The following is a 113,636-nucleotide window of genomic DNA, read 5'->3' on the forward strand; positions in this document are numbered from 1 at the left end:
GCTACGGCGAGGCCGCGGTCGCCCGGAGCCGGACGCCGCTCGAAGCCCTCATGTGGATGTCGCAGGGACTGGCGACCCAGATGGTCACCGAGGTCGTCGTGAGCGCCGGCATCCGTCTGTCGACCGAGGTCGCGACGCACGACGTCCCCCGTCAGGACCCGTACACCGACTGGATGGCGCTCATCGCACAGACCGTGCGGCAGGCGATCGACGCCGGCGAGGTCGACCCGCGGTGGGACCCGGACATGGTCGGACGCGTCGTCATCCCCGCGTACACGGGCGTGCAGACGGTGTCGGACGTGCTCGCCGACCGCACCGACCTGTACGAACGCCTGCGGGAACTCTGGACGGTGCTGCTGGCCGCGCTCGTCACCGAACGCCTCCGGCCAGAGGTCCCGCGACTCGTCGCCATCATCGCGCCGGAATGACGCGGGTCCCCCCAGGGAAACACCCACGTCACCGCTTCACGAGGATACCCAGCGGTCGGTTTCCGCACCCGCCCCCGTTCGCGGGCATGTGTCCACCGGCCCACTAGCCTGAGCCGGTGCCCACACCACCGGCAGAGGTCGACGTCGACGTCCCGCTCGTCCGGGCACTGCTGCGTACCCAGCACCCCGACCTGGCGGACCTGACGCTCGTGGTCGTCGCGAACGGCTGGGACAACGTCATCGTGCGGCTCGGCGACGAGTACGCCGTGCGGCTGCCGCGTCGGGAGCTCGCAGCACGCCTGGTCGAGCACGAGCAGCGGTGGCTGCCGGAGATCGCCGCCCGCGTCGCACCCGTCGTCCCGGTGCCTGCCCCGGTGCGCGTGGGCCGTCCGGCGCTCGGGTACCCCTGGTCGTGGAGCATCGTCCCGTGGCTCCCGGGAGCACCCGTCGGTGAGCGTGCTGCCGGTGTCCGGGTCGCCGAGGCCCTCGCGGGGTTCGTGCGACTGCTGCACGTGCCGGCTCCGGCGGGTGCTCCGGCGAACCCGTTCCGTGCGGTGCCGTTGGCGACGCGCAGCGACGCCGTCCTGACGCGACTCGCCACGCAGGACGTGCCCCGGGCCGTGGAGCTGGCAGCGGTCTGGCGGACCGCGGCGGCGCTGCCGACGCACACCGGGCCTCCCGTCTGGGTGCACGGCGACCTGCACCCGTTCAACCTGCTCGTGGACCGCACGCCGGACGGCGACGAACGCCTGTCGGCGGTCGTCGACTTCGGCGACGTGACCTCGGGGGACCCCGCCGTCGACCTCGCCACCGCCTGGCTGACGCTCGACCGGGAGGCCCGCCACGCGTTCCGGACGCTGGTCGCCGCTCCGGACGGCACCTGGGGACGCGCGCGCGGGTGGGCGATCGCGCTCGCCTCCGCGCTCGCGACGTCCGACGAACGCGCCTTCCGGAGCGTCGCGCGGCGCAGCATCGACGCGGTGCTGGACGGCTGAGACCCCGCGGGGCTATCGTGACCGCACCATCCGTGCACAGCCGATCGGAGGGGCCCTCATGACCCTCGAGTTCCGCGTCCAGCACGACGTCGCCACCGACGCCTCTCCCGCCCCCACCCGATCCGAGCGAACCGGCCTCCGCGGGTTCCTCGACCGCCTCGCCGAGCGCCGCGCCGCTGCACGCGTCCGACGGGTCGAAGCCCGGCTGCAGGAACTCGGCGAGCTCGAGCACCTGCTGTCCGACGCGCGTGGCGTCGTCGAACGCGGCTGGATCCAGCACGCCTGGTTCGCGTACCTCGACGAGCACGGCCGGATGCGGAAGGCCACGAGTGCCGCCGCGATGGACGTGCAGGGGCGACCGCTCGTCGCAGCCTGCCTGGTCGGCGCGGTCGTCTCGGCCGCTGGCGGGCCGCACGCCGTGCACTCGCCGCGGGTCCAGCACTCCCTCGACCTGGTCTGGCACGCGCTCGCCGTGGACGAGGGCGCGCCGGTGCTCTGGTGTCCGGCGCCCGACGTCCGGATGGGTCGCGTGCGTGACCTGACGAGCTGGAACGACGCCCCTGCGCGCACCTCGGCCGAGGTGGCCGGGCTGCTGCTCACCGCGGAGCGGGTGGCCGTGCAGGAATCGGCACGCCTGCAGGACGTCGTGGTGGCACGATCGAGGGCATGAGCAGCACCGACGCCGTCCCCGAGGTCCACCCCGCGACGACCACCGGCCTCGCGTCCAGCGGGAACTCGGCCCTGTCGGACGAGGGCGCGTCGTCGGGCACCGATCCCCTGGCCTCGGCCGCCGCGGTGAAGCGGACGCTGCACCGGTACCTGCAGAAGCACCGCGCCGCGCTCCTCGGCAAGCTCGACGGCCTGGCCGAACGGCAGGCCCGCTGGCCGGTGACCCCGACCGGCACGAACGTGCTCGGGCTGGTGAAGCACGTCGCCGGTGTGCAGGCCGGGTACTTCGGCGAGGTGTTCGGTCGGCCGCTTCCGGACCCGCCCGCCTGGCTCGAGTCGGAGGACGGCGAGGACATGTACGCGACGCTCGACGAGACCCTGGACGACGTCGTGGCCTTCCACCACCGCAGTGCAGCGCACGCCGACGCCACCATCGAAGCGCTCGACCTCGACGCCCGCGGCACCGTCCCCTGGTGGCCGGAGGAGCTCCGCGAGGTCACGCTCCACCGCATCCTGGTGCACATGGCGTACGAGACGGCCCGGCACGCAGGGCACGCCGACATCGTGCGCGAGATGCTCGACGGACTGGCGGGCGACGGGGACGGCAACCTGGCCGACAAGAGCCCGGAGGAGTGGGTCCTCTGGCGGGAGCAACTCGTCGACATTGCCGAGCGGTCCGGCCTGCGGGGCCTGGCCATGTAGCCGATGGCCCCTCACGATCGTTACCGTTCTCTCAGGCTCGACAGTCGAACTGGCCGCTGACCAGGGGTTCTCGCTCGGCTGTCTGCACAGGAATCGATCACTTCCGCTGCGCTGCGTCGTGCGACCGGTCCGTGCCCTGCGTAGCTTTGGCGCAGCTTGTGCCCCGACCCGTGGGCAGTTCGGCCGACCGGAAGGGGAGCGCCCACCCGTGTTCCAGTACGTCGTGGAGCGATGGAGCCAGATCTGGTTCTCGTCGTGGCAACACTTCTCACTGGTGGTCCAGTGCACGGTGCTCGCCACGGTCATCGCCGTGGTGCTCGCCACACTCGTCTACCGCAGTCCCCGCCTGACCTCCGTCGCGAACGGGGTGTCCGCCATCGGCCTCACCCTGCCGTCCTTCGCGGTCATCGGCCTGCTCATCGTCCCGCTCGGCTTCGGCGTGCTGCCGTCCGTCGTGACGGTCGTCTTCTTCGCCGCCCTGCCCATCCTGCGCAACGCGGTCGTCGGCCTCGCCGAGATCCCGCCGAGCGTGGTCGAGTCGGCGCGCGGCATCGGCATGAGCCGGTTCCGGACCCTCGTGCAGGTCGAACTGCCGATGGCCTGGCCGATCATCCTGAGCGGCGTCCGCGTGTCCGCCCAGATGGTGATGGGCATCGCGGCCATCGCGGCGTACGCGCTCGGCCCCGGGCTCGGCGGCTTCATCTTCTCCGGACTCTCGCGCCTCGGCGGCGCGAACGCCCTGTACTCCGTGGTCGTCGGGGTGGTCGGCGTCGTCCTGCTCGCCCTCGTCCTCGACCTGCTCCTCCTCGGCCTCGGCCGCCTGACCATCTCGAGAGGTATCCGTGTCCAGCACTGACTCCGCCACCACCACCGCGCCCGACGGGGACGTCACCGGCCGCAGCATCCTGCTCGACGAGGTCACCAAGCGGTACCCCGGGCAGTCGAAGCCCGCCGTCGACGGCATCACCCTCGAGATCCCGGCCGGCAAGATCGTCATGCTCGTCGGCCCGTCCGGCTGTGGCAAGACGACGACCCTCAAGATGATCAACCGCCTGATCGAGCCCACCGAGGGCCGCATCGTCGTCGGTGACGACGACGTGACCGGCATCGACGCCGACGAGCTCCGCCGCCGGATGGGCTACGTGATCCAGGCCGGCGGGCTCTTCCCGCACATGACCGTCGCCGCGAACATCGCGATCGTGCCGAAGATGCTCGGCTGGTCGAAGGAGAAGATCGCGGCGCGCGTCGACGAGCTGCTCGACCTGGTCTCGCTCGACCCCGCCACCTACCGCGACCGCTACCCCCGCGAACTCTCCGGCGGGCAGCAGCAGCGCGTCGGCGTCGCCCGGGCGCTCGCCGCGGACCCGCCCGTCCTGCTGATGGACGAGCCGTTCGGTGCGGTCGACCCGATCACCCGGCAGCGCCTGCAGGACGAGCTCCTGCGCATCCAGGAAGAGCTGCACAAGACGATCGTCATCGTCAGCCACGACTTCGACGAGGCCGTGAAGCTCGGTGACTGGATCGTCATCTTCACCGAGGGTGCGCACATCGTGCAGTACGACACCCCGGAGCGGATCCTGGCGGAGCCGGCGAACGAGTTCGTGGAGAACTTCATCGGCTCGGGCGCCGGGCTGAAGCAGCTCACCCTGAACCGCGTCCGCGACGTCGAGGTCGTCTCCGCGGTGACCTGCTCCCCCGGCGAAGAGGCGAAGGCCGTCCTGCAGCGCATGCAGGAGGCCGGGGGTCACGGGCACGCCGTCGTGGTCGACCGTCGGCAGCGGCCGATCGGCTGGCCGTCGCGCCGGCAGCTCGAGCGCCTGGACCGGATCCCGGACGGCGTCGACCCGGAGCTGCCCATCGTGGGCGAGGCCTCGACGCTCAACGACGCCCTCGACACCATGCTCGTCTCGAGCGCCGGGGCCGCACTGGTCACCGGTCGGGGCGAGGCGTTCCGCGGGGTCATCACGGTCGAGGTCGTCATGGAGGCCATCACCCGGTCGCGTGCGGCGGCCGCCGACGACCGCGCGTACACGCCGGTCGGCACGAACACCAACCAGATCGAGACGCTGCCGTCCTCGCCGGCCGCGCCCGTGATCGCGCCCTCCGGGGAAGACCTGTGAGTGCTGTCGCCGCCGGACCCGCCACCGGCGCCAGCACGTCCTGGAAGGGCCTGCTGTTCCAGCCGATCGCGATCCTCGTCGTGCTCGCCGGGTTCGCGATCTGGCTCGCCACGGCCGACCTCACGCCCACCGAACGCACGACGCTCAACCCGGCCGACATCCTCGACCTGACCGGGCAGCACCTCGTGCTGACCCTGCAGGCGACGGTGCTCGTGCTCGTGATCGGCATCCCGCTCGGCATCGTCCTCACGCGCGGACCGCTGCGTCGGGCGAGCCCGTACGTGCTCGCCGTCGCGAACTTCGGGCAGGCGGCCCCCGCTGTCGGCCTGATCGTGCTGCTCGCCGCGTGGCTCGGCCTGAACAGCTGGTCCGCCGTGGTCGCACTCGTGCTCTACGCGATCCTGCCGGTCCTCCGGAACACCATGATCGGCGTGCAGAGCGTCGACTCACGCCTCGTCGAGGCCGGCCGTGGCATGGGCATGAGCGCGTTCAGCGTCCTGATGCGCGTCGAGCTGCCCCTCGCGGTGCCGGTCATGCTGTCCGGCATCCGGACGGCGCTCGTGCTGCTCGTCGGCACCGCGAGCCTGGCCACCTTCGTCGGTGCCGGTGGCCTCGGTCTCCTCATCACGACCGGCGTGACGCTGTTCCTGCCGAAGGTGCTCGTCGCCGGGGCGCTGCTCGTGGCGCTCCTCGCCCTCTCCATCGACTGGCTCGGCCGTGTGGTCGAGACCGTCGCACGTCCGAAGGGACTCCGATGAACCGCCGTACCCGCCGCCTCCGCCGCGGGGCCGCCGTCGCACTCGCCGGTGCCACCGCGCTCGTCCTGGCCGGCTGCGGCCTGCAGCCCGCGACGTCCTTCGTCCCCGAGGCCGGTCCCGGCACCATCGAGCGCATCGACGACCTGCCGGACGGTGCCCACATCACCGTGACGTCGAAGAACTTCACCGAGCAGCTCGTGCTCGGCAAGATCGCCGTGCTCGCCGCGAAGGCCGCAGGGTTCGACGTCACCGACGAGACCAACGTGCCGGGCAGCGTCGCCGTCCGCGAGTTGATGACCTCGCACGGTGCGGACTTCACGTACGAGTACACCGGCACCGCCTGGCTGACCTTCATGGGCCACGCCGAGGGGATCCCGGACAAGACCGAGCAGTGGGAAGCGGTCAAGAAGGAGGACGCCGGCAACGGGCTCACGTGGCTGAACCCGGCGCCGATGAACAACACCTACGCGTTCGCGGTGCGGGACGAGGCGGTCAAGGAGCTCGGCGACATCACGACCCTGTCCGACATCGCGAAGCTCCCCGTCGACCAGCGCACCTTCTGCGTGGAGTCGGAGTTCAACTCGCGTGCCGACGGGTTCAAGCCGATGCTCGAGAAGTACGGCTTGGAGCTCGGCGGTTCGGGCGACAACGGGATCCCGAGCGACAACGTCAGCATCCTCGACACCGGCACGGTCTACACGGCCACCGACCGCGGCAAGTGCAACTTCGGCGAGGTCTTCACCACCGACGGCCGCATCAAGTCGCTCGGCCTGACCGTGCTCGAGGACGACAAGGGCTTCTTCCCGGCGTACAACGTCGCGCCGGTGCTCGACTCGGCCACGCTCAAGGAGTACCCGCAGCTCGCAGACGTCTACGACCAGATCTCGCCGAAGCTCACCGACGCGGTGCTGCAGGAGCTGAACCGTCAGGTCGACGTCGAGGGGCGCGAGCCGGCCGACGTTGCGTTCGACTGGATGGTGAAGGAGGGCTTCATCACGAAGCCGTGACGGCTCTCGATGCATCCACGTCACGGACGGGAGGCCCGGTGCCAGCTGGCACAGGGCCTCCCGTCCGTCTGTCGTTCCGTCTCAAGCCGCAGCGATGCGCGCAGCCGTGTCGCGGATCGACGCGACGACGCGGGCGCGGACCTCTTCCGGGTCGGACCCCTCGTGCCGCGCCGAACTCCGCAGGCCGGTCATGCACATGCCGAGCAGCATCTCGGCGGCCTGCGGAGTCGCGGCGTCCGGCCCCCACGCCGGATCGCGTTCGAGGATCGTGCGCACCGCACCCGTCATCGCCTCGGCCACGGTCGTCATCCGGCTGACCTGGCGGCGCATGAGCTGCGGGAAGCGCACGATGACCTCTTTCCGGGCGAGTCGCTCGTGCTCGTCGCCGAACGACGAGCCGAACACCAGGAACGCCAGGTCGACCACGGCCTGCGCAGCCGGCTCCCCCGCGACGGTCTCGAGGTGCGCTGCCAGGGTCTCAGCGTCCAGGTCGAGCTCGGTGTGCCCGAGGACCGCGTCCTCCTTGCTCTCGAAGTAGTTGAAGAACGTGCGCGGTGACACCTCGGCGCGTGCGGCGATCTGTTCGATCGTGGTGTGGTCGATGTCCTGCTCGAGCGCGAGGGACCGAGCCGCCTCCGCGATGCGGTGGCGTGTCTCGATGCGCTTGCGGTCGCGCAGACCCATCTCGGTGGCGGGCGCGGTGTCGGGCATGGCCCGACTGTAACCGGAACGTCACATGATCTACAGCAAACGCAAACTTGCAGTCGTGCAGTGGACACTACGGTGGGGCCATGACCACTCCCGTGCTCGAGGCCCGTGACCTCGCCAGGACCTACGGCCGAGGCCCGACGCGGTTCGACGCACTCAAGGGGGTGTCACTCCAGGTGCACCAGGGCGAGAGCCTGGCGATCGTCGGCAAGTCCGGATCGGGCAAGTCGACGCTCATGCACCTGCTCGCACTGCTCGACAAGCCGTCCACCGGGCAGGTCCTGCTCGACGGCACCGACGCGGCGACCCTCGGCGCGCGGCAGGTGAACCGCACGCGCAACAGCACCTTCGGGTTCGTGTTCCAGCAGTTCTTCCTGACCCCCAAGACCTCGGTCCTCGACAACGTCGTGCTGCCGCTCAAGATCGCCGGCGTCTCCGGAGCCGAACGGAAGCGCCGCGGCATGGCGGCGCTCGACTCCCTCGGTCTGGCCGACAAGGCGAAGAACGACGCCAACGACCTGTCCGGTGGGCAGAAGCAGCGCGTGGTCATCGCGCGCGCGCTGGTCGGCGAGCCGAGCGTCATCTTCGCCGACGAGCCGACCGGCAACCTCGACACGAACACCGGGCAGGTGGTCGAGGACATGCTCTTCGGCCTGCAGCGCGAACGCGGGATCACGCTCGTCGTGGTCACGCACGACGAAGAACTCGCGGCCCGCTGCGACCGCAGCGTCAACGTCCGCGACGGACTCATCGTCGGTGGATCGGACGGCACGCCCACCGCCGGTGCCGCCGTCGACCAGCAGGCCACGCACGGAAGGCACTCCGCATGAACTTCCTCGACCTGCTCCGCACCGCGGTCTCGAACACCTTCCGGTCGAAGCTGCGCACGACCCTGACCGTCATCGCGATCTTCATCGGCGCCTTCACGATCACACTGACCTCGGCGATCGGTACGGGGGTCAGCAACTACATCGACACCCAGGTCTCGTCGATCGGCGACACCGGTTCCCTGACCATCACGAAGGCCGTCGACACCGCGTCGACCGACAGCGGCCCGGCCAAGTACGACCCCGACGAGTCCGGCCAGAGCGTCGACCGCGGTCCGGCGTCGTTCTCGTACCTGTCGCAGTCCGACGTCGACGACATCCGCGCGATCGACGGCATCAAGAGCATCCGTCCGGCGGTCGCCCTGGCGCCGAAGTACGCCGAGCACGGCGACGACGGCAAGTACGTCGTCTCCCTGACCGCCAACGCGGGGGAGCTCGACGCCGACCCGGCGAGCGGGAAGCAGCTCGACGACGACACCGACGCGAACCAGGTGATCCTGCCGACCAACTACCTGGAGAACCTCGGACTCGGCAGCGCGAAGGCCGCCGTCGGCAAGGAACTCACCTTCGCGGTGGACGACTACCAGGGCAAGGAGCACACCCTCACCGCGACGGTGGTCGGTGTGCAGAACGAGTCGCTGTTCGGCGGCGGTGCCGGGGCGAACGCCGCGCTCACCGACGCGATGCAGGCCGCGCAGGAGATCGGCAAGCCGGACTCGATCGCGACCTCGTACGCCAGCGCCACCGCGACGCTCGCCGCCGGGGCCTCCGCGACCACGGTCAAGAAGGCGCTGTCGGACGCCGGGTTCCTCGGGCAGACCATCCAGGACCAGCTCGGCCAGTTCCAGACCGTCATCAGCGGCATCGTCGGGGTCCTGAACGCCTTCGCCGTCATCGCCCTGGTGGCAGCGGGCTTCGGCATCATCAACACGCTGCTGATGAGCGTGCAGGAACGCACCCGCGAGATCGGTCTGATGAAGGCGATGGGCATGGGCGGCGGCAAGGTCTACACGCTGTTCTCGCTCGAGGCGGTCTTCATCGGGTTCCTCGGCAGCGCCATCGGAGCCGGGGTCGCGATCCTGCTCGGGACCGGCATCTCGAACGTGCTCGCGGGCACGCTGCTCAAGGACCTGCCGGGCCTGCAGATCATGCAGTTCGCGCCGAGTTCGGTGGCGACGATCATCCTCGTCGTGATGTTCATCGCGTTCCTCGCCGGCACCCTCCCCGCACGCCGCGCCGCGCGGCAGAACCCGATCGAGGCACTCCGGTACGAGTAGGCCCGGGCGTGCATAGTCTCTGACGGGTGGCGGCATTCGGGCGGGACCTCGGCGACGGGTACACGCTGACGCTGCGCGACCTGACGACGGTCGACCCGGTGCTGGAACTCGTGCGTGCGAACCTCGACCGGCTGCGGGCGGCCGAACCGTGGGCGTGGGATCCGCAGGACCGCGAGACCATCGGACTGCACACCGAACGGCTGCTCGGCCAGTTCGCGATGGACCGCGCGCTCCCCTGCGTCATCCGCTCCGACGACCGCATCGTCGGGGTGGCGTCGCTGACCTTCGACCCGTACCTGGGCCAGGCGTCACTCGGCTACTGGGTGGACGCCGGACACGAGGGCCGCGGTGTGGCGGGGCGGGCCGCCGGCGTGCTGGTCGAGGTCGCGCGGGCACGCGGCACCGCACGGCTCGAGATCCGGGCCGGTGTCGACAACGGCCGTAGCCGCGCGCTCGCCGAACGGCTCGGGTTCGCCCTCGAGGGCACTCTGCGGGGTGCGCTGCCGCTCGGGCCCGTCCGCGCCGACGTCGCCGTCTACGGCCTGCTGCTGTAGGCGCGTCTCTCCCGCCGACGTGCGCGCGCGTCAGGAACTGTGCGTCAGGAGCTGTGCGTCGCGCCCTGCCAGACCGCGAACACACCGCCGACGACCGCCAGCACGAGCAGCAGGATCCAGACGGCGAGCGCGATGAGGTTCAGGAAGATCCCCCAGCCCGCGCGACCACGGGCGAGCGGTTCCCGGCTGCGCGACGCGACGCCCAGGCACAGCCCGACGATCGGCGCGACGAACGTCCAACCGGCGAGCAGCGAGCAGATCCCGAGGACGAGGCTCGCGGTGCCGAGACCGGTGCGGGGGGACTCCGTGTACGTGACCATGCACCCGACGCTACGGAACCACGCGGGGCGTGTCGTCCCTCCAGGGCGTGATCCGGGTCCACCTGCCGACGGATGGTCACCGGACGCCGGTATCGTCGGAGCATGGCCTTGTTCGGACGACGCAACCACGACGTGCGCGATCGACCCATCAGCCAGGTCGAACTGAAGCGGGCCGTCGACGAGGGGTTCCTCATCGCGAAGGCCGCGGTCACGATCGCGGTCGGCAACCGGATCATCACCAATGCGCTGCGCGACCAGGGGTACTTCGACCACGCGCTGATCGCCGAGGCAGCGCGCGAGGAGCTCCACCGCATGGCCGACGAGCAGCGGGGCGACGCCGCGCGCATGCGGGAGATCCGGTCGACGTCGAGCAAGTCGAAGGGCCGTTCACGGCACCAGCACGACTACCGCCGGGGTGACGACCTCAAGCTGCGCACGCGCGAGGCGACGTACGAGCAACTCGCGACGATGCTCGACAAGCGCCGTGACGACCAGCACTTCGTCGACGGCATCGTGCTCGCCGCCCGCGCCCGAGCCTGGGACGACATCGGCACCACGGTGGTCGGGCGCCTCGGCTGGGCCCAGCGTCCGGCCGAGGACTACGAGATCGGCCGTGACGACCGTCTGCAGCAGATGCTCGACGAGGACTTCGCGACGTTGCTGGCCGAGCACCCCGTGGGCTCGACCCCGGTCGACGCCGACGAACCCGACGACGCCGACAGCGACGAGGACGGTTCCGACCCGGCTGACCCCGACGTCGCACGCCCCTGACCGGGACCACGCGCAGACACGAGTCCCTAGGCTCGGACCATGGTTGATGCGGTGGTCGTCGGGGCCGGACCGAACGGACTCGCGGCAGCGGTGACGCTCGCCCGTGCGGGCCTGTCCGTCGAGGTCGTCGAACGGAACGACACGATCGGCGGTGGTGCCCGCACCGCCGAGCTCACCTTGCCGGGGTTCCTGCACGACGTCTGCTCGGCCGTGCACCCGATGGCGCTGCAGTCCGAGTTCTTCCGGCTGTTCCGGATGGAGGAGCGCATCGAGCTCCGTCTGCCCGAGGTGCAGTACGGGCACCCGCTCGACGGCGGTCGCGCGGGCATCGCGTACCAGGACCTCGAGCGGACGGCCGCCGAGCTCGGTGTGGACGGCCCGGCCTTCCGGAACCTGGTGGGTCCGCTCGCCCGCGCGGCCGACCAGGTCGCCGACTTCGCCACCGACGCCCTCCTGCACGTGCCGCGGCACCCGCTCACGGTGCTGCGGTTCGGCCTGCGCGCACTCGAGCAGGGCAGCAGCGTCTGGAACGCCCGCTTCCGGCAGGACGCCGCCCCGGCGATGGTCTCCGGCGTCGCCGCGCACTCCATCCAGCACATGCCCTCGCTGTCGACGGCCGCCGCGGCGCTGTCGCTCGGCGCCTACGCGCACGCCCGCGGCTGGCCCGTGCCGATCGGCGGCAGCCAGGCGATCGTCGACGCGCTCGCCGACGACCTCGTCGCGCACGGCGGACGGATCGTCACCGGGCACGAGGTCCGGTCGCTCGGTGACCTCACCCCGGCGAAGGCGGTGCTCTTCGACACGAGTGTCCCCGGCATGCTGCGGATCGCCGGCTCGCAGATCCCCACGCCGAAGCGCGGTGCGCTCCGCCGGTTCCGGTTCGGCAACGCGGCCGCGAAGGTCGACTTCGCGCTGTCCGACCCGGTGCCGTGGACGAACGAGGCGCTGCGCCGGGCCGGCACGGTGCACATCGGCGGGACACGAGCCGAGATCGCCGCGGCGGAGGGCTCGGTCGCACGCGGCCAGCACGCCGAACGGCCGTACGTGCTCGGCTCCGAGCCGACCGTCGTCGACCCGACCCGCGCGCCGCGGGGCAAGCACGTCTTCTGGGCCTACGCGCACGTGCCGGCGGGGTCCGACGTCGACCAGACCGAGGCGATCACGCGTCAGGTCGAACGGTTCGCACCGGGGTTCCGCGACACGATCCTGCACACGTCGAGCCGGACGGCCGCGCACATGGCGGACCACAACCCGAACTACGTCGGCGGCGACATCGCCGCCGGTGCCGCGAGCTTCTGGCAGCTCGTGAAGCGCCCGGTGCTGTCCAGCGACCCGTGGCGGATGGGCGGCGGCATGTACCTGTGCTCCGAGTCGTCCGCGCCCGGCCCCGGCGTGCACGGCATGGCCGGTTGGCATGCCGCGAAGAGCGCACTCCGGCACACCTTCGGGCTGCCCGACGACGTCGACCTCACCCCGGAAGGCTGATCACCATGGCGAAGAACGTCCGCATCCTGCACTGTGCTCCCGAGGACGTCTTCGACGTGCTCGGCGACGGTTGGCTCTACACGACCTGGGTGGTCGGCGCCTCACGCATGCGGAAGCAGGAGGCCGGGTGGCCGCAGGTCGGCACACACCTGCACCACTCGTTCGGTGCCTGGCCGCTCGTCATCGACGACGTCACGACCTCGTTGGTGTGGGACCCGCCACACCGCATGGTGATCCAGCCGAAGGGGTGGCCGATCGGTGAGGCCCGTGTGGAGCTGACCGTGGAGTCGCACCGCAAGGGCTGCAAGGTGACGATCGTCGAGAACGCGGTTGCCGGTCCGGGTGCCTACGTCCCCGACTTCCTCATGCAGCCGCTCATCTGGGTCCGGAACCACGAGACGCTGCGCCGCCTCGGGTGGGTGGCCGTCGGACGCGCGACGAACGCCTGAGACGTCCCACGAGCCGGACGGGAGGCCCGTGGCGGCGCCGCCACGGGCCTCCCGTCCGTCTTCTGGTCGCGTCGACTACTCGGCGCGCGAGAACTCGCTGGCGCGCGCCACCTGGTCGTCGGTCAGGGCGACGCCCGTGTACCGCTCGAACTGGCGCGCCGCCTGCAGCGCGATGACCTCGGCGCCGGTGATGACGTGCTTGCCGGTATCCCGTCCCGCACGGACCAGCGGGGTCTCGGACGGGAACGCGACCACGTCGAAGACCGTGTGGGCCGCCTCGATCCGGTCCTGCGCGAAGGCGAGCGCGTCCTGCTGGTCGCCCCGCATGCCGAGGGGCGTGACGTTGACCACCAGGTCGGACTCCCCCGCCTCGCGCTCCTCAGCGACCCACTCGTAGCCGTACTGCGACGCGAGCGCCGAACCGGTCTGCTCGTTGCGGGCGACGACCGTCAGGCGGTCGAAGCCGGCGCCGCGGAACGCCGCGGTGACGGCCTTCGCCATGCCGCCGGAGCCGCGGAGCAGCACCCGGGACGCGGTGTCGACGTCGTGCGACCCGAGCAGCGCGGCGATCGCCTCGTAGTCGGTGTTCGACGCGGTGAGCACGCCGTCGTCGTTCACGACCGTGTTCACCGACTGGATGGCGGCGGCGGACTCCTCGATGTGGTCGACGAGCGGGATGATCGCCTCCTTGAACGGCATCGACACCGAGCAGCCACGGATGCCGAGGGCGCGGATGCCGGCCACGGCGCCGGGCAGGTCGGTCGTGGTGAACGCCTTGTACAGGAAGTTGAGCCCGAGCTCGTCGTACAGGAAGTTGTGGAACCGGGTGCCGATGTTGCTCGGCCGGGCCGCGAGCGACATGCAGACCTGCATGTCCTTGTTGAGGATGGGCATGGGGCCAGTCTCCCACCGTCGCAACGATGGAGCGGTCCACGCGGACCGTTCGCCACGCTCGGGGTACCGTCGGACGCGATGACTGAGATCCCGGAGACCATGCGCGCCGTCCGCTTCGACGAGTGGGGTGACCGCTCCGTGCTGCACGTCGCCGAGGTCCCCGTCCCCGAGGCCACCGCCGGTCGGGTGCTCGTTCGGGTCCGCGCCGCGGGCATCAACCCGGGCGAGTCCGCGATCCGCCAGGGGCTGCTCGACGGCGGGTCCTCCGACGCGCTGCCGTCCGGTCAGGGCACCGACTTCGCCGGCATCGTCGTGGCCGTCGGCGAGGGCGTCGACGGCGTCGACGAGGGCGAGGAGGTCCTCGGGTGGTCGTGGGACCGCGCGAGCCAGGCCGAGTACGTCTCGGTGCCGGCCGAACAGGTCGTGCAGAAGCCGCGACTGCTCGACTGGACCGTCGCCGGTGGGCTCGACATCGTCGCCACGACCGCTGCCGCAGCCGTCCGTGCCGTCGACCCCCGACCCGGCGAGACCGTCGTCGTGTCCGGTGCCGCCGGTGGTGTCGGCGGGTTCGTCACGCAGCTGCTGACGAACGAGGGCATCGACGTGATCGCGATCGCGTCCGAGGCGAACCACGAGTGGCTCCGATCGAAGCGTGCACGGCCCGTCGCGTACGGCGAGGGCCTGCAGGAGCGCATCACCGAGCTCGCCACCAACGGCATCGACGCCGTCATCGACACGTACGGTCCGGAGTACGTGCACCTGGGGATCGCCCTGGGTGTGCCGGTCGACCGCATCGAGACGATCATCGCGTTCGAGGCTGCCGCCGAGGTCGGTGCGAAGGCCTCCGGCAGCGCGGACACGGCCGACCCGGAGATCCTCGGCGCCCTGGCGATGCAGGTGGCGAACGGCGAGGTCGAGGTGCCGATCGCGGCGACGTTCCCGCTCGACCGGGTGCAGGACGCCTACGAGCAGCTGGAGCAGCGGCACACCCGCGGGAAGATCGTGCTGATCCCCTGACGGGCATCGGTGGTCGGGGCCCGGGCGTCCGGGGCTGTTCCGGGGTCGTTCAGGGGTCGTTCAGGGGTCGTTCGGGGGTCGTTCGGGGGTTGTCCCCACCGTGCTCCGGGGTACTGCCCGGATGCCCTGGCTCGTTGCTGGTGCGTAGCGTCGTCCCCATGAGCACACTCTCCCGTCCCCGCAACGGCCGCATCCTCGCCGGTGTCTGCGCCGGCCTCGCCGATCGCTTCGGCCTTTCCCGCACCCTCGTCCGCATCGGCTGGGTGATCCTGAGCCTGTTCCCCGGGCCGCTGTGGATCGCCTACGTCGTCCTGTGGTTCGTGGTGCCGGCGGAGGGCAACACCCGCCGCTGACCCCGGTCCGTCCGGACTGGGGCGTGCGCGGGGGCCGAGTCTCGCGGTGAGCGACAGTTCTCGCGCTCGTGAGTCTGTGATCTGTCGCTCAGCCCGAGACTCGGCACGGCCAGCTCGAGTCCCGGTCCGTCCGGACGGGTTAGTGTGGCGGCGTGCCGGTCTCCGTCTTCGATCTGTTCAGCGTGGGTGTCGGTCCCTCGAGCTCGCACACCGTCGGGCCGATGCGGGCCGGCGCCGAGTTCGCGTCCCTGGTGGCCGGGCTGCCCGTCGCCTCCGTCGCCGTCGACCTGTACGGCTCACTGGCGTCGACCGGGCAGGGCCACGGCACCCTCGGCGCCGTGGTCGCCGGCCTGATGGGGTCCCACCCCGAGACCGTCGACCCGGACGCGATGACCGGGTCGCTCGACGCCCTCGAACGCGACGGCCTGCTCCGGCTCGACGGTGGGGCGACCGTGCCGTTCCGGATCGCCGACATCGTGCTGCACCCCCTGACCATGCTGCCCCGGCACCCGAACGCCATGCGGCTGCGAGCCCGTGACGGAGCCGGTGCCGACCTGGTCGACGAGACGTACTACTCGATCGGCGGCGGCTTCATCGCGCGCGACGGCGATGATTCAGTCGTCGCGCGCGACGACGGCGCTGGTTCTGTCGTCGCGGGGGCGGCGATCCCGGTCGACGACCGCGTGCCGTACCCGTTCTCGAGTGGCGCCGAGCTGCTGGCCGCCTGCGCTGCCTCCGGTCTGCCGATCAGCGGAGTGGCGCTCGCCAACGAGTCGGTCACCCGGACCGACGCCGACGTCCGCTCCGGGCTGCTCGACATCCACGCCGTCATGGACTCGTGCGTCGACCGCTCCGTCCGCCGTGACGGATGCCTGCCCGGCGGGCTCGATGTCCGGCGTCGTGCAGCCACCTGGCACGAGCAGCTCACCCGCGAGGACCCCGACCACGACCCGCTGTTCGCCATGGAGTGGGTGAACCTCGTCGCCATGGCGGTGAACGAGGAGAACGCCACCGGCGGCCGGGTCGTCACCGCACCCACCAACGGCGCCGCCGGCATCATCCCCGCGGTCCTGTACTACGCGCTCACCTACGTCCCCGCGATCACCGCTGCCGCCCGCGACGACGCCGTCGTGCGGTTCCTGCTCACCGCGGGCGCCGTCGGGTCGATCTACAAGGAGCGCGCATCGATCTCCGGTGCCGAGGTCGGTTGCCAGGGCGAGGTCGGCTCGGCCGCGTCGATGGCTGCCGCCGGACTCGCCGAGGTCCTCGGGGGCACCCCGGAACAGGTCGAGAACGCCGCGGAGATCGCGATGGAGCACAACCTCGGGCTCACCTGCGACCCGATCGGTGGCCTGGTGCAGATCCCGTGCATCGAGCGGAACGCGATCGCGGCGAACAAGGCGATCAACGCCGCACGGATGGCCCTGCGTGGCGACGGCGTGCACCACGTGTCGCTCGACCAGGTCGTCGAGACGATGCGGCAGACCGGGGCGGACATGTCGACGAAGTACAAGGAGACCGCCATGGGTGGGCTCGCGGTGAACGTCCCGCTCTGCTGAGCACTGCGGTTGCCCGGGCGGCGACCGCTCAGCCGTGCAGGAGCGTCAGCAGTCGTGCGGTCTCGGTGGAGATCGCCTCGCGTCCCGCCGACACGTACTTCCGGGGGTCGACCAGGTCGGGCCGCTCGTCGAGCACGGTGCGCAGGGCACGCGTGAACAGGCCGTTCAGGTGCGTCGAGATGTTGATCTTCGTCATGCCGGCCTGCACCGCGCCCCGCAGTTCGTCGTCGGACAGCCCCGACGAACCGTGCAGGACCAGCGGGACCGGCACCGCGGCACGCAGGCGTTCCACCAGGTCGCGGTCGACCGAGGCCTCGCGTGTCTGCATCGCGTGCGAGGTCCCGACGGCGACGGCCAGGGCGTCCACCCCGGTGTCGGCCACGAACGCGGCGGCATCGGTGGGATCGGTGCGGACACCTGGAGCGTGCACGCCGTCCTTGCCGCCCACCTCGCCGAGCTCGGCCTCGATGGCGACGCCGGCGGCGTGACACCGGACCGCGAGGGCACGGGTGGCGGCGACGTTCGCCGCGAAGTCCAGGTGCGAGCCGTCGTACATGACGGAGTCCACGCCCAGGCCGATGCCGGCGGCGACGAGGTCCGCGTCCTCGATGTGGTCGAGGTGGACCAGGACGTCGACGTCGGCGGCCCGGGCGATCGCCTGGGTCGCGGTCGTGATCGGTGCGAGACCACCGTGGTACCGGACGCAGTTCTCGCTGATCTGCAGGATGACGGGCAGTCCGGCCCGCTCGGCCCCGGTGACGATGGCCTCGGCGTGCTCGAGCAGCACGACGTTGAACGCGCCCACGCCGCGGTGTGCCGTGCGGGCGGTGTCGAGCAAGCCCGTCAGGGCGAGGTCGGTGATCATGCTGTGGTCCTCGTTCGGTCGGAGTGGGTCAGGAAGCGGTGGACATCGGCGGGGTCGACCTCGCCCGCCACCGGGCGCAGGACGGCTGCGGCGCCGTGGGCAGCGGCGGACCGGAGCGCTCGGAGCAGGGTGTCGTCGGTGAAGGGGGCGCCGGTGCCCTGCTGGTCACCCGATCGGACCAGGGCACCGACCAGACCGGCAGTCGCTGCGTCGCCCGCCCCGGTCGGGTTGCCCGAGACGCCGGGCACCGCTGGGACCTCGAGCACGTGGTCCGTCGTGTGGGCGGCGATGCCGTGCGCACCGCGGGAGACCACGACGACGCCCGCGCCGCGTTCCAGCAGCCGGAGGGCGGCGGTGCGTTCGTCCGCGGCACCGGTGGCCTCGAGCAGCTCTTCGCGGTTGGGCTTGCAGACGGTGGCACCCGCGCTCGCCGCCGCCAGCAGTGCGGCACCGGAGCAGTCCACGACGCTCAGGACGCCGTGCTCGTGGGCCGTGGCGACCCAGCGCGCGACGACGTCGGGTGCGGCACCGCCGGGCAGCGAACCGGACACCACGAGGGCGGTGGAGTCGGCGCGGCCGAGCAGTCCGTCGACCGCTGCGGCGACGGCGTCCCACTCGGTGCCGGTGAGCACCGGGCCCGGCTCGCCGAACATCGTCGGGTGGGCGACGTCGTCGACCACGGTGACGGTCGTGCGGGTCGTGCCGGACACCACGACGTCGGTGTGGTCGAGGCCGAGATCGTCGAGCGCGTCCGAGATCCAGCGGCCGGGCGTTCCCCCGAGGGGCAGGACGGCGTGCGTCGCCACACCCGTCGCCGCCAGGACCCGCCCGACGTTCAGGCCCTTGCCACCCGGGTGCCGTGCGACGTCGAGGACCCGCTGGGTCTCGCCGATGCGCTGTTCGGCGACCCGGTACGTGACGTCGACGGCCGGGTTCGGCGTGACGACGACGATCACGAGATCACCGCCGTCCGCAGGGGGTTCCGCACCGCACCGGTGTCGGGGTCGAGGACGAGGAGGTCGGCAGGTGCGCCGACCGTGAGCGGCGCCGGTCGACCGAGCAGCCGAGCCGCACGTGTGGCCGAGGCCGCGACGACCTCGGGCCCCGCGACCCCGCTCGTCAGCAGCGCACGGACCGCGTCGGCGACGGTGATCGTGCTGCCCGCCAACGACGACCCGTCGGCGAGCACGGCGACCCCGCCGCGCACCGAGACCGCGGACCCGGCGATGGTGTGGTCACCGTCGGGGCAGCCCGTCGCCGACATCGCATCGGACACGAGCACCAGGCGGCCAGGGGCGATCCGCTGGACGAGCCCGATCGTGGTGGGGTCGAGGTGGTGTCCGTCGACGATGCACTCGAGCAGCACGCGGTCGTCGGTGAGGGCGACCCCGACCGGCCCCGGTGTGCGGTGGTGCAGCGGCGGCATGCCGTTGAACAGGTGCGTGACGAGCGTGGCACCGGCGTCGATCGCGCGGCGGGTCTGCTCGTCGGTGGCGTCGGTGTGCCCGATCGCCACGACGACCCCGGCGGCGACGAACCGCGCCACGGTGCCGAGGGCGCCGGGGAGCTCGGGGGCGAGTGTCACGACCCGCAGCGCGCCGTCGGCGGCAGTCAGGTACGCGTCGACCTCGAGCGGGTCCGGGGCGTGGAGCAGGTCCACCCGGTGGGCTCCGCGGCGGGCCGGGGACAACCACGGCCCTTCGAGGTGCAGGCCCGCCAGCGTGCCGTCCGAGGTGAGCAGTCGTAGGCGCGCGAGGGCTGCGACGGTGTCGTCGGGACGCCCGGTCGCGATCGAGGCGACGAGCGTCGTGGTCCCCCGTGACCGGTGGTGCGCGGCGGCGACTCGGGCGTCCGCTGCGGAACACGTCGCGAAGTCGTGGCCGAGTGCGCCGTGGGCGTGCAGGTCGACGAAGCCCGGCACGACGGTGCCCTCGACGGTGACCGCGGAGTCTGCGCGCGGCGGTGTGCCGGCACCGACCGCGAGAACGGTGGCATCGTCGCCGAGGACGAGCCACCCGTCGTGCAGGTCGTGGGCGGCGGTCACGATGCGTGGCGCGCGGACGAGCGTGGTCACAGCAGCACCCCGTTCTCGAGCACCCGCCGTGCGAGCAGGCCCGCGCCGATGGCTCCGGCGGCGTCGCCGTGGGTGGCCGGCAGGATCTCCGGTGCGCGGACCCCGACGAGCCGCTCGGCCACCGCCGTGCGGAGCGGCCCGAACAGCAGCGGGCCGGACTCGGCGAGTCCCCCGCCGACGATGACGGTGTGGCAGCCGGCGACCGCGGTCGTCCAGGCGAGGGCGTCCGCGAGCACGGCGACGCAGTCGTCCCAGACGGCGGTCGCCACGGGGTCGCCGTCGCGCACCCGGAGCATGGCTGCGTGCGCCGATGCCGACCCGGAGCGGCGTGCGACTCCCCCGGCCGATGCGATCTCCTCGACCCGGCGCCCCGCGTGTGGTCCGGAGGGGATCAACACCTGGCCGATCTCCCCCGCCCATCCGCCCCCGGACACGACCTGGCCGTCGACGACCAGCGCGCTGGCCAGGCCGGTGCCGACGGGTACGAACGCGACCGATCCGCGGGACAGAGCCGTGTCACCGGTGTGGGTCTCGGCGAGGGCACCGGCGCGGACGTCGTGGCCGAAGGCGATCGGGACGTCGACACCGCGTCGGACGAGCTCGGCCCGCACGAGGTCGCGGACCGGCACGTCCCGCCACCCGAGGTTCACCGCGAGGACGACGGTGCCGGTGGCTTCGTCGACGACACCCGGCGTGACGAGCCCGACGGCGTCGAGCCGACCGTGGTCGAGTGCCCGCACTGCCAGGTCGGCGACGGTCACGGCCAGTCGGAGCCCCGACGGATCGTCGCGCGGCGTCGGGACCCGGGTCTCGTCCAGGACGAGTCCGTCGGCGTCGGTCAGCCGGGCCTTGGTGCCCGTGCCGCCGACGTCGACCCCGAGCACCGCGCCTGCGCCCGCCATCAGGTGAGGATGACCGACCGCGTCAGCGAACGGGGGTTGTCCGGGTCCAGCCCACGGCCCTCGGCCAGGGCGACGGCGAACCGGTGCACGACGACGAGGCCGGCGATCGGGTCGAGGTCGTGCTGCACGAAGCGCGCACCGGTGGCGGCGACCTCGTCGGCCAGCCCCTGCGGTGCGGCACCGAGGGACCAGACGAGCCGGCCGGGCTGCGCGATGGCGATCGGCCCGTGCCGGTAGTCCATCGCCGGGTAGGACTCGGCCCAGAACTGCGCGGCCTCCCGCGTCTTGAGTGCGGCCTCGAAGGTCAGGCCGACGGCGGCACCGCGGCCCACGAAGGAGACCTGCTCGGCGTCGAGCAGGTCGTCGATCGGCAGGGTCAGCGCGATCTCGGCCTGGGCGGCGAGGGCCTCGACGTCGTCGCCGATCGACGCGCGCAGCAGGGCGAGCGCCGTGGTGGCGAACCGCGTCTGCACGACGGAGCGCTCGTCGGCGAAGGGCAGTGCGACCACGTCGTCGGCAACGGCCGCGGCGGGGCTTTCCGCGACGGCCGTGATCAGGACGGTGCGCTGCGACGGCAGCGCCTGCAGCAGGTCGACGATCTCGGTCGTGGTGCCCGAGCGGCTGATGGTGAGCACACGGTCGTACTCGCGCGATGCGGGGTACTCGGAGCCGGCGAAGGCGTCGGTGACCCCGAGGCCGGCCTGCTCACGGGCGACGGCGTAGCTCATCGCGATGAACCAGCTCGTGCCGCAGCCGATGACGGCGACGCGTTCACCGGGCTGGGGGAGCGCGTCCGAGAAGGTCGGCAGGAGTTCCGCGGCGGCGCGCCAGGTCTCCGGCTGGGAGGCCAGTTCGGCGCTCACGAAGGTGTCGGTCATGGGAGCCTTCCGGTCCGGTTCGATCCGGGTGATCGATGATCAGGAAGCGTAGCGAGCGATCGTGCGCGATGGAAGACCAAAGCGTCAATTCCGATCACCGAGCGGTCGCGATGGCACCGTAGGATGGCCGTCATGACCCCCCAACAGCGGCTGAACGCCCTGCTCGAACTGGTGAGCGAACGCGGCAACGTGTCGATCGCCGAGATCGGGGAGCTGCTGGGGATCTCGGCCGCCACGGCCCGACGCGACCTCACGACGCTCGCCGACCAGCGGCTCGTCACGCGCACGCACGGCGGAGCAGCGGCGCTCGGGGCCGGCTACGAACTGCCCCTGCAGTACAAGATCGCGCGCCAGGCCGAGGCGAAGACCGCCATCGCCCGTGCCGCCGCGCGACTGGTGCAGCCGGGCGAGACCGTCGGGCTGAACGGTGGGACCACCACGACCGAGGTCGCGCGGGAACTCGGCAAGAGCGAGCGGTTCATCCGTGCCGACGGCGAGTTCGGGATCACGATCGTGACGAACGCGCTCAACGTCGGGTACGAGCTGTCCGTCCGCGCCAACGTCAAGATCGTGGTCACGGGTGGGGTGGCGCGGCGGCAGTCGTACGAGCTCGTCGGCCCGCTCGTCCGCGACACCCTCGACGAGTTCGCACTCGACCTCGTGGTCCTCGGGGTGGACGGGCTCACCGGGCAGTACGGCGCCACGACCATGCACGAGGGCGAGGCCGAGGTCAGCCGGCACTTCGCCTCGGTCGGCCGACGGGTCATCGTGGTCGCCGACTCGACCAAGATCGAGCGGTCGACGTTCGCCAGGATCTGCCCGCTGGACCGCATCGACGTCCTGGTCACCGACCAGCCCGTCCCGCCGGCCTTCGCAGCCGACCTCGCCAGCGCCGGCGTGGAGCTCGTCGTCGCCGACTGAGCCGACGGACGAGCGCCCGGATCCCGGGCGCGACGTTTCGATCGTGTAAAACCCTCCCGTCGTGGACCCATGAGCGATCCGTGAGCGCCTATTGTGCATTCATGATCGATTCGGCATCATGGGCGTCACAATCACGCAAAGGAGCGAGATGAGCATGGGCGTTGACAACGGGATCCTCCGCGTCGCGGTGATCGGGATGGGCCAGCGGTCCGCCATCGCACGGCACGTCGCCGAGGCGGTCGCCGCGGACCCGGCACTGCGGGCGCAGGTCGTCGCCGTGGCGGACGTCACCGCAGCGGGCCGGGAGCGCGGGCGGGACGAGTACCCCGATGCGCTGGTGGTCGAGCACCACCGGGACCTCACCGACCAGGTCGACGCTGCGATCGTGACCACGCCGGACTGGACGCACGCCGAGATCGCGATCGACCTGCTCCGCGCGGGCATCGCCGTCTACCTCGAGAAGCCCCTCGCCATCACGGTCGAGGACGCCGACGCGGTGCTCAACACCGCCGCCGAGACGGGCACCCCGCTCTACGTCGGCCACAACTTCCGCCACGCGGCCGTCGTCCGCCTGATGCGCGAGATCGTCGACCGCGGCGAGATCGGCGAGGTCAAGGCCGTCTGGTGCCGCCACTTCGTCGGCAACGGCGGGGACTACTACTTCAAGGACTGGCACGCCGACCGTGCGAACGTCAACTCCCTGCTCCTGCAGAAGGCCAGCCACGACCTGGACGTCATCCACGCGCTCGGCGGCGGGGACACCAGTCGCGTCGTGGGCATGGGGTCGCTGTCGGTCTACGGCGACGTCACCGACCGACGGGACCGCAGCGGCGAGCTGATGGGGGACTGGTTCTCCCACGACAACTGGCCGCCGCTCGCCCAGACGGGGCTGAACCCCGTCGTCGACGTCGAGGACGTCTCGATGGTGATGATGACGCTCGACAACGGCGTGCAGGCCAGCTACGAGCAGTGCCACTTCACCCCGGACTACTGGCGGAACTACACCGTCATCGGCACCGAGGGCCGCCTCGAGAACATCGGCGACACCGGCGGTGGCGTCGTGAAGGTCTGGACGCACCGTCGCGGCTGGGACACCGCGGGGGACCGCGAGTACCCGATCGACGGCGTCGAGGACGGCCACGCCGACGCCGACCTGATCACCATGACCGAGTTCCTGCGGTCCGTCGCCCTCGGCGAACCGACGGAGCTGTCCCCGATCGCGGCGCGCGCCGCGGTCGCCGCCGGTGCCCTGGCGACCCGTTCGCTGCGCACCGGTTCCGTCCCCATCGACGTCCCGCCGCTGCCGGCCGAGACGATCGCGCACTTCAGCCGGCCCGCCACACCCTCCACACGACCCGCTCCGCACCCCACCCACCCCGCCCAGACCGTCGGTTCCTGACGGCCGTGCGAAAGGACCTCCCGATGACCGCACACATCCCCGCCCGAGGAACCGGCGTCCGCCGGATCCTCGTCGGCGCCGTCGCCGCCCTCGGCGCGGCCGCACTCCTCGCCGGGTGCTCCACGTCCTCCGGGGCGTCGAGCTCCGGCGGCGACTACACCGCCGCCGCGAAGGACACCAAGGCGAACCTGACGTACGCCGTCTGGGACGAGAACCAGGTCAAGGCGATCAAGGCCAACCTCAAGGGCTTCAACGAGGAGTACCCGGACATCAAGGTCAGCGTCGACGTCACGCCGTTCGCCAACTACTGGACGAAGCTGCAGACCCAGGGCTCGAGCAACACGCTGCCCGACCTGTTCTGGATGAACGGCCCCAACTTCCAGCTGTACGCGGCCAACGGCAAGCTCGCGCCGATCACCGGCGAGGTCAAGGCCGGCGACATCGACCCCGCGAAGTACTCGAGCGCGCTCAACGACCTGTACACGTACGACGACACCCAGTACGGCGTGCCGAAGGACTTCGACACCATCGGCGTCTGGGTCAACAAGGCCCTGTTCGAGAAGGCCGGCATGGACCTGCCGTCGAAGGACTGGACCTGGGACGACTTCCAGAAGACCGGCGCCGAGCTCAGCGAGAAGCTCAAGGCCGACGGCGCGTACGGCGCGGCCGGCGGCATGGACGGCCAGACGACCTACTACGACACGATCTTCCAGGCCGGGGGATCGGTCGTGAACGCGGACGGCACGAAGTCCGAGTACGCGTCGAAGGCCTCGGAAGCGGGCCTGCAGTTCTGGACGGACCTGATCGACTCGGGCGCTTCGCCGTCGATGAAGCAGCTCACCGACACCACCGCCGACCAGTGGTTCACGTCGGGCAAGCTCGCGATGTACCAGGGCGGCAGCTGGTTCCGCTCGGCCCTGACCGGCACCGCGATGGAGAAGGACATCGTCGTGTACCCCCTGCCGAAGGGCAAGGAACAGGCGACCGTCATCCACGGTGTCTCGAACGTCGTGTCCGAGGCGAGCAAGAACAAGGCCGCGGCGCAGGCGCTCCAGGTCTACCTCGCCGGCAAGACCGCCCAGCAGCAGCAGGGCGACATGGGCGCCGTCATCCCCGCCTACGAGGGCACGCAGTCCGCCTTCACGAAGACGATGCCGGACGCCGACCTGCAGGTGTTCCTCGACGCCGTCGACTACGCCAAGCCCCTGCCGGTGTCGAAGAACACCGCCGCGTGGAACACCCTCGAGACCAACCTCCTGCCGAACGCCTTCGACGGTTCGACCCCGGTCGACGACGTCGCGAAGCAGCTCGCGCAGAAGATGGACGCCGCCCTCGCCAAGGAACAGTGAGTCCCGAGCCGATGACGATCAACACCGAGCGGCCGCAGGCCGCCTCCACCCCCGCCCGGACGACGCGTTCGTCCGGGCGGGGCGCCCCCGGCCCGACGGCCGGCGGCAAGCGCGCACCCCGACGGACCGACGGCTGGTGGCCGTGGCTGTTCGTCCTGCCGCTGCTCATCGGCGTCGGCACGTTCTACATCTGGCCGATCATCCAGACGTTCTGGTACTCCTTCACCAGCTGGGGCGTGTTCGGCGGTGCGACGTTCAGCGGCGTCGCGAACTACGTCCGGCTCGCCGGTGACCCGCAGCTGTACCAGTCGCTGCTCAACACGATCGTCTACACGGTCATCGTGCTGGCCGGCATCCCGATCGCGGTCTGGCTCGCCAGCCTGCTGAACACCCCGGGCCTGCGGTTCGCGCAGTTCTACCGGGTGCTCTTCTTCCTGCCCTACGTCGCCATGCCGGCCGCGATCGCCCTCGTCTGGCGCATCATGTTCAACGGCGACTACGGCATCGTGAACTGGTTCATCGGACTGTTCGGCATCGACGGTCCGTACTGGATCTCGACGCCCGGGTTCGCGCTCGTCGCGGTGAGCTTCGTCGGCCTGTGGTCGTCCCTCGGGTTCTCGATGATCATCCTCGGCGCGGGCCTCAAGGACATCCCCCCGGAGCTGTACGAGGCCGCCGAACTCGACGGCGCAAGCCGCTGGCGGCAGTTCCGCTCCGTCACGGTCCCGCTGCTCAGCCCGAGCATCTTCTTCGTGGTCATCGTCACGACGATCTCGAGCTTCCAGCTGTTCGACCTGCTCTACGCCATCCTCGGCAGCACCAACCCGGTGATCCCGAAGACGATGTCGCTCGTCTTCTACTTCTACAGCGCCGGTTTCATCGACAACGACAAGGGCTTCGCGGCCGCGATCGCCATGGTGATCTTCCTGCTCATCGGCATCGTCACGCTCGTGCAGTTCCGCGTCCAACGGAAGTGGGTGCAGGCATGACCGCAACCGTCACACCGCCACGGGCAGCACGCCGGCCCGGTCGTCGCGGCGGCAGCCACTGGTGGATCCACGTTGTCCTCGGCGTCGGCGGCTTCGCGATGGCGTTCCCGTTCGTGTGGCAGATCATCATGTCGCTGTCCACGAACGCCCAGGTGCAGTCCGTCACGCCGACGTTCTGGCCGGGGGAGCTGCAGTGGCAGAACTACGCGCAGGTGTTCGAGCGTCTGCCGTTCCTCAGCCAGCTCGGCACGTCCGTGTACGTCACGATCATCCGCACCCTCGCGCAGATCGTGCTCTGCACGCTCGCCGGCTACGCCTTCGCCCGCATGCGGTTCCGCGGCCGGGCGATCCTGCTCGCGATCGTGCTGTCGATCCTGCTCGTGCCGTCGCAGGTCTACCTGATCTCGCAGTACCAGATCGTGCAGGGGCTCGGATGGCTCGACACCCTGATGGGGATCGTCGCGCCGGGCCTGTTCAGCGCGTTCGGCACCTTCCTGATGCGGACGGCGTTCCTGAACATGCCGCCCGAGCTCGAAGAGGCTGCGCGCATGGACGGCGCGAACCCGTTCCAGACGTTCTGGCGGATCATGCTGCCGCTGGCCCGTCCCTCGATCAGCGTGCTCGCGATCACGACGGTGCTGTGGTCGTGGAACGAGCTGCTCTGGCCGCTCGTCGTCTCGACCCGTGCCGAGGACATGCCCCTCGCTGCAGGACTCGCGACGCTGTCGAGCGACCGGACGATCGACTACCCGGTGCTCATGGCCGCGAGCCTGATGGCCATGGCCCCGGTGCTCATCATGTTCATCGTCCTGCAGCGGCGGGTGATGGACGGGCTTGCCTCGTCCGGTCTGAAGTGACCGCCGACACCCCCGGCCAGGAGGCCCGTCCCGCGTCCGTCGCGGTCCTCGCCGCCGCCGTGGGGTCGCCGGACGACTCCGCCTCGGTGGCGGCCGCACTGGCCGCCACCGTCGCCGACGCGGAGCCCGCCCAGCGGGACGCCCTGCTGATCGCCGCGTTCCGCGCGTCCGTGCCCGGCAACGCCGCGGCGCTCGAGGCGCGGGGACTCCCGCGCAGCCTGGCGGAGGCGTCCGTCGCCGACGTCGGCCGGAAACTCGACCGGTACGGTCTGCGTGGCACGGGGGTGGACTGGCTCGTCGCGGTGGCGACCGGTCGCGTGGTGGCCGTGGGGCGCCTCCAGTACGAACTCGGCGACCACCTGCCGGACGGCCAGCCGGCATGGGGCGTCCACGTCCCGGAGACCGGGCCGCTCGATCCGGATGCCTGCGACCGGTCGTTCTCCCGCGCGCCGGAGGTCCTGCGCGCTCTCACACCGGCGCTCGCCGCCGACCGGTGGCAGTGCCGCTCGTGGATCCTCGATCCCGGTCTGGCCACGGTGCTCGGTCCCGACGCGAACCTGGTGCGCTTCGCCCGACGGTTCCGGCTCGCGCTACCCGGCCCGCACGACGCCGCCGAGGGTGACGAGAGCGCGGCGAAGTTCGTGTTCGGCGTGCCGCTGGCCACCGCGCGGGGCTCGAACGCGTCCGGTCGACTGCCCAGGGCGGTGCTCGACCGGTGGGCGGCGGGCGCGCACTGGACCGAACGGACCGGCACCGCACCCGTCGTCTGATCGCGCGCAGCAGCCAGCGCGTACCGTGCAGCGCATGACGAAGCCCGACCACGACCACCTCGACGACGGCGTGGACATGACGTTCGAGGAACGACGCCAGGACACCTTCCGGCGCATGTCCGGGTCCGACGCGCATGACGCCGATCCCCGGGTCGAGGTGTCCCGCGCCGAGGACGGCGACGTCCGCATCGACGTCGCCGACACCGCAGCCGTGCGCCCCGGCGGTCCGAAGCGCGCCTGAACCGTCGCCCCGTCAGCCGGTGACGGTGGGGCACGGCATGATCGTTCCGTGCACCTCGTCCTCCGCCGTGTCGACGGCGGCGTCCTCGCGACGCCCCTGACCGACTCGGGGACCGCTGATGGTGAGCCGATGCGCGTGGACGAGTCGGGCCTCCCGGCCTTCGTCGCGGCGCACGACGCACCGAGCGTGCGCTGGGTGTGGGACGACACCGCACGCTGGTACCCGGCCGTGCTCGCCGCCGGCGGACGCGTGGGGCGCTGCGTCGACCTGCGGTTGTGCCGACGGATCCTGCGCGCAGCGTTGGCCGCGCGCGGTTCCGCACTCGCGGCCGCACCGGCGGACGCGCTCGACGCGCCGGTGGCGGAGGCCCGGGTCGTCCGGCCGACGCAGGCCCAGCTCTTCGACGACGCCCTGTTCACCGCGTCGGTGCCGGACGACGACGTCGACCCGGTCGCCGAGTTCCGGGCCCAGCTCGCGGCGGTCGCGGGGTCGACGTCGCCCGGTGCCCTCCGTCTGCTGACGACGGCGGAGTCCGCCGGAGCCCTCGTCGCGGCGGAGATGCTGCACGCGGGGCTGCCGTGGCGTGCCGACGTGCACGAACGCTTGCTCGAGGAGACGCTCGGGCCGCGCGTCCCGTACGGCGTGCGGCCGCGCCGGCTCGAGGAGATCGCCGCCGTCGTCCGTGAGCGCCTCGACGACCCGACGCTCAACCCGGACTCGCCGGCCGACGTCCTGCGGTCGTTGCGCCGTGCCGGGCTCATGGTGACGAGCACCCGCAAGTGGGAGCTGCAGGAGATCGAGCACCCCGTCATCGAACCGCTGCTCGAGTACAAGCGACTCGCGCGGCTCCTGACTGCGAACGGCTGGACGTGGCTCGACGACTGGGTGCGCGACGGCCGGTTCCACCCGAAGTACGTGGTCGGCGGCGTCGTGACCGGACGCTGGGCGGCCGACGGCGGGGGAGCGATGCAGCTGCCGAAGGGCATCCGCGGGGCGGTCGTCGCCGACCCGGGCTGGAAGCTCGTCGTGGCTGACGCTGCGCAGCTGGAGCCGCGCGTGCTCGCCGCGATGGCCGGTGACCGCGCGATGGCCTCCGCGGGCGACGGACGCGACCTGTACGACGGCGTCGTGGCCTCGGGCGCAGTCGAGACCCGGCAGCAGGCGAAGGTGGCCATGCTGGGCGCGATGTACGGCGCCACCCAGGGCGAGGGTGGTCGGCTCGTCCCGCGCCTGGTGCGGGCGTTCCCGCGCGCGCTCGACCTGGTCGAACGCGCCGCACGCGCGGGGGAGCGGGGCGAACCCGTCACGACGCTGCTCGGTCGGACGTCGCCCGTGCCGGAGTCGTCGTGGTTCGAGGCCAGGAACCAGGCCTACACGGTCGAGGGGACCCCGGCGATGCAGCGTGCCGTCGAGTCCCGGGCGCGGAGCTGGGGGCGGTTCACCCGGAACTTCGTGGTGCAGGGGACCGCGGCCGAGTGGGCGCTCGCGTGGATGGGGTCGTTGCGCTCCCGGCTCACCGCGCGGTTCCCCGGGGCCGTGACGGACGGCCCGCACCTGGTGTTCTTCGTGCACGACGAGATCGTGGTGCACGCGCCGGAGGAGCACGCCGAGTGGGTGGCGACGCAGATCCGTGACGCCGCGGTCGATGCCGGTCGGCTGTTGTTCCAGGACTTCCCGGTGACGTTCCCGCTGTCGGTCGCGGTGGTGGGGGCGTACTCCGAGGCGAAGGACTGACCGGTACCTGCCTCGGCGGTTCCCGGGCGCTTCGGGCAGGCTGGAGGGATGGACACCGAACGCGGGGACGCCGCCGACCGCACCGTCGGCGAGGTCGACCTCACCCGCTGGCGCACCCGCGCGGGCCGGGCGACCGCGCAGGGGTGGACCACCCTCGGCCACCGGTACGGCGCGATGCCGCTCCTGCTGCTCACGCTGGCCGTCGGGATCGGCATCGCCGTCGTTGCGACCTGGCTCGCCTCCGAGGTCTACGACGCCGTCCGCGAAGCCGACGACGTCGCGGTGCTCGACCGTCCGGTGCTCGACTGGGCACTCACCCTCCGGTCGCCCGTGGGGGATCGCCTGGTCACGTGGTGGACCGACATCGCGGGCACGATCGGCATGCCCATCGTCGCCCTCGGGTTCCTGGTCGGGTTCACCATCCAGCGTCGGGCGTGGACCCCGTTGGTGCTGCTCGTCGCGGCGAGTGGCGGCTCGCTGCTCATGACGATCGCGGGCAAGGACCTCATCGGTCGAGCGCGTCCGCCGCTCTCCGACGCGGTGCCGCCGTACGAGCACTCGCCGTCGTTCCCGTCCGGCCACACCCTCAACGCGACGGTGATCGTGGGGACGATCGTGTACCTGCTGCTCCTGCGACAGTCGCGGGTCGTCACGCGGGTGTGGACGATCGTTGTCGGCACCCTGTTCGTGCTGTCGGTCGGGGCCTCGAGGGTGTTCCTCGGGCACCACTGGCTCACCGACGTTCTGGCGGCGTGGGCGCTGGGGCTCGCCTGGCTCGCCCTCGTGATCACGGCGCACCGGCTGTACCTGACGGCGCTCCGCCACGGTGCCGAACCCACCCCGGACTGACCCGGATCAGGGACCGGCGGCAGAGCCCCGTCAGCCGTTACGGGTAGGTTGCCCCGCATGGAAGAACGGGTCTTCGGCGGCAGGTACCGCGTCACGGGCACGCTCGGACACGGTGGCATGGCGTCCGTGTACCGGGCGGTCGACGAGCAACTCGGCCGCGAGGTCGCCGTCAAGGTGTTCCGCATCGGACCGGTCGACCACGGTGAACGCGCCCGAGCCGAGTCGGAGATCCAGACCCTCGCGACACTGCGCAGCCCGACCCTCGTCACCCTGTACGACGCCGCCCTCGACGACGAGGACGGGGACTCGTACCTCGTCATGGAGCTCGTCCCCGGCAGCGACCTCGCCACCCGACTCCGCGAGGGACCGCTCGACCCCACGACCGCGGCCCGTGTCGGCTCGCAGGTGGCCGACGGGCTGAGCGCCGTGCACGCGCAGGGCATCGTCCACCGCGACGTGAAGCCCGCCAACGTGCTGCTCGAACGCGACGGCACCCACGTCAAGCTCGCCGACTTCGGCATCGCCCTGCTCCGGGACGCCTCGCGCGTGACCGGCACCGGCACCGTGATGGGGACGGCTGCGTACCTGGCGCCGGAGCAGGTCCTCGCGCAGGAGATCACCGGCAAGGCCGACGTCTACGCGCTCGGGCTGGTGCTGCTCGAGTGCATGACCGGCAAGACGCCGTTCCCGGGCAGTGCGATCGAGTCCGCGACCGCGCGGCTGACCCGCAGCCCGGAGATCGACCAGCACCTGCCGACGGCCTGGCGCACGCTGCTGCACGTGATGACCGCGCAGGACCCCTCCGAGCGCCCGAGCGCGGCCGAGGCGGCCGAACGACTGCGCGCCCTGGGCCGCGACGAGCCCTCCACCGCCACGCAGCTGCTGCCCGGCGGGCCCGGAACACTCACGGCGGCCGCAGGCGGTGCGGCCGGCGCTGCCGCAGCCGGTGCCGCCGCCGCAGCCACGGCTCCGATGGCCGCGCACGCGGACGACGCGACCCGCGTGATGCCGGCGACTGGCGCCTCCCGTCCGGGTGGACAGTCGGGTGCGGACGACGCGACCCGCGTGACGGACGCCCAGCAGCCGAACGTCGCGGACGACGTTTCGACCACCGTCCTCGGTGCCCAGCGCGGCGCCGGCGGCCCGACCGGCGCAGCCGGAGGGGTGCCACCCGCGGCCCCGCCCGTCCGCCCGGGCGCCGGCGACGACCCGGCGCAGCGCGAGAAGCGGCGCAAGGGACCGATCATCACGGCGATCGTCGTGGTGATCCTGGTGCTCGTCGGCATCGGCGTCGCGGTCTTCGCCCTGAACGGGGACGGCGACAGCACGCCCGCACCGACGGACTCGACCTCGACCGCACCGCCCGAGCAGGAGCCGAGCGAGGACCAACAGCCGAGCGACGAGCAGCAGCAGCCGAGCGAACCGGCCGAGCAGCAGCCCTCCGAACCGGCCGAGCAACCGTCCGAGCCTGCTGAGCAGCCGAGCGAGGAACCGAGCGAACCGGCGCAACCGACGCAGGACCCGCCGGTCGGTCCCGAGCCGAGCAGCCCGGCGTCCAACCCGGTGCAGCAACCCCAGGACGGCACCGGCGCGGCGGACACCGCGGTCGACTCCGGGCCCGGCAAGTCCGAGAACGCGCCCGGGCAGAACAAGGGCTGACACGCCGAGCGTTTTCGTCCAGACGCTGGACCAAATACGCTGGACCCGTGCGAGAACTGCAACGGAGCGGTGGGCCGACGACGGCCGTCGCGGCGCGGAACGGTGTCGGCTTCGGATCGTCGGAGGGGTGGCTGGTCGAGCGACCAGCGGGTGACGGTGCCGTCGTGGCGCTCGTCCCCGGCTCCGGTGGCCGAGTGGTCGCACCCGGCGACGAACTGTCGTGGGTCTGGTTCCCCGAACGCACGCTGCCGCAGGGCGCCACCGAGCCCACCGAGGCGGACCTGCCGCACTTCTGGGACGCCACGGCCTTCGCCGTCGACGTCGTCTTCACCGACGGCACACGACTGAGCGAGCGCGAGGCCGTGCGTGGCGGACAGGCTCGCGACCAGTACGGCGACCCGCTCACGCCCGAGGCGCAGGACGCGGCCCGCAAGCAGTGGGTCGACCAGTGGAACCGTCGCGCGGTGGACCTCACGCCGTTCGCGGGGCTGGTCGTCGACCGACTGGAGGCCCGGCTCGGCTCCGTCACGCAGCCGTCGGACGCCGACGGGGAGCGTCCAGCCCTGCGCGGCTGGCTCGACGACGTCCGGATCGCCCCGGCACGCCCGGCACCGGTCACGCCGCTCGACCACGTCCGCACGACCCGCGGCACGCAGGCTTCGTCCCGGTTCTCCCGCGGCAACAACGCGCCGCTCGTCGGCATCCCGCACGGCGGGGTCTTCGGCCTGCCGATGACCGACGCGTCGAGCAACCGCTGGCCGTACGCGTACCAGGAGCACTCCCGCACCGAAGCCGACGGCCGGGTTCGACCGGCGATCCAGGCGTTCGCGACGAGCCACATCCCGTCGCCGTGGATGGGGGACCGCGGGGTGTTCCAGGTCATGCCGTCGCCACTCGACACCCCCGACGTCGACCGGGCCGCCCGCGCGCTCGGCTTCGACCACGACGACGAGATCGACGGTCCGCACCGGTACCGGGTCGCCCTCGACCAGGGTGTGACGGCCGAGATGACCGCGGGGGAGTTCGCCCTCGGCTTCCGGTTCACCGGCACCCGCAGCATCGTGCTCGACCACCACGGGTGGGTCTCCGACGTCTCCGTGACCGTGACCGACGGCACCGCCGTGGTCGAGGCCCTGCTCGACGACCGCCCCGGCACCCCGCCACACCACGTGCACGTCCGGATCCCGCACGTGACCGCGGACCACACCAGCATCGGCGAGCACGAGCTGCGCGGCTGGCTGGCCGTGGACGGCACCGCTGTCGTCGACGTCCTGCTCGGCATCTCCACCGTCTCCATCGAGGACGCCCGCGCGAACCTCGACGCCGCCGGCTCCTTCGACGCCATGGGCACCCGCGCCGAGGCGCTCTGGACGGAGAAGCTCGCGACCCTGTCGTTCGACGGAGCCACCCCGGACCAGCTGGTGAGCCTGTACTCCGGCCTCTACCGGCTGTTCCTCTACCCGAACCGTGCCGGCGAGACCGCCCTGACCGGGTCGCCGCACCACCGCTCCCCGTACGGAGCCGTCCTCGCCGACCCGATCCGCGACGAGCCCGGGCCGGAGGTCGTCGAGGGGCCGTTCACCACCACGAACGGGTTCTGGGACACCTACCGCACCGCCTGGCCGCTCCTCGGACTCCTCACCCCGGAGACCGCCGGCGAGCTCGCGCAGGGCTTCGTCGAGCACCACCACGACGGCGGGTGGACGCCGCGCTGGAGCGCCCCCGGCGCCGAGGACTGCATGACGGGCACCACGAGCGACACCGTCTTCGCCGACCTCGCGGCGAAGGGCATCACCGGGTTCGACCTCGCCGAGGCGTACCGGAGCGCCGTGCGGAACGCGACCGTCCCGCCGCGTGACGAGCGTGTCGGACGGAAGGGGAGCCTCCCGGGCGCCTTCCGCGGCCACGTCGACACCGCGACGTCCGAGGGGATGTCCTGGACCCTCGACGCCGCCATCAACGACTGGGGACTCGCGGTGATGGCGGGGCTGCTCGCGTCGCGGGCGGGCACGCCCGCCGACCTGTCCCGGTACGAGGCCGAGGCGGAGTGGTTCGCCCGTCGATCGCTGCAGTACCGGCACGTGTTCGACTCCGAGCGGGGCTTCTTCATCGGCCGCGACCCCGACGGCTCGTGGCGGGTCGGCACCGAGTTCGACCCGCGCGACTGGGGCGACGACTACACCGAGACGAACGCGTGGGGTACTGCCTTCACCGCACCCCACGACGGCGCCGGCATCGTGGACCTGCACGGCGGCCCGGCGCGGTTCGACGCCACGATCGACGCCTTCTTCGCGACGCCCGAGACCGGCGCGACCGTCCGATCCGGCGCGTACGGCTTCCCCATCCACGAGATGACCGAGGCCCGCGACGTCCGGATGGGCATGCTCGGCCTGTCCAACCAGCCGGCGCACCACATCCCGTTCTTCCCGATGTTCACCGGTCGGCACGACGACGCGCACCGGATCGTCCGCTCGGCTCTGGAACGACTCTTCGTCGGTTCCGACCTGGGCCAGGGCTACCCCGGCGACGAGGACAACGGCGAGATGAGCGCCTGGTACGTCTTCGCGACGATCGGCCTGTACCCGCTGGCGCCGTCCACGGGCACCTACGTGCTCGTCCCGCCGTCGGTCCGCAGGACGGTGCTGCGGCAGCCGGGAGGCGCGGAGACCGTCATCGAGGTCGCCGACGGTTCCGCAGGTGCCTACGTCGCGTCGGTGACGGTCGACGGCTCGCCCTGGACCTCGGTCAGCATCCCGCACCACGTGGTGGTGTCGGCGTCGCGCATCGTCTTCACGCTGTCGTCCGAACCGCAGGGGTGGGCATCGGACACCCGCCCGGTCTCGGCCTCCGAGGTGCACGGCTACCGGGACGCCCCGGTCGACCTGCTGCCCGTCGGGATGTCCTCGAAGGGCTCGTCGCCACTGGTCGACGACACCGGACGGACCCTCACGGCGCTCGCCGCGGGGGAGTCGGTGTCGTTCGACGTGGACTGCCCCGCCGCGTCGCTGTACACCGTGACGGTGGCGACCCCGGGTTCGTACTCGTGGCAGGTGTCCCTCGGCGAGACGGTCACGGCGGTCGACGGTGCCGAGTTCACGTGGGCCGGGCAGACCCGGGTGTTCCGGATCATCGGCGGTGGTTCGTCGTTCACGTTCACCGCCGGCACCGACCTGACGCTGACGCAGCTCGAGCTCATCGCGGCCGACGGACAGCGTTGACCCGGCGTTCACCGAGCGGGAGCATGCTCGCGCCATGTCGATGAGCGCACCGTTCGATCCCGAACAGCAGGGCCGGTCCATCCCCGTGGACGGCAGTGACGAGTCCGAACTCGAGATGGAGGAGGACCGCGGCGCCGACGTCGGCGACGACTCCGCCGACCCGAGCGTCTCGCCCGTCAGCCACCACGATGAGGACGAGGCCGGCGGCGGCCCGGTGTTCCGGCGTCCGCACGCCGGCGAGCGGCTGCACCCGGACGACCTCTGACCGTTCCGGGGGTCCTCCGGGGTTTCTTGGGCGATTGCCAAGCGGCTCGGGCATGCTCGTGCGCATGTCGATCGCGAACTCGTGGGACCCGTCCGGTGGCCGTGCAATCCCAGAGGACCAGGTCCGTCAAGACGGGCTCGAACTCGACGAGGACCCGGCGATGCTCGGGATCTCGTTCGACGTCGTGGGTGGTGCCTCCGCCGACCCCGCCGGGGTGTCCCCGGTCGACGTGAACGTGCCGACGCCGAGGTCTGCGGGCTCCGCCTCCGACGACTAGCGCGCGCCCGGTCGAATTGGCCATGCGGCCCCATCTGGTCGTTAGTATTCCAGAATGGTACCGACGGCTTACGTGGACGAGTCCGAGCCCGGAGACGAACGTGACCCCGGCGCGTACATCCTCGGGGCGGTGACGGTTGCCGACAGCGATGCTGAGCGGTTCCGGGACTCGCTCTGCGCCATCAAGCCACGATCGGCGCGGAAGCTGCACTGGTCTGAGAGCGACGCCCGGCACCGTACCGGGATCGTCGGGATGCTGTGCGACCATCCGTTCGAAGCCATCGGGGTCGTGATCGTGACTGACCGATCCGTCCGGAGCGAGCGTCGTCGCCGTCTTGCTCTTGAGCACTTGATCCTCGAACTCCGCGCGAGCGGTGTCGACCGAGTTGTCCTCGAATCTCGCGGGCCCTCGGACCGGAACGATCGCGCGCACCTTGACGCCCTGCGGTCACGCAAGTTGGTTCACGGGCTCGTGTTCGAGCACCTGCCGGGTGGTCGCGAGCCACTTCTCTGGGCGGCGGATGCGGTCTGCGGCGTGGTCGCGCTGGCTCGGCGAGGGGAAACGGCCTATCTCGAGCAGCTGGATCACGTGCTGAGCGTCCACGAACACCGTCGGTGAACGCGCGAATCCCCGGGCCCCGCTATACCGCAGGAGCTCCCGGGGATCACTTCCGCACCCACCTCGATGGGGCGACTGGTCTCAGTGTGACATATCAGGCGGGATGGCGGAAGGGTCGGGGACCCGGTACTTGAAGCCGACGTGCGATCCGGTGAAGCCGAGGCGCTCGTAGAACCGGTGCGCATCCGTCCGGGCGGCGTCCGAGGTGAGCTGCACGAGCGGGGTCCCGAGGTCCGGCGCTGCGACGTCGGTCACCCAGCGCATCAGCGCGCTGCCGATGCCACCGGAGCGGAGTGCGCTGCTGACCCGCACCGCCTCGACGAGCAGCCGCGTCGAACCGCGGCGGGCCATGCCCGGGATCCGGGTGAGCTGCAGTGTGCCGACGAGCCGACCGGACTCGTCCTCGGCGACCAGCAGCGCGTTCGTCGGGTCCTCGGTGATCGATCGAAGGGCCGCGGCGTACTGCGGGCGGTCCTCCGGGGCGGCGACATCGCCGCGGGCGGCACTGATCGGGTCGTCGGACAACAGCGCCATCAGGGCGTCGAGGTCGCCGTCGGCCGCGTTCCGCACCACCACCGAACCGGCGCGGGCGGACAGGCGGACGGGCAGGGTGAGGTCGTGGAGCACGACTCCACCCTGCCCGACGGACTCACGGAACGGTGTGCCCCGCAGCGGTGAAGATCCGGTACCACTCCTCACGCGACAGCTCGACGTCCGAGCCGGCCGCCGAGTCGCGGACACGCTGCGGGTTCGTCGTGCCGAGGACGACCTGGAAGTGCGCGGGGTGCCGGGTGATCCAGGCGACGGCGATGCCGGTCGGGGTGACCCCGTGCGCGGCGGCGATCTCCTCGAGGGCGTCGTTGAGGTCGGCGTACTGTTCGCGGTCGCCGAGGAAGACGCCGTCGAAGAACCCCTTCTGGAACGGCGACCAGGCCTGCAGCGTGATGTCGTTGATCCGCGAGTAGTTGAGTATGTCGTTGTCGCGGGAGATCGACTGGTCGAGGCCACCCATGTTCGCCGTGAGGCCCTGCGCGATGACGTTGGCGTGGGTGATGCTCAGCTGCACCTGGTTGAACGCGAGCGGCTGGCGGACGTGCTTCTTGAGCAGGTCGACCTGGCCGGGGGTGTGGTTCGAGACCCCGAAGTGGTGCACCTTGCCGGCGGCGTGCAGCTCGTCGAAGGCCTTCGCGACCTCTTCGGGCTCGACCAGGGCGTCGGGGCGGTGCAGGAGCAGGACGTCGACGTACTCGGTCTGCAGCGCGGCGAGCGATTCGTGCACGGACTCGAGGATGTGCTCGTACGAGAAGTCGAAGTACGCGCCCTTCGGCGTCGGTCGGATGCCGACCTTGGTCTGCAGCACGATCTCGGCGCGCTCCGCGGGCGACAGCGTGACGGCCGCGCCGAACCGCTCCTCGCAGCCGTGCCACTCGCCGTACACCGCGGCGTGGTCGAACATGTTCACGCCCGCGTCACGCGAGGCGCTGTAGAGCGCGCGGATGTCCTCGTCGCTCATGTCGTTGATCCGCATCAAGCCGACGACGACGTCGGATGCGGTGAGGTCCGTCTGTGGCAACTCCAGTGTCTTCACGCCCACGATCCTGCCAGCCGGTCCCCGGTGCAGGCAGGCCCTGCCAGTACCCCAGGCCGGCGCATCGGGCACCCGCTCAGTGGACGGAGAACCCTCCGTCGACCGCGATCGACTGCCCGGTGACGTAGGCCGACCCGGGGCCGGCGAGGAACACCGCCGCCGCGGCGAAGTCCGACGCGAGTCCGTTCCGGCCGACCAGCGTCCGCGCCGCGAGCGCTGACACCGCGGCCGGGTCGGAACCGAGCCGCTCGTTGAGCGGGGTGCGCACGAAACCGGGGATGAGGACGTTGGAGGTGACCCCCTGCGCGGACCAGGCCTCCGCTTGGGACCGGGCCAGTGCCTCCAGGCCGGCCTTGGAGACCCCGTACGCGCCGCTCGCGGCGAACGGACGGTGCGCCTGCTGCGAGCTGATGCTGATGATCCGGCCGTGGCCACGTGCTGCCATGCCGGGCGCGAGCCGCTGGCCGAGCACGAAGGGTGCGTCGAGGTTCACGGCCATCGTGGCGTCCCAGGTGGCCTCGTCGAGGTCGGCCATCGGCGGCCGGAGGTTGATCCCCGCGGAGTTCACGAGGACGTCGACGTCGCCCGCCGCGTCGGCGAGGGCGTGTGCTCCGGCACGCGAGGACAGGTCCGCGACGATGCCGTCGGCCGAACCTCCAGCGGCGCGGACGTCGTCGACCGTAGCGTCGATGGTTGACCGTGTCCGAGCAGCGACGAGCACGTGCGCACCCGCGTCGGCGAGTGCGGTGGCGATGGCGCGTCCGATGCCGGAACTGCCTCCCGTCACCAGGGCGGTGCGTCCGTCGAGACCGAAGAGCTGCTGCAGCGACATCCGGCCAGGCTAGCGAGGCCCCGTACGCTGGGCCGGTGCGTGACGACCTGCTGCCGATGCTCGCCTGCCCCGTGTGCGCCGAGCCCCTCGGCCGGGTGGACGGCCAGGTCGGCTGTGCGACCGGGCACCGGTTCGACGAGGCGAAGCAGGGCCACCTGACGCTCCTGCCGGCGAAGCGTCGGGCGCTCACCGCGGACACCCCGGAGATGGTCGACGCGCGGCTGCGGTTCCTGGGGCGCGGGCACTACGCGCCCGTCGAGCGGGCGCTCGCTGACGCCGTCGCCGAGGCGACGGCCCCCGGCATCGTGCTCGACGTCGGGTCCGGTCCGGGAACGTACCTGGCGCATGCGCTGGACGCAGCGCACGTTCCGGACGGTACGGACGGTACGGACGGTACGGACGGGAGGCTCGGGGTCGCGTTGGACCTGTCGGCCATCGCGATCCGACGGGCGGCCCGCGTCCACGAACGTGCCGGAGCCGTCGTCGGGGACGTGACCGAGCGCCTCCCGGTCGTCGACCACGCTGCCGCCGTCGTCCTCGACGTCTTCGCACCGCGCAACCAGACCGAGTACGCCCGCGCCCTGCACCCCGACGGCGTGCTGGTCGTCGTGACCCCGCGCACCGGCCACCTGGCAGAGCTGGCCGAGGCGACGATCTCCGTCGACCCGGAGAAGGAGCGGCGGCTGCACGACTCGCTCACACCGTCGTTCGTCCTACGGTCCTCCGAGGACCTGACCTGGACGATGGACCTCTCCGCCGAGGACGTCCACGACGTCGTGCACATGGGGCCGAGCCACCACCACGTCGCACCGGACGCGGTGTTCGCCCCGGCGACGGTGACGGCCGCGGTCACGGTGTCGACGTGGTCGCCGACGCGCTGACCGCGGCCCTCGGAACGCGCTAGCGGTCGGCCGGGGCGACGTCGAGCTGCCAGACCACGCCGAACCGGTCGCGGAGCTGCCCGGCGAGCGGCGCCCAGGCCGAGGGAGCGAGGGGCTGCCGGATATCGGCGCCGTCGGACAGCACGGCCCAGTACCGCTCGATCTCGACGGTGTCGTCGCCGTGCACGAACACGTAGAACGCGTTCGATCCCTGGTCGTAGGGCTGCCCGGGCCAGACGTCGAAGGCCATGACCCGGAAACCGGCGTCGGTGGAGACCTGGCCGAAGACGACGCGGTCCGTCCAGGCGGGATCGTCCAGGGCGCCCATCTGCCCGTAGGTGGCGGCGGTGACATCGCCGCCGAAGACCGATGCGTAGAAGTCGAGGGCCTCGCGGGCGTTGCCGTCGAAGTTGAGGTGGGTTGTCGTTTCGATGCTCATGGAACGAGGATGACCGGCAATGCGGTCAGATCGTGTCCGCTTCTCCGACGAGAATGATCGACATGGCCGGACCCTCCTCGCGCATGCTCGCGCTGCTGTCGCTGTTGCAGGTGCACCGCGACTGGCCGGGCGACGAGCTCGCCGGACGCCTCGAGGTCAGCCCCCGCACGGTCCGCCGCGACGTCGACCGGCTCCGCGAGCTCGGGTACCGGGTGGAGGCGCTCCGCGGACCCGCTGGCGGGTACCGACTCGCGGCGGGCTCGGACCTGCCGCCCCTGCTGTTCGACGACGACCAGGCGGTGGCGATCGCCCTGGCGCTCGCCGTCGCGCCCGCGTCGGGCGCGGACATCGCGGAGTCGGCTGCCCGAGCACTGGCGACGGTCCGGCAGGTCATGCCCGCGCGGCTCCGGTCGCGCATCGACGCGGTGCAGGCGGTCTCGACGTCCGGGCGGACCCGCACCGACCCGGACGTGCTCGTCGCGGTGAGCGAGGCCGTCCACCTGCGCGAGGTGTTCCGGTTCGGGTACGGCGAGGACGAGACCCCGCACCGGGTGGAACCGCACGCCGTCGTCGCCCGGAACGGCCGCTGGTACCTGCTCGACTGGGACCTCGACCGCGACGACTGGCGCACCCACCGTGTCGACCGGATCACCCCACGGATGCGCACACGGGTGCCCTTCACCCAGCGGCCCGTGCCCGGTGGCGACCCCGCGGCCTTCGTGTCGGCGCGGTTCAAGGGATCGGCGCAGGCCGACGTGTGGCCGTGCGTCGGTTCGGTCACCGTGACGGCCGTGGACGCACGGACGATCACGCCCTACCTGCCCGAGGACGCCGTCGTCGTACCCCTGTCCGACGAGCGGAGCCGGGTGACGCTCGGTTCGTGGTCCTGGTCGGGGCTCGCCGGAGCGTTCGCGGGGTTCGCGGTCGACTTCGTCGTCGAGGGTCCCGAGGACCTCCGCGTCGCCGTCGGTGCGCTGGCGACGCGGCTCCGGGCGGCGAGCGCGCGTTAGCGGGGCGCATGCGTCCGCCGGGGCGGCGTGAGGAAACCGTTAGGAGCGGCCAGGAGGCCCGGCGCAGGACCCAGCATCGGTGACGGCACCACACGTGGTGCCGTCCGCGTCGCCCGGCGCGGACACCGCAGACCTTCTGGAGTCCCTCGTGTTCGACGTGTTCGTCGTCGCCGGTGTCCTCGCCGTGTTCGGCGTGGTGGCACTGATCGCCAAGGGGGTGGAACGGCTGTGATCGGCATCACCATCGCGGCCGCCGTCCTCGGCATCGCCGCAGTCGTGTACCTCGTCTGGGCGCTCGTGCGTCCGGAGCGGTTCTGATGGGCGCGGGCACCGCGGACGTCTGGGCGGGGATCGTCCAGGTCGCCACGCTCGTCCTGCTGCTCGTCGTCGCCTACCGTCCTCTCGGCGACTGGATGGCGAAGGTCTTCACACCCGTCCGGCACAACCGGGTCGAGCGCGGGGTCTACCGGCTGATCGGGGTCGACCCGGACGCCGAGCAGTCGTGGCCCGTGTACCTGCGCGGCGTGCTGCTCTTCAGCGTCGTCGGCCTCCTGCTCGTCTACCTGCTGCAGCGCATCCAGGTCGTGCTGCCCGGCGACCTCGGGCTGCCCGCCGTGGGCCCGTCGCTCGCGTTCAACACCGCGGCGTCGTTCGTCGCGAACACGAACTGGCAGTCGTACTCACCCGAGGCCACCGTCGGGTACAGCGTGCAGATGGCCGGCCTCGCGGTACAGAACTTCCTGTCCGCAGCCGTCGGGCTCGCCGTCGCCGTGGCGCTGGTCCGCGGGTTCGCCCGGCGCAAGTCCGGCACGCTCGGCAACGTGTGGGTCGACGTCGTCCGCGGCGTCGGTCGACTGCTGCTGCCCGGCGCGTTCGTCTTCGCGATCGTGCTCGTCGCCGGCGGCGTCATCCAGTCGTGGGGGAGCGGCACCGACGTCACCACGCTGGTCGGCGGCACGCAGCACCTGCCCGACGGGTTCGTGGCGTCGCAGGAGGCGATCAAGGAACTCGGCACGAACGGCGGCGGCTACTTCAACGCCAACTCGGCGCACCCGTTCGAGAACCCGCAGGCGTGGACGAACCTGGTCGAGGTCTTCCTGATGCTCGTCATCCCGTTCTCGCTGCCGCGCACCTTCGGCCGGATGGTCGGCGACGACCGCCAGGGCTACGCGATCCTCGCCGTGATGGGCGCGATCTTCCTCGTGTCCCTGTCGGTGATGTCGATCGCCGAGCTCAGCGGTGGGGGGCTCGCCACACACGCAGCCGGCGCCGCGATGGAGGGCAAGGAGACCCGGTTCGGGATCCTCGGCACCACCCTGTTCGGCACGACGTCGACCGCGACCTCGACCGGTGCGGTGAACGGCATGTTCGACAGCTTCACCCCGATCGGCGGGATGATGGCGATGCTCAACATGATGCTCGGCGAGGTCACCCCGGGCGGTGTCGGTTCCGGCCTGTACGGCATGCTCGTGCTCGCCGTCATCACGGTGTTCATCGGCGGCCTGCTCGTCGGCCGGACCCCGGAGTACCTCGGCAAGAAGATCCGCGCCAAGGAGATGACCTTCGCGGCGCTGTACATCCTGGTCACGCCGACCCTCGTGCTCCTCGCGACCGGACTCTCGCTCGTGATCCCCGGTGTCCGGGAACAGGTGCTCGGCACGTCGATCTTCAACCCCGGCAACCACGGACTGTCCGAGCTGCTCTACGCCTTCACCTCGGGTGCGAACAACAACGGCTCGGCCTTCGGCGGACTCACCGCGAACACCACGTGGATGAACTCCGCGCTCGGTGTCGTGATGCTGCTCGGCCGCTTCGTGCCGATGGTGTTCGTCCTGGCGCTCGCCGGGTCCCTCGCCGCCCAGGACCGCGTACCCGAGACCGCTGGCACGCTGCCCACCCACCGCCCGCTGTTCATCGGGCTGCTCGGCGGCGTCGCCGTCATCGTCACCGCACTCACCTACTTCCCGGTGCTCGCACTGGGCCCGCTCGCAGAAGGACTGTCATGACCGTGACCACCGAGCCGGAACCGCGCACCGCAGTGGAGCCGGCCACCCGCTCGTCCGCATTCGGACCCCGTCAACTGGTGGCGGGCCTCCCGGGCGCGCTGCGCAAGCTCGATCCGCGACTGATGTGGCGGAACCCCGTCATGTTCATCGTCGAGGTCGGCGCCGCGCTGACGACGGCGGCCGCCGTCGTCGAGCCGTCCGCGTTCACCATCGCGATCGCGGTGTGGCTCTGGTTGACCGTCGTCTTCGCGAACCTGGCGGAGTCGGTCGCCGAGGGCCGCGGCAAGGCGCAGGCCGACACCCTGCGGAAGACCCGCTCAACCACGAGCGCCCGCCGGGTGGTCGGGTACGACCCGGCCGACGCAGCGGCGATCGGCAGCGCGACCGAGGAGGTCGCGTCGGTCGACCTGGCCAAGGGTGACGTGGTGGTCGTCGCCGCCGGCGAGGTGATCCCGGGTGACGGTGACGTCATCGACGGCATCGCGTCCGTCGACGAGTCGGCCGTCACGGGGGAGTCCGCACCGGTCATCCGCGAGTCCGGCGGTGACCGCAGTGCCGTCACCGGCGGCACCCGGGTGCTGTCCGACCGGATCATCGTGCGCATCACCTCGACCCCGGGTGAGACCTTCATCGACCGGATGATCCGGCTCGTCGAGGGGGCGGCCCGGCAGAAGACGCCCAACGAGATCGCGCTGAACATCCTGCTCGCCTCGCTGTCGATCGTCTTCGTGATCGTCTGCCTGACGATGCAGCCCATCGCGGGACTCGTCGGTGCCACGGTCAGCGTCCCCGTCCTGATCGCCCTGCTCGTCTGCCTCATCCCGACCACCATCGGGGCCCTGCTCTCCGCGATCGGCATCGCGGGCATGGACCGGCTCGTGCAGCACAACGTGCTCGCGATGTCGGGCCGCGCGGTCGAGGCGGCCGGCGACATCACGACCCTGCTGCTCGACAAGACCGGCACCATCACGTACGGCAACCGCCGGGCGTCACGGGTGGTGCCGGTGCCGGGCGTGAGCGAGGCCTCGCTGATGGCGGCAGCAGCCCTGTCGAGTGCTGCGGACTCGACGCCCGAAGGTCGTTCGATCGTGTCGCTCGCTGCTGACGCCGGGGTGACGCCGGCGCTGCCGGACGGCGCCGTCGAGGTGCCGTTCACGGCGCAGACGCGCATGTCGGGGCTCGACCTGCCGGACGGGTCGCAGATCCGGAAGGGTGCCGCTGCAGCGGTGCTGGCCTGGGCTGACACCCCCGACGCCGGTTTGGTCGCCGCGATCGACTCCACCGTCGCGGAGATCTCCGACCAGGGCGGCACCCCACTGGTCGTCGGCCGCCGCTCCTCGGACGGCGCGGTCGCCCTGCTCGGCGTCGTGCACCTGAAGGACGTCGTCAAGGACGGCATGGCGTCACGGTTCGCCGAGCTCCGGTCGATGGGCATCCGCACCGTGATGATCACCGGCGACAACCCCCGGACCGCGGCCGCGATCGCGCACGAGGCCGGCGTCGACGACTTCCTGGCCGAGGCCACCCCGGAGGACAAGCTCGCGTACATCAAGCGCGAACAGGAGGGCGGCAACCTCGTCGCGATGACCGGCGACGGCACCAACGACGCCCCGGCCCTGGCGCAGGCCGACGTCGGCGTCGCGATGAACACCGGCACGACGGCGGCGAAGGAGGCGGGCAACATGGTCGACCTCGACTCCGACCCGACCAAGCTCATCGACGTCGTCCGGATCGGCAAGCAGCTGCTCATCACCCGTGGTGCCCTGACCACCTTCTCCATCGCCAACGACGTCGCGAAGTACTTCGCGATCATCCCGGCGATGTTCCAGGCGGCGTTCCCCGGGCTCGCGGCCCTGAACATCATGGGGCTGCACAGCCCGTCGTCCGCGATCCTGTCGGCCGTCGTCTTCAACGCGCTCGTCATCGTGGCGCTCATCCCGCTGTCCCTGCGCGGCGTCAAGTACCGCGCCGCCGCAGCGTCGTCGATCCTCGGCCGCAACCTGCTCGTCTACGGGCTCGGCGGCGTGATCGTCCCCTTCATCGGCATCAAACTGATCGACCTCGTGGTCGGTCTCATCCCGGGGTTCTAGTCATGGCATCTGCACGTTCCACCGTCCGTTCCGCTGGTGTGGCGATCCGCCTCACCCTGCTCGCCACCGTCGTGCTCGGCGTCGGCTACCCGCTCACCGTCTGGGGCGTCGGGCAGGGGGTGTTCCACGAGCAGGCCAACGGCTCGGAGGTCACCGACTCGTCCGGCGCCGTCGTGGGGTCCTCGATCATCGGGCAGTCGTTCTCCGGCAAGCAGGCTGATCGCTGGTTCCAGTCGCGGCCCTCCGCAGCTGGCCAGGACGGCTACGACGCGAACGCGTCCAGTGGCTCGAACCTCGGACCGAACAACCCGGACCTGCTCAAGGCCGTCAAGGAGCGGCAGCAGGAGGTCGCGAAGGCCGACGGCGTGTCCGTGTCCGAGGTGCCGGCCGACGCGGTCACCGCCTCGGGTTCGGGCCTCGATCCGGACATCAGCCCCGAGTACGCACTCCAGCAGGTGCAGCGGGTGGCGTCCGCGCGGGGCATGTCGGTCGACGATGTGCGGACGCTCGTGACCGAGCACACCGAGTCGCGCCAGCTCGGGTTCCTCGGCGAGCCCGTCGTGAACGTGCTGGCCCTGAACCTCGCGCTGGCGAAGGCGTCCTCGTGATCGATTGCGCCCCGCGGTGGTCATCGCGCCCCGACTCACTGGGGCGCGATGACCACACGGGGGCGCGATCCCGCCCTGCGCCTGGCTTCGCACCCGCTGCGGAACTCGACGCGAGAGGATGAGCACGTGAAGCGCGGCAAGTTACGGGTGCTGCTCGGTGCCGCACCGGGCGTCGGCAAGACGTTCACCATGCTCGAGGAGGGCCGCCGGCTGCTCGACGAGGGCCGGGACGTCGTCGTCGCCGTGGTCGAGACGCACGAACGTGCCGCCACCGCCGCGCTCGTCGACGGCCTCGAGGTCGTCCCGCGCCGCACCGTTGACCACCGCGGCGTGGAGCTCGACGACCTGGACCTCGACGCGGTGATGCGGCGAGCGCCCGAGGTCGCCCTCGTCGACGAACTCGCGCACACGAACGCTCCCGGCAGTGCGAACGAGAAGCGCTGGCAGGACGTCGAAGCGCTTCGGGCCGCCGGCATCGACGTCATCTCGACGGTCAACGTGCAGCACATGCAGTCCCTCGGCGACGTGGTCCGCGAGATCACCGGCACCGTGCAGCGCGAGACCGTCCCCGACGCCGTGGTGCGCGCGGCCGACCAGATCGAGGTCGTCGACCTGGCACCGGCTGCCCTGCGCGAGCGGCTCTCCGACGGACTCGTGTACCCGGCTGCCCGGATCGATGCGGCCCTGTCGAACTACTTCCGGCTCGGGAACCTGACGGCGTTGCGCGAGATCGCGCTGCTCTGGCTGGCGGACGAGGTCGACGACGCGCTCAAGGCCTACCGCGCCGAGCACGGCATCGAGCACCGGTGGGAGACTCGGGAGCGCGTGCTCGTCGCCCTGACCGGCGGGCCCGAGGGTGAGACCCTGCTGCGCCGCGGTGCCCGCATCGCTGCCCGCAGTGCCGGGGGCGAACTCGCGGCCGTGCACGTGACGACGAACGACGGCCTGCGCGAGCGGCACCCGGGGGCGCTCGGTGCCCAGCGCACCCTGCTCGAACAGCTCGGCGGGACGTACCACCAGGTGGTCGGCGACGACGTGCCGTCGACCCTCGTGCGGTTCGCGCGGTCGATCGACGCGACCCAGATCGTCATCGGCGTCAGCCGTCGCAGTCGGCTCGCCGCGGCCCTGACCGGCCCGGGCATCGGCAACACCGTGATCCGTGAGTCCGGCGACATCGACGTGCACGTCGTCACGCACGAACGCGCCGGTGGTGGCTTCGCCCTGCCGAAGCTCGGCGGCAGTCTGTCGCGCGGACGGGTCCTCGCCGCGTTCGTGCTCTCGGTCCTCGTCGGGCCCCTGCTCACCTGGGTCCTGTCGATCGGCAGCGACCCCGACGCCATCACCGTGGACGTCCTGGCGTACCAGTTGCTGGTACTCGTCGTGGCGCTCGTCGGCGGGATGTGGCCGGCGGTGTTCACGGCGGTGCTGTCCGGACTGAGTCTCGACTTCTTCTTCGTCCAACCCCTGCACATGGTCACGGTGCAGCAGCCGTGGCACCTCTTCGCCCTGGTCATGTACGTGATCAGCGCCGTGCTCGTCAGCTTCGTGGTCGACCGGTCCGCCAGACGTTCGCGTGCTGCCCGTCGCGCCGCGGCGGAGTCGGGCCTGTTGATGGGGATCGCCGGCAGCGTCCTCCGTGGCGACGACGCCCTGCAGGCCCTGCTCGACCGCACCCGCGAGGCCTTCGGGTTCGCCGGCGTCCGGATCCGGCAGAGGAACGAGGAACCGGCCACGTCGGGGACGTTCGGCGAATCGCCGGACGCGTCCACGAGCCTCCCGTCCGGTGCCGTGCTCGAGTTCGCGGGCGCTCCGGACGACCCGACCCAGCGCCGGTTGCTGCGCGTCGTCGAGCAGCAGCTCGACGCCGCGGTCGAACACCGCTCGTTGACGCGCACCGCGCTGGACGCGGAGCGGATCGCGGCGGCGGACCGCGTCCGCAGCGCGATCCTCGCGGCCGTCGGCCACGACGTGCGGCGGCCGATCGCGGCCGCCTCGGCCGCCGTCCAGTCGTTGCGTGCGCTGGACGTCGACCTGTCACGGGCCGACCGGGAGGCACTGCTCGCGACCGCCGACGAGAGCCTCGGTCAGCTGGCGGTGCTGTTGGCAGACCTGCTGGACGTCAGTCGTGTGCAGGCGGGTGTGCTCGCGGTCGCGTCCGGGCCGCTGGCCCTCGACACGGTGGTCGCACCGGCGCTCGACGAGCTCGAGCTCGGGCCCGACGACGTCGACCTCGACCTGCCGGCGGACCTGCCGCCGGTGCTCGCCGACCCGGTCCTGCTGCAGCGGGTCGTCGTGAACCTGCTCGCGAACGCCGTCCGCTACGCACCCGACGGCACCCGCGTGCGCGTCGCGGCGAGCGCCTTCGGTGGCGGGGTCGAGCTCCGGATCGCCGACCACGGTCCGGGGATCCCGTCGGACCGGGTCGACGAGGTCTTCCAGCCGTTCCAGCGGCTCGGCGACACCGACAACGAGACGGGCCTCGGGCTCGGTCTCGCACTCGCGCGGGGCTTCACCGAGGGCATGGGCGGCACGATCGAGGTCGACGACACCCCGGGCGGTGGGCTCACCGTCGTGGTGCGGCTGCCGATCGCCGGGCACGTGGGAGTGGAGCTCCGGTGAAGGTCCTGATCGCGGACGACGACGCGCAACTCGTCCGAGCGCTCTCCGTCACGCTCGCCGCCCGCGGGTACGAGGTCGTGACGGCGAAGGACGGGCGCGCGGCGATCGACGCCGTCATCACCGAACGGCCCGACCTGGTGCTGCTCGACCTGGGCATGCCCCGGCTCGACGGCATCGGGGTGCTCCAGGGCATCCGAGGCTGGTCGCAGGTCCCGGTGCTCGTGCTGTCCGGACGGACGGACTCGTCCGACAAGGTGGACGCACTCGACGCCGGCGCGGACGACTACGTGACGAAGCCGTTCCAGATGGACGAGCTGCTGGCGCGGTTGCGGGCCCTCGGACGACGCCGTGCCCCGGCGGGTGTCGACAGCGCGCCGACGATCCGGATCGGCGACCTCGTCGTGGACCTCGTCGCGAAGCAGGTCACCCCGGCCAGCGGTCCCGCGATCCGGCTGACCCCGACCGAGTGGCGCCTGCTCGAGGTGCTCGTCACGAACCCCGACCGGCTGATGACCCGCGAGATGCTCCTGACCGAGGTGTGGGGGCCGTCGCACGGCAACGACTCCGGGTACCTGCGGCTGTACATGGCGCAGCTGCGGCGGAAGCTCGAGCCCGACTCGGCGACCCCGCGGTACCTGGTCACCGAGTCCGGCATGGGCTACCGCTTCAGCCCCTCCGGGGTCACGCCCGGGAACTGAAGGCGGCGAGCTCGGCACGGGTGCGGGCCCCGTGCTTCCGGAGCAGGTTCGCCACGTGGTACTTCACGGTGTTGACGCTGATGCCCAGGCCCTCGGCGATCTCGCGGTTGCCGACGCCCGTCGCGAGCAGCCGCAGCACGTCGCGCTCCCGCGGGGTGAGGTCGTCGTCCGCGACCGAGTCCACCTCGGTCGGCGACGGGTCGAGGGGCAGCGAGATGTCGAGGACCGAGCCCCAGTCCGGCGTGCTCGACACCTGGACGCGGCCGTCGAGGGTGACGACCCGTTCTGCGATCGGCCGCATGGCGTCGTCGTGCACGTCGAGGGTGCCGGAGCCGTCGTCGCGGAGCTGCATGAGCAGGTTCCGGCCGTCGCAGTCCCACTGGATGCGGACCCGCTTGGCCGCACCACCGTCGACCAGGGCGAGCACGGCGGTCCGGACGATGGCGCGGGCCGCGTGGGCGACGTCGCCGGGCAGCGCGCGCCCGGTGGTGGGCGGCTCGACGAACTGCACGTCGAGGTCGCCGAACCGGACGAGCGGGCGCAGGTCGGCTCGGAGGCGCGAGAACGCCCCAGTGACCGGCTCGAGCAGGGTGCTGCGCTGGTGGTCGGTCTCGGTGCGCAGGTCGACGAGTGCCGCCGACGCGATCTCGACGGCCTCGGCCCGCGCGGCGGCGTCCGACACCCGTGGCGACCGGAGCACGGCGAGCACGGACTCGAGGGTGAGCGCCTGACGGTCCGCCTGCTCGGCGACGGTCCGGGCGTGTTCCGAGGCGGCGAGCCGACTGGCGGAGCCGCCACGGGCCTCCAGGTCCGTTCCCGATGCGTCCATGGGAGCCGAACCTACCTGTCCCACCCGTGCGGACGGGGCCACCCGATCGGGTGGGATGCCTGCCGACGCGGGTAGCGGTGCGGTGGCCCGCGTGACGGCATGCTCGTGCACATGGCAGAACCCACCGTCCCCGCAGCGTTCGACGTGATCGTGCGCGAGGTCACCGACCTCGCCGCGAACGTCGACGATGCGTCGGCTGAGCGTGCCCTCGACCTGATCGACCGCTCCCACCGTGTCTTCGTGCACGGTGCCGGCCGTTCCGGACTCGCGCTGCGCATGACCGCGATGCGGCTCATGCACCTCGGTCGCGACGTCCACGTCGTCGGAGAGGTCACCACGCCCGCGATCCGGCCCGGGGACGTGCTCCTCGTCGCGAGCGGTTCCGGGACGACCACCGGCATCGTGCAGGCCGCCCGCACCGCGCACGACGTCGGCGCGTCCGTCGTCGCCCTGTCGACCACCGACGACTCCCCGTTGTCCGAGGTCGCGGACGTCACCCTCGTGCTGCCGGCAGCGACGAAGACCGATCGCTCCGGCACGGCTTCGGCGCAGTACGCCGGCAGCCTCTTCGAGCAGGCCGTCGCCCTGGTCGGCGACGCGCTGTTCCACACGCTCTGGTCCCGCGGCGGGCAGTCCGCCGACGACCTCTGGCCCCGACACGCAAACCTCGAATGAAAGGCATCCACATGCAGCTCCAGTTCGCCATGGACACCCTGACCACCGAAGCCGCCCTCGAACTCGCCGCCGCGGCCGCGCCGCACGTCGACGTCCTCGAGCTCGGCACGCCCCTGATCAAGAGCGCCGGCCTGTCCGCCGTCACCGCGATCAAGGAAGCCCACCCGGACAAGATCGTCTTCGCCGACCTCAAGACGATGGACGCCGGCGAGCTCGAGGCCGACATCGCGTTCTCGGCGGGTGCCGACCTGGTCACCGTCCTCGGTGTCGCCGGTGACTCGACCATCGTCGGTGCCGTCAAGGCCGCGAAGAAGCACGGCAAGGGCATCGTCGTCGACCTGATCGGCGTCTCCGACAAGGCCGCTCGTGCCCGCGAGGTCGTCGCGCTCGGCGCCGAGTTCGTCGAGGTGCACGCCGGGCTGGACGAGCAGGCGGAAGAGGGCTTCACCTTCTCGACGCTGCTCGACGCCGGCAAGGAGTCGGGTGTGCCGTTCTCGATCGCCGGCGGCGTGAACGCGTCCTCCGTCGCCTCGGTGCAGGAGGCCGGTGCCCGGATCGCCGTCGCCGGCAGCGCGATCTACAGCGCGTCGGACGTCGGCACAGCAGCCGCCGAGATCCGCGCCGCGATCACGGCGTAGCGCCCGCGGCGCCCGCGGCGCGATGGTGAGCAGAAATGGTCGAGTGCGCATCCCGCACCCCACCATTTCTGCTCACCGAGGGACCTCCGCCGGTACCGTCGAGGCGTGACGATCGAGCTGCGCCGGGTGACCGCGGACGATTGGCGCGTCTGGCGACCCGTCCGGCTGCGAGCGCTCGCCGACTCCCCGCACGCGTTCGGCTCGACGCTGCAGGACTGGGCGGACGCCCCCGAGCACCGCTGGCGGACACGCCTGTCGATCCCCGGTGCGCTCGACCTGCTGGCGGTCGCCGCCGAGGGCGACGTCGTCGGGATGGCGAGCGGTGTCCCGGGCGCCGACGCCGGTGCGCCAGCCGAACTCATCTCGATGTGGGTCGACCCCGCCAGCCGGGGCCGAGGCGTCGCACGTGCCCTGATCGAGACGATCGCGGAGTGGGCAGCGGCCTCCGGTGGCGGGGCGCTCGAACTCTCCGTGATGCCCGACAACACCGTCGCCCGGCACACCTACGAGCGCGCCGGGTTCACCGCACTCGACGAACCGGGCGCTCCCCTGCCCGACGGTCGGAACGAGGTGCTGATGCGTCGTACGGTGGTCGCATGAACCGAGTACTGCGGTGGACCGCGTGGATCGTCGCCGTGCTGCTGGTGGTCGTGGTGGTGTTCCTCGTCTGGGCGCACATCGTGATGCAGGGCACCCGGAGCGCTGCGCTGCAGGTCTGGCGCGACGACCGTGTGTCGGTCCAGGATGCCGGTGACTCCGTGGTGATGACGCCCACGGGGCAGGCCGACGGCAAGGGCATCGTGTTCATCCCGGGTGCGAAGGTCGATCCGTACGCGTACATGGCGACCTTCCGGCAGGTGGTCGCGAACGGCACGACGGTCGTCATCACGAAGCCGACGCTCAACCTCGCGTTCTTCGACACCCGGCCGCTCTCGACCTTCGAGGCGCACGCGCCGGATGTCGCGACCTGGGCGGTCGGCGGGCACTCGCTGGGCGGGGTCCGTGCCTGCCAGCTCGCGCAGGACGCGGACGGCCTGCTGCTGCTCGGCAGCTACTGCGCGAACGACATCAGCAGCTCGTACATCGACGTGCTGAGCGTCTCGGGCTCGCGTGACGGGCTCTCGACCCCCGACAAGGTCGACGCGGCCCGGCACCTGTTGCCGTCGACCGCGACGATGACCGAGGTCCAGGGTTCGAACCACGCCGACTTCGGCGCCTACGGGGACCAGCCGGGCGACCGCACGGCGACCATCAGCCGCGAGGCCGCCCGCGAGCAGATCTCCTCGGCGATCGAGGAATGGGCGCGCGACCTGCCGCCGGCCCCTGGCCTGCGCTGACGGCGCGGTCTGAACACGCGTGCTGGAGCGGTCCTAGACTCGACGAGAGCAACGTCCACGAACCCCGTTCCCTGAAGGGCTGCAGATGACGACGCCGACCCGGCGCACACCCGCGCGACTCGCGGACACGCGAGCGCTCCTGTTCGACCTGGACGGTGTCCTCACCCCCACCGCCGACGTGCACATGCGCGCCTGGAGCCGGCTCTTCACGCCGTACCTCGAAGCGCACGGGGTCGCGCCGTACACACAGGCCGACTACTTCGCGTACATCGACGGCAAGCCGCGGTACGACGGCGTGCGGTCGCTCCTCGAGTCGCGGGGGATCGACCTGCCGCAGGGCACCCCGGACGACGGCCCGGACGACGACACCGTGTGCGGTCTCGGCAACCGGAAGAACGCCGAGTTCACCGCCGAGCTGGACGAACACGGCGTCGAGCCGTACCCCGGCTCGCTCCGGTTCCTCACCGCCGCGATCGACGCCGGCTTCCACGTCGCGGTCGTCTCGAGCTCCGCGAACGCCGTCTCGGTGCTGCGGACCGCCGGCATCCTCGACCGGTTCACGGTCGTGGTCGACGGGCTCGTCGCCCGTCAGGACGGCCTGGCCGGCAAGCCCGCCCCCGACACCTACCTGGACGCGGCCGGGCGCTTCGGACTGACCGCCGCCGAGTGCGTCGTGGTCGAGGACGCCACCAGTGGTGTCGAAGCCGGCCGGAACGGGGCCTTCGGGCTCGTCGTCGGGGTCGACCGCGGAGCGGGCGCCGACGCGCTGCGTGAACACGGCGCCGACGTCGTCGTGACGGACCTCGCCGACCTGGTCGCGGACCTTCCCCACGCGACCACCAGCACGACGTAGCCAGCGCGCCGGAGGCGAGCCGCGCCTCCCGGTCGAACCGACGTCCCCACGCCACCCTCCCTTCCCACGGAGCACCATGAACCCCATCACCTCGGACCCGCTCGACCGCGTCCGGTACCCGATCGACGAGTGGGCACTCGTCGAGACCGAGTACACCCCCGACCAGCAGGGCGTCGCCGAGACGAACTTCGCCGTCGGCAACGGGTACCTCGGCCTGCGCGGCAACCTCGACGAGGGCCGCGGCGGTGTGCAGTACGGCACGTACATCAACGGGTTCCACGAGACCTGGCCGATCCGGCACGCCGAAGACGCCTTCGGGTTCGCCAAGACCGGCCAGACGATCATCAACGCGCCCGACGCCAAGGTGATCCGGCTCTACGTCGACGACGAACCCCTCGTGCTGGCCGAGGCGGACATCCTCCACCACACGCGGCGCCTCGAGTTCCGCGGCGGCTACCTGTTCCGCGAGACCGAGTGGTCGACGCCGTCCGGCAAGCGCGTGCTGATCCGGTCCCGCCGCCTGGTGTCGTTCACCGATCGGCACCTCGCCGTCATCGACTACGAGGTCACCGTGCTCGACGCGGACGCCTCGATCCTGCTGTCCAGCCAGATCCTGAACCGCCAGGACGTGCAGGACGAGTACCACGCGGGGATGCGGGCCGCCGCGAACGCCTTCGACCCGCGGAAGGCCGAGGCCTTCACCGACCGGGTGCTCGAACCGAAGCTCAAGCGCAGCACCGGTGCCCGCTCCCTGCTCGGGTACCAGGCGTCGAGCTCGGGCATGACCATCTGCGTCGGCGTGGAACACCACCTCGAGACCGAGAACAGCTGGGACGAGTCGTCGTCGATCGACGACGACCTGGCGAAGCACGTCTACCGCGTCCAGGCGCGTGCCGGGCAGCCGATCCGACTCGTCAAGCACGTGGTGTACCACACCTCCCGCGGTGTCCCGGTGCGCGAACTCGCCGACCGCTGCGACCGCACGCTCGACCGGGCGCACGCCGAGAACATCGACGAGACGTTCGAGAAGCAGCGCGTCTGGCTCGACGACTACTGGGCCCGGAGCGACGTCGAGATCGCCGGGCAGCCGGAGATCCAGCAGGCCGTCCGGTGGAACCTGTTCATGCTCGCGCAGGCCACGGCCCGCACCGACGGGCACGGCATCGCCGCCAAGGGCGTCACCGGCTCCGGCTACGGCGGGCACTACTTCTGGGACATGGAGATCTACGTCCTGCCGTTCCTGTCGTACACGGCGCCGATCGTCGCCCGGAACGCGCTGCGGTTCCGCTACAACATGCTCGACGCCGCACGCTCGCGGGCACGCGAGCTGAACCAGCGGGGTGCCCTGTTCCCCTGGCGCACGATCAACGGCGAGGAGTCGAGCGCGTACTACGCCGCCGGCACCGCGCAGTACCACATCGACGCCGACATCGCCCATGCCCTGATGCAGTACGTGCGGGCGTCCGGCGACACCGAGTTCCTGAAGCGCGGGGCGATCGACGTGCTCGTCGAGACCGCCCGGCTGTGGGCCGACCTCGGCTTCTGGCGCTCCAACGGCGACAAGAAGTTCCACATCGACGGCGTCACCGGGCCCGATGAGTACACGACCGTCGTCGACGACAACCTCTACACGAACGTCATGGCGCGGGCGAACCTGTGGTTCGCGGTGAACGCGTGCCGCGAACTCGCGGCCGACGACGTCGAAGAGTACGACCGGATGGTGCGCCGCACCGGTCTGCGCCCCGACGAGCTCGTCGAGTGGGAGCACGCCGCCGAGTCGATGGAGATCCCCTTCGATCCGCACCGCGGCATCCACCCGCAGGACGCCCAGTTCCTCGACAAGGAACTCTGGGACCTCGAGAACACTCCCGAGTCCAAGCGTCCGCTGCTGCTCCACTACCACCCGCTGGTCATCTACCGCTTCCAGGTGCTCAAGCAGGCTGATGTCGTGCTCGCGCTGTTCCTGCAGGGGCACGAGTTCACCGCGGCCGAGAAGCGCCGCGACTTCGACTACTACGACGCGCTCACCACGGGCGACTCGACGCTGTCGGCGGTCGTGCAGTCGATCATGGCGGCCGAGGTCGGGTACCACGACCTCGCCGACCAGTACTTCCAGACGGCGCTCTACGTCGACCTGGCCGACCTGCACGGCAACACCTCGGACGGCGTGCACATCGCGTCGACCGGGGGCATCTGGGGTGCGCTCGTCAACGGGTTCGGCGGCATGCGCGACCACGGTGGCCGGATGACGTTCAACCCGCGACTGCCGCGGCACTGGGACTCGTTGACCTACCGTCTGACCGTGCGCGGGTCGCGGGTCCGGGTCGACCTCGGGCAGGACGCCATGACCTTCACGGTCGAGACGGGTTCGGGCTTCACCGCCTGGGTGCACAACCAGCAGTGGGACATCGAGGCCGGCGAGCCGACCGTCGTGCCGTTGCCGCACCAGGGGCCGCGGATGTCCGGGCACGCACCGACCACGAGCGACATCCAGGGCACGCTCCGCGCCGACGGCTCCGTGATCACGGCGTCGATCCCGACGATCTCGCTCCAGCGCGACTTCGACGTGGACGAGACGACCGCGTAGGGCGTCACGTCGGCCGTCGGCCGACGAGACGACCGCGTAGGGCGTCACGTCGGCTGTCGGCAGGGGCCCGCTCGACCCCGTCAGCTCGCGACGAGCTCGACCTTGAAGCGTTCGGCGTCCTCCAGGAAGGCAGCACGGTGGTCTGGACCGCCGGCGTACGGGTGCCGGTCCTCGTAGAGGCGGGTCCAGCCGTGCGCCGGTGCGTCCGTCCACAGCTGCTCGACCTGTCCGGCGTCGCCGGCGTGGAACGCGAGGTGGCTCAGCCCGGGCCGTCGGCGGTCGTGAGCGCCGTCGAGCGGTGCGGCCTCGAGAACGAGGTAGACGTCACCGAGTCGCCAGCTCCGGCCCGCTGGCCACTCCTGGAACGGCGTGTACCCGAGCTCGCCGAGCAGCCAGCCCCACGCCCTGCTCGCCGTGTCGAGGTGGGCGGTGCGGAGCTCGACGTGGTGCAGGGCTCCCCGGGTCACAGGAGCTTCTGGAGCGTGTTCGTGTTGCGCGTCGTGGTCGAGCGCTTGAAGCGTGCTGCCCCGGCCCGCTTCGCGAACACGGTGTCCGTGCTCGACCCCTTCGGGCACGACCAGTACACGACCCCGTCACCCCGGGCGACCTGCTCCACGGCGGTGTCGAGCACGAGGTCGGCGAGCAGCGCGTCGAGGGCGTCGTCGTCGGAGCCGAACACCACGTAGTCGTGCCGAGCGTCGGCCCGGTCGAACGGGAACCCCTCGACGATGCCTTCGAGGTCGTCGTGCCGGACGAGCACGATCCACGCGTCGTAGCCGAAGCGGTCACGGAGTGCCTGCTCGATCGTGGCCTTCAGGGTCGGCGCGTCGGCGTCCGTCCCGAACACCACGTTGCCGGATGCGAGCACCGTGCGGACGTCGTCGAAGCCGAGTCCACGGAGCAGTTCCGCGAGCTCGGCGTTCTTGATCGTGATGCCGTTGACGTTCACTCCGCGCAGCAGCGCGATCCACTTCGCCATGCCGGAACCGTAGCGCGGTGGCGGCCGTCTCAGCCGATCAACTACACAAGAAGCATTGCGCAAGAGTTCTTGTGCATCTATCGTCAGAGCATGACCGTGCGCAGACTCGACGACGCCGCCCACATGCGTGCCCTCGCCCACCCGACCCGACTGCGGATCGTCGGGCTCCTGCGTTCCGGTGGACCGCAGACTGCGGCGATGCTCGGCGACGAGATCGACGAGGCACCCGGCACGATCAGCTACCACTGCAAGCGCCTGGCCGACGCGGACTTCATCGAGCCGGCGCCGGAGCTCGGTTCGGACCGGCGGGAGCGGTGGTGGCGTGCGACTGCGGACCACACGTCGTGGGACCTCGCCGATGCGTTCGACGACCCGGAACGGATGCTCGCCACGACGGCACTCGACCACACCGTCGCCGATGCGTACGCGGCCGAGTACGGGCGGTTCATCGACCAGGCGCCGGTACTCGGCCGTGAGTGGGTCGCGGCGTCGACCAGCTCCGACGAGGTGCTGCGGCTGACCGCCGAGGAGCTCACTGGCCTCGGCGCCGAACTGCGTGCCGTCGTCGAGCGATGGACGGCCGTGAGTGACGCGCACACGCCGGGTGACGGGTCGGAGCGCGTCATCGCCGTCACGCAGAGCTACCGGATGGGGCGACCGTGAACGCCCGGGCACGGTTGCGGGCGCTGCTCGCGGTCCAGGTCGTCTCGCGGACCGGCAACGTCGTCACGACCGTGGCCGTGCCCTTCGCCGTCCTGGCCCGGGGCGGCTCGGCGACGGACGTCGGGATCGCCGCCTTCGCCGCGACGGTGCCGATCGTCCTCGGCGGCCCGTTCGGCGGGGCGCTCGTCGAGCGGGTCGGGTTCGTCCGTTCGAGTGTGGCGTCGGACCTCGTCAGCGGTGCGACCCTCCTGGCGATGCCGATCCTCGCCTGGACGGTGGGTCTGCCGTTCTGGGCACTCCTGGCGCTCGTGTTCGTGAGCGGCCTGTTCGACCTGCCCGGGGAGTCCGCACGCCGGGTCCTGCTCCCGGGGCTCGCACGATCGGCCGGCGTCCCGCTGGAGCGCGCGGTCGGTCACTTCGAGGCGTCCCAGCGACTCTCGGTGCTCATCGGCGCGCCGCTCGGCGGGGTGCTCGTCGCGGCTGCCGGACCGATGGCCGCCCTCGTCTGCACCGCGGTGGCGTTCAGTACCGCAGCGCTGCTCGCTGCGGTACTGGTCCGGCCAGCGGGCGACGACGCAGCGGGCGACGACGCAGCGGGTGCGAGCGCTGATGCGGCTCCGACCAACGGGTACTGGCGGGACATCGCCGAGGGCTTCCGGTTCTGCGTCCGCGACCCGTTCTTCCGGCTCGTGATCGCCCTCGTGCTGATCACGAACCTGCTCGACGCGGCCCGGTCGACGACGTTGCTCCCGCTCTACGCCGCCGACGCACTCGGCGGGGCGCAGGCACTGGGCTTCGTGACCGGGACCTTCGGCGGTGCGGCGTTCCTCGGGTCGGTGGCCTTCGGGTACGTCGCACACCGCGTCCCCCGTCGGATCACGTTCGTCGTGTGCTTCGTGCTCGCCGGTGGGCCCTCGCTCCTGGTGCCGGCGCTCGGCCTCGGGCTGCCGTGGATGCTCGCTGCCTCGGCGCTGTCGGGCCTCGCCGCCGGTGCGCTCAACCCGATCCTCGGTGCGGTCGAGCTCGAGCGCATCCCGGTACACATGCGGGCCCGGGTGTTCGGGCTGCTCGGAGCCGGGTCCTGGGCGGGCATCCCGCTCGGCGGACTGCTCGCCGGGTTCGCGGCCGAGGGCGTCGGTGTGCAGGCGACGTTCGGAGCGGTCGTCGTGCTCTACACCGTCGTGACGCTCGCGCCGCTGACGGGTGGCGCCTGGCGTCTCATGGAACGACCGGCTCCGGAGCGGGCGCCGGTCGAGCGCGTGACGACGTAGTCCGCATCCGGGGCGGCGCTCACGTCCACGTCCGCGCGACGCCCCAGCCGCTGCCCTCGGGCACGATGTCGACCACCAGCGTGTCCCCGTCGTCGGCCGTGGCCTGGAAACGCCAGCCGACCGTGCGCTCGGGGGCGTGGGTGATGGCGGTCGGCAGCTCGGCCCGCGTCACGGTCAGACGGGTCGGGGTGTCGCTCACCCGCCAGCGGCGCCCGCCCCAGACCAGCCGGCTCGGTGCGCCCTCGGACCACCACACCGTGGCGGCCGTCTCCGTGATCATCATCGGGTCTCCTCGTTCGAACGTGTGTTCGAATGCTAGGTCGCAATCGAACGGCGAGCAACTGCGGGTTGTGTTCAGAACGCGTTCTGAATACGCTGGATCCATGACCCTGACCGCCCCTCCTCGCTCGCGTCGTGCCGTCCAGTCGTCCGACCTCTCCCGCCACTCGAGAGAAGTGTTCGCTGCAGCTGAAGAAGAGCCGCTCGAAGTCACGCGGCGCGATGGAAAAGCGCTCGTGCTCACCACGAAGGAACGCTCGGACGACGACGACGCGGTCCTCGAGATCGCTGCGCAGTTGATCGCTGCAGTGACCGTCAACGAGGGGCTGCCGCTCCACGATCGACTCGCCATCCCCTACCCGTGGATCAAGCTCCTGAGTCGAGACGACCAGCAGCGATTCGCACGTGAGATCGTCGACGTGGCTCGTGGATCGTTCTCGCTCAGGCAGCCGCGGGCCTTGCTCGTCGAGATGCAGGCGTGGCGCAGCAGTGCCGAGGCGATCGCGGCGGGCTGGAGCACCGGCGAACCCGAACTCCTCGAGCGCCCGATCGTCCTCGACGCACCGTGAAGCCGTGGTCAGTCGCGGCACCGGTGTCCCCCGTCCGGTACGGACGACGGAGTTCACGGTCGTCCTGGGTACGCGCTCGGCAGAACACGGCTGGCGAGACGTCCTGGCGACACAGCGGAACGCAGTCGTGTCAGCCTGGGAGCGGTTGACCAGCGATCCCTTGTCCGAGGACCTGGCCTGCCATGCGCTCCGCGGTGCGCTCGGCGTCGTCCGGCACTCGGGTCGCGAATGGACACGTCGGCAGCTCGAACTGAAGCGGGGCGCGCGGATCTGGTTCACGGTGGACGAGGCGGATCGAGTCGTCTGCATCACAGACGTCCACACGCGTCATCCCAACCAGACGAAGTGACTGCGCCTGACCTCGGACGCCCTCGTGTAGACGGGGTGCATGACGAACGACGATCAGGGCCCCGACGCACAGCACCAGGTCCCCGAGGGGATCTCCGACGCCACGGTCGAGGCCCTCGGCACACTGTCGGCCGCCGTCGAGGTCATCGAGCACGCCCGCGGCCTGCTCTACGGCTTCCACCGCCTGACGGGAACCGCCGACCTGAACCTCGGCGAAGCCGTCGAGCAGCTCCGGAAGGCCGGCCACACCGAACTCGCCGACCGCATCGACACCGAGTTGGTGGGCCGCAACGTCATCGCCGGCCGCTGGACGTTCCAGGTCGTCGAGGACTACGACGACGGGTACTACGCGCTCGCGAAGGAGCTGGAGCGCACTGCGCGGGACGAGCTCGTGCAGGGGCGCCGCCACCTGTTCGAGGCGGGCATGAAGGAGGACCGGCGGTCCGGCGGTCGACGCCACCACGAGGCGACGCCGAGCGACCTGCCGGACTGAGCACGGGCCTCCCGACCGGCCCGAACGCGAAAGCGACAGTTCTCCGCGGATGTTTCGCGGACAACTGTCGCTTTCGTGGACCACCCTCGGACGGCCCCACCGGAACTGTCGCTCTTGCAGACCAGCCCCTGCCCAGCCCCTGCCCAGCGTCAGGCCTCAGCCGACGCCGAGCAGCGCCTCGAGCGGCCCCCGCGCGAAGTACAGCAGGAAGCCCGCGGCGACGACGTAGAGCAGCCACGACACCTCGCGACCCCGGCCGGACAGCAGCTTGATGAGCACCCAGCTGATGAAGCCGACGCCGATGCCGTTCGCGATCGAGTAGGTGAGCGGCATGACGACGATCGTCAGGAACGCGGGCAGGGCCGACCCGAAGTCCGTCCACGAGATGTCCGCCACCTGCGCGACCATCAGGGCGCCGACGACGACGAGTCCGGCGGCGGCGACCTCGAGCGGGACGACCTGCGTGAGCGGGGTGAGGAACATCGACGCCAGGAACAGCAGGCCGGTGACGACCGACGCCATGCCGGTGCGCGCGCCTTCGCCGATGCCGGCGGCGGAGTCGATGAAGACGGTGTTCGACGACACCGAGGCGCCACCGCCGGCGATCGCGCCGACGCCCTCGACGACGAGCGCCGACTTCAGGCGGGGGAACGTGCCGTCGGGCTTCGCGACGCCGGCGGCCTTCGCCAGGCCGGTCATGGTGCCCATCGCGTCGAAGAAGTTCGTGAACACGAGCGTGAAGACGAGCATCGACGCCGCCAACGGCCCGATGCGGCTGAACGCGCCGAACAGGTCGGCGTGGCCGACGAGCGACAGGTCGGGGAACGCGAAGAGCGCACTCGGCAGGCCGGGGGCGTTGAGGTTCCAACCGGTCTTCGAGTCGACCGAGGTCGGCACCTGGAAGATCGCCTGCAGGATGATCGCGATGATCGTCGTGGCGACGATCCCGATGAGCAGCGCGCCCTTGACCTTGCGGGCCATGAGCGTGCCGATGATGACCAGGCCGATCAGGAACACGATGGTCGGCAGGGCGCCGACGGAGCCGTCCTCACCGAGCTGCAGGGGCGGCGATGCGAGCCCGGACGAGCGCACGAAGCCTGAGTCGACGAGGCCGATGAAGGCGATGAACAGGCCGATGCCGACGGTGATCGCTGCCTTCAGCTGCGCCGGGACGGCGGTGAAGATCATCGTCCTGATCCCCGTCAACGCCAGGACCACGATGATCACGCCGTTGATGACGACGAGTCCCATCGCCTCGGCCCAGGTGACCTGCTGCACGACGCTGACGGCCAGGAACGAGTTGATCCCGAGGCCCGCGGCGATGCCGAACGGCAGGTTCGCGATGACGCCCATGGCGATGGTCATCAGGCCGGCGACGAGACCGGTCGCGGCGGCGACCTGCGCGTTCTCGAGCCAGCCACCCGAGACGTCCTTCGCTGCCTGGTCGGCGCTGAACCCACCGAGGATCAGCGGGTTGAGGATGACGATGTACGCCATCGTCACGAACGAGACGAGTCCGCCTCGCACCTCGCGCGGGATCGTGGATCCGCGCTTCGTGATGGAGAAGTATCGATCGAGGCCGGTCGCGAAGCGGTTCCGGGGTGGGGTGTCGGTCTGCGGGGCGCTCACCGAGCAAGTTTAAAGCCTGCTGGGTTTCCGGCATGTCACAGGATCCTCACAGGGCGCGCAGGGTGCGCCGATGTTCGACCGGGAGGCCCGACCCGCGTCATCGGGGGACGTCACGCCGTGCGCTGGCTCGCGTTCTCCGGCCACGGCTGGTGTTGGATGGACCGGTGACGTCACGCATGGACCGTGCCCGCGTCGAGGCCGCGGTGCGCGAACTCCTGCTCGGCATCGGCGAGGATCCCGACCGCCCCGAACTCGAACGCACACCCGCTCGGGTCGCCGACTCGTACGCCGAGTTCTTCGCCGGCATCGGCACGGACGCCGTGGCCATCGCCCGCGACGGCACCGTGCACGCCGAGGACGGCGAACGCGGCCGACTCGTCATCGTCCGCGACGTGAAGTTCCGGTCCGTCTGCGAGCACCACCTGCTGCCGTTCCTCGGGGTCGCGCACCTGGCGTACGCGCCGGGTGACCGTCTGATCGGGCTCGGAACGCTCTCGCGTGTGCTCGACGCCGTGGCCTCGCGTCCGCAGCTGCAGGAACGGCTGGGCGAGCAGGTCGCTGCCACGATCGCCGAGGGGCTCGGTGCCGAGGGGGTCCTCGTGGTCCTCGACGCGCAGCACCAGTGCGTGACGACCCGTGGGGAGCGCCAGACCGGGTCGACGACCGTCACGGTCGCGGCGAACGGCTCGCTGGCCGACGCTGCGGGCCGGGCCGAGGCGATCGCGCTCATCGGTGCCGGGCGTGTACCCCACCCCGAGGCGGACGCGTGACGTCTGAGGGGGCCGCCACGGGCCTCCAGGCAGGATCGACCGCACCCGGCTGGGTGGTGCCCGACCTGCGCGACCCGGTCCGCACGATCGGACGCCGAACGTTCGACTTCGACCACCGCATCGCCGTGATGGCGATCGTGAACCGCACGCCTGACTCGTTCCACGACCGCGGTGCCACCTTCGAGCTCGACCGCGCCGTCGCCGCCGCCGTCCGGGCTGCCGAGCGGGGCGCCGACTGGGTCGACATCGGCGGCGTGAAGTTCGCTCCGGGGCCGGAGCTGCCCGCTGCGGACGAGGTCGACCGCGTCGTCCCCGTCGTCGAGCAGCTCGCCCAGGAGTCCGACGTCACCATCAGCGTCGACACGTTCCGCCCCGAGGTCGCTGCAGCGGCGATCGCGGCCGGGGCGAGCGTGGTCAACGACACCACCGGCCTGTCCGACCCCCGGATGGCCGCCGTCGTCGCAGACTCCGAGGCGACGATCGTCATCACGCACTCGCTCGCCGAACCCCGGCGGCCCCTCGCAGCGCCGCCGCAGTACGACGACGTCACGGCGTCCGTCGTCGGGTTCCTGCGGGAGCGGGTCGATCGGGCGCTCGCCGCGGGGATCCCGGAGTCGCGGATCGTCGTCGACCCGGGCCACGACCTCAACAAGAACACGGTGCACACGCTCGAGGTGACCCGGCGCCTGCCCGAGGTCGTGGCGCTCGGGTACCCCGTGCTCGCGGCGGTGTCGAACAAGGACTTCGTGGGGGAGTCGCTCGGACGCCCGCGCGGCGAACGCCTGGCGGGGTCGCTCGCCGTCGCGACCGTGAGCGCGATGCTCGGGGCGCGGATCATCCGGATGCACGACGTCACCGAGAGCGTCGACGCGATGCGCATGGTCGAGGCGACGCTCGGCTGGCGAGCCCCGGTGGAAGCGCGGCACAACACGTGAACCTCCTGCCCCCGTCGATCGCTGAGCTGTCCGACGACGACCTGGTCGACCTGTACACCGCGGGTGCGTCGGCGCCGTGGCTGCGGGTGAACTTCGTGGCGACGCTCGACGGGTCCGCCTCGGCCGCCGGGGTCTCGGGGTCGCTCGGCGGCCCGGACGACCTGCGCGTGTTCGACCTGCTCCGCCGGGTGGCCGACGTGGTGCTCGTCGCCGCGGGGACCGTGCGCGACGAGGGCTACGGGCCGATGGTCCTGCACGACGCCGACGTGGCCTGGCGCCGCGCGCACGGCATGCCCGACCACCCGGTGTTCGCGATCGTGTCGCGATCACTGTCGCTGGACGCCGGATCCCGGGTGTTCACCGAGGCCCCGGTCCGGCCCGTCGTCCTGACCTCCGCGGCCGCGGCGGCGTCCGACGCCGGGGTCGCGCTGTCGTCCGTCGCCGACGTCGTGCCCTGCAGTACCGGCACCGACCCCGACTCGGTCGACGTGTCGCTCGTCCGCGACGCACTGGTGGCGCGGGGGCTCGGCACGATCCACTGCGAGGGTGGCCCGACGTTCCTCGGATCGCTCATCGCCGCGGACGCCGTCGACGAGCTGACCCTGACGATCGACCCGTCGCTCGAGGGCGGCACCGGGCCCCGGATCGCGCGCGGCGGTTCCCCGGAGCTGCGGCGGATGCGCCCCGCGCACGTGCTCCGCGGTGCGGGTGACGTGCTGCTCACCCGGTACGTCCGGGCGGAGCCGTCCGCCCGCGTCTCGGAGCCGACCGCCCGCGTCTCGGTGCCGGTCGACCGCGTCGGCTAGGGTCGGGCGCGTGATCGACATCGTGGCGTCCGGGGTCCTCTTCGACATGGACGGGACGCTCGTCGACTCGACCGCGGTGGTCGAGGCCACCTGGACGCGGTTCGGTCAGGACCGCGGCATCGAGCCCGCCGAGATCCTGGCCTTCTCGCACGGGCGTCAGGCGATCAGCACGATCCAGCACTTCCTTCCCGATCTGGACCGCGACGAGCAGCTCCGCATCGCCGCCGCCCTGGTCGCCGAGGAGAGTGCGAGCAGCGAGGGCATCTTCGAGATCCCCGGCGCCGCCGCCTTCGTCGACCGGCTCCTCGACGCGGGGGTCCCGGTGGCGCTCGTGACGAGTGCACCGCGCGACCTGGCCGCCGGGCGGATGGCGGCAGCGGGCCTGACCATGCCGACGGCGTTCGTGCCGTCCGAGGACGTCGAGCACGGCAAGCCGCACCCCGACGGGTACCTGCGCGGTGCTGCGCTGCTCGGTGTCGAGGCCACGGACTGCGTGGCGTTCGAGGACGCCCCCGCCGGTCTCGAGTCGGCCATCGCCTCGGGAGCGACCACGGTCGTCGTCGGCCCGCACGAGTCGGACGTCACGGCCGGGCTCTACCGGGTGTCGGGGTACGACGGCATCACCGTCGAGGCCGAAGGGTCCGCTTTCCGCATCCGCGGCTGAGGACCCGCTGCGTCCTGCGGGCACGTCCAGCGCTCCCCGACGACCCTCGGCTGTGCGGCCGGAACCACCGGGCCGCACGTGCGGCCGGAACCACCGTGCCGCGGAAGGAGCGACCATGGCAACCCTGGACGGCAAGAAGGTCCTCGTCATCGCGACGAACTACGGCGTGGAGCAGGACGAGATCGTCGTGCCCGTCGACCAGCTCCGCGAGCGCGGCGCGACGGTGACCGTGGCGGCGCAGGACTCCGGTTCGATCGCGACCCTGGTCGGCGACAAGGACCCCGGCAAGTCCCTCGACCCCGACACCACCATCGCCGGTGTCAACGTGACCGGGTACGACGCACTCGTGGTCCCCGGTGGCACCATCAACGCCGACACCCTGCGACAGGACAACTCGGCGATCTCCCTGGTGACGGCCTTCGTCGAGGCGAACAAGCCCGTCGCGGCGATCTGCCACGGCCCGTGGACCCTCATCGAGGCCGGTGTGCTGCGCGGGCGGACGATCACCTCGTTCCCGTCGCTGCAGACCGACGTCCGGAACGCCGGCGCCGAGTGGGTCGACCAGGAGGTCCAGGTCGACGGCGGCATCATCACCTCGCGGAACCCCGACGACCTGCCGGCCTTCGTAGATGCGATCGAGAGCGCGCTGACCGCGTGAGCACGGTGCGCTGCGGCTGACGCCGCTGCCGCTGGCGGCGCTGCCGCTGACGGCGGTGCGCTGCTGCTGACGGCGCCGCTGTCAGCCCAGCGCGACGGGGCGGATCGTCCGGAGCACCGCGGGTCCGAGGGCCAGCACGCCGTCGGACCCGGGGTCGCACCGCACCCCGCCCCGTCCACGCATCGCCCGGAACGCCCCCGGCGCCACCTCGTGGTCCATCCAGGCGCACGGGTTCGCCGGCCGGTACCCGCGGAACAGCACGGCACCGCTGCCGGGGCTCTGCAGCGAGAACGGCTCGCCCCGGAGTGCTTCGACGTCGGCGCCCCGCAGGAACACGTTCCGCCGGGTCGCCACGGGGTCGACCGGCACGCCGAGTGATCGTCCGACCTCCTCGAGGCCCTCGAGCCCGATGACGGTCACCGAGGCGTGGACGTGCGCCCGTGCCGCGAAGTAGCGGTCGCCGACGATGCCGAGTCCCGCGCGCAGCTCGATGCGGTCGCGCCGCTCGTCCGGGTCGTCCGACCGGACCGGCAGGGCACCGTCGGCCGGCCTGCCCTCGTAGCGGTGGCGGCGCGACACGAGCAGCAGCGCGATGTCGACGTCGGTCCGGAACGGCAGGTCGGCGCAGTCGGCGAGGCCGGCGAGCTCGTCGGAGCCGACCCGGTGGTCAGACCCGGCCACATCGTCTCCGGAGGTCACCCGCCCAACGCTAGCCGGGCCTCCCGGTCGATGCCGTGCCGTCGTCGGTGCCGCTGCGCCGAGGTTCCACAACACGCCGTCGGTGTGGCGCCGAGGTTCCACGGGCGAGCACATCGAGCGCCGACATGCCGAGATTTCGGAACCTCGGGGCCGCCGACCGCCGCCCGACGGCCGCCCGCCCGCCGCCGGACCGCCGCCCGGGCCCCGCCGCGGCGTCCGATTTCCGCCAGTCGCGGTCGGTGGTGCGTGTCAGGCTGGGCTCGTGACCACCTCCGGAACCGACCAGCTGCACGCCGAGCGCTACCGCGTCGTCGCCTCGCGCGACGCACGCTTCGACGGCCAGTTCGTCACCGCCGTGCACTCCACCGGCATCTACTGCCGACCGAGCTGCCCGGCACGCACGCCCCGCGAGGCCGGCGTCACCTTCTACCGCACGAGCGCCGCAGCGCACCTGGCGGGCTTCCGCGCCTGCAAGCGCTGCCTGCCCGAAGCGACCCCCGGCAGCCCCGAGTGGGACCTGCGCGAGGACGTCGCCGGTCGCGCCATGCGCCTCGTCCTCGACGGTGTCGTCGAGCGCGACGGCGTCCCGGGCCTCGCCGCACGGGTCGGCTACTCCGAGCGCCAGCTCAACCGCATCATGACGGCCGAGCTCGGTGCCGGCCCGAAGGCGCTCAGCCGCGCACACCGCGCCCAGACGGCACGCACGCTGCTGACGTCGTCGGACCTGCCCATCGCGGATGTCGCCTTCGCCGCCGGGTTCGCGAGCGTCCGCCAGTTCAACGAGACCGTCCGCGAGGTCTTCGCCGTCACCCCGTCCGAGCTGCGCGCCCGGCGGACGCTCCGGCCCGCGTCCGACGGCGCGCTGCACGTGCACCTGCCCGCGCGGCCGCCGTTCGACGCGCAGGGGCTCCTCGACTGGCACGCACTGCACGCCCTGCCGGGCCTGGAGCAGGTGGACACCGACGAATCCGGGCGGGTCACCTCCTACGGGCGGCTGCTCGACCTGCCGGGAGGCCCGGGCTGGTTCAGCGCGTCGGCCGCGGTCGTGGGGACGGCCGGTTCCACGGCCGCCGGTCGCGGTACCGGGATCGACCTGCGGGTGCGCGTCACCGACCTGTCCGACCTGCCGACGCTCGTCGCCCGCGTCCGGTCGTACTTCGACCTCGACGCCGACCCGGTCGCCGTCGACGCGGTGCTCGGCTCCGTGCCCGAGCTGGCCGCGGCCGTGCAGCGGGTCCCCGGCCTGCGGCTGCCCGGTGCCGTCGACGCGCACGAGATCGTGTTCCGCACCCTCATCGGGCAGCAGGTCTCCGTCGCCGCGGCCCGGACGGCCCAGACGCGGCTCGTGGCGGCGCTCGGTGCCGCCGTGCCGTCGGCGATCCTGCCGGAGGGCCTGCTGTTCCCGTCCGCCGAGGTCATCGCCGCCCGCGGCCACGAGGTACTGCGCGGTCCGGCCGCCCGCGTCGACACGATCCTGCGGGTCGCCGCGGCGCTCGCCGACGGGTGGCTCGTGGTCGACGGCGGACAGTCCCTCGACGAACTGCGCGAGCGGTTGCTGGCGGTGAAGGGCATCGGGCCGTGGACTGCCGACTACGTGGCGCTCCGGGTCCGGCACCACCCCGACGTGTTCCTCCACAGCGACCTCGCGGTGCGCAACGGTGCACAGGAACTCGGACTGCCCGGTACGGCGCGCGAGCTCTCCCTATGGTCGGAGCAGGTGGCGCCCTGGCGGAGCTACCTGACGATGCACTGCTGGCGACCGATCATCGACCGCGCGATCGCGACGGCCGCCGGCGCGCGGGTGCACGGCACCAGCCGTGCGCGGCACGCAGACAACGACCCTCGGAAGGACGAACGATGACCGACGCAACCATCCAGACCCTGGACACCCCGGACGGGGCCTTCACCGTGCTCGAGGACGCCGAGGGCCGTGTCCTCGCCTCGGGCTGGACCGACTCCGTCGACCGGATCCTCGGGCGGCTCGCCGACCGGTACCGGCCCAGTCGCATCGTCGACGGCACGGTCGCCGCCGCCGACGCCGTGGACGCCTTCTACTCGGGCGAGGTCGAGCACGCCATGCAGGTGCCGGTGCGGCAGTTCGGCACCGACCTGTTCACCGAGGGGTGGCGGCAGCTCCGCCGCATCCCCGCCGGCGGCACCCTGACCTACACCGAGTTCGCGGGGGCGATGGGCCGTCCGGACGCCGTGCGGGCCGCCGCCAGCGTGTGCGCACGGAACGCTCCCGCCCTGTTCGTGCCGTGCCACCGGGTGCTGCGTTCCGACGGCACGCTCGGGGGCTTCGCGTGGGGGCTCGACGTCAAGCGATCGTTGCTCGAACGGGAATCGGTCGGCACCACGGCGCTCGTCTGAGTTGTACAAAACGCTCTAGAATGTACAGGTGAGCGAAGTGTCGATCTCCGAAGCACGTGGCCGCCTGGCGTCGATCATCGACGACGCCCGGCACGAACCCGTCTACCTGACCCGGCGCAACAAGCGCGTCGCGGCGGTGGTGGACGCGGATGTCCTGGACCGCCTGCTCGAGGCGGCCGAGGACCTCGACGACCTGGTCGCGTACGACGCTGCCATCGCGGAGAACAAGCGCATCGGCGGCGAGAACGTGCAGTGGGACGATCTCAAGCGCGAACTCGGACTCGGATGACCTGGTCGGTCGAGGTCATCCCGTCCGCGCAACGTGTCATCCGCAAGCTCCCGCCCGACGGTCGTCGGCGGATCGAGGGACTCCTCGCGATCCTCGCCGACCACCCGCGGCCCCCGGCAGCTCGGAAGCTCGTGAACCGACCCGGGTGGCGGGTGCGATCAGGTGACTACCGTCTGATCTACGAGATCGACGACGGCCGACTCATCGTGATCGTCGTCGATGCCGGCCACCGCCGAGCGATCTACCGCGACCGCTGAGCGGAGCCGGACCCGGATCGATCGTCTCCCCCTGGTTGCGGGTGGTGACGTGGGAGCGCTCCGATGCCATGCTTCGAGGACCGACCCGCCCGGTCCCTCCCGAGGACCCGACGCAGCGCCGTCGAACCACCCTCGGAAGGCTCCCAATGGACCAGCACGTCGACCGCACGGTCGTCTCCGCCGACGGCACGGTGATCGCCGTGTCCGACGCGGGGACCGGTCCGGCGCTCGTCGTGGTCGGTGGCGCCTTCGACCACCACGGCACCCCCACCGTCGAGCACCTGACCGAAGCGCTGCAGGACCGCTACCGGGTCATCACGTACGACCGGCGGGGCCGCGGTGCGAGCAGCGACACCACCCCGTGGACGATCGAGCGCGAGGTCGAGGACCTCGCGGCCGTCGTCGCGAGTGTGGACGGACCCGTCGCCGCGCTCGGCCTCTGCGTCGGCGCGGGTGTGGTCCTCCGCGGCCTCGCCGCCGGTGTCCCGTTCGGGGCCGCCGTGCTGTGGGAGCCGCCGTACCGAGCGACGGTCGACCCGCACGCCGACGACGTCGTCTTCGCCGACCTGCTCGACGAGCACGTCGCCGCCGGCCGTCGTGCCCAGGCCGTCCGGGCGTTCCTCGCGCACGTCCTGGGGGTGCCGATGGGGCAGATCTCGGCGCTGCGGCTGAAGGGTGCGCTCTGGCGGTCGCTCGTCGTCGACGCCCACGTGCTCAGCCGCGACGTGCGGGTGCTCAACGGCCTGGCGATCCCAGAGCGGGTGGCAGCAGCGGTCGGTGTCCCGGTGCTCGTCGCCGCGGGCAGCGACGGCCACGAGTGGATGCGGCAGGCGGCTCGAGCGGTCGTCGAGGCCGTGCCTGGTTCGCACTACGTCGAGGTCCCCGGGCAGGGCCACGTGCCCGACCCGGCCGCGATCGGCGCCGTGCTCGACGGGTTCCTGGTCCGGGTCGTCTCACCGAGCAGCTGACTGCGAGAGGATGGCGTGGTGAACCCAGCTCGTGCTGGGGAGTTCAGCTCTCCTGCGAAGATGGTGCCGTGAACGCACCTCGTCTCGGTCTCCTGCTCGACGTCGACGGGCCCATCGCCAGCCCGGTCTCCCGCACCATCGCGATCCCGAGCATCATCGAGGACCTGGTCGCCCTGGCCGCCGAGGGCATCCCCGTCGTCTTCAACACCGGCCGGAGCGACGCCTTCATCCGGAGCGAGGTGGTCGGTCCGCTGCTGGCGGGTGGTCTCGCCGAGGGCGGCCGCGTGCACGCCGTCTGCGAGAAGGGCGCCGTCTGGTGCTCGATCGGCCCGCAGTACGAGGGCGGGATGAGCGAGCTCACCGTCGCCGACGACCTGGCGCTCCCGCGCGACTACGCCGACGAGATGCGCGAGCTCGTCCGCACCGAGTACGCCGACCTGGTGTTCTTCGACGAGACGAAGCGCGCCATGGTGTCGATCGAGCAGCGGGTGGAGGTGCCGAACGCCACGTACCTGGCTCGGCAGCCCGAGTTCGACGCGAAGGCGATGGCGGCCCTCGAGCGTCGCGGCCTGGGCGTGCGCCGTCTCGACGACGTCCGACCCGACGCCGACGGCGCCGTGCAGTGGCGGATCGACCCGACGATCATCTCGACCGACGTCGAGTCCGACCGCAGCGGCAAGGACATGGGCGCCGAGCGGTCGCTCGAGCTCCTGGCGCAGGACGGCGCGCTGCCGACGGCCTGGCGCACGATGGGCGACTCGCGCAGCGACTACGCGATGGCGGACTGGCTGCACGCGAACGGCCACGAGGTCGCGCACGTCGACGTCCGTCCCTCGGACGGCGTGCCGGCGACGCCGTACCCGGTGCTCACCGCACCCGACGGGGTGATCCACGACGAGGCCGGAGCGCGGTTCCTGGCGGACTGGCGCCGATCCGCCTGAGCCGAGCCGGGCCTCCCGGTCGACCCGCCCTGCCCACGGAACCCGGTTCCCGTGCGCCCAGCGGCTCCGCTGTTTGCGTGTCGGGGTGGTACACCAGTACTGTCACGGGGTCCGCCGCCCAGCCGATGACGGGATCCACCCCATGGCAACGAAGCTCCGCATCAAGTCGATCGAGGCCTCTCTGGCCGACTCCGAGGAGCAGGGCCGGTCCCTGAAACGCTCCCTGAAGACGTTCGACATCGCCGCGATGGGCATCGCGGTCGCCGTCGGCGCCGGCATCTTCTCGGTCGGCGCGAACGCCGCAGCGAACTTCGCCGGGCCGGGCGTCATCATCTCGTTCCTGCTCGCCGCCGTCACGTGTGGCCTGGCGATCATGTGCTACGCCGAGTTCGCCTCGACGATCCCCGTCGCCGGTTCCGCGTACACGTTCACCTACGCCACGATGGGTGAGCTGCTCGCCTGGATCGTGGGCTGGGACCTCATCCTCGAGACCCTCACCGCCAGCGCCGTGATCGCGAAGTACTGGGGCATCTACCTCAGCACCGCGTTCGACGTGTTCGGAGTGACCCTGCCGAGCACGATCCAGCTCGGCCCGATCCCGTTCACCTGGGGTCCGGTCCTGATCGTCGGCATCTTCACGGTGCTGCTCGCCTTCGGCACCCGCCTGTCGTCGCGGGTCTCGGCGGTCATCACGATCATCAAGGTCGCCATCGTGGTGTTCGTCATCGTCGCCGGCGCGTTCTTCGTCAAGGCCGCGAACTTCACCCCGTTCATCCCGCCGTCGGAGCCCGCCAAGGGTGCCGAGGGCAGCGTCTGGACCCAGTCGCTCGTGTCCTGGTTCACCGGTTCCGAGCCCGCGCAGTACGGCGTCTTCGGGCTGCTCGCCGCGGCGTCGCTCGTGTTCTTCGCGTTCATCGGCTTCGACGTCGTCGCGACCAGCGCGGAGGAGACCGAGAACCCGCAGAAGACGCTGCCCCGCGGCATCTTCATCGGCCTGGGCATCGTGACGCTGCTCTACGTCGGCGTCAGCATCGTCATCACCGGCATGGTCTCGTACCAGCGCCTGGCGCAGGAGGACGCACCGTCGCTGGCCTCGGCCTTCGACATCGTCGGGTTGCCGTGGGCGGCCGGCATCATCGCCATCGGCTCCCTGATCGGTCTGACGACCGTCGTCATGGTGCTGCTGCTCGGCCTGTCCCGCATCGTCTTCGCGATGAGCCGTGACGGTCTGCTGCCGCGCTGGTTCTCGAAGACGAACCCGAAGACGCAGACGCCGGTGCGCGTGCAGGTCGTCGCGGGCGTCGTCGTCGCGCTGCTCGCCGGGTTCACCGCGGTCGACAAGCTCGAGGGCATGATCAACATCGGCACGCTGTCGGCCTTCGTGCTGGTGTCGATCGGCATCATCGTGCTCCGCAAGTCGCGCCCGGACGCCCCGCGCTCGTTCCGGGTGCCGTGGTCGCCGGTGATCCCGATCCTGTCGGCCGTGCTGTGCTTCTGGCTGATGCTGAACCTCGAGGTCGAGACCTGGCTGCGGTTCGTCGTCTGGCTCGTCATCGGCTTCGCGATCTACTTCGGCTACAGCCGCCGCAACAGCCGGGTGGGCAAGGGGCAGCAGTAGCGGGCTCCGGCCCCCTACGCGCCGACGACCAGCAGGGCGCCGAAGCCCAGCATCACGACGGCGACCAGGCCGTCGAACACCCGCCATGTCAGCGGCTTCGCGAACAGCGGCCGGAGCAGTCGGCCGCCGAACCCGAGCGCGCCGAACCACAGGCAGCTCGCCGCAACGGCACCGACGGTCCACAGCCAGCGGTCGTCCGGGCCCTGCTCGTTCGCGACGGACCCGAGGAACACCAGCGTGTCCAGGTACACGTGCGGGTTCGCCCACGTGAAGACGAGCATGGTCACCACCGCCGTGCGCATGGTGACCGCCTGGCCGGGAGGCGCGGTGCGCGTCCGCCCCGCCACCACCGTCCCCGGGCGCTCGGGTCCACTGCCCGCGGCCGGCTCCGGCACGCCGTCGTCCGCCGCCTCGTCGGCCACGCGAATGGCGTCGCTCGACGGCCGCAGTGCCCGTCGCGCGGCGAGCACGCCGTAGGTCACGAGGAACGCGGCCCCGACGAACCGCACGACGACGAGCGCCACCGGGAACCGCTCGACCACGGCCCCGACGCCGAGTACCCCGGCGACGATGAGCACGGCGTCCGACACCGCGCACACGACGACCGCCGCCGTCACCACGCGCAGACCCGAGCTGACCGCCAGCCGGAGCAGGTAGGTGTTCTGCACACCGATCGCGACGATCAGGGCGAGTCCGGTGCCGAGGCCGGCGAGCAGGGGGAGGAGTGCGGTCACGTCCACGACGCTAGGTGCCCCCTCGTCTGTAGACCAGCTCACGTTCCTTCAGCGCCGTAAGCTGCACTGCATGGTCCGCTTCCAGCGCGAGCACCTCGAGACCCTGTTGGCCGCCGTCGACCACGGCACCCTCGACGCGGCCGCCCGGGCCCTGTCGATCACCCCGTCGGCGGTCTCGCAGCGCATCAAGTCGATGGAGCAGCAGGTCGGCCGGGTCCTGCTGCAGCGGACGACCCCGGTCACCCCGACGGCCGACGGTGCGGTCGTGCTCCGGCATGCACGCCAGGTGCGGTTGCTCGACGACGAGACCGCTCGCGCACTCGGCGAGACCGATGCCGACGGTGCGGGGTCCGCGGTGCCGTCGATCCCGCTCGCCGTCAACGCCGACTCGCTCGGCACGTGGTTCCTCGACGCGCTCGCACTCGTCCGTGCCGACACCGAGGTGGTCTTCGACCTGCACCGCGAGGACCAGGACCGCACCGCCGAGCTGCTGCGCGCCGGCACGGTGATGGGTGCCGTGACGGCCGAGGCGGATCCCGTGCAGGGCTGCTCGTCGGTGCCGCTCGGCATCGACCGGTACCGGGCGGTGGCGTCGCCGGCGTTCGTCGACCGCTACCTGTCCGACGCTGACACCGAGCGGCGGATGCTGAGCCGCCTCGACCGGGTGCCGCTCGTCGACTACGACCGCGACGACGACCTGCAGCAGGGCTACCTCCGTCGGGTGCTCGGCCACGCGCCCTCCGGTCCACGACACTTCGTCCCGACCTCGGCCGACTTCGCACGGGCGGTCTCGCTCGGCTTCGGGTGGGGGATGCTGCCCGAAGCGCAGTGCCTCGATGCCCTGGCGCGGGGCGAGCTGCTCGAGCTCACCCCGACCCGCCGGGCCGACGTCGCCCTGTGGTGGCAACGGTGGAACCTGGCGTCACCGCTGCTCGAGCGGGTCACGGACGCGGTGCGATCGACCGCCGCCGAGCGCCTGCACCCCGTCACCCGGTGAGCAGGCACGTGCCGGTGCTCGTCGCTGCGCCCGCGGCTCAGGTCTGGCAGCGCGGGCACCAGTAGGTGTCCCGCAGGGTGAGCTCCGAGTCACCGAGGTCTCCTCGCCGGATCCGGGTGCCGCACCGCAGGCACGGCTTGCCCGCTCGTCCGTAGACCCAGAACCGACGCCCCGGGCGGTCGATCCCCGTCGTCACCCGGTGGCTGCGGTCGCGGTTCGCCAGGATGAGCCGGCTCGCCAGGGAGATCGTCCGGCCGGCGTCGTGCACCTCGGCCACCGGGCGGGTCGGCAGGACCCCGCGCAGGAAGCAGAGCTCGTTGCGGTAGACGTTGCCGAGGCCGGCGAGCACCCGCTGGTCGAGCAGCGCCAGTCCGACCGGACGTGCAGGATCCCGCGTCAGGTTCTCGAGTGCCAGGTCGGCGTCCCAGTCGGGCCCGAGCAGGTCCGGGCCGAGGTGTCCGACGACCTCGGACTCCTGGTCGCGGGGGATCACCTCGAGCACCCCGAGCGTGAACCCGACGGTCGAGACGTCCTCGGTGTCGAGGATCGCGCGTGCCTGGTGCGCCGGGCGTCGCCAGCGCTCACCGGGCGCGTAGACGTCCCACCGCCCCTCCATCTTCAGGTGGGAGTGCACGGTCAGGTCCCCGATCCGGTGCAGCAGGTGCTTGCCACGGGGCACGACCTCGTCGACGGTGCGGCCGACCAGGTCGACGGTCGCGAACGCGGGCACCCGGAAGTCGCTCCGGGTCAGGACCTTGCCCGCGAGCGCCGTGTGCAGCCGGTGGGCTGCCCGGTAGACGGTGTCGCCCTCAGGCACGGAGCCGGAGTCCCTGCGGGGTGGCGGTGAACCCGGCGTCGCCCAGCGCGGTGCCGAGCGGAGTACCGAGCACGAACTCGCCGTCGACGCGCTCGACCGCGAGCTTCCGCAGTCCGGTGCGCACGATGCCCGCGATCGACGCCGCTGCGACGGCCAGGTCGGCGGGGTCGTCGGTGAAGGTCAGCACCGACTTGCCGCCGCGCTCGACGTACACCGCGAGCCGGCCGTCGACGGTGGTGACGAGCGCGCCGGCCTTGCGCCCGGGCCGGTGGCCGCGCGCGCCGGTGGTGGTGGCCGGTACCGGGGCCTTCTGCGCAGCCGCAGCGACAGCAGCGACGTCGGCGCTCGTGTCGCCCGCATCGGCTGCCGCGCGGTCGTCGGACGGCCAGGGCAGCGACGCCCCGTACGGGTTCGCGGGGTCGGTCGCGGCCAGGGTCAGTGCCTCGCGCTTCCGGTCCGGGTCGACGCGTTCGTCGTCGTCGAGGTCACGGGCGTAGGTCCGCAGCCGGTCGATGGTCGGGCCCGTGGCGAACTGTGCGGCGCCGAGGCCCTCGATGAAGTAGCCGCGGCGCGCCCGCCCGGACTCCTCGAACCGCGCGAGCACCCGGTACACGCCCGCGAACCCACCCCGGACCCCCTCGACCTGGACGGCCCCGCGGGTGACGACTCCGTAGCGCTCGAGCAGCTGCTCGGCGGTCGCGGCGGCCCGCACGGTCGAGTCGGACTCGGCCAGGGGGAGCAGGGACCAGCGGCCACCGACGGACGGCGGGCCGGACTGTGTCGGCATCGTCGGACGTCGCCGCCCGCGGTAGGCGCGGGCCCGCGGGGCGCTGCTGCTCTTCGCCTTGCCGCCGAGCATCGAGCGGAGCGGAGCGAACGTGTCGTTCGTGATCTGTCCGGCCCAGACGAGGTCCCACAGCGCCGTCGTCAGGGCCGGGTCGTCGGTGCTGCCGACGGCCTGCCCGAGCTGGCGGAAGAAGTACGCGCCGCCGCCGGCCAGGGCACCGAGCACGTCGCGCTGCAGCTCGGTGGTCTCGTCGCCGGAGGGCTCGGCGAGCGTCGTCGACGCCGTCTCGGCCAGGTGCAGGCGCACCCACCCGTCGTTGCCGGGCAGGGTCCCACCGCCGGACCACAGGACCTCGCCGGTGGCGGTGAGCTCGTCGAGCATGTTCGTGGAGTAGTCGGTCACCCGCGCGGGCAGCACCAGGGTCTCCCAGGCGCTGGCGGGCAGGGCGACGCCGGCGAGCTGGTCGATCACCTGTAGGACCCCGTCGACCCCGCGCAGGCCGCCGCGGGTGCCGGGGGTCTGCACGTGCTGCCAGGCGGGCAGGAAGCGCGCGAGTGTGTCCGGCGACACCGGCTCGACCTCGTGGCGGAGTGCGGCGAGGGACTTCGTGCGGATCCGGCGCAGGACTTCGGCGTCGCACCACTCGGCGCCCTGCCGATCCGGGCGGAACTCGCCCTCGACCACACGTCGGTCGGCGACCAGGCGGCGCAGGGTGTCCTGCACGACGGCGATCCCGAGGCCGAGGCGACCCGCGGCCTCCTGCGCCGAGAACGGCCCGTGCGACCGGGCGTAGCGGCCGATCAGGTCACCGAGCGGGTCGGCGACGGGTTCGACGAACGCGGTCGGCACGCCGATCGGCAGCGGGACCCCGAGGGCGTCCCGCAGGCGCGAGGCGTCCTCGATGACGGCCCAGCGGGTGGACCCGGCGTGCGAGAACGACAGGACGCGGCGGTCCCGTTCGAGCGCGGTGAGGATCGCCTGGACCTCGGCGTCGGCCGCCTCGCGGTCCGGGGCCCCTGCGAGCCAGCTCCGGTCGACGGCCTCGGACAGGTCGAGCGCCCCCACCAACCGCAGGACGTCGACGAGCCCCTCGGCGTCGCGGGCGCGGCGGTCCGGCGACAGTCGCTGCAGGTCCTGTTCGACCGAGGCGATGACCGCCGGGTCGAGCAGCTCCCGCAGTTCGGCACGACCGAGCAGCTCGCCCAGCAGCGTCGAGTCGAGCGACAGCGCCGCCGCCCGACGCTCGGCGAGCGGGGAGTCGCCCTCGTACATGAACGCGGCCACGTACCCGAACAGGATCGAGCGGGCGAAGGGGGACGGCGTCTCGGTCTCGGTCTCGACCAGGCGGATGCGGCGGCCGGCGATCTCGTCGGCGATGCCGAGCAGGGCGGGCACGTCGTAGACGTCCTGCAGCACTTCGCGCACGGTCTCGAGCACGATCGGGAACGACGGGTACTTCCGGGCCACCTCGAGCAGCTGCGAGGCCCGTTGCCGCTGCTGCCACAGGGGCGATCGCTGCCCGGGGTTCCGACGGGGCAGCAGCAGGGCGCGCGCCGCACACTCGCGGAACCGCGCGGCGAACAGCGCCGAGCCACCGACCTCGTCCGTGACGAGTGCCTCGAGGTCGTCGCGCTCGAACACGAACAGGTCGGCGCCCGGCGGTTCGGCGTCGGTCTCGGGGATGCGCACCACGATGCCGTCGTCGGCGGCCATCGCGTCGCCGTCGATGCCGTGGCGTTCACGCAGCCGTGCCGCGACCGCCAGGGCCCACGGCGCGTGCACCTGCATGCCGTACGGCGAGTGCAGGATGAGCCGCCAGTCGCCGAGTTCGTCGCGGAAGCGCTCGACCACGAGCGTGGTGTCGTTCGGCACGTGGCCGGTGGCCGCGCGCTGGTCGCGCAGGAAGGTCAGCAGGTTCGTGACGGCACGCTCGTCGAGGCCGCCGGCGGCGACCCGGGCGTCGTCGTCCGAGGCGCCTTCGACCTCGCGCACGAACGCCCCCGTCGCGCGACCGAGTTCGGCGGGGCGGCCGATGCCGTCGCCCTTCCAGAACGGCACCCGACCGGGCTGTCCGAAGGCCGGGCTCACGATGACCCGGTCGTGGGTGATCTCCTCGATCCGCCAGCTCGTGGCTCCGAGGGCGAAGACGTCCCCGACGCGGGACTCGTAGACCATCTCCTCGTCGAGCTCACCGACGCGGGAGGCCTTCTCGCCGACCATGAACACGCCGAACATGCCGCGGTCCGGGATCGTGCCGCCGCTCGTCACCGCGAGCCGCTGGGCCCCGGGTCGTCCGGTCAGGGTGCCGTGCACGCGGTCCCACACCAGGCGCGGGCGGAGCTCGGCGAACTCGTCGCTCGGGTACCGCCCCGTCACCAGGTCGAGCGTGGCGTCGAACGCCGACCGGGGCAGCCCGCTGAACGGGGCGCTGCGTCGGACGAGGTCGAACCAGTGCTCGACGTCGACGGTGTCGATCGCCCCGGCAGCGACGGTGTGCTGCGCCAGGACGTCGAGGGGGTTCGCCGGCACCGAGATCGACTCGATCTGCCCCGAGACCATCCGTTCCACCGTGACCGCACTGTTGACGAGGTCGGCGCGGTGCTTCGGGAACAGCACCCCGCGGGAGATCTCGCCCACCTGGTGCCCGGCACGCCCGACGCGCTGCAGGCCGCTCGCGACCGAGGGCGGCGCCTCGACCTGGACGACGAGGTCGACCTCGCCCATGTCGATCCCGAGCTCGAGCGAACTCGTCGCGACCACGCACCGCAGCCGACCGGACTTCAGGTCGTCCTCGATGATCGCGCGCTGGTCCTTCGACACCGAGCCGTGGTGGGCTCGGGCGAGCACGGGCACTGCGGTGTCGGAGCCGCCGCCACCGGTCTGCCCGGACGCGCCGATCATCTGCGCCGGCGGCCGCTTCGTGCCCTGGGGTGCGACCGCGTGCGCCGAGGTCCGCGCGGGCGACTGCGGGCGACCCCGCGCCACCGGCAGGCCGTCGTCGGCCGGCGAGACACCCGCCGGGACCAGCGCGTCGGCCGCCTCGGCCGGAGCCGCCGCAGCGAGGACGCGCTCTTCGTGGATCTCGTTCAGCCGCGCGGTGAGTCGCTCGGCCAGTCGCCGCGAGTTCGCGAACACGATCGTCGACCGGTGCTCCTCGATGAGGTCGACCACACGCTCTTCGACGTGCGGCCAGATCGAGCCGTTCGCGGGCGCGTCGGACGCGTCCGCACCGACCGGCGGAGCACCGAGCTCGGCCATGTCGTCGACCGGCACGACGACGCGCAGGTCGAAGGTCTTCTGCGCCGGCGGCGCGATGATCGTCACCGGCGCCCGACCCCCGAGGAACCGCGCGACCTCTTCCGGCGGCCGGACCGTGGCGGACAGCCCGATGCGCTGCACCGGCTTGTCGAGCAGGTCGTCGAGCCGTTCGAGCGAGACGGCCAGGTGCGCCCCGCGCTTGGTCGAGGCGACGGCGTGCACCTCGTCGATGATGACGGTGTCGACGTTCACCAGGGTCTCGCGCGCCTGCGAGGTGAGCATGAGGTACAGGGACTCGGGCGTGGTGATGAGGATGTCCGGCGGCTGGCGGAGCAGCTTCTGCCGGTCCGACGACGGGGTGTCGCCACTGCGCACCCCGACGGTGACCTCGGGTGGTTCGGTGCCGAGCCGTCGGGCCGTCTGCGTGATGCCGACGAGCGGGCTGCGCAGGTTCCGCTCGACGTCGACGCCGAGGGCCTTGAGCGGCGAGACGTACAGGACCCGCGTGCGCTGCTTGGCCGGGGGCCGGTCGGTCGCGCTGATGAGCCGGTCGATCGACCACAGGAACGAGGCCAGGGTCTTGCCGGAACCCGTCGGCGCGATGACGAGTGCGTGCTGCCCCGTCGAGATGGCGTCCCACGCGCCCGCCTGTGCGGGGGTGGGGGCGTCGAACGCACCACGGAACCACTCCGCGGTCGCGGGGGAGAAGCGCTCGAAGACGTCCGTCATGGTCCGTCCCATCCTGCCCGTCACCACCGACAGCAGCCCGAGCGGGGAGTACCCCTTGACAAGACGATAATTAGCGATCTATCGTAAACACATCGCGATACGACGAAGACGAAACCAGTCAGACCGGTCGCGAGCCGACTGAGCAACAAGGAAGGACGCATCATGCGCCCCATGCACAACGACAACGACAGCAACCACCACCCGCGCGGCCCCCGTTTCGGCGGCGCGCGGCAGCACCACGGCGCTGGCTTCCCCGGCCGCGACCGCGGTGACCACGAGCACGGCGGCCGAGGTGGCCGTGGCTTCGGCCCGGGCTTCGGGCCGGGCATGGGCTTCGGCCCCGGCTTCGGTGGCTTCGGCGGACCCGGCTTCGGTCGCGAACGCCGCCGCCGCGGTGACGTCCGCCTCGCGATCCTCGGCCTGCTGGCCGAGGGGCCGCAGAACGGCTACGCCGTGATCAAGACCATCGCCGAGCGCACCGGCGGCGCCTGGAAGCCGAGCCCCGGCTCGGTCTACCCGACGCTCCAGCAGCTCGTCGACGAAGACCTCGTGGTCTCGTCGGGCGACGGCCGCAAGACGCTCTTCGAGCTCACCGACGCCGGCAAGGCCGAGGCCGAGGCGAAGGCCGACGAGATCGCAGCGGCACTCGACGCGGCTCCAGGGATCCCGGACGCGCAGCGCGAGTTCTTCGAGGCGCTCCGGAAGACCATGGGCGTCCTGCAGATGTACCGGACGACCGCGACGGAGGACCAGGCCAAGGCCGCCACCGCCAAGGTCGACCAGCTCCGCAAGGACCTCCTGCAGATCCTCGCCGACTGACGGACAGGAGGCACGGTGCCAGCCCGCACCGTGCCTCCCGTCCGTCGTCGCCGGGGCTGACCCCCGCGCATCGTGAGCAGAAATGGTCGAGTCCGCACGTCGGACCCGACCATTTCTGCTCACCAAGCGCGTCCCGCGCCGCTCACCAAGCGCGCTGCGCGCCCGCGCCTACGTCCCGATGAACGCCGCGACGTCCGACAGCTCCGCTGCCGACACCGCGTGCGGCAGGCCCTCGTACGCCCGGTCCGTCACGGTGGTGTTCGCCGCCGCCCACGCCTGCGTCCGCGCGGTGGCCTCCGCCGGGATCACCGGGTCGAGATCGCCGTGCCCGAGGAACACCCGCGGCCGGACGGCGGCGACGGCCTCGTCACGCGAGTCCGTCGCCCCCGGCACGACGAACCCGGACAGCGACACCGCGAAGGCGAACGCAGCCGGTCGGGCCCGCAGCAGCTGCAGCGCCATCGACCCGCCCTGCGAGAACCCGAGCAGCCCGATCCGCGGGTGGTCGGCGGCGACGGAGTCGACCCACGCGAGCACCTCGGCGACCGCGGCGTCGACGGGCTCGAGCGCGGGGGAGCCCGGCGTCCCGAGCGGGTACCAGCTGAACCCCTGGCCCCACGGCATCGGCGCCCGCAGCGATGCCATCGTCCAGGCCGCCGGCAGCGCGGGGGCGAGTCCGAGCAGGTCGCGTTCGTTCGACCCCACCCCGTGCATGGTCACGAGCAGCGGTGTCCCTGCGCGTTCTTCCGCCGGACGGGTCCACTGCACCAGGTCTGCATCGATCATGTGGACAACGCTAACCATCCCCAAGTCCCGCGCCTTCCGCCGAACTCGACGCCGTCCCTGGTAGACACGGTGCATGGCCTCGTTGCAAACCCCCGACCCCGACTCCGGCTGGCTGTCCGACGAGGAACTCGCCAACGCGCGTCGTCGACTCCCCATCTGCTACGTCGAGGCGATCCCCGTCCGCACCGACGGGCTCGGCGTCGTGACCGAGGTCGGGGTGCTCCTGCGTGTGGCCCCGAGCGGCTCGATCGTCCGCACCCTGGTGTCCGGTCGCGTGATGTTCGGCGAGTCCATCCGCACGGCGCTCTTCCGCCACCTCGAGAAGGACCTCGGCCCGATGGCGTTCCCGCAGCTGCCGTCGAGCCCGACGCCGTTCACCGTGGCCGAGTACTTCCCGCTGCCCGGCGCCTCGGTGTACACCGACGAGCGGCAGCACGCGATCTCGCTGGCCTACGTCGTCCCGGTCACCGGCACGTGCGAGCCTCGGCAGGACGCCCTCGAGCTCACCTGGATGACCCCGATGGAAGCCGCGTCCGACGGCGTCGCCGACGACATGGAGGGTGGCCGCGGTGCCCTGCTGCGCGCGGGCCTCGCGTCGGTCGGCGCGCTCATGTAGCGACCGGCTCGGTCCCCGAGCACAACGGAGCACCCGCACACGACGAAGCCCCCGGATCCGATCGGATCCGGGGGCTTCGCAGCGCGGTACTGGACCGGCTTGTTACTTCGTGTCGCGGTCGCTCTTGAGGCTGTCGGCGACGCCGGAAGCGGCGTCCTTGACGTTCGTACCCGCCTGCTTGGTGTCGGCCTTGACCTGATCGGTCTTGCCCTCAGCCTTGAGGTGGTCGTTGTCCGTCGCGTTCCCGACGGCCTCCTTGACCTTGCCTGCCGCCTTCTCAGCGGCGTTCTTGATGTCTTCGATCCCAGCCATAGGCACTCCTTCCAACAGCGGACGTTTCCCCGTCAGCCGCTTGCGCGGCATCCGGTAAAGGAGAAACTACGCCCTTGGGGGCGTCCGCCTTGCAGGCGCCCCCAAGGTTGTCCCCCGCTGGTCAGCGCGGGCCGGGTCGACAGATCAGTGGCGGTCGGCAGCGCCGGCCGGACGGGAGGCACGGCGCGACGAGCCACGACGGCCCCCGCCCGACTCCTGGCCGGCTCCACGGCCCGCTGCGTAGCCACCGTCCGAGGACCAGACCGCAGAGGACCCACCGCGCACGGTGTCGCTGCCGGCACGACGGCTGCCGCCGGTACGGCGACCACCCGTCGAGCCCGCTCCCGCGGCGGCGGAGCGCCCGGTGCCCTCGGAACGTGCGCCGCGAGCCGGACGGCCCTGACGGCCCCCGGCCGAACCGGCGGACTCGGAAGCCGAGCCGGAGCGCGCGGGCTGACCCGAGCCTCCCGGACGGCCACCGCGACCACGGCGACCACGGTCACCGGCGGAATCGGCGGAACGCTGCTTCGGCTGACGCTGCTGCTGTGCGGGCTGGTCCTCGGCGACGTGGCGGATCGGGGCGATCTCGCCGACGAGCGTGGTGACCGCCGGGGAGGTCGCGGTGACCTGCTGCGGGGTGACCTTGATGGCTGCGGCGCGCATCATCTGCGCGACGTCGCGACGCTCGGCGGGCATCGTCACCGTGACGACGTCACCGGACGAACCGGCACGGGCGGTACGGCCCGAGCGGTGCAGGTACGCCTTGTGCTCGGTGGGCGGGTCGACGTGCACGACGAGCTCGACGTTGTCGACGTGCACACCACGGGCGGCGACGTCGGTGGCGACGAGGACGAGGGCCTCGCCGGACGAGAACTTCGCCAGGTTCCGCTCACGGGCGCCCTGCGACAGGTTGCCCTGCAGGTCGACGGCCGGGATCCCCTGGCTGCTGAGCTGCTTGGCGAGGCGCTTGGCGTGGTGCTTGGTGCGCATGAAGAGGATGCGGCGACCGTTGCCCGAGGCGAGGGTGCTCACGAGGTGCTTCTTCGCGTCGGCGTCGGCGACCTCGAACAGGTGGTGGGTCATCGCCTCGACGGGGCTGTTCGCCTCGTCGACGGAGTGCATCACCGGGTTGTGCAGGAACTTCTTGACGAGCTTGTCCACGCCGTTGTCGAGCGTGGCGGAGAACAGCAGACGCTGCCCCTGCTCGGGCGTCGCCTGCATGATCTTGGTCACGCCGGGCAGGAAGCCCATGTCGGCCATGTGGTCGGCCTCGTCGAGGACGGTCACCTCGATGTCACCGAGGTTGACGTGGCCCTGCTGCATGAGGTCGGCGAGGCGACCCGGGCAGGCCACGACGACGTCCACGCCGCCGCGCAGGGCGTCGACCTGACGGCCCTGTCCGACGCCACCGAAGATGGTCGTGGTGTTCAGGCCCATGGCCTTGGCGAGCGGGGCGAGCGCGACGTCGATCTGGGTCGCGAGCTCACGGGTGGGGGCGAGCACCAGGGCACGGGGGCGGCCGGCGCGGCGCTTGCGGCCACTGGCGGCGAGACGGGCGACGAGCGGGATCGCGAAGGCGATCGTCTTGCCGGAGCCGGTGCGGCCACGGCCGAGGACGTCCTTGCCCTGCAGGGAGTCGGGGAGCGTGTCCTCCTGGATCGGGAACGCGGTCTCCTTGCCCTGGTCGGCGAGGACGGCGACCATCGGCGCGGGGACGCCCAGGTCGGAGAAACGGAGGTCATTGGTGGTCATGGTGACCTTTCGAGCCGGATGAGACCGGCTGTGGGCGCGCTCTGAGGCAGCGCGCGGGCGGGATGCGCGCCAACAGAGGTGGCTGGCGCAGTCGCCGCAGCAGAGAAGCCTGGGCACCTTCGGGAGGTGCTCGATCATCGACCAGAGGATCAGTGGAACGTGGTCGGGAGTTCGGGGCGTCCGTACGACGCACGAGACGATCGGCGTCTCGAGTACCACCAGCATAGCGTGTGGACCCCGCAGAACCCAGGACCGGTCCGTTCGCCGTGCGCATGCGAGGATTCCCGGGTGCGCACCCGAACCGTCCTGATCACCACCGCGATGGCCCTGGTGGCCGTGCTCGGCACCGCTGGCTGTGCCGAGGCTGCTCCGACCAGCGCTGCGGCGAGCTACCGCAACCTGCCGACCTCGGGGCGCCCGGACTACCAGCTCGGCGGCTCCTACACGCCGCCGTCCGGTGTGACGATCGTCGAGCGGGACAGCACCGCGAAGCCCGCGAAGGGCAAGTACGACATCTGCTACGTCAACGGGTTCCAGACCCAGCCCGAGTCCGCCGGCACGTGGACGAAGTCCTACCCGTCGGCGATCCTGCGCGACCGGGCCGGCAAGCCGGTGTCCGACCCGGGCTGGCCGGACGAGATGCTCCTCGACACCCGGACGGCCGCGAAGCGCGCGCTCATCACGAAGGTGCTCGCGAAGTCCATCGCCCGCTGCGGCGACCGCGGGTTCGACGCGGTCGAGTTCGACAACCTCGACTCGTGGACCCGGAGCGGGAAGCGTCTGACGCGCGCCGGCAACCTGGCGCTGGCGAAGTCACTCGTCGACACCGGGCACCGCCACGGTCTGGCCGTCGGGCAGAAGAACACGCCGCAGCTCGGGGCCTCGGGCCGGAAGCAGACCGGGTTCGACTTCGTCGTCGCCGAGGAGTGCGTGCAGTACCAGGAGTGCTCGGCGTACACGAAGGCCTACGGCAAGCGGGTCATCGACATCGAGTACGCGGACACCCTCGAGCGCTCGTGGGCATCGGTGTGCGGGCTGGAGGACCGGCCCGCGATGACGATCCTCCGCGACCGCGACCTGGTCACGCCGACGGACGACGCCTACGTCTTCGAGCACTGCTGAGCGCGCGGGTTCCTTCCCAGAACGGCCGCGATGGAAAGTGGAATCGGGCGTACCGGGCCGGAACTTCCGACCAGGTACGCCCGGAAGCACCAGGTACGCCCGGAAGCCCCGCGCTACGCGGGCCAGGCGTCCTTGAGCGCGGTGGCCGCCTGGTCCGCCGACAGTCCCGCCGCGCGGGCAGCGGCTGCCAGTGCGCGGGCCGCATCGGCCACGGCGTCCGGCACCTCGGCCGGCCGCACCACCCGGGTGCCGGCACCACGCGCGGTGTGCACGAGCCCGGCCTCCTCGAGCAGCTGGTAGGCCTTCGCGACCGTGCCAGCCGCCAGCCCGAGCTCGTCGGCCAGCCCTCGCACGCTCGGCAGCCGTTCGCCGTCGACGAGGTACCCCGCGCCGATCTGCGCCGCGATCTGCGAGCGGACCTGCTCGAAGGGCGGCACGCGTCCGCCGGCGTCGAGTGCGACCAGTCCTGCCATGCGTTCCACCCTAGAAGTCGTACTGCTCGCCGACCGGGATCGGCACCGGCACGGTGTTGCCGGGAGGCGCGAGCGGGCACGCCCACGCCGGGTCGTACGCGCACGACGGGTTGTACGCGAAGTTGAAGTCCAGCACGAGCGAGTCGGCGTCGTCGCCGCCCAGGTCCGAGCCCTTGATCGTGTCGAGCAGGTAGCGTCCGCCGCCGTACGTGCCGCGGGCCTTGCCGGCGCTGGAGTCCTTCACGGGGACGAACAGCCCGCCCCCGTAGCCGCCGTGCGACCAGACGTCGAGCGTGCCGACGCCCGGGACCGTCACGACGCCGAGGCGGTCGAAGTGCACGGTGCCGTCGGTGCCGGTCTCGTAGTCGAACTCGGCGGGCTCGGCCGGTTCGATGCGCACCTGGAACCGCCAGGCGGGGTCGTAGTCCGGCACGGGCAGCGACTCGAAGTCGCGGGCGTCCTCGTCCAGGAGCGGCGACGCGGGGTGCTCCGCGAACATCGCGTCGCGGGTCTCCCGCCACAGTGCGTGCGCCGTCTGGGGATCAGGCGTCGCGCGGACACGGCGGTACAGGTCGAACGTCATGCGCCGCCAGTCCACGGTCGCCAGCGTGCTGCGCACACGGTCGTCGGTCGTCGGCTCCTGGGGGCGCGTCTGGCTCACGTGGTCGAGGCTACGCCCGCTCCGCGGTGGACGGGAGGCCCGACTCGCCTCGGTCAGGCGGCATCCGTCCGCCAGGCGGGCGCGAGCGCACGCATCCGGTACGCCCGCCACTGCCAGATGACCCACATCCCCGGCCACAGCAGCGCGCCGAGGGGCCACGGCCGCATCCGGTAGGTCAGGCGGTCGATGAGCAGGGTCCGGTCGCCAGGAGCCGGCACGACCGCCATCCGGTGGCGCATCGACATACGGCCGAACAGCCCGCTCGTGCCGCCGCCGTTGTCACGCTGCACGGGGACGCCGTCGATCTCGTACAGGTCGAGGTCGACGTGCGTGTCGCCGCTCGGAACCAGGCCGAACGCACTCGCGGTGATCGGGTGCGGGTGCCCCGGTTCCCACCGCTCGGGGAACCCCTCGGGGCTGCGCGAGCGGTACACCAGGAACGGCTTCGTCACCGCGACCATCACGGACGGGAACAGCAGGGCATCGCGCACGGCGTCGACCGGCGCATCGAGGACGATCCGGATACCGACGTGCATGGCCAGGACCCTACGCTCGCGGCCGACGACCACTCACGGCAAATGTGAAATACGAGTATGTGAGTGTGTACAGCATGCGATCCACTCATCCCCGCCTGCCCCTGCTCGCCGCCCCAGCCGTCCTCCTCGTCCTCGCCGGCTGCGCGGCCGGAACGCCTCCCGAGGCCGACGCGCACGACGTCGGCACGTCGTGGTCGTACGAGGGAGCAGGCGCCCCGCAGCACTGGGGTGGCCTCACCGACGAGTACGGCACGTGCGGGACCGGCGCCCAGCAGTCCCCGATCGATCTCCCGGCCGCCCGCGGTGGCGCCGACCTCGACCTCGTGGGCTCGGGCGCTGTCCGGGGTCTGACGGCGGACAACGGGCACACCGTGCAGTTCACCGCCGGCGACGGTGCCTCGACGACAATCGCCGGCGCGGACCTCGACCTGGTGCAGCTGCACTTCCACGCGGGGTCGGAGCACACCGTTGACGGCGACCCGGCCGACGCGGAGTTCCACTTCGTGCACGCCGACGACCGCGGCACCCTGACCGTCGTCGGGGTCCTCGCCGAGCGGGGCGCGCACAACCCCGCCTACGAGAGCTACCTCGCCGGCGCGACGGCAGGGGCGGGTCGCGAGAGCACGGTGGACGTCGAAGCGATGCTGCCCGCGTCGCGCTCCTTCGCGACCTACGAGGGGTCGCTCACCACGCCGCCCTGCACCGAGGGGGTGCGGTGGATCGTGCTCGAGGACCCGATCGAGCTCGGCGCCGACCAGCTCGCCGACCTCGAGGCAGCGCACGTCGAGAACGCGCGTCCGGTCCAGCCGCTCGGTGACCGGACGGTCCGTCACACGCTCTGACGGTCAGGCGTGCCGGGCGGACCGGCGGCGCGACCCCTCGGCGCGGTCGTGCCGCCGGAGCCGCTCGGCCAGGGACAGCCGGACCGCCGGCCACTCCGAGGCGATGATCGAGAACACCACGGTGTCGCGGAGCGTGCCGTCGCGACCGATCGAGTGGTTCCGCAGCACGCCGTCCTGCTTCGCGCCCAGACCGGCGATCGCGGCGCGGGACTGGTGGTTGTGCCAGTGCGTGCGGAACTCCACCGCGATGCACTGCCATGCCTCGAACGCGTGGGACAGCATCAGCAGCTTCGCCTCGGTGTTGATGCCCGAACGCTGCGCCGACTTCGCCAGGAACGTGCTGCCGATCTCGACGTGCCGGTTGCCCGCGTCGATGTTCATGAAGGTCGTCGAACCCACCACGCGGCCGGTCGGACGGTCACGCACCGCGAAGGGCACCATGCGGCCGGCCTCGTGCTCGGCGAGGCGCCGGTCGATCTCGTCCTCGACCTGGGCCGGCGCGGGGACCGAGGTGTACCAGGTGCGCCACAGATCGCCGTCCGTCACCGCTGCCCGCAGGTCATCCGCGTGCTCCTGCGCGAGGGGCTCGAGCGTCACACGGTCGCCGGTCAGGGTGGGCGCGGGGGCGATCTCCATGGAAGTGCATCCTACGGTCGTCGACCATGGTGGAGCCTGTCGGGACGGCCACCCTGTGGAGAGGGACAGCATCGTCCGGGCGGCTATCGTGACGGACGTGGCAGAACGCACCCAGGAGCAGTACCAGGTCCGGTTCGCGTGGGGCACCGGTGGTGCGGAACGCATCGCCCACGGCGCACACCTCGTCGTCTGGGTGGACGTCCTGCCGAGCTCGCCGGACGCGGCGGCGCAGCGCCGCGCGCTGCGGAACGCGACCGCCCAGCTGCCGGACGGTCCGGAGGTCGTGCTCGGCCACCTCGGCAACGCGAGTGCGATCGCGGAACGGGTGACGGGCCTCCAGGCCGATCGTGGCGACCGGTGCGTCGTCGCGGTCGTGGCCGCCGGGCTGCACCATCCCGGAGCGCTGGACGACGCGGCCGAGGCCGCGGGCGAGACCGTCGACGTGCCCGACGCACCCGACTTCGCCGTCGAGGACCTGCTCGCCGCCGGCGCCGTCGTCGACGCGCTCGCCGCGGTCGGGATCGACCACACCTCACCGGAGGCCGCCGCGGCCTGCGCGGCGTACAGCGGGCTCCGGCGCGCGGTGAAGCACCTGGTCACGGCGTCCGAGAGCGCGGCCGTCCTCGGTCGCGAGCCGGTGCACGCGGCGCTCGCCGTCGGACCGGACCTGGTCGTCCTGCGGGAATCGCGGGGCCGGGCGTAGCGTTCGGGCGGACAGGGACCGGAGCGCCGTCCAGGCCGTCCGGCACCAGCGAGCGAAGGAGCAACGCATGAAGGCAGTCGTCGGCGACACGGTGATCGCGGAGGCCCCGGAAGAGGACCTCATCAAGATCGAGGGCAACTGGTACTTCCCGCCGTCGAGCGTGAAGTCCGAGCTGTTCACCGAGAGCCCCACCCAGTACCACTGCCCGTGGAAGGGCGACACCCAGTACTTCACGGTGAACGTCGACGGACAGGCGCTGCAGGACCGCGCGTGGTCCTACCCGACGCCGATCCCGTCGTCGTTCGACCGCGTCGGCAAGGACTACTCGGGCTACGTCGCGTTCTGGAAGGACGTCACGGTCGTCGAGTGACGACCGACGTCGTGCCGCACACCGCGTCGGCGCTCACTGCGTCACCGTGAGCACGATCAGTGCGACGTTGAGCGCCACGATGACCGCCGCGACCACCCACGCCACCACGCGGGTGGTCGCGGCGTTCACGTCCGTGCCCATGATGCTGCGGCGCGACGTGTAGACGACCAGCGGGACGATCGCGAAGGCGATCCCGAAGCTCAGCACCACCTGGCTCACCACCAGCAGCATCGACGCGTCGGCACCGATCGCGAGCAGCACGATCGCCGGCACCAGGGTGATCACCCGCCGCGCCACGAGCGGGATCCGGACGTGCAACAGCCCCTTCATGATCTCGGCGCCGGCCATGCAGCCGACCGAGGTCGAGGCCAGCCCCGACGCCAGCAGCCCCACCGCGAAGAGCACCCCGACGACGGGCCCGACGTGCTCGGCGATCGCCCGCTGTGCTCCGGGGATCGAGTCGGTGTCCGCGACCCCGGGTAGCGTCGCCGCGGCGAGGACGAGCATGCAGATGTTCACGCCGCCGGCGACCACCAGCGCGAGACCGACGTCCCACCGGGTCGCGACGAGCACGCGGCGGCGCTCGGGGCCGGCGGGCACGTCGCCGTGCCGGTCGCGGGCGAGCGCCGAGTGCAGGTAGACCGCGTGCGGCATGACCGTCGCGCCGAGCATCGACGCCGCGAGCATCACCGACTCGGAGCCCTCGAACCGCGGCACCAGGCCGCTGACGAGCTCGGCGGGGGAGACCTGTGCGAAGAGCAGTCCGGCGCAGAAGCCGACGGTCAGGATCGCGAGCATCGCCGTGACGACGGCTTCGAAGGTGCGGGTCCCGCGGCGGCTGTGCAGGGTCAGCAGGAGCATCGAGACCACGCCCGTGATGAGCCCGCCGGCGACGAGCGGCAGGCCGAAGAGCAGGTGCAGGGCGAGCGCGCCGCCGATCACCTCGGCGATGTCGGTCGCGGCCGCGACGATCTCGGCCTGCCCCCAGAAGAGCAGCCTCGGGGTGCGACGCATCCGCAGGCCCAGGTGCTCCGGCAGGGACTTGCCCGTGACGACGCCGAGCTTGGCGGACAGGTACTGCACGACGACCGCGCTCGCGTTCGCGGCGACCAGGACCCAGAGGAGCAGGTAGCCGTACTTCGCCCCGGCGGTGAGGTTGGCCGCCACGTTGCCGGGGTCGACGTAGGCGATGGCCGCCACGAACGCCGGGCCGAGCAGGGTGAGGCCCGCGGCGCGGCGGCGCGGCGTGCCGGAGGGCTGCTCGGTGGTCCTCGCGGCGGCGGTGTCGGTCACGGCACCAGCATGCCAGAGAATTCGGCACGCCGAATCTTTTTCTTCGCGGTGCCTTCTCGGCTGGCTGGAGGGTGGTTCAGACCGCCGCGCGCCGAGCGCGGTGCGCACGGACCTTGGCGCGGTTCCCGCAGCGCTGCATCGAGCACCAGCGGCGTGTCCCGCCCCGCGACGAGTCGTAGAAGACGAGCGCGCAGTCGTCCGCCGAGCAGCGGCTCAGACGCGTCGGACGGCCGTCGGCCTCGACGTCGTCGAAGCCGACCTCGGTGAACAGCGCGACGGCGTCGCGCGCGACGCTGGACAGTGCCTGGGCCAGGCGGACGCGGTTCGCTCCGGCACGTCGGCGGCCACCCGGGAGGCTCGGGGGCACGTCCGGCAGGGCGGCGAACAGGTTGACGGTGTCGATGTCGTCGGGCGCGGGGCGCGTGCGGCCGGTCCCGGCACGCAGGCCCGCCGCGACGGCGGTGCGCTCGGCCGCGGTGGTCGCCGGGCCGGGGGCTGCGGCGACGGCGAGTCGGGCGATCGCCGCGCGGAGCGCGCGGGCGTCCTGCAGCTCGCGCGCGCTCGCCCCGACGTCGATCGGTTCGGTGTGGTCGCTGAGCCACTCGTCCAGGTCCGCTGGGCTCGCGAGCAGCTCACCGAGCTGCGATCGGGGACGCCGACCGTCCGGGTCGTCGGCGAACCCACCGGTGTGCGCGAAGTCCAGGGCGATCCGACCGGCGTCGAAGAACCAGGTGGATCCGGCGTCCGTGCGGATGTGCTGCCCCGTGTGCATCCGTCCAGGCTAACGGGTTACCGGCGCGCCTCCGCGCGCGGACGGACTCATGCGGTAGTCGAGGCCACCGTCGACGGGGTGTCAGCCTCGCTCCGGCGCCGCCAGACGATGGCGTTGCGGGGATCGAACCGGCGGGAGCACCGGGCACAGGCGAGCTGGCGGGTGGGCGTCCGGTAGCGGAAGTGCTCGTGTCCGGCGGGACAGGTCCCGATCCACGGTGCGAGCTCGCTGGCGATCGGGCCGTCGTGCAGCCGCGAACCCGTGTACCCGATGGCTGACGCGGTCCGCTTCCACTTCGCGCCGTGGCCCGCACGGGCCCCCGCGAGGGCGTGCGCGACCTCGTGCAGCAGGACCTGCTCGACGTCGTCGTCCGAGAACCGTGCGGCCAGGTGCCGACTGACGGTGATGCGCTTCCGGGCGAAGTCGCACTGTCCCGCACGGGTCTTCGCGTGGTCGAACCCGAAGGTCCATGCGCCCGCGCCGAGGTGCTCGGTGATGAGTGCCTCGGCTCGGGAACGGACCGTCTCGAGTGCGGTCACTGGTCGGCGCGGGGGTCGGCCTGGCCCTTCTTGGCTGCCCGTGCGGCGATCCGTCCCCAGATGTCGTCGGCCTCGGTGCGCGCGGCGTCCGGCGCCCCGAGCACCCGGCGGCGGATCGGCGGGACCTGCTTGACCGGCTCGGCGACGCGCATGGTCGGTTCGTCGTCCTCAGCACGGCGGGCGGCGACCTCGCGGGCCGTCCGCGGCTTGTCAGCGGGTTCGGCGGGGTGCGTGATCGAGGCACGCATCGCCGCCTCGACCGCGGTGCGCAGGGCGTCGGTGCGCTCGGACGGGGCACCGGCCTGGCGGAACGCCTGGTAGGCGCGGGACAGTGCGGCGCGGGACTCTTCGAAGCGGTCGTTCTCGAACAGCGACCACCCCTCGATCTCGGCGGCGGCCCCCTCGAGCTCCGGCCACTCCTCGGTCGCGGCGGTGTCGCGGGCCAGAGCAGCCTCGGTCGCGGCACGCTCGTGGCGACCGAGGTCGTGCAGGATGTGCGCGCGCCGGATCCGGGCGGCGACCTTGTCCTGGCGCTCGCCCGTGAACATCGCGAGGCGGAAGACCTCTTCCGCGACGACGAGTGACTCGTCGAGTCGGCCGAGCAGGCGGAGGAGTTCGGCGCGTTCCGCGAGCGCCTCGGTGCTGCGGCTCTGACCGAGGTCGCGCAGACGCTGGTGCACGGCGTCGACGTCGACCGCCGGCCGCAGGCTGATGGGCGCGAAGGTGCTGCCCGGGCTGACCCCGGCCGTCACGGGAGCCGCGTGGCGCGGTTCACGGGACGGGTCGGACGGGTCGGGCTGCTGACGGTCGTCGGGCGGGAGGGACATCGGTTCGAGGGTAGCCGCGCTCTGCCGGGAGCGGCCGGTGCGACGCGCTCAGGCTTCGCGCCGGTGGACGCAGAACGGCCCGCCGTGCCGGAGCGCGACGGGCCGTTCGGGACGGGCTCAGCGGATCAGGACATCCCGCTCGCCGCGACCGCAGCGACGCCGACCGCCACGACGAACACGATGAGCGCGACGACCGCGAGGACGATCGCGAAGACGCCCCAACCGCGGCCACGCTTGGTGACGGCGGCGATGATGCCCTGCACGATCGCCCACAGGCCGAGGGCCGTACCCAGGTAGAACATGAGGGACCCGGTGATGACGTTCGACGAGGTCATCAGCTCGGTGATCTGCGCGTCGCTCGGCGTCGCCCCGCTGTTCTGCATCGAGTCGCGGAAGGCGTCGGAAGCGCCGAACGACTGCCCGAACAGGTACCCGCCGATGGCTCCCACGACCAGGGCGGCGAGGCCGACCACGAACGCGATCACGCCGACGGTCTTCTTCTTCTTCTTGGCCTTCGGTTCCTCGTAGCTCTGCCATGCGGGCGAGCCGGAGCTCGCGGGCGCCGCGGCGTACGGCTGCTGGCCGTACTGCTGCTGCTGGCCGTACTGGTCCTGCTGCTGGCCGTACTGGTCCTGTTGCTGCCCGTACTGCTGCTGCTGCCCGTACTGGTTCTGCTGCTCGCCGTACTGCGGGGCGGACTGCCCGTACTGCGGCGTCGGGTCGCTCCGCTCGCCGTACCGCGGTGCGTCGGCGGCGGGCTGCTGCTGCGGGGCTTCGCCCCAGCTCGGCGCCTGGCCGTCGCCCGTCCGGTCCTGGTTGCTCCGGTCGTCGTTCGTCATCAGGGGATCCCATCGCTCGGTCGCGCACCTGCGCGGTCGTTCAGACCATCCTGACAGCCGCACCCGCCGAGTGCCCGGGAACGGCCTGGCGCGCCGCCCCGTCGTCACCGCGGGGTCAGGCGCCGAACACGCTCCGGTTCGGCTCCGGTGACGCAACGGCCGTCGCGTCGGTGACGATCGGCGCCCCGGCGATGAACGCCCGCAGCTCGGCCCCGTGGACGACCTTCGCCGGCATCGGGTCCGAGGAGTACCGCCGCGGCATCTCGGCGATCGGCAGGTCGGTCGGCGAACCGAGCAGCACGATGTTCCCGAACCGCCGCCCCTTGAGCATGCCGGTGTCCGCCACCGCCGCGACCGAGGGCAGCACGGCCTGCAGCGTCGACGCCTGCCCCCGCGCGAACGCGAGACCCGCGCCGTCGGCCACGTTCACGGCGACGATGCCGGTCGGCGACAGGAACGCAGCGACCTCGCGGTAGAACTCGATGCTCGTCACGTGCGCCGGGATCTGCGAACCGCCGAAGACGTCCACCACCGCCAGGTCCACCGTGCCGCGCAGCCCGGAGGGGAGTTTGCCGAGCACCTCGCGCGCGTCGCCGTACCGCACCCGGATCGACGCCCCGCGGGGGAACGGCAGGACCTCGCGGACGTGGTCCACCAGGTCGCGCTCGAGCTCGATGACCTGCTGGCGCGAGCCCGGCCGGGTCACCGCGACGTACCGGGGGAGCGTCAGGGCGCCGGCGCCGAGGTGCAGCGCCGTGACCGGGCCGGACGGCAGCAGGTCGATGGCGTGCCCGATCCGCCGGATGTACTCGAACGCCAGGTGGGTCGGGTCCTCGAGGTCGACGTGCGACTGCGGCGTGCCGTCCACCACGAGCGTGAAGGACCCGGGGCGGTGCCGGTCCGGCTCGACCACCGAGTACCCCGCACCGATCCGGAACCCGTCGAACGCATCAGCCATGCGGTCAATCGAACACCACCCGACCGGCACCGCGATCACCACCCGGGCCCCCACCCCTGGTTGGTGTGCCCGCGGACGCGCCGGAACGAGGCTGGATCCATCGGTCGGGGACGTCCCGCCGGGTCACCTCGAAAGGCACACCATGTCGTTCCAGCTCCTCGTCAACGTCCTGATCGGCGTCGCTCTCGTCGGCTTCCTCGGGTACCGCCAGGCCACCTGGCAGTACCTCGACCCGGCGCGCATCTGGCGCACGCCGATGATCATGGCGATCATCGGCGTGGTGGTCCTGGCGCAGTCGGGGGCGACGATCACCACGATCGACGTCGTGTTCCTCGGCATCGAGGCCCTGATCACGATCGGCGTGGGCCTGACGATGGGCACCATCACCCGGTTCCGCACCGTCGCCACCCCGGACAGCAAGGGTCGGACGATCCAGTCCCGCACGGGCTGGCTCGGGGCGTCGCTCTGGATCGTGCTCATCGCCGTGCGCGTCGGCCTCGACGTCCTCGGCGGCCACCTCGGTGCGCACCTGCTCACCTCGACCGGCGCGATCCTGCTCGTGCTCGCCCTGAACCGCGCCGCCCGCGCCGTCGTCATCGACCAGCGCATCCCCCGCGGAGACCGGACCGCCAGTGGCCGCACCACCCGCGGCATGATGGTCCGGTGACCCTGCTGAGCGGACAGGACCCGACCGACCTCCCCGGAGGTCGGTCCCGTTCGGCAACCGCCTGGGGACTCAACGCCCTCGGCATCGTGATCGTCGGGTTCTGGTTCGTGAAGAACGGACTCGAGCTGCAGCTCCCCGTGTGGGTGTGGGTACTCGGCGCGGTGGCGCTGGCCGCGTGGGCGCTCCGTGAGTTCGGCCGGACGCCGCAACTGCTCGTCGTCGCGGGCGTGGTGATGATCGTCGCCGGTTCCCTGACCGTGGTGGCGACCGACTCGCTCATGATCGTCCCCGTGATCGTCGGGATCGTCCTGCTCGGCGCGAACCTCCGGGTACCGGTCTGGGTCGCAGCGGTCACCGCGGTGGGGGCGGTGGTGGTGATCGCCGTGTGCGCGACGATCGAGCACGCCTCGGTCCAGTTCGTCCTCGGCACGAGCGGCGGGCTGCTGCTCGGCGTGCTCATCGGGTTCAGCCGCCGGCAGTTCCGGGTCGCGGCGCAGCGTGCGCGGCAGGCCGAGCGGGACCAGCAGCGGGCACAGCTCCTCGCCGACCGGTCCCGGGCCTCGCGGGACATCCACGACGTGCTCGCGCACTCGCTCGGGGGTCTCGTGCTGCAGCTCGACGCGGTCGAGGCCCTGCTCGAGGCCGGCCGGGTCGACGACGCGACGAAGCGTGCCGGCGAGGCCAGGACCCTGGCGGCGGACGGCCTCGCCGAGGCCCGCCGAGCCGTGCACGCCCTCCGCGACGACGCGGATGCCGAGCCCGATGCCACCCCGGACCGGACGACCACCCCGGACCGGACGACCACCCCGGACCGGACGACCACCCCGGACCGGACGACCACCCCGGATCGGGCCACGGCCCCGGATCCGACCACCAGCTCGGACCGCGTCACCACCACGGACCCGTCCACGGCGCTGCAGCCGGCCACGCCGACCAGCGGAACCGACGCGCCGGACGCGGGCCGGGCCTCCCGACCGTCCGACGACCACGTGCCGGACCGCGCTGGCCAGCCCGACCGCACCGACCTGACCGCCCTGGTCGCCGCCCACCGCTCGTTCGGCGGCACCATCGTGGTGCAGGGCGACGCGACCCTGGCCGCACTCGACGAGGCGCACCGCGCCGCCGTCGTCCAGGTCGCCCGCGAGGCCCTCAGCAACGCCCGCAGGCACGCCCCCGGCCGCCCCGTGTCACTGTCCGTCGTCCGCGACGGCGACGCCGTGGACGTCGTCGTGGCCAACCCGCTCACCGGCGGCGGCCAGGGCCTGCTCGGGATGCGCGAGCGCGTCGAGGAGCTCGGCAGCGGTGCGACGGTCGAAGCGGAGCGATCCGACGACGAGTTCGTCGTCGCGCTGCACCTGCCGGTGGACCGGGTGGCCGAGCACGAGGCGGACGCCTCGTGACCATCCGTGTCCTCGTCGTCGACGACCAGGCGATCGTCCGCGACGGCCTGGTGACGGTGCTGTCGCTCGTACCGGACCTGCAGGTGACGGGTGAGGCCGCCGACGGCGCCGAGGCGATCGCGGCGGTGGACCGTGACGTTCCGGACGTCGTGTTGATGGACCTCCGCATGCCCGGCACCGACGGGCCGACGGCGACCGCGCGCATCGTGGCCGACCACCCGCAGGTGGCGGTGCTCGTGCTGACGACCTACGCGGACGACGAGTCGATCGTGACCGCGCTCCGGGCGGGTGCGCGCGGGTACCTGACGAAGGACGCCGGACGGACCGAGATCGCGACGGCGATCCGGGCGGTCGCGTCAGGGCAGTCGACGTTCGACGCGACCGTCGGAGCGCGGCTGGTGGCGCAGCTCGCCGGCGGCGGGGCGACGGCATCCCCGCCCGCTGTGCCGGCGCTGCGAGACCGATTCCCGGACCTCACCCCGCGCGAGGCCGACGTGCTCGAGCACATCGCGGCCGGCCGGACGAACCCGCAGATCGCGGCGGAGCTGTTCCTGACGGTGCCGACGGTGAAGTCGTACGTGAACCAGGTGTTCGCGAAGCTCGGGGTCGCAACCCGCGCCGAGGCGGTCGCGCGCGTCCTGCGCTGACCGGTCCTGGCCGGTACGTGAATGCGTACACATGGACGGCCAGCAGACGTCAAGACTCGTTCCGTACTGTTCATCCGGTCGTCACGCGAGACCGCGTCGATGCGTGCAGTGCCCCACACCTCGCGCGTCCGCCTTCCCGACGTGACCACGACGTGCCGTCGAACACCCCCACCGCTCGAGCGTGCGCGCCGTCGGCGCGCGTCCGCGTGCCCCTTCCGGTCACCCGTGCGCGCTGGCCGTGATCACATCGCACCCGTCATGTAAAATACGGGATGCAACACTCCGCCGAGCCGCAGGAGACCCGACATGACCGCCGACACGATGAGCGTGCCCACCGCACGCCCGGCCGCACCGACGACCCGCGCCACCACGCGCACGACCGCGAGCCGGACGACGCGGGTGCCCCGCGCCTCCCGTCCGGCCCACGCCGACCACGAGACGGCACCCACCTGGATGCGTGTCGTCGGCACGGTCCTGCTCCTCGGCGGGCTCGGCCTGACCGCGGCCGTGACCGCCTGGCCCGGCGACGCGCCGGAGACCGCGCTCATCGTGCCGGCGCTGGTCGCCGTCGTGGCGGGCGTGCTGCTGCTGCTCGCGCGGGCCGGGTTCGCCGTCACCGACACGCACGTCACGTTGCACTTCCGGCCGCTGCCGCCACGGCGCATCGCGCGTCGGCGCATCGCCGACGTCCGACTCGTCGAGGCGGACGCCCGCACCTACGGCGGCGTCGGCCTGCGGATCGGTCGCGGCGTGCGCGCCCTGATCCTCACCCCCGGACTCGGGATCGAGATCACCGACGAGCGTGGCCGCGTCACCTTCGTGCGCACCCGCCGACCCGAGGACGCCTTCCGTGCGCTGGCGGGACAGCAGGGCCGGCCGGGAGGCGCGGGGCACGTCGAGCGCGAGCGCCTCGGCTGAGCGCACGGCCGGGTCGACTGCGCGGGCCGGGAATTCCGCGGGCACGCAGCGGCTTATACACGCCACTGCCGAATCTGGTCAAGCCAGGACTGGACAGCACGACTCGGCGCGAACTATGATGGCAGTTCGCGCTCCCTGGCATCCGTGTCGTCATATTGCGGTCGACGCAGAGTTCTGAGTTGGACAAGCTCAACTCGCCCTGGTGCAGCCGGACCCGTATATGGCGGCGGGTCCCGCTCACGGAGATCATCCCACACGTGCACCGACGTTCCGCGTCAGGCACGCGTCGGCGTGGTCGCAGGGCATGAACTCGCGGGGATCGCCGAGCGATCATCTACTCACCTACATGCTGCTCGTCAGTATCGGCCCGACGGGGCCTACGGAGGTCACACCCTTGGCTGCTGCGCCCAACGCATCCACCAACCCCAAGAACGGTCGCAACCACTCGCGACTCTCGTTCGCCAAGATCACGGACACCCTCACGGTTCCTGATCTGCTCGCACTCCAGACGGAGAGCTTCGACTGGCTCGTCGGCAACGACGTCTGGAAGGCCCGTCTCGCAGAGGGACAGGAGCAGGGTCGCACCGACCTCGCCCTGCACTCCGGGTTGGAGGAGATCTTCGAGGAGATCTCCCCGATCGAGGACCTCGGCGAGACCATGCAGCTCTCGTTCACGGCGCCCGAGCTCGAGGACCCCAAGTACTCGATCGACGACTGCAAGGAGCGCGGCAAGACCTACGCCGCTCCGCTGTACGTCAACGCCGAGTTCATGAACCACATGACGGGTGAGATCAAGACGCAGACGGTCTTCATGGGCGACTTCCCGCTCATGACCGAACGCGGCACGTTCATCATCAACGGCACCGAGCGCGTCGTCGTGTCGCAGCTCGTCCGTTCGCCCGGCGTGTACTTCGAGCGCCAGCAGGAGAAGACGTCCGACAAGGACATCTACTCCGCTCGCGTCATCCCCTCGCGTGGTGCGTGGCTCGAGTTCGAGATCGACAAGCGCGACCAGGTGGGCGTGCGCATCGACCGCAAGCGCAAGCAGTCGGTCACGGTCTTCCTCAAGGCGCTGGGTCTGACCAGCGAGGAGATCATGGAGGAGTTCCAGGGCTTCGCCTCGATCGAGTCGACCCTCGAGAAGGACGCCATCCTCACGAAGGAAGAGGCGCTCAAGGACATCTACCGCAAGCTGCGCCCGGGCGAGCAGGTCGCTGCCGAGGCCGCGCGTGCGCTGCTCGACAACTTCTACTTCAACTCGAAGCGCTACGACCTGGCGAAGGTGGGCCGCTACAAGGTCAACCGCAAGCTCGGGATCGACGCCCCGCTGTCCGACTCGGTGCTGACCGTCAAGGACATCGTCGCGACGATCAAGTACCTCGTGTCCCTGCACGCCGAGAAGACCACGCTGAACGGCGTGCGCGACGGCGAGCCGGTGCAGCTGCGCCTCGACGTGGACGACATCGACCACTTCGGCAACCGTCGCATCCGCGCCGTCGGCGAGCTCATCCAGAACCAGGTCCGCACGGGTCTGTCCCGCATGGAGCGCGTCGTCCGCGAGCGCATGACCACGCAGGACATCGAGGCGATCACGCCCCAGACGCTCATCAACGTGCGTCCGGTCGTCGCCGCGATCAAGGAGTTCTTCGGAACGTCCCAGCTGTCGCAGTTCATGGACCAGAACAACCCGCTCGCGGGTCTGACGCACAAGCGTCGTCTCTCGGCCCTCGGCCCGGGTGGTCTGTCCCGTGAGCGTGCCGGCGTCGAGGTCCGTGACGTCCACCCGTCGCACTACGGCCGCATGTGCCCGATCGAGACCCCGGAAGGCCCGAACATCGGCCTGATCGGTTCGCTCGCGTCGTTCGGTCGGATCAACTCGTTCGGCTTCATCGAGACCCCGTACCGTCGCGTCGTCAACGGCGAGGTCACGAAGACCATCGACTACCTGACCGCCTCGGAAGAGGACGAGTTCGTCGTCGCGCAGGCCAACGCGCCGCTGACCGACTCGTTCCACTTCGCCGACGACAAGGTCCTCGTCCGCAAGAAGGGTGGCGAGGTCGAACTCGTCGCCAAGGGCGAGGTCGACTACATGGACGTCTCGCCGCGCCAGATGGTGTCGGTCGCGACCTCGCTCATCCCGTTCCTCGAGCACGACGACGCGAACCGCGCCCTCATGGGTGCGAACATGCAGCGTCAGGCCGTCCCGCTGCTCCGTTCCGAGTCGCCGCTCGTCGGTACCGGTATGGAGGGCTACACCGCGATCGACGCCGGTGACGTCGTCACCGCCGACAAGGCCGGTGTCGTCTCCGAGGTCTCGGCCGACGCCGTGACCCTGCAGCTCGACGAGGGTGGCACGCAGACCTTCTACCTGCGCAAGTTCGACCGCTCCAACCAGGGCACGAGCTACAACCACCGCGTGGTCGTCTCGGCCGGCGAGCGTGTGGAGCAGGGTGAGGTCATCGCCGACGGTCCCGCGACGGAGAACGGCGAGCTCGCGCTCGGCAAGAACCTCCTCGTCGCGTTCATGCCGTGGGAGGGCTACAACTACGAGGACGCGATGATCCTGTCGCAGAACCTCATCAAGGACGACACGCTCTCCTCGATCCACATCGAGGAGTACGAGGTCGACGCCCGCGACACGAAGCTCGGCAAGGAGGAGATCACCCGTGACCTCCCCAACGTCAGCCCGGACCTGCTGGCCGACCTCGACGAGCGTGGCATCATCCGCATCGGTGCCGAGGTCCGCCCCGGCGACATCCTGGTCGGCAAGGTCACGCCGAAGGGCGAGACCGAGCTCTCCGCTGAAGAGCGCCTCCTCCGCGCCATCTTCAACGAGAAGTCGCGCGAGGTGCGCGACACCTCGCTGAAGGTGCCCCACGGTGAAGAGGGCACGATCATCGGCGTCAAGGTGTTCGACTCGCAGGACGGCGACGACGAACTCGGCTCTGGTGTCAACCAGCGCGTGGTCGTCTACATCGCCCAGAAGCGCAAGATCACCGCGGGCGACAAGCTCGCCGGTCGTCACGGCAACAAGGGCGTCATCTCGACCATCCTCCCGGTCGAGGACATGCCCTTCCTCGCCGACGGCACCCCGGTCGACATCGTCCTGAACCCGCTCGGCGTCCCCGGCCGCATGAACTTCGGCCAGGTCCTCGAGATCCACCTCGGTTGGCTCGCCAAGCAGGGCTGGAACGTCGAGGGCATCCAGGAGTGGGCATCGGCCCTCCCCGAGGCAGCGCACAGCGCCGCTCCGGGCACGAAGGTCGCCACCCCGGTGTTCGACGGTGCGTACGAGCGCGAGATCGAGGGCCTCCTCGACTCGACCCTCCCGAACCGCGACGGCGAGCGCCTGATCGGCTCGTCCGGCAAGGCGCAGCTCTTCGACGGTCGCTCCGGCGAGCCGTTCCCCGAGCCCGTCTCGGTCGGCTACATGTACATCCTCAAGCTGCACCACCTGGTCGACGACAAGATCCACGCTCGGTCGACGGGTCCGTACTCGATGATCACGCAGCAGCCGCTGGGTGGTAAGGCGCAGTTCGGTGGCCAGCGATTCGGTGAGATGGAGGTGTGGGCGCTCGAGGCGTACGGCGCCGCCTACGCCCTCCAGGAGCTCCTGACGATCAAGTCCGACGACATCCTCGGCCGCGTGAAGGTCTACGAGGCGATCGTCAAGGGCGAGAACATCCAGGAACCCGGCATCCCCGAGTCCTTCAAGGTCCTCATGAAGGAGATGCAGTCGCTCTGCCTGAACGTCGAGGTCCTCTCGGCCGACGGCCAGGCGGTCAGCCTGCGCGACAACGATGACGAGGTCTTCCGCGCTGCGGAGGAGCTGGGCATCAACATCTCCTCGCGGTTCGAGTCGTCGTCCGTCGACGACATCTGATCCCGCCCGTACATCGAAGCCTGAATCAAGCAAGAGAGAAGAACATTGCTCGAAGCAACTTCCTTTGACGCCATTCGGATCGGCCTCGCGACCGCCGAGGACATCCGTCAGTGGTCGTACGGCGAGGTCAAGAAGCCGGAGACCATCAACTACCGCACCCTGAAGCCCGAGAAGGACGGTCTGTTCGGCGAGCAGATCTTCGGTCCTTCCCGCGACTGGGAGTGCGCCTGCGGCAAGTACAAGCGTGTCCGGTTCAAGGGCATCGTCTGCGAGCGCTGCGGCGTCGAGGTCACCAAGTCCTCGGTCCGTCGTGAGCGCATGGGCCACATCGAGCTCGCTGCCCCCGTCACGCACATCTGGTACTTCAAGGGCGTCCCGTCGCGCCTCGGGTACCTCCTCGACATGGCGCCGAAGGACCTCGAGAAGGTCATCTACTTCGCGGCCTACATGATCATCGACATCGATGAAGAGGGCCGTCACGCGGACATGCCGGGTCTCGAGAACGAGATGCGTCTCGAGATCAAGACCCTCGAGGGCCAGCGCGACTCGATCATCGCCGACCGCCTCAAGAAGCTCGAGGACGACCTCGCAGCCCTTGAGGAAGAGGGTGCGAAGGCCGACGTCAAGCGGCGGACCAAGGACACCGCCGAGAAGGAGATGTCCCAGGTCCGCAAGTCGTTCGACGAGGACATCACCCGTCTCGAGCGTGTGTGGGAGGACTTCCGCAACCTCAAGGTGGGCGACCTCAAGCCCGAGGACGCCGTCTTCCACGAGCTCCAGGACCGGTTCGGGATCTACTTCGACGCCTACATGGGCGCCGAGGCGATCAAGCTCCGGCTCGAGGCGTTCGACCTGGCTGCCGAGGCCGAGGCGCTGCGTCTGCAGATCGCCGAGGGCAAGGGCCAGAAGAAGATCCGTGCGATCAAGCGTCTGCGCGTCGTCAGCTCCTTCCTCGCCACCGGCAACTCGCCGGCAGCGATGGTGCTCGGCGTCGTGCCGGTCATCCCGCCGGAACTGCGCCCGATGGTGCAGCTCGACGGTGGCCGTTTCGCCACGTCGGACCTCAACGACCTCTACCGTCGTGTGATCAACCGCAACAACCGTCTCCGCCGCCTGCTCGACCTCGGTGCCCCCGAGATCATCGTGAACAACGAGAAGCGCATGCTGCAGGAAGCCGTTGACGCGCTGTTCGACAACGGTCGTCGTGGTCGTCCGGTCACGGGTACCGGCAACCGCGCCCTGAAGTCCCTGAGCGACATGCTCAAGGGAAAGCAGGGTCGCTTCCGCCAGAACCTGCTCGGCAAGCGCGTCGACTACTCGGGCCGTTCGGTCATCATCGTCGGCCCGCAGCTGAAGCTGCACCAGTGTGGTCTGCCCAAGCAGATGGCGCTCGAGCTCTTCAAGCCGTTCGTGATCAAGCGCCTGATCGACCTGTCGCACGCGCAGAACATCAAGTCGGCCAAGCGCATGGTCGAGCGTTCGCGTCCGCAGGTGTGGGACGTGCTCGAGGAGATCATCCGCGAGCGCCCCGTGCTGCTGAACCGTGCGCCGACGCTGCACCGTCTGGGCATCCAGGCGTTCGAGCCGCAGCTCGTCGAGGGCAAGGCCATCCAGCTCCACCCGCTCGTGTGTGCTGCGTTCAACGCGGACTTCGACGGTGACCAGATGGCCGTGCACCTGCCGCTGTCGGTGGAGGCCCAGGCCGAGGCCCGCATCCTGATGCTCGCCTCGAACAACATCCTGAAGCCGTCCGACGGCCGTCCGGTGACCCTGCCCGCACAGGACATGATCATCGGTCTGCACCACCTGACGACCGTCCGCGAGGGCGCTGTCGGTGAGGGCCGTGCGTTCTCCTCGGTCGCCGAGGCGATCCTGGCCAACGACCAGCACACGCTGCACCTCAACGCCATGGCGAAGATCCGCATGACGGGTGTCCACTTCGCCGAGGGTGAAGCTCCCGAGGGCTACGAGCAGGGCGACACCGTCCTCCTCGAGACGACCCTGGGCCGTGCGCTCTTCAACGAGACCCTCCCGGCGAACTACCCGTTCGTCCAGAAGGTCACCGACAAGGGCGTGCTGTCCGCGATCGTCAACGACCTCGCCGAGCGGTACTCCAAGACCGAGACGGCCGCTGCGCTGGACCGGATCAAGGACGCCGGCTTCTACTGGGGCACCCGCTCCGGTGTGACCGTCGCCCTGTCGGACGTCGTGACGCCTCCTCGCAAGAAGGAGATCATCGCGGGCTACGAGATCCAGGCCGCCAAGGTGCAGGGCGAGTTCGACAAGGGTCTGATCACCGACTCCGAGCGTCGCGCCGACCTGATCAAGATCTGGACTGAGGCCACCAACGAGATCGCGCAGGAGATGCGGGACAACTTCCCCGTCGACAACACGATCAACCGCATGGTGTCGTCGGGTGCTCGTGGTAACTGGCTGCAGGTCCGCAACATCGCGGGTATGCGTGGTCTGGTGAACAACCCGAAGGGCGAGATCATCGCCCGCCCGATCATCAACTCGTACCGCGAGGGCCTGACCGTGGCGGAGTACTTCATCGCCACCCACGGTGCTCGTAAGGGTCTTGCCGACACCGCGCTCCGTACCGCGGACTCCGGGTACCTCACCCGTCGTCTCGTGGACGTCTCGCAGGACGTCATCATCCGCGAGGACGACTGCGGTACCACGCGTGGCCTCGAGCTGCCGATCGCGACCGTGGACGCCGACGGCAAGCTGGTCCGCGACCCGCGCGTCGAGAACACCGTGTACTCGCGCACCCTGGCCACCGAGGCCGTGGACGCCAAGGGCACGGTCGTCGCCGAAGCTCGTGAGGACGTCGGTGACGTGCTCCTCGAGAAGCTGCTGGCAGCCGGTGTCGAGAGCATCAAGGTGCGCTCGGTCCTGACCTGCGAGTCGGCCGTCGGTGTCTGCGCGAAGTGCTACGGCCGTTCGCTCGCCACCGGCAACCTGGTCGACATCGGTGAGGCAGTCGGCATCATCGCCGCACAGTCCATCGGTGAGCCCGGTACCCAGCTGACGATGCGTACCTTCCACACGGGTGGTTCGGCCTCGGCCGACGACATCACCCAGGGTCTTCCGCGTGTCACGGAGCTCTTCGAGGCCCGTACGCCCAAGGGCGCGTCCCCGATCGCCGAGGCCCCCGGCCGCGTCGTCGTCGAGGACACGGACAAGGGTCGTCGGATCATCCTCACGCCGGACAACGGTGACGAGCCGTTCATCTACCCGGTGCTCAAGCGTGCGACGCTCCTCATCGAGGACAACCAGCACGTCGAGCTCGGCGAGCAGTTCATCGCCGGCACCGTCGACCCGAAGGAAGTCCTCCGGGTCAAGGGTGTCCGAGAGGTCCAGAAGCACCTGGTCAACGGTGTGCAGGACGTCTACGGCTCGCAGGGTGTGCCGATCCACGACAAGCACATCGAGGTCATCGTCCGTCAGATGCTCCGCAAGGTCACCGTCGTCGACCACGGCGACACCGACCTGCTGCCGGGTGAGCTCGTCGACCGGTCGCGCTACAACATGCTGAACCGTGCGGCGCTGCAGGAGGGTCGCAAGACCGCCTCGGCTCGCCAGGAGGTCATGGGCATCACGAAGGCGTCCCTCGCGACCGAGTCGTGGCTGTCCGCCGCTTCCTTCCAGGAGACCACCCGCGTGCTCACGCAGGCGGCCATGGAGGGCAAGCAGGACCACCTCGTCGGCCTCAAGGAGAACGTCATCATCGGTAAGCTCATCCCCGCCGGGACGGGCCTCAGCCGGTACCGCGACGTGGACGTGAACGCGACGGAAGAAGCGAAGGCAGAGCGGTACCCCAACCGCATCTTCGCGGACGACTCGTCGTTCTCGGACGCCGACCTGAGCTTCGTCGACTTCGACAGCTTCTCGTCGGACGACTTCACGCCGGGCACGTACAACTGAGTCTGATGTGATCCCACGAAGGCCCCGTCTCCGCAAGGAGGCGGGGCCTTCGTCGTGTCGTCACCACGTGACGGACGGGAGGCCCGGTGCCAGGCCGCCACGGGCCTCCGGGCCTGCGAGCGGTGGCGTCTAGAGCGCGCGGTCCGCGCCGTTGTCGCGTCCCGAACCGCGACCGGTCTCGTCCACGAGCGAGAACAGGCTGAGGACGTTGCCGTCGGGGTCGCGGACGTCGAACCAGTTCACGGCGCCGTCGACGCACTCGACCGGTCCGATGTCGATGCCGAGCGAGCCGATGCGGGCGTGCTGCGCGCCGACGTCGTCGACGCCGAACCGGACGCTCACGGGGTTCTCCTCGGCGGAGTCGTCCTCGTAGAGCTGGATCCAGATCCCGCCGACCTCGTACTCGGCGACACCGTCCTCGGGTTCGAGGTCCGGTTCGGTGCGCTCGAAGACGGCGCCGTACCAGAGGCAGGACGCCTCGATGTCGGTGACGGGCAGCCCCACGGTCACGCTCGTGATGTCCATGACTCATCATGGTCCCGGTCGGGCCTGCTCGTCGAGGGGCTCTCCGCGGTGTCTCGCCGCGCGGCGGAACTGGCAGGGTGGATGGATGGCGACCCTGCGCGAACGGATCACGGCCCCGGCACACCTCTCGTTCCCCACGCCGATCGGCGGGCTGACGTTCCGCGCGGGCGCGCACGACGACGTCGGGGCGATGCACGCCGTCGCCGTCGCGTCGGCCGCGGTCGACGACCCGCACGCTCGTCCCTCCACAGTTGACCTCGAACGGTCGTTGTCCACCGAGGGGCTGGACGTCACCAGGGACACTGTGGTGGGCGTCGATGCTGGAGGGCATGTGCAGGCCTACGGCATCGTCATCGACGTCCCCTCCCGCGTCACCGCTGCGCGCGCCGTGCTCGACGGGGCGGTCCACCCCGACCTGCGCGGGCAGGGGATCGGACGGCGGGTGCTCGCCTGGCAGGTCGGCCGGGCCCGGCAGCGCCTGGCGACGCTCGACGTCGACCTGCCGGCGACGCTCGACGTCGGCGGCCGGCAGGGGTCCTCGGCGCTCCGGCTGGCGGCGCACTTCGACTTCGCGCCGGTGCGCACCTGGCTCGACATGCAGGTCGTGTTCGACGACCGCGGGCCGGACGCCGACGCGGTGCCCGTCCTGGCGGACGGGCTCGTCCTGCGGCCCGTCACGGCGGACGACATCGAGCCGCTCCGGACGGCCAAGAACGACGCCTTCCGCGACCACTGGGGTTCCCAGCCGATGGTCGCGTCGGACTGGCGGGGGTTCCTCACCTCGTACAAGAGCCGGCTGGACCTGTCGCGGGTCGTCGTCGGTGCCGACGGTTCGGTCGTGGCGTTCACGATCGTCGAGGTGGAGCCCGGCGGGTTCGCTGCCCGGGGCCGTTCGTACGGGTACGTGCACTGGGTCGGCGTCGTGCGTGCAGCACGGGGGACGGGGCTCGCCCCGATCGTCCTCGACGCCACCCTGCAGGCGATCCGTGCCGACGGACTGTCCGCGGCGGCGCTGCACGTCGACGCCGAGAACCCGAGCGGAGCCGGGCGCATCTACGAGCGACTCGGGTTCGTCGCCGGCGAGGTCCACGTCACCGTTTCGGCGTCGCTCTGACCATCGCGTCGGGGGTCCTGGACCCCAGTTCTGGGTGCATCCGGACCCCCTCCGCCCCCTCCTTCTGGGACTGCGGCCGACGACTGTCGCAGAAGTAGCGTGGTCGAGCGCCACAGCCCTGGTGGTGCGCAACCCGACCACGTCTCGCCGCGCGCGAGTCCAAGGAGGCACAGGACTCATGGCGACCCTGTCCGAGATCCTCATCCTGAACGGCGCCCTGCCGATCGAGCACCTCGACTCGATGACGGGCGACGAGGACCTGGACGAGCGCGCCATCCGCGGCCTGGTCGACCAGGGCGTCGTGAGCGAGGCGCAGTTCATCACCGCCCGTGCGGCATCGAACAACTCGCGAACCGTCCCGTTGACCGACTACCCGGTCGACGGCACCGCGGTCTCGATCCTCCCCGCTGCGCTCTGCCGGCGCCACGGCGTCCTCGGCGTCGGGTTCGAGGGCGAGCTGCTCATCCTCGCGATGGTCAACCCGACCAACGTGCTCGCGATCGACGACGCCCGCGCTGCCTCCGGCCGGCCGATCAAGCCGCTCCAGGTCGACGAGCGCGACCTGCTCACCGCGCTCGACCGCTACCTGCGTGCCGACGACGAGCTCAACGACCTGACCTCGTCGCTGGAAGAAGAAGCCTCGGTCAGCTCCTCGGCCCAGGTGGACCTGGCCGACGGTGCCCTCGACGACGTCCCGATCGTCCGCTTCGTGAACCTGCTCGTGTCGCAGGCGATCCAGGACCACGCCTCGGACATCCACATCGAGCCCGGTGAGCACGAGGTCCGGATCCGCTACCGCATCGACGGTGTGCTGCACGAGATGGCCCCGGCGCCGAAGAACATCCAGAACGGCGTCATCAGCCGCCTGAAGATCATGAGCGACATCGACATCGCCGAGCGTCGCAAGCCGCAGGACGGCCGCATGTCGGTCCGCCACGGTGGCCGCCAGATCGACCTCCGCGTGGCGACGCTGCCCACCGTGTGGGGCGAGAAGGTCGTCATGCGGATCCTCGACAACACGAACACGTCGCTGACCCTCAAGGACCTCAACCTCCTCGAGCAGAACTTCCAGGCGTACCAGCGGTCGTACTCGAAGCCGTACGGCATGATCCTGGTCACCGGGCCCACCGGCTCCGGCAAGTCCACGACGCTGTACACGACCCTGAACGCGGTCGCGAAGCCCGAGATCAACGTCATCACGGTCGAGGACCCGGTCGAGTACCGGATGGCCGGCATCAACCAGGTGCAGGTCAACCCGAAGGCCGGGCTGACCTTCGCGTCGGCGCTGCGCTCGATCCTGCGATCCGACCCCGACGTCGTCCTGCTCGGTGAGATCCGCGACCACGAGACCGCCCAGATCGCCATCGAGGCATCCCTCACCGGACACCTCGTGCTCTCCACCCTGCACACGAACGACGCCCCCTCCGCCGTGACCCGACTCACCGAGATGGACATCGAGCCCTTCCTGGTCGGCTCCGCCCTGGACTCCGTCGTGGCCCAGCGTCTGGCGCGACGGCTGTGCGACCGGTGCAAGGCCCCCGCCGTGTACGAAGCCGAACAGCTCCGCACCCTCGGGTTCCTGCGCCCCGGCGACGAGGTCCCGGCGTTCTTCGCGCCCATCGGCTGCGCGGTCTGCTCGAACACCGGGTACCGCGGCCGCATCGCCCTGCACGAGGTCATGACCGTCACTGAAGAGATCGAGCGCCTCGCCGTCTCGCGTGCCTCGAGCGCCGAGATCAGCCGTGTCGCCCAGGCGCAGGGGATGCTGACGCTCCGCCAGGACGGCTTCGAGAAGGTCAAGCTCGGTCTCACGAGCGTCGACGAGATCCTGCGCGTGGTCGCGTAGTCACGAGAGAGCGCAGCAGATGACCGACTCCGTGTACGACATCACGCACCCCGGCGACGAGCCCGTCGCCGGCTGGCACCCGGGCAACCCCGGCACCGAGGTGGGCTCCCGCCGTGCAGCACGCCTGGCTGCCGCCGCAGCGTCGGCCCCTCCGGAGCAGGTCTACGACCTCGGTGACGACGCCGCCGGCTGGCCGGCACCGTCCGGATCGCCCGTCGCCGTGCCGGTCGCGCAGCCGCTCGCCGCTCCGGCGACGCCGCCCGCCGGCGTGCCGTCGTCGATCGCGACCTACGGCTACGCCGAGGCGCCGACGCAGCAGCTCCCCACGGCGCCTGCGGCCCCGGCACCGACCGCCACGATCGGCGGCGACATCGAGTTCTCGCGCCACGCACGCGAGGTCGCGGACCCGGACCTGATCACCGCGCTCGCCCAGGTCGTGTACCAAGGCGCATCCGACCTGCACGTCACCGCCGACGCCCCGCCCACGGTCCGCGTCGACGGCTCGCTCCGTCCCGCAGTCCCCGGAGGCGCGTGGTCGCGCGGCAAGGTCATCGCCGCACTCAAGACGATGCTGTCGGTCGAGCAGGCCGGCCAGTTCGACCAGGAGCAGGAACTCGACTTCGCCTACTCGCTGTCGCCGGAGTACCGCTTCCGCGTGAACTTCTACCAGCAGCGCGGCAACTGGGGCGCGGCCTTCCGCATCATCCCCACCAAGATCAAGACGCTCAAGCAGCTCGGCATCCCCGAGCACGTCGGCGACTTCGCCGGCCTGCCCCGCGGACTCGTCCTGGTCACCGGCCCGACCGGTTCCGGCAAGTCCACGACCCTCGCCGCCCTGATCGACCTGGTGAACGAGAGCCGGGCCGACCACATCGTGACGGTCGAGGACCCGATCGAGTTCATGCACGAGCACAAGAAGGCGATCATCAACCAGCGCGAGGTCGGTGCCGACACGCACTCCTTCGCCGCCGCGCTGAAGCACGTGCTGCGCCAGGACCCCGACGTCATCCTGATCGGCGAGCTCCGCGACCTCGAGACCATCTCGGTCGCGCTCACCGCGGCCGAGACCGGTCACCTGGTGTTCGCCACCCTGCACACGCAGAGTGCCCCCGGCACGATCGACCGTGTCATCGACGTCTTCCCGCCACACCAGCAGGGCCAGATCCGCACGCAGCTCGCCGCGACCCTGCAGGGCGTCGTCTGCCAGACCCTGGTCCCGAAGGCCAACGGTGTCGGCCGGGTCGTCGCCACTGAGATCATGACGATCACCCCCGCCATCGGCAACCTGATCCGCGAGGGCAAGACCTACCAGATCACGTCCGCCATGCAGGCCGGCCGTGACCTGGGCATGCACACCATGGACCAGGACCTCGCCGAACTGGTCAACGTCGGCACGATCTCGCGCAAGGCCGCGATGGACAAGGTGCACGACGAAGAGGGCTTCGACCGGCTGGTGCAGCGCGTCGAGTCCCCGTCCGACTCCTCGGCAGCCGCGATCGCCGCCAGCGGGATCGACTTCGGCGACAAGTTCTCCGGAGGCTACTGATGTCCCTCGCATTCGACTACCGCGGGCGCGACGGTGCCGGCAAGCTCGTCAAGGGGCGCCTCGACGCCTCGTCCGAGGGCGCGGTCGTCCAGCGGCTCCGGGGCATGGGCGTCTCGCCGATCGCGATCACGGAGTCCAAGGCCGGCACCGGCCTGCAGACCGAGATCAAGATCCCCGGGTTCGAGAAGGGCGTCGGTCTCAAGGACCTCGCGATCATGTCGCGCCAGGCCTCGACGATGCTCACCTCGGGACTCTCGCTGCTGCGCGCGCTGTCGATCCTCGCCGACCAGACCGAGAACAAGAAGCTCAAGGACATCCTCGGCAAGGTCCGCGACGACGTCGAACGCGGTGTCTCGTTCTCCGACGCGGTGGCGAAGTTCCCGGTCGAGTTCCCGCCGATCATGATCAACATGATCCGTGCGGGGGAGACCGGCGGGTTCCTCGACCAGGCCATGGACTCCATCGCCACGAACTTCGAGAAGGAGCACAAGCTCCGCTCGACGATCAAGTCGGCGATGACCTACCCGGTCGTGGTGCTGTGCATGTCGCTGGCCGCGGTCGTCATCATGCTCGTGTTCATCGTGCCGATCTTCCAGGGCATGTTCGAGTCGCTCGGCGGGCAGCTGCCGTTGCCGACGCTGATGCTCGTCTACCTGTCCCACGCGATGGTGTACGTCGGGCCGTTCCTCGCGGTCGCCGTGGTGGTCGGGTGGTTCTGGTGGCGCGCGAACAAGAACACCGACCGCGTGCGACGGGTGATCGATCCGCTCCGGATGCGCCTTCCGGTGTTCGGGCAGCTCAACCGCAAGATCGTGATGGCCCGCTTCGCGCGCAACCTGTCGAACATGATCGGGGCGGGTGTCCCCATTCTCGAGGCATTGCAGATCGCCGGACAGGTGTCGAACAACTTCGTCGTCGAGCAGGCGCTGGGGCGCGTTTCCGAAGCGGTTCGAAAAGGGGAATCAATCGCCGCCCCGCTCGAGCGGGAATCAGTGTTCCCGACGATGGTGACGCAGATGATCGCGGTCGGTGAAGACGCCGGTTCGATGGAATTGATGCTCGAGCGGATCGCGGTCTTTTACGACAACGAGGTCGAGGCATCGACCGAAGCGCTGACCTCGCTGATCGAACCGCTGCTCATCGGGTTCCTCGGGGTGGTGGTCGGAGGCATGATCGTCGCGCTCTACCTGCCGATCTTCGAGATATCGTCGCTCGTCAAGTAGCGAACCACCAACACGGGCCACCCTCCGACGGGGGTGGCCCGTGTTGTTCCACCCCCGGTACTGGGGGTATTTCGCACCCCCGATCACCCCCGTTCTCGGGATTCTGCA

General features: G+C 71.3%; 114 protein-coding genes (1 of these 114 running past the window's edge). 79 read left to right on the top strand and 35 right to left on the bottom strand.

Annotated features, from left to right (window positions below; translation table 11 throughout):
• The 8 genes from EDF42_RS02355 to EDF42_RS02390 all read left to right on the top strand — a co-directional run.
• Positions 1–428: the 3' portion of a ScbR family autoregulator-binding transcription factor gene (locus EDF42_RS02355; protein WP_185040723.1), read on the top strand. Its footprint begins 223 nt before the window's first position; the window shows 428 of its 651 coding nt (coding positions 224–651); the start codon falls outside the window, past its left edge; it ends in the stop codon at positions 426–428.
• A gap of 116 nt (positions 429–544) precedes the next feature.
• Positions 545–1,423 (top strand): aminoglycoside phosphotransferase family protein, encoded by an 879-nt coding sequence (locus tag EDF42_RS02360; RefSeq protein ID WP_123671356.1) that lies wholly within the window; start codon positions 545–547, stop codon positions 1,421–1,423.
• Between the two features lie 58 nt (positions 1,424–1,481).
• Positions 1,482–2,093, top strand: coding sequence for a hypothetical protein (locus EDF42_RS02365; protein ID WP_123339389.1), 612 nt, complete (start codon positions 1,482–1,484; stop codon positions 2,091–2,093).
• Positions 2,090–2,794, top strand: coding sequence for a DinB family protein (locus EDF42_RS02370; protein ID WP_123671357.1), 705 nt, complete (start codon positions 2,090–2,092; stop codon positions 2,792–2,794). Before EDF42_RS02365 ends, EDF42_RS02370 begins: the two co-directional genes overlap by 4 nt.
• 208 nt (positions 2,795–3,002) lie before the next feature.
• Positions 3,003–3,650, top strand: a complete 648-nt coding sequence (locus EDF42_RS02375) for an ABC transporter permease (RefSeq protein ID WP_111083581.1) — start codon at positions 3,003–3,005, stop codon at positions 3,648–3,650.
• Positions 3,637–4,914 carry an ABC transporter ATP-binding protein gene (locus EDF42_RS02380; protein ID WP_123339391.1) on the top strand — a complete coding sequence of 426 codons (1,278 nt, stop codon included), beginning with the start codon at positions 3,637–3,639 and terminating at the stop codon, positions 4,912–4,914. The genes EDF42_RS02375 and EDF42_RS02380 overlap by 14 nt, the downstream gene beginning before the upstream one ends.
• Positions 4,911–5,672: an ABC transporter permease gene (locus EDF42_RS02385; protein ID WP_123671358.1), complete on the top strand. Its 762-nt coding sequence runs from the start codon at positions 4,911–4,913 to the stop codon at positions 5,670–5,672. The genes EDF42_RS02380 and EDF42_RS02385 overlap by 4 nt, the downstream gene beginning before the upstream one ends.
• A complete protein-coding gene (locus EDF42_RS02390; RefSeq protein ID WP_123671359.1) occupies positions 5,669–6,679 on the top strand; it encodes a glycine betaine ABC transporter substrate-binding protein in 1,011 nt (336 codons plus the stop codon). The genes EDF42_RS02385 and EDF42_RS02390 overlap by 4 nt, the downstream gene beginning before the upstream one ends.
• A gap of 81 nt (positions 6,680–6,760) precedes the next feature.
• Here EDF42_RS02390 and EDF42_RS02395 read toward each other — a convergent pair whose 3' ends face one another.
• The gene (locus tag EDF42_RS02395; protein WP_123293018.1) at positions 6,761–7,390 is read right to left on the bottom strand and encodes a TetR/AcrR family transcriptional regulator; all 630 of its coding nucleotides are present in this window, start codon (positions 7,388–7,390) and stop codon (positions 6,761–6,763) included.
• Positions 7,391–7,470: 80 nt separating this feature from the next.
• Here EDF42_RS02395 and EDF42_RS02400 point away from each other — a divergent pair, with 80 nt between their 5' ends.
• From EDF42_RS02400 to EDF42_RS02410, 3 genes are read left to right on the top strand one after another with little or no spacing between them, the layout of a single operon-like run.
• Positions 7,471–8,217, top strand: coding sequence for an ABC transporter ATP-binding protein (locus EDF42_RS02400; protein ID WP_111083576.1), 747 nt, complete (start codon positions 7,471–7,473; stop codon positions 8,215–8,217).
• Positions 8,214–9,491: an ABC transporter permease gene (locus EDF42_RS02405; RefSeq protein ID WP_123671360.1), complete on the top strand. Its 1,278-nt coding sequence runs from the start codon at positions 8,214–8,216 to the stop codon at positions 9,489–9,491. Before EDF42_RS02400 ends, EDF42_RS02405 begins: the two co-directional genes overlap by 4 nt.
• Positions 9,492–9,517: 26 nt before the next feature.
• Complete coding sequence (locus tag EDF42_RS02410) at positions 9,518–10,045, top strand: GNAT family N-acetyltransferase (protein WP_123671361.1); 528 nt, start codon at positions 9,518–9,520, stop codon at positions 10,043–10,045.
• Positions 10,046–10,089: 44 nt separating this feature from the next.
• Here EDF42_RS02410 and EDF42_RS02415 read toward each other — a convergent pair whose 3' ends face one another.
• A complete protein-coding gene (locus tag EDF42_RS02415) occupies positions 10,090–10,365 on the bottom strand; it encodes a hypothetical protein (protein ID WP_123671362.1) in 276 nt (91 codons plus the stop codon).
• Between the two features lie 102 nt (positions 10,366–10,467).
• Between EDF42_RS02415 and EDF42_RS02420 the strand changes: the two genes are divergently transcribed.
• Genes EDF42_RS02420 through EDF42_RS02430 form a run of 3 tightly spaced genes read left to right on the top strand, consistent with a single transcriptional unit; the run spans position 10,468 to position 13,070 of the window.
• Positions 10,468–11,136, top strand: a complete 669-nt coding sequence (locus EDF42_RS02420) for a hypothetical protein (RefSeq protein WP_123671363.1) — start codon at positions 10,468–10,470, stop codon at positions 11,134–11,136.
• Positions 11,137–11,175: 39 nt separating this feature from the next.
• Positions 11,176–12,621, top strand: coding sequence for an NAD(P)/FAD-dependent oxidoreductase (locus EDF42_RS02425; protein WP_123671364.1), 1,446 nt, complete (start codon positions 11,176–11,178; stop codon positions 12,619–12,621).
• A gap of 5 nt (positions 12,622–12,626) precedes the next feature.
• Positions 12,627–13,070 (top strand): SRPBCC family protein, encoded by a 444-nt coding sequence (locus EDF42_RS02430; RefSeq protein WP_123671365.1) that lies wholly within the window; start codon positions 12,627–12,629, stop codon positions 13,068–13,070.
• 75 nt (positions 13,071–13,145) lie between these two features.
• Here the strand turns inward: EDF42_RS02430 and EDF42_RS02435 are convergent, their stop codons facing one another.
• Positions 13,146–13,964 carry a shikimate 5-dehydrogenase gene (locus tag EDF42_RS02435; RefSeq protein ID WP_123671366.1) on the bottom strand — a complete coding sequence of 273 codons (819 nt, stop codon included), beginning with the start codon at positions 13,962–13,964 and terminating at the stop codon, positions 13,146–13,148.
• A gap of 78 nt (positions 13,965–14,042) precedes the next feature.
• Between EDF42_RS02435 and EDF42_RS02440 the strand changes: the two genes are divergently transcribed.
• From EDF42_RS02440 to EDF42_RS02450, 3 genes are all read left to right on the top strand, one after another.
• On the top strand, positions 14,043–14,981 hold the full coding sequence (locus EDF42_RS02440) for an NADP-dependent oxidoreductase (RefSeq protein WP_235035886.1): 939 nt from the start codon (positions 14,043–14,045) through the stop codon (positions 14,979–14,981).
• A gap of 158 nt (positions 14,982–15,139) precedes the next feature.
• A complete protein-coding gene (locus EDF42_RS02445; RefSeq protein WP_111083567.1) occupies positions 15,140–15,334 on the top strand; it encodes a PspC domain-containing protein in 195 nt (64 codons plus the stop codon).
• Between the two features lie 152 nt (positions 15,335–15,486).
• Positions 15,487–16,893, top strand: a complete 1,407-nt coding sequence (locus EDF42_RS02450; RefSeq protein ID WP_123671367.1) for an L-serine ammonia-lyase — start codon at positions 15,487–15,489, stop codon at positions 16,891–16,893.
• Between the two features lie 28 nt (positions 16,894–16,921).
• Here EDF42_RS02450 and EDF42_RS02455 read toward each other — a convergent pair whose 3' ends face one another.
• The 5 genes from EDF42_RS02455 to EDF42_RS02475 are packed head-to-tail and all read right to left on the bottom strand — an operon-like array spanning position 16,922 to position 21,612.
• A complete protein-coding gene (locus tag EDF42_RS02455) occupies positions 16,922–17,758 on the bottom strand; it encodes a class II fructose-bisphosphate aldolase (protein ID WP_185002952.1) in 837 nt (278 codons plus the stop codon).
• Positions 17,755–18,714 carry a 1-phosphofructokinase family hexose kinase gene (locus tag EDF42_RS02460; protein ID WP_123671368.1) on the bottom strand — a complete coding sequence of 320 codons (960 nt, stop codon included), beginning with the start codon at positions 18,712–18,714 and terminating at the stop codon, positions 17,755–17,757. The genes EDF42_RS02455 and EDF42_RS02460 overlap by 4 nt, the downstream gene beginning before the upstream one ends.
• Positions 18,711–19,832, bottom strand: a complete 1,122-nt coding sequence (gene nagA, locus EDF42_RS02465; RefSeq protein ID WP_123671369.1) for an N-acetylglucosamine-6-phosphate deacetylase — start codon at positions 19,830–19,832, stop codon at positions 18,711–18,713. The genes EDF42_RS02460 and nagA overlap by 4 nt, the downstream gene beginning before the upstream one ends.
• Positions 19,829–20,734 (bottom strand): ROK family protein, encoded by a 906-nt coding sequence (locus EDF42_RS02470; RefSeq protein WP_123671370.1) that lies wholly within the window; start codon positions 20,732–20,734, stop codon positions 19,829–19,831. Before EDF42_RS02470 ends, nagA begins: the two co-directional genes overlap by 4 nt.
• Entirely contained in the window at positions 20,734–21,612 is an 879-nt protein-coding gene (locus EDF42_RS02475; protein WP_123671371.1) for an SIS domain-containing protein, read from the bottom strand. Before EDF42_RS02475 ends, EDF42_RS02470 begins: the two co-directional genes overlap by 1 nt.
• A 132-nt stretch (positions 21,613–21,744) precedes the next feature.
• Between EDF42_RS02475 and EDF42_RS02480 the strand changes: the two genes are divergently transcribed.
• The 14 genes from EDF42_RS02480 (at position 21,745) to EDF42_RS02545 (ending at position 36,758) form a co-directional block, all read left to right on the top strand.
• Complete coding sequence (locus EDF42_RS02480) at positions 21,745–22,533, top strand: DeoR/GlpR family DNA-binding transcription regulator (RefSeq protein ID WP_165901013.1); 789 nt, start codon at positions 21,745–21,747, stop codon at positions 22,531–22,533.
• A 148-nt stretch (positions 22,534–22,681) separates the two neighbouring features.
• Positions 22,682–23,932, top strand: a complete 1,251-nt coding sequence (locus EDF42_RS02485) for a Gfo/Idh/MocA family protein (RefSeq protein ID WP_123671372.1) — start codon at positions 22,682–22,684, stop codon at positions 23,930–23,932.
• A 23-nt stretch (positions 23,933–23,955) separates the two neighbouring features.
• Positions 23,956–25,281: a sugar ABC transporter substrate-binding protein gene (locus EDF42_RS02490; protein ID WP_123339407.1), complete on the top strand. Its 1,326-nt coding sequence runs from the start codon at positions 23,956–23,958 to the stop codon at positions 25,279–25,281.
• A gap of 11 nt (positions 25,282–25,292) precedes the next feature.
• On the top strand, positions 25,293–26,270 hold the full coding sequence (locus EDF42_RS02495) for a carbohydrate ABC transporter permease (RefSeq protein WP_111083559.1): 978 nt from the start codon (positions 25,293–25,295) through the stop codon (positions 26,268–26,270).
• Positions 26,267–27,127 (top strand): carbohydrate ABC transporter permease, encoded by an 861-nt coding sequence (locus EDF42_RS02500; protein ID WP_165901014.1) that lies wholly within the window; start codon positions 26,267–26,269, stop codon positions 27,125–27,127. Before EDF42_RS02495 ends, EDF42_RS02500 begins: the two co-directional genes overlap by 4 nt.
• Positions 27,124–27,897 (top strand): hypothetical protein, encoded by a 774-nt coding sequence (locus EDF42_RS02505; protein WP_123671373.1) that lies wholly within the window; start codon positions 27,124–27,126, stop codon positions 27,895–27,897. Before EDF42_RS02500 ends, EDF42_RS02505 begins: the two co-directional genes overlap by 4 nt.
• A gap of 34 nt (positions 27,898–27,931) precedes the next feature.
• The gene (locus EDF42_RS02510) at positions 27,932–28,138 is read left to right on the top strand and encodes a hypothetical protein (protein ID WP_111083557.1); all 207 of its coding nucleotides are present in this window, start codon (positions 27,932–27,934) and stop codon (positions 28,136–28,138) included.
• A 48-nt stretch (positions 28,139–28,186) separates the two neighbouring features.
• Complete coding sequence (locus EDF42_RS02515) at positions 28,187–29,872, top strand: bifunctional 3'-5' exonuclease/DNA polymerase (protein ID WP_123671374.1); 1,686 nt, start codon at positions 28,187–28,189, stop codon at positions 29,870–29,872.
• A 48-nt stretch (positions 29,873–29,920) separates the two neighbouring features.
• Positions 29,921–30,721 (top strand): phosphatase PAP2 family protein, encoded by an 801-nt coding sequence (locus EDF42_RS02520; RefSeq protein ID WP_123671375.1) that lies wholly within the window; start codon positions 29,921–29,923, stop codon positions 30,719–30,721.
• A gap of 57 nt (positions 30,722–30,778) precedes the next feature.
• Positions 30,779–32,380, top strand: a complete 1,602-nt coding sequence (locus tag EDF42_RS02525) for a serine/threonine-protein kinase (protein ID WP_123671376.1) — start codon at positions 30,779–30,781, stop codon at positions 32,378–32,380.
• Positions 32,381–32,427: 47 nt separating this feature from the next.
• Entirely contained in the window at positions 32,428–35,598 is a 3,171-nt protein-coding gene (locus EDF42_RS02530; protein WP_260235009.1) for a GH92 family glycosyl hydrolase, read from the top strand.
• A 34-nt stretch (positions 35,599–35,632) separates the two neighbouring features.
• Complete coding sequence (locus EDF42_RS02535; protein ID WP_017887929.1) at positions 35,633–35,863, top strand: hypothetical protein; 231 nt, start codon at positions 35,633–35,635, stop codon at positions 35,861–35,863.
• A 64-nt stretch (positions 35,864–35,927) separates the two neighbouring features.
• Complete coding sequence (locus EDF42_RS02540) at positions 35,928–36,140, top strand: hypothetical protein (protein WP_139179591.1); 213 nt, start codon at positions 35,928–35,930, stop codon at positions 36,138–36,140.
• 72 nt (positions 36,141–36,212) lie between these two features.
• The gene (locus tag EDF42_RS02545; RefSeq protein ID WP_123671377.1) at positions 36,213–36,758 is read left to right on the top strand and encodes a hypothetical protein; all 546 of its coding nucleotides are present in this window, start codon (positions 36,213–36,215) and stop codon (positions 36,756–36,758) included.
• A gap of 81 nt (positions 36,759–36,839) precedes the next feature.
• Here EDF42_RS02545 and EDF42_RS02550 read toward each other — a convergent pair whose 3' ends face one another.
• The 3 genes from EDF42_RS02550 to EDF42_RS02560 all read right to left on the bottom strand — a co-directional run bounded on the left by EDF42_RS02550 (position 36,840) and on the right by EDF42_RS02560 (position 39,178).
• Complete coding sequence (locus tag EDF42_RS02550; RefSeq protein WP_123339413.1) at positions 36,840–37,385, bottom strand: GNAT family N-acetyltransferase; 546 nt, start codon at positions 37,383–37,385, stop codon at positions 36,840–36,842.
• A gap of 22 nt (positions 37,386–37,407) precedes the next feature.
• Positions 37,408–38,346 carry an aldo/keto reductase family oxidoreductase gene (locus EDF42_RS02555; protein WP_123339551.1) on the bottom strand — a complete coding sequence of 313 codons (939 nt, stop codon included), beginning with the start codon at positions 38,344–38,346 and terminating at the stop codon, positions 37,408–37,410.
• Positions 38,347–38,422: 76 nt separating this feature from the next.
• Positions 38,423–39,178 (bottom strand): SDR family NAD(P)-dependent oxidoreductase, encoded by a 756-nt coding sequence (locus EDF42_RS02560; protein ID WP_123671378.1) that lies wholly within the window; start codon positions 39,176–39,178, stop codon positions 38,423–38,425.
• A gap of 35 nt (positions 39,179–39,213) precedes the next feature.
• Here EDF42_RS02560 and EDF42_RS02565 point away from each other — a divergent pair, with 35 nt between their 5' ends.
• On the top strand, positions 39,214–40,059 hold the full coding sequence (locus EDF42_RS02565) for a putative RNA methyltransferase (protein WP_123671379.1): 846 nt from the start codon (positions 39,214–39,216) through the stop codon (positions 40,057–40,059).
• A gap of 19 nt (positions 40,060–40,078) precedes the next feature.
• Here the strand turns inward: EDF42_RS02565 and EDF42_RS02570 are convergent, their stop codons facing one another.
• Entirely contained in the window at positions 40,079–40,498 is a 420-nt protein-coding gene (locus tag EDF42_RS02570) for a VOC family protein (RefSeq protein WP_123671380.1), read from the bottom strand.
• A gap of 62 nt (positions 40,499–40,560) precedes the next feature.
• On the opposite strand from EDF42_RS02570, the gene EDF42_RS02575 reads away from it, so the two are divergent.
• The 8 genes from EDF42_RS02575 to EDF42_RS02605 all read left to right on the top strand — a co-directional run bounded on the left by EDF42_RS02575 (position 40,561) and on the right by EDF42_RS02605 (position 49,529).
• Positions 40,561–41,508: a YafY family protein gene (locus tag EDF42_RS02575; protein ID WP_123671573.1), complete on the top strand. Its 948-nt coding sequence runs from the start codon at positions 40,561–40,563 to the stop codon at positions 41,506–41,508.
• Between the two features lie 79 nt (positions 41,509–41,587).
• The gene (locus EDF42_RS18800; RefSeq protein ID WP_185040724.1) at positions 41,588–41,740 is read left to right on the top strand and encodes a hypothetical protein; all 153 of its coding nucleotides are present in this window, start codon (positions 41,588–41,590) and stop codon (positions 41,738–41,740) included.
• Positions 41,737–41,826: a potassium-transporting ATPase subunit F gene (locus EDF42_RS02580; RefSeq protein WP_017887940.1), complete on the top strand. Its 90-nt coding sequence runs from the start codon at positions 41,737–41,739 to the stop codon at positions 41,824–41,826. Before EDF42_RS18800 ends, EDF42_RS02580 begins: the two co-directional genes overlap by 4 nt.
• Positions 41,826–43,514 (top strand): potassium-transporting ATPase subunit KdpA, encoded by a 1,689-nt coding sequence (gene kdpA, locus EDF42_RS02585; RefSeq protein ID WP_123671381.1) that lies wholly within the window; start codon positions 41,826–41,828, stop codon positions 43,512–43,514. Before EDF42_RS02580 ends, kdpA begins: the two co-directional genes overlap by 1 nt.
• Complete coding sequence (gene kdpB / locus EDF42_RS02590; RefSeq protein WP_123671382.1) at positions 43,511–45,604, top strand: potassium-transporting ATPase subunit KdpB; 2,094 nt, start codon at positions 43,511–43,513, stop codon at positions 45,602–45,604. Before kdpA ends, kdpB begins: the two co-directional genes overlap by 4 nt.
• A 2-nt stretch (positions 45,605–45,606) precedes the next feature.
• Positions 45,607–46,212, top strand: a complete 606-nt coding sequence (kdpC, locus tag EDF42_RS02595) for a potassium-transporting ATPase subunit KdpC (RefSeq protein ID WP_123671383.1) — start codon at positions 45,607–45,609, stop codon at positions 46,210–46,212.
• Between the two features lie 126 nt (positions 46,213–46,338).
• Positions 46,339–48,831: an ATP-binding protein gene (locus tag EDF42_RS02600; protein WP_123671384.1), complete on the top strand. Its 2,493-nt coding sequence runs from the start codon at positions 46,339–46,341 to the stop codon at positions 48,829–48,831.
• A complete protein-coding gene (locus EDF42_RS02605; protein ID WP_123671385.1) occupies positions 48,828–49,529 on the top strand; it encodes a response regulator in 702 nt (233 codons plus the stop codon). The genes EDF42_RS02600 and EDF42_RS02605 overlap by 4 nt, the downstream gene beginning before the upstream one ends.
• On the opposite strand, the gene EDF42_RS02610 is transcribed toward EDF42_RS02605, so the two are convergent.
• Positions 49,513–50,358, bottom strand: coding sequence for a LuxR C-terminal-related transcriptional regulator (locus EDF42_RS02610; RefSeq protein WP_123339423.1), 846 nt, complete (start codon positions 50,356–50,358; stop codon positions 49,513–49,515). The two genes, EDF42_RS02605 and EDF42_RS02610, sit on opposite strands and share 17 nt — an antisense overlap.
• Positions 50,359–50,469: 111 nt before the next feature.
• Here EDF42_RS02610 and hxlB point away from each other — a divergent pair, with 111 nt between their 5' ends.
• The 6 genes from hxlB to EDF42_RS02640 all read left to right on the top strand — a co-directional run bounded on the left by hxlB (position 50,470) and on the right by EDF42_RS02640 (position 56,448).
• Positions 50,470–51,033 (top strand): 6-phospho-3-hexuloisomerase, encoded by a 564-nt coding sequence (hxlB, locus tag EDF42_RS02615; protein ID WP_123339553.1) that lies wholly within the window; start codon positions 50,470–50,472, stop codon positions 51,031–51,033.
• 11 nt (positions 51,034–51,044) lie between these two features.
• Positions 51,045–51,671: a 3-hexulose-6-phosphate synthase gene (gene hxlA, locus EDF42_RS02620; RefSeq protein WP_123671386.1), complete on the top strand. Its 627-nt coding sequence runs from the start codon at positions 51,045–51,047 to the stop codon at positions 51,669–51,671.
• 105 nt (positions 51,672–51,776) lie between these two features.
• Positions 51,777–52,271: a GNAT family N-acetyltransferase gene (locus EDF42_RS02625; protein ID WP_123339424.1), complete on the top strand. Its 495-nt coding sequence runs from the start codon at positions 51,777–51,779 to the stop codon at positions 52,269–52,271.
• Positions 52,268–53,008: an alpha/beta hydrolase gene (locus EDF42_RS02630; protein WP_123339425.1), complete on the top strand. Its 741-nt coding sequence runs from the start codon at positions 52,268–52,270 to the stop codon at positions 53,006–53,008. The genes EDF42_RS02625 and EDF42_RS02630 overlap by 4 nt, the downstream gene beginning before the upstream one ends.
• An 85-nt stretch (positions 53,009–53,093) precedes the next feature.
• Complete coding sequence (locus EDF42_RS02635) at positions 53,094–53,861, top strand: HAD family phosphatase (protein ID WP_111083533.1); 768 nt, start codon at positions 53,094–53,096, stop codon at positions 53,859–53,861.
• A 76-nt stretch (positions 53,862–53,937) separates the two neighbouring features.
• Positions 53,938–56,448: a glycoside hydrolase family 65 protein gene (locus EDF42_RS02640; protein ID WP_123293055.1), complete on the top strand. Its 2,511-nt coding sequence runs from the start codon at positions 53,938–53,940 to the stop codon at positions 56,446–56,448.
• A gap of 80 nt (positions 56,449–56,528) precedes the next feature.
• Here the strand turns inward: EDF42_RS02640 and EDF42_RS02645 are convergent, their stop codons facing one another.
• Positions 56,529–56,915, bottom strand: a complete 387-nt coding sequence (locus EDF42_RS02645) for a VOC family protein (protein WP_123671387.1) — start codon at positions 56,913–56,915, stop codon at positions 56,529–56,531.
• Positions 56,912–57,427 (bottom strand): DUF1697 domain-containing protein, encoded by a 516-nt coding sequence (locus EDF42_RS02650; protein WP_123671388.1) that lies wholly within the window; start codon positions 57,425–57,427, stop codon positions 56,912–56,914. The genes EDF42_RS02645 and EDF42_RS02650 overlap by 4 nt, the downstream gene beginning before the upstream one ends.
• A 90-nt stretch (positions 57,428–57,517) precedes the next feature.
• Here EDF42_RS02650 and EDF42_RS02655 point away from each other — a divergent pair, with 90 nt between their 5' ends.
• Positions 57,518–58,090 carry a transcriptional regulator gene (locus EDF42_RS02655; RefSeq protein WP_123671389.1) on the top strand — a complete coding sequence of 191 codons (573 nt, stop codon included), beginning with the start codon at positions 57,518–57,520 and terminating at the stop codon, positions 58,088–58,090.
• Positions 58,087–59,361, top strand: coding sequence for an MFS transporter (locus EDF42_RS02660; protein ID WP_123671390.1), 1,275 nt, complete (start codon positions 58,087–58,089; stop codon positions 59,359–59,361). The genes EDF42_RS02655 and EDF42_RS02660 overlap by 4 nt, the downstream gene beginning before the upstream one ends.
• 19 nt (positions 59,362–59,380) lie before the next feature.
• On the opposite strand, the gene EDF42_RS02665 is transcribed toward EDF42_RS02660, so the two are convergent.
• A complete protein-coding gene (locus tag EDF42_RS02665; RefSeq protein ID WP_111083527.1) occupies positions 59,381–59,644 on the bottom strand; it encodes a hypothetical protein in 264 nt (87 codons plus the stop codon).
• A 100-nt stretch (positions 59,645–59,744) separates the two neighbouring features.
• On the opposite strand from EDF42_RS02665, the gene EDF42_RS02670 reads away from it, so the two are divergent.
• Together EDF42_RS02670 and EDF42_RS02680 are read left to right on the top strand one after the other, a co-directional pair.
• Entirely contained in the window at positions 59,745–60,209 is a 465-nt protein-coding gene (locus EDF42_RS02670; RefSeq protein ID WP_148067596.1) for a prevent-host-death protein, read from the top strand.
• A gap of 388 nt (positions 60,210–60,597) precedes the next feature.
• Positions 60,598–61,050 carry a hypothetical protein gene (locus EDF42_RS02680; protein ID WP_123671393.1) on the top strand — a complete coding sequence of 151 codons (453 nt, stop codon included), beginning with the start codon at positions 60,598–60,600 and terminating at the stop codon, positions 61,048–61,050.
• 156 nt (positions 61,051–61,206) lie between these two features.
• Here EDF42_RS02680 and EDF42_RS02685 read toward each other — a convergent pair whose 3' ends face one another.
• Positions 61,207–62,679 (bottom strand): NCS2 family permease, encoded by a 1,473-nt coding sequence (locus tag EDF42_RS02685; protein ID WP_123339432.1) that lies wholly within the window; start codon positions 62,677–62,679, stop codon positions 61,207–61,209.
• Positions 62,680–62,855: 176 nt separating this feature from the next.
• On the opposite strand from EDF42_RS02685, the gene folE reads away from it, so the two are divergent.
• The 5 genes from folE (at position 62,856) to EDF42_RS02710 (ending at position 66,512) form a co-directional block, all read left to right on the top strand.
• Complete coding sequence (gene folE, locus EDF42_RS02690; protein ID WP_123671394.1) at positions 62,856–63,449, top strand: GTP cyclohydrolase I; 594 nt, start codon at positions 62,856–62,858, stop codon at positions 63,447–63,449.
• Entirely contained in the window at positions 63,446–64,384 is a 939-nt protein-coding gene (folP, locus tag EDF42_RS02695; protein WP_123671395.1) for a dihydropteroate synthase, read from the top strand. Before folE ends, folP begins: the two co-directional genes overlap by 4 nt.
• Positions 64,381–65,190: a pyrimidine reductase family protein gene (locus tag EDF42_RS02700; RefSeq protein ID WP_123671396.1), complete on the top strand. Its 810-nt coding sequence runs from the start codon at positions 64,381–64,383 to the stop codon at positions 65,188–65,190. The genes folP and EDF42_RS02700 overlap by 4 nt, the downstream gene beginning before the upstream one ends.
• Positions 65,191–65,200: 10 nt before the next feature.
• Entirely contained in the window at positions 65,201–65,854 is a 654-nt protein-coding gene (locus EDF42_RS02705; protein WP_123671397.1) for an HAD-IA family hydrolase, read from the top strand.
• Between the two features lie 115 nt (positions 65,855–65,969).
• On the top strand, positions 65,970–66,512 hold the full coding sequence (locus EDF42_RS02710; RefSeq protein WP_123671398.1) for a type 1 glutamine amidotransferase domain-containing protein: 543 nt from the start codon (positions 65,970–65,972) through the stop codon (positions 66,510–66,512).
• An 81-nt stretch (positions 66,513–66,593) separates the two neighbouring features.
• Here EDF42_RS02710 and EDF42_RS02715 read toward each other — a convergent pair whose 3' ends face one another.
• A complete protein-coding gene (locus EDF42_RS02715) occupies positions 66,594–67,130 on the bottom strand; it encodes a molybdenum cofactor biosysynthesis protein (RefSeq protein ID WP_123671574.1) in 537 nt (178 codons plus the stop codon).
• Positions 67,131–67,473: 343 nt separating this feature from the next.
• Here EDF42_RS02715 and EDF42_RS02720 point away from each other — a divergent pair, with 343 nt between their 5' ends.
• The 7 genes from EDF42_RS02720 to EDF42_RS02750 all read left to right on the top strand — a co-directional run bounded on the left by EDF42_RS02720 (position 67,474) and on the right by EDF42_RS02750 (position 73,654).
• Positions 67,474–69,072 (top strand): AlkA N-terminal domain-containing protein, encoded by a 1,599-nt coding sequence (locus EDF42_RS02720; RefSeq protein ID WP_123671399.1) that lies wholly within the window; start codon positions 67,474–67,476, stop codon positions 69,070–69,072.
• On the top strand, positions 69,069–69,581 hold the full coding sequence (locus EDF42_RS02725; protein ID WP_111083519.1) for a methylated-DNA--[protein]-cysteine S-methyltransferase: 513 nt from the start codon (positions 69,069–69,071) through the stop codon (positions 69,579–69,581). Before EDF42_RS02720 ends, EDF42_RS02725 begins: the two co-directional genes overlap by 4 nt.
• A 28-nt stretch (positions 69,582–69,609) precedes the next feature.
• On the top strand, positions 69,610–69,870 hold the full coding sequence (locus EDF42_RS02730) for a type II toxin-antitoxin system Phd/YefM family antitoxin (RefSeq protein WP_123293073.1): 261 nt from the start codon (positions 69,610–69,612) through the stop codon (positions 69,868–69,870).
• Positions 69,867–70,127 carry a type II toxin-antitoxin system RelE/ParE family toxin gene (locus EDF42_RS02735; protein WP_123293075.1) on the top strand — a complete coding sequence of 87 codons (261 nt, stop codon included), beginning with the start codon at positions 69,867–69,869 and terminating at the stop codon, positions 70,125–70,127. The genes EDF42_RS02730 and EDF42_RS02735 overlap by 4 nt, the downstream gene beginning before the upstream one ends.
• Positions 70,128–70,273: 146 nt before the next feature.
• Positions 70,274–71,095 carry an alpha/beta fold hydrolase gene (locus EDF42_RS02740; RefSeq protein WP_185040725.1) on the top strand — a complete coding sequence of 274 codons (822 nt, stop codon included), beginning with the start codon at positions 70,274–70,276 and terminating at the stop codon, positions 71,093–71,095.
• Between the two features lie 68 nt (positions 71,096–71,163).
• On the top strand, positions 71,164–72,036 hold the full coding sequence (locus EDF42_RS02745; RefSeq protein ID WP_123339438.1) for a hypothetical protein: 873 nt from the start codon (positions 71,164–71,166) through the stop codon (positions 72,034–72,036).
• Between the two features lie 142 nt (positions 72,037–72,178).
• Positions 72,179–73,654, top strand: a complete 1,476-nt coding sequence (locus EDF42_RS02750) for an amino acid permease (protein ID WP_123293079.1) — start codon at positions 72,179–72,181, stop codon at positions 73,652–73,654.
• Positions 73,655–73,668: 14 nt separating this feature from the next.
• Here the strand turns inward: EDF42_RS02750 and EDF42_RS02755 are convergent, their stop codons facing one another.
• Positions 73,669–74,388, bottom strand: a complete 720-nt coding sequence (locus EDF42_RS02755; RefSeq protein WP_185040727.1) for a LysE/ArgO family amino acid transporter — start codon at positions 74,386–74,388, stop codon at positions 73,669–73,671.
• A 70-nt stretch (positions 74,389–74,458) separates the two neighbouring features.
• On the opposite strand from EDF42_RS02755, the gene EDF42_RS02760 reads away from it, so the two are divergent.
• Positions 74,459–75,385: a LysR family transcriptional regulator ArgP gene (locus EDF42_RS02760; protein WP_123671402.1), complete on the top strand. Its 927-nt coding sequence runs from the start codon at positions 74,459–74,461 to the stop codon at positions 75,383–75,385.
• Positions 75,386–75,422: 37 nt separating this feature from the next.
• On the opposite strand, the gene EDF42_RS02765 is transcribed toward EDF42_RS02760, so the two are convergent.
• Positions 75,423–76,202 carry an Fpg/Nei family DNA glycosylase gene (locus tag EDF42_RS02765; protein WP_123671403.1) on the bottom strand — a complete coding sequence of 260 codons (780 nt, stop codon included), beginning with the start codon at positions 76,200–76,202 and terminating at the stop codon, positions 75,423–75,425.
• A complete protein-coding gene (locus EDF42_RS02770; RefSeq protein WP_123671404.1) occupies positions 76,195–80,976 on the bottom strand; it encodes a DEAD/DEAH box helicase in 4,782 nt (1,593 codons plus the stop codon). The genes EDF42_RS02765 and EDF42_RS02770 overlap by 8 nt, the downstream gene beginning before the upstream one ends.
• A 162-nt stretch (positions 80,977–81,138) precedes the next feature.
• Here EDF42_RS02770 and EDF42_RS02775 point away from each other — a divergent pair, with 162 nt between their 5' ends.
• Complete coding sequence (locus EDF42_RS02775; RefSeq protein WP_111083510.1) at positions 81,139–81,795, top strand: PadR family transcriptional regulator; 657 nt, start codon at positions 81,139–81,141, stop codon at positions 81,793–81,795.
• A 168-nt stretch (positions 81,796–81,963) separates the two neighbouring features.
• Here EDF42_RS02775 and EDF42_RS02780 read toward each other — a convergent pair whose 3' ends face one another.
• Positions 81,964–82,581: an alpha/beta hydrolase gene (locus EDF42_RS02780; protein ID WP_123671405.1), complete on the bottom strand. Its 618-nt coding sequence runs from the start codon at positions 82,579–82,581 to the stop codon at positions 81,964–81,966.
• Between the two features lie 73 nt (positions 82,582–82,654).
• Between EDF42_RS02780 and EDF42_RS02785 the strand changes: the two genes are divergently transcribed.
• Positions 82,655–83,197, top strand: a complete 543-nt coding sequence (locus tag EDF42_RS02785) for an NUDIX hydrolase family protein (RefSeq protein WP_111083509.1) — start codon at positions 82,655–82,657, stop codon at positions 83,195–83,197.
• A 102-nt stretch (positions 83,198–83,299) separates the two neighbouring features.
• Here EDF42_RS02785 and EDF42_RS02790 read toward each other — a convergent pair whose 3' ends face one another.
• Positions 83,300–83,509, bottom strand: coding sequence for a CsbD family protein (locus EDF42_RS02790; protein WP_111083508.1), 210 nt, complete (start codon positions 83,507–83,509; stop codon positions 83,300–83,302).
• Positions 83,510–83,653: 144 nt separating this feature from the next.
• Entirely contained in the window at positions 83,654–85,261 is a 1,608-nt protein-coding gene (locus tag EDF42_RS02795; protein ID WP_123293088.1) for a DEAD/DEAH box helicase, read from the bottom strand.
• A gap of 288 nt (positions 85,262–85,549) precedes the next feature.
• Between EDF42_RS02795 and EDF42_RS02800 the strand changes: the two genes are divergently transcribed.
• Positions 85,550–86,383, top strand: coding sequence for an endo alpha-1,4 polygalactosaminidase (locus tag EDF42_RS02800; RefSeq protein WP_123671406.1), 834 nt, complete (start codon positions 85,550–85,552; stop codon positions 86,381–86,383).
• A 113-nt stretch (positions 86,384–86,496) separates the two neighbouring features.
• Here EDF42_RS02800 and EDF42_RS02805 read toward each other — a convergent pair whose 3' ends face one another.
• The 3 genes from EDF42_RS02805 to EDF42_RS02815 all read right to left on the bottom strand — a co-directional run bounded on the left by EDF42_RS02805 (position 86,497) and on the right by EDF42_RS02815 (position 88,053).
• The gene (locus EDF42_RS02805; RefSeq protein ID WP_165901018.1) at positions 86,497–86,856 is read right to left on the bottom strand and encodes a GntR family transcriptional regulator; all 360 of its coding nucleotides are present in this window, start codon (positions 86,854–86,856) and stop codon (positions 86,497–86,499) included.
• A 10-nt stretch (positions 86,857–86,866) separates the two neighbouring features.
• Entirely contained in the window at positions 86,867–87,439 is a 573-nt protein-coding gene (locus tag EDF42_RS02810) for a DUF1684 domain-containing protein (protein ID WP_123339557.1), read from the bottom strand.
• 131 nt (positions 87,440–87,570) lie between these two features.
• Positions 87,571–88,053, bottom strand: a complete 483-nt coding sequence (locus tag EDF42_RS02815) for a hypothetical protein (protein WP_123671407.1) — start codon at positions 88,051–88,053, stop codon at positions 87,571–87,573.
• A gap of 74 nt (positions 88,054–88,127) precedes the next feature.
• Here EDF42_RS02815 and EDF42_RS02820 point away from each other — a divergent pair, with 74 nt between their 5' ends.
• Complete coding sequence (locus tag EDF42_RS02820; protein ID WP_148067600.1) at positions 88,128–88,895, top strand: carbonic anhydrase; 768 nt, start codon at positions 88,128–88,130, stop codon at positions 88,893–88,895.
• Positions 88,896–88,898: 3 nt separating this feature from the next.
• Here EDF42_RS02820 and EDF42_RS02825 read toward each other — a convergent pair whose 3' ends face one another.
• Entirely contained in the window at positions 88,899–89,531 is a 633-nt protein-coding gene (locus EDF42_RS02825; protein WP_123671409.1) for a GNAT family N-acetyltransferase, read from the bottom strand.
• A 97-nt stretch (positions 89,532–89,628) separates the two neighbouring features.
• On the opposite strand from EDF42_RS02825, the gene EDF42_RS02830 reads away from it, so the two are divergent.
• Positions 89,629–90,234: a hypothetical protein gene (locus EDF42_RS02830; RefSeq protein ID WP_260235023.1), complete on the top strand. Its 606-nt coding sequence runs from the start codon at positions 89,629–89,631 to the stop codon at positions 90,232–90,234.
• A gap of 67 nt (positions 90,235–90,301) precedes the next feature.
• Positions 90,302–90,604 carry a DUF427 domain-containing protein gene (locus EDF42_RS02835; protein WP_111083501.1) on the top strand — a complete coding sequence of 101 codons (303 nt, stop codon included), beginning with the start codon at positions 90,302–90,304 and terminating at the stop codon, positions 90,602–90,604.
• A gap of 33 nt (positions 90,605–90,637) precedes the next feature.
• Here the strand turns inward: EDF42_RS02835 and EDF42_RS02840 are convergent, their stop codons facing one another.
• The 6 genes from EDF42_RS02840 to EDF42_RS02865 form a co-directional block, all read right to left on the bottom strand.
• Positions 90,638–91,897, bottom strand: a complete 1,260-nt coding sequence (locus tag EDF42_RS02840; protein WP_123671410.1) for an Nramp family divalent metal transporter — start codon at positions 91,895–91,897, stop codon at positions 90,638–90,640.
• A gap of 76 nt (positions 91,898–91,973) precedes the next feature.
• Positions 91,974–92,669, bottom strand: coding sequence for a CGNR zinc finger domain-containing protein (locus tag EDF42_RS02845; RefSeq protein WP_111083499.1), 696 nt, complete (start codon positions 92,667–92,669; stop codon positions 91,974–91,976).
• A 47-nt stretch (positions 92,670–92,716) separates the two neighbouring features.
• Positions 92,717–93,208 (bottom strand): SprT-like domain-containing protein, encoded by a 492-nt coding sequence (locus EDF42_RS02850; protein ID WP_123671411.1) that lies wholly within the window; start codon positions 93,206–93,208, stop codon positions 92,717–92,719.
• Positions 93,205–94,035, bottom strand: coding sequence for a hypothetical protein (locus tag EDF42_RS02855; protein WP_123339450.1), 831 nt, complete (start codon positions 94,033–94,035; stop codon positions 93,205–93,207). Before EDF42_RS02855 ends, EDF42_RS02850 begins: the two co-directional genes overlap by 4 nt.
• Before the next feature lie 125 nt (positions 94,036–94,160).
• Positions 94,161–94,874, bottom strand: a complete 714-nt coding sequence (locus EDF42_RS18805) for a DUF4064 domain-containing protein (RefSeq protein WP_185040729.1) — start codon at positions 94,872–94,874, stop codon at positions 94,161–94,163.
• Between the two features lie 115 nt (positions 94,875–94,989).
• Complete coding sequence (locus EDF42_RS02865) at positions 94,990–95,832, bottom strand: spermidine synthase (RefSeq protein WP_123339452.1); 843 nt, start codon at positions 95,830–95,832, stop codon at positions 94,990–94,992.
• A gap of 142 nt (positions 95,833–95,974) precedes the next feature.
• On the opposite strand from EDF42_RS02865, the gene EDF42_RS02870 reads away from it, so the two are divergent.
• From EDF42_RS02870 to rpoC, 6 genes are all read left to right on the top strand, one after another.
• Entirely contained in the window at positions 95,975–96,499 is a 525-nt protein-coding gene (locus EDF42_RS02870; protein ID WP_123671412.1) for a hypothetical protein, read from the top strand.
• On the top strand, positions 96,496–97,899 hold the full coding sequence (locus tag EDF42_RS02875; protein ID WP_123671413.1) for a sensor histidine kinase: 1,404 nt from the start codon (positions 96,496–96,498) through the stop codon (positions 97,897–97,899). The genes EDF42_RS02870 and EDF42_RS02875 overlap by 4 nt, the downstream gene beginning before the upstream one ends.
• Entirely contained in the window at positions 97,896–98,546 is a 651-nt protein-coding gene (locus tag EDF42_RS02880; RefSeq protein ID WP_123671414.1) for a response regulator transcription factor, read from the top strand. The genes EDF42_RS02875 and EDF42_RS02880 overlap by 4 nt, the downstream gene beginning before the upstream one ends.
• Before the next feature lie 306 nt (positions 98,547–98,852).
• Positions 98,853–99,464, top strand: coding sequence for a hypothetical protein (locus EDF42_RS02885; RefSeq protein ID WP_123671415.1), 612 nt, complete (start codon positions 98,853–98,855; stop codon positions 99,462–99,464).
• 394 nt (positions 99,465–99,858) lie between these two features.
• Positions 99,859–103,347: a DNA-directed RNA polymerase subunit beta gene (rpoB, locus tag EDF42_RS02890; protein WP_111083490.1), complete on the top strand. Its 3,489-nt coding sequence runs from the start codon at positions 99,859–99,861 to the stop codon at positions 103,345–103,347.
• A 45-nt stretch (positions 103,348–103,392) separates the two neighbouring features.
• Positions 103,393–107,274: a DNA-directed RNA polymerase subunit beta' gene (rpoC, locus tag EDF42_RS02895; protein WP_111083489.1), complete on the top strand. Its 3,882-nt coding sequence runs from the start codon at positions 103,393–103,395 to the stop codon at positions 107,272–107,274.
• Between the two features lie 129 nt (positions 107,275–107,403).
• Here the strand turns inward: rpoC and EDF42_RS02900 are convergent, their stop codons facing one another.
• Positions 107,404–107,799 carry a VOC family protein gene (locus EDF42_RS02900; RefSeq protein WP_123671416.1) on the bottom strand — a complete coding sequence of 132 codons (396 nt, stop codon included), beginning with the start codon at positions 107,797–107,799 and terminating at the stop codon, positions 107,404–107,406.
• 85 nt (positions 107,800–107,884) lie between these two features.
• Here EDF42_RS02900 and EDF42_RS02905 point away from each other — a divergent pair, with 85 nt between their 5' ends.
• The 4 genes from EDF42_RS02905 to EDF42_RS02920 all read left to right on the top strand — a co-directional run bounded on the left by EDF42_RS02905 (position 107,885) and on the right by EDF42_RS02920 (position 113,528).
• A complete protein-coding gene (locus EDF42_RS02905) occupies positions 107,885–108,913 on the top strand; it encodes a GNAT family N-acetyltransferase (RefSeq protein ID WP_123671417.1) in 1,029 nt (342 codons plus the stop codon).
• A 178-nt stretch (positions 108,914–109,091) separates the two neighbouring features.
• Complete coding sequence (locus EDF42_RS02910; protein WP_111083486.1) at positions 109,092–110,759, top strand: GspE/PulE family protein; 1,668 nt, start codon at positions 109,092–109,094, stop codon at positions 110,757–110,759.
• A gap of 19 nt (positions 110,760–110,778) precedes the next feature.
• Positions 110,779–112,305, top strand: a complete 1,527-nt coding sequence (locus tag EDF42_RS02915) for a type IV pilus twitching motility protein PilT (protein WP_123671418.1) — start codon at positions 110,779–110,781, stop codon at positions 112,303–112,305.
• Positions 112,305–113,528, top strand: a complete 1,224-nt coding sequence (locus EDF42_RS02920) for a type II secretion system F family protein (protein WP_123671419.1) — start codon at positions 112,305–112,307, stop codon at positions 113,526–113,528. The genes EDF42_RS02915 and EDF42_RS02920 overlap by 1 nt, the downstream gene beginning before the upstream one ends.
• The last annotated feature ends 108 nt before the right edge of the window (positions 113,529–113,636 follow it).

It is taken from the genome of Curtobacterium sp. PhB172, from assembly GCF_003752545.1.
Classification (GTDB): Bacteria; Actinomycetota; Actinomycetes; order Actinomycetales; family Microbacteriaceae; genus Curtobacterium.

Bases quoted from the DNA above. Each gene is read 5' to 3' on its own strand.
- EDF42_RS02365 (WP_123339389.1), top strand. From the start codon at position 1,482: ATGACCCTCGAGTTCCGCGTCCAGCACGACGTCGCCACCGACGCCTCT.
- EDF42_RS02370 (WP_123671357.1), top strand. From the start codon at position 2,090: ATGAGCAGCACCGACGCCGTCCCCGAGGTCCACCCCGCGACGACCACC.
- EDF42_RS02390 (WP_123671359.1), top strand. From the start codon at position 5,669: ATGAACCGCCGTACCCGCCGCCTCCGCCGCGGGGCCGCCGTCGCACTC.
- EDF42_RS02395 (WP_123293018.1), bottom strand. From the start codon at position 7,390: ATGCCCGACACCGCGCCCGCCACCGAGATGGGTCTGCGCGACCGCAAG.
- EDF42_RS02400 (WP_111083576.1), top strand. From the start codon at position 7,471: ATGACCACTCCCGTGCTCGAGGCCCGTGACCTCGCCAGGACCTACGGC.
- EDF42_RS02405 (WP_123671360.1), top strand. From the start codon at position 8,214: ATGAACTTCCTCGACCTGCTCCGCACCGCGGTCTCGAACACCTTCCGG.
- EDF42_RS02415 (WP_123671362.1), bottom strand. From the start codon at position 10,365: ATGGTCACGTACACGGAGTCCCCCCGCACCGGTCTCGGCACCGCGAGC.
- EDF42_RS02420 (WP_123671363.1), top strand. From the start codon at position 10,468: ATGGCCTTGTTCGGACGACGCAACCACGACGTGCGCGATCGACCCATC.
- EDF42_RS02425 (WP_123671364.1), top strand. From the start codon at position 11,176: ATGGTTGATGCGGTGGTCGTCGGGGCCGGACCGAACGGACTCGCGGCA.
- EDF42_RS02430 (WP_123671365.1), top strand. From the start codon at position 12,627: ATGGCGAAGAACGTCCGCATCCTGCACTGTGCTCCCGAGGACGTCTTC.
- EDF42_RS02435 (WP_123671366.1), bottom strand. From the start codon at position 13,964: ATGCCCATCCTCAACAAGGACATGCAGGTCTGCATGTCGCTCGCGGCC.
- EDF42_RS02440 (WP_235035886.1), top strand. From the start codon at position 14,043: ATGACTGAGATCCCGGAGACCATGCGCGCCGTCCGCTTCGACGAGTGG.
- EDF42_RS02445 (WP_111083567.1), top strand. From the start codon at position 15,140: ATGAGCACACTCTCCCGTCCCCGCAACGGCCGCATCCTCGCCGGTGTC.
- EDF42_RS02455 (WP_185002952.1), bottom strand. From the start codon at position 17,758: ATGATCACCGACCTCGCCCTGACGGGCTTGCTCGACACCGCCCGCACG.
- EDF42_RS02470 (WP_123671370.1), bottom strand. From the start codon at position 20,734: ATGGCGGGCGCAGGCGCGGTGCTCGGGGTCGACGTCGGCGGCACGGGC.
- EDF42_RS02475 (WP_123671371.1), bottom strand. From the start codon at position 21,612: ATGACCGACACCTTCGTGAGCGCCGAACTGGCCTCCCAGCCGGAGACC.
- EDF42_RS02480 (WP_165901013.1), top strand. From the start codon at position 21,745: ATGACCCCCCAACAGCGGCTGAACGCCCTGCTCGAACTGGTGAGCGAA.
- EDF42_RS02485 (WP_123671372.1), top strand. From the start codon at position 22,682: ATGAGCATGGGCGTTGACAACGGGATCCTCCGCGTCGCGGTGATCGGG.
- EDF42_RS02490 (WP_123339407.1), top strand. From the start codon at position 23,956: ATGACCGCACACATCCCCGCCCGAGGAACCGGCGTCCGCCGGATCCTC.
- EDF42_RS02495 (WP_111083559.1), top strand. From the start codon at position 25,293: ATGACGATCAACACCGAGCGGCCGCAGGCCGCCTCCACCCCCGCCCGG.
- EDF42_RS02500 (WP_165901014.1), top strand. From the start codon at position 26,267: ATGACCGCAACCGTCACACCGCCACGGGCAGCACGCCGGCCCGGTCGT.
- EDF42_RS02510 (WP_111083557.1), top strand. From the start codon at position 27,932: ATGACGAAGCCCGACCACGACCACCTCGACGACGGCGTGGACATGACG.
- EDF42_RS02520 (WP_123671375.1), top strand. From the start codon at position 29,921: ATGGACACCGAACGCGGGGACGCCGCCGACCGCACCGTCGGCGAGGTC.
- EDF42_RS02525 (WP_123671376.1), top strand. From the start codon at position 30,779: ATGGAAGAACGGGTCTTCGGCGGCAGGTACCGCGTCACGGGCACGCTC.
- EDF42_RS02535 (WP_017887929.1), top strand. From the start codon at position 35,633: ATGTCGATGAGCGCACCGTTCGATCCCGAACAGCAGGGCCGGTCCATC.
- EDF42_RS02540 (WP_139179591.1), top strand. From the start codon at position 35,928: ATGTCGATCGCGAACTCGTGGGACCCGTCCGGTGGCCGTGCAATCCCA.
- EDF42_RS02560 (WP_123671378.1), bottom strand. From the start codon at position 39,178: ATGTCGCTGCAGCAGCTCTTCGGTCTCGACGGACGCACCGCCCTGGTG.
- EDF42_RS02570 (WP_123671380.1), bottom strand. From the start codon at position 40,498: ATGAGCATCGAAACGACAACCCACCTCAACTTCGACGGCAACGCCCGC.
- EDF42_RS02575 (WP_123671573.1), top strand. From the start codon at position 40,561: ATGGCCGGACCCTCCTCGCGCATGCTCGCGCTGCTGTCGCTGTTGCAG.
- kdpA (WP_123671381.1), top strand. From the start codon at position 41,826: ATGGGCGCGGGCACCGCGGACGTCTGGGCGGGGATCGTCCAGGTCGCC.
- kdpB (WP_123671382.1), top strand. From the start codon at position 43,511: ATGACCGTGACCACCGAGCCGGAACCGCGCACCGCAGTGGAGCCGGCC.
- kdpC (WP_123671383.1), top strand. From the start codon at position 45,607: ATGGCATCTGCACGTTCCACCGTCCGTTCCGCTGGTGTGGCGATCCGC.
- EDF42_RS02610 (WP_123339423.1), bottom strand. From the start codon at position 50,358: ATGGACGCATCGGGAACGGACCTGGAGGCCCGTGGCGGCTCCGCCAGT.
- hxlB (WP_123339553.1), top strand. From the start codon at position 50,470: ATGGCAGAACCCACCGTCCCCGCAGCGTTCGACGTGATCGTGCGCGAG.
- hxlA (WP_123671386.1), top strand. From the start codon at position 51,045: ATGCAGCTCCAGTTCGCCATGGACACCCTGACCACCGAAGCCGCCCTC.
- EDF42_RS02630 (WP_123339425.1), top strand. From the start codon at position 52,268: ATGAACCGAGTACTGCGGTGGACCGCGTGGATCGTCGCCGTGCTGCTG.
- EDF42_RS02635 (WP_111083533.1), top strand. From the start codon at position 53,094: ATGACGACGCCGACCCGGCGCACACCCGCGCGACTCGCGGACACGCGA.
- EDF42_RS02640 (WP_123293055.1), top strand. From the start codon at position 53,938: ATGAACCCCATCACCTCGGACCCGCTCGACCGCGTCCGGTACCCGATC.
- EDF42_RS02650 (WP_123671388.1), bottom strand. From the start codon at position 57,427: ATGGCGAAGTGGATCGCGCTGCTGCGCGGAGTGAACGTCAACGGCATC.
- EDF42_RS02655 (WP_123671389.1), top strand. From the start codon at position 57,518: ATGACCGTGCGCAGACTCGACGACGCCGCCCACATGCGTGCCCTCGCC.
- EDF42_RS02665 (WP_111083527.1), bottom strand. From the start codon at position 59,644: ATGATGATCACGGAGACGGCCGCCACGGTGTGGTGGTCCGAGGGCGCA.
- EDF42_RS02670 (WP_148067596.1), top strand. From the start codon at position 59,745: ATGACCCTGACCGCCCCTCCTCGCTCGCGTCGTGCCGTCCAGTCGTCC.
- EDF42_RS02680 (WP_123671393.1), top strand. From the start codon at position 60,598: ATGACGAACGACGATCAGGGCCCCGACGCACAGCACCAGGTCCCCGAG.
- folE (WP_123671394.1), top strand. From the start codon at position 62,856: ATGGACCGTGCCCGCGTCGAGGCCGCGGTGCGCGAACTCCTGCTCGGC.
- EDF42_RS02710 (WP_123671398.1), top strand. From the start codon at position 65,970: ATGGCAACCCTGGACGGCAAGAAGGTCCTCGTCATCGCGACGAACTAC.
- EDF42_RS02725 (WP_111083519.1), top strand. From the start codon at position 69,069: ATGACCGACGCAACCATCCAGACCCTGGACACCCCGGACGGGGCCTTC.
- EDF42_RS02735 (WP_123293075.1), top strand. From the start codon at position 69,867: ATGACCTGGTCGGTCGAGGTCATCCCGTCCGCGCAACGTGTCATCCGC.
- EDF42_RS02740 (WP_185040725.1), top strand. From the start codon at position 70,274: ATGGACCAGCACGTCGACCGCACGGTCGTCTCCGCCGACGGCACGGTG.
- EDF42_RS02750 (WP_123293079.1), top strand. From the start codon at position 72,179: ATGGCAACGAAGCTCCGCATCAAGTCGATCGAGGCCTCTCTGGCCGAC.
- EDF42_RS02760 (WP_123671402.1), top strand. From the start codon at position 74,459: ATGGTCCGCTTCCAGCGCGAGCACCTCGAGACCCTGTTGGCCGCCGTC.
- EDF42_RS02770 (WP_123671404.1), bottom strand. From the start codon at position 80,976: ATGACGGACGTCTTCGAGCGCTTCTCCCCCGCGACCGCGGAGTGGTTC.
- EDF42_RS02775 (WP_111083510.1), top strand. From the start codon at position 81,139: ATGCGCCCCATGCACAACGACAACGACAGCAACCACCACCCGCGCGGC.
- EDF42_RS02780 (WP_123671405.1), bottom strand. From the start codon at position 82,581: ATGATCGATGCAGACCTGGTGCAGTGGACCCGTCCGGCGGAAGAACGC.
- EDF42_RS02785 (WP_111083509.1), top strand. From the start codon at position 82,655: ATGGCCTCGTTGCAAACCCCCGACCCCGACTCCGGCTGGCTGTCCGAC.
- EDF42_RS02790 (WP_111083508.1), bottom strand. From the start codon at position 83,509: ATGGCTGGGATCGAAGACATCAAGAACGCCGCTGAGAAGGCGGCAGGC.
- EDF42_RS02795 (WP_123293088.1), bottom strand. From the start codon at position 85,261: ATGACCACCAATGACCTCCGTTTCTCCGACCTGGGCGTCCCCGCGCCG.
- EDF42_RS02805 (WP_165901018.1), bottom strand. From the start codon at position 86,856: ATGGCAGGACTGGTCGCACTCGACGCCGGCGGACGCGTGCCGCCCTTC.
- EDF42_RS02810 (WP_123339557.1), bottom strand. From the start codon at position 87,439: ATGACGTTCGACCTGTACCGCCGTGTCCGCGCGACGCCTGATCCCCAG.
- EDF42_RS02815 (WP_123671407.1), bottom strand. From the start codon at position 88,053: ATGCACGTCGGTATCCGGATCGTCCTCGATGCGCCGGTCGACGCCGTG.
- EDF42_RS02820 (WP_148067600.1), top strand. From the start codon at position 88,128: ATGCGATCCACTCATCCCCGCCTGCCCCTGCTCGCCGCCCCAGCCGTC.
- EDF42_RS02825 (WP_123671409.1), bottom strand. From the start codon at position 89,531: ATGGAGATCGCCCCCGCGCCCACCCTGACCGGCGACCGTGTGACGCTC.
- EDF42_RS02835 (WP_111083501.1), top strand. From the start codon at position 90,302: ATGAAGGCAGTCGTCGGCGACACGGTGATCGCGGAGGCCCCGGAAGAG.
- EDF42_RS02845 (WP_111083499.1), bottom strand. From the start codon at position 92,669: ATGCACACGGGGCAGCACATCCGCACGGACGCCGGATCCACCTGGTTC.
- EDF42_RS02855 (WP_123339450.1), bottom strand. From the start codon at position 94,035: ATGTCCCTCCCGCCCGACGACCGTCAGCAGCCCGACCCGTCCGACCCG.
- EDF42_RS18805 (WP_185040729.1), bottom strand. From the start codon at position 94,874: ATGACGAACGACGACCGGAGCAACCAGGACCGGACGGGCGACGGCCAG.
- EDF42_RS02865 (WP_123339452.1), bottom strand. From the start codon at position 95,832: ATGGCTGATGCGTTCGACGGGTTCCGGATCGGTGCGGGGTACTCGGTG.
- EDF42_RS02870 (WP_123671412.1), top strand. From the start codon at position 95,975: ATGTCGTTCCAGCTCCTCGTCAACGTCCTGATCGGCGTCGCTCTCGTC.
- EDF42_RS02885 (WP_123671415.1), top strand. From the start codon at position 98,853: ATGACCGCCGACACGATGAGCGTGCCCACCGCACGCCCGGCCGCACCG.
- EDF42_RS02900 (WP_123671416.1), bottom strand. From the start codon at position 107,799: ATGGACATCACGAGCGTGACCGTGGGGCTGCCCGTCACCGACATCGAG.
- EDF42_RS02905 (WP_123671417.1), top strand. From the start codon at position 107,885: ATGGCGACCCTGCGCGAACGGATCACGGCCCCGGCACACCTCTCGTTC.
- EDF42_RS02910 (WP_111083486.1), top strand. From the start codon at position 109,092: ATGGCGACCCTGTCCGAGATCCTCATCCTGAACGGCGCCCTGCCGATC.
- EDF42_RS02915 (WP_123671418.1), top strand. From the start codon at position 110,779: ATGACCGACTCCGTGTACGACATCACGCACCCCGGCGACGAGCCCGTC.
- EDF42_RS02920 (WP_123671419.1), top strand. From the start codon at position 112,305: ATGTCCCTCGCATTCGACTACCGCGGGCGCGACGGTGCCGGCAAGCTC.